111 protein-coding genes, 3 rRNA genes and 1 pseudogene (2 of these 115 cut by a window edge) are annotated in these 112,607 nt (G+C 69.9%); 42 read left to right on the forward strand and 73 right to left on the reverse strand.

What is annotated here, in order from left to right; translation table 11 throughout:
- Positions 1-612 carry the 3' portion of an AraC family transcriptional regulator gene (locus tag GTY58_RS20900; RefSeq protein WP_037650817.1) on the forward strand. 186 nt of this gene lie to the left of the window's left edge, so 612 of the gene's 798 nt are visible here — the last part of the coding sequence; the start codon falls outside the window, past its left edge; the stop codon is at positions 610-612.
- Here GTY58_RS20900 and GTY58_RS20905 read toward each other — a convergent pair.
- The 3 genes from GTY58_RS20905 to mshA all read right to left on the reverse strand — a co-directional run bounded on the left by GTY58_RS20905 (position 591) and on the right by mshA (position 4,329).
- Positions 591-2,339, reverse strand: coding sequence for a glycosyl hydrolase family 28-related protein (locus GTY58_RS20905; RefSeq protein WP_037650814.1), 1,749 nt, complete (start codon positions 2,337-2,339; stop codon positions 591-593). The two genes, GTY58_RS20900 and GTY58_RS20905, sit on opposite strands and share 22 nt — an antisense overlap.
- 168 nt (positions 2,340-2,507) lie before the next feature.
- Positions 2,508-2,999 carry a YbjN domain-containing protein gene (locus tag GTY58_RS20910; protein WP_010985434.1) on the reverse strand — a complete coding sequence of 164 codons (492 nt, stop codon included), beginning with the start codon at positions 2,997-2,999 and terminating at the stop codon, positions 2,508-2,510.
- A complete protein-coding gene (gene mshA / locus GTY58_RS20915) occupies positions 2,992-4,329 on the reverse strand; it encodes a D-inositol-3-phosphate glycosyltransferase (RefSeq protein ID WP_037650813.1) in 1,338 nt (445 codons plus the stop codon). The genes GTY58_RS20910 and mshA overlap by 8 nt, the downstream gene beginning before the upstream one ends.
- A gap of 200 nt (positions 4,330-4,529) precedes the next feature.
- Here mshA and GTY58_RS20920 point away from each other — a divergent pair, with 200 nt between their 5' ends.
- From GTY58_RS20920 to GTY58_RS20930, 3 genes are all read left to right on the forward strand, one after another.
- Entirely contained in the window at positions 4,530-5,348 is an 819-nt protein-coding gene (locus GTY58_RS20920) for a hypothetical protein (protein ID WP_010985436.1), read from the forward strand.
- Positions 5,349-5,590: 242 nt separating this feature from the next.
- Entirely contained in the window at positions 5,591-6,682 is a 1,092-nt protein-coding gene (locus GTY58_RS20925) for a C40 family peptidase (protein WP_010985437.1), read from the forward strand.
- A gap of 425 nt (positions 6,683-7,107) precedes the next feature.
- A complete protein-coding gene (locus GTY58_RS20930) occupies positions 7,108-8,436 on the forward strand; it encodes a response regulator (protein ID WP_037650810.1) in 1,329 nt (442 codons plus the stop codon).
- 58 nt (positions 8,437-8,494) lie between these two features.
- Here GTY58_RS20930 and GTY58_RS20935 read toward each other — a convergent pair whose 3' ends face one another.
- The 3 genes from GTY58_RS20935 to GTY58_RS20945 form a co-directional block, all read right to left on the reverse strand.
- A complete protein-coding gene (locus GTY58_RS20935; RefSeq protein ID WP_010985439.1) occupies positions 8,495-8,836 on the reverse strand; it encodes a DUF2516 family protein in 342 nt (113 codons plus the stop codon).
- Between the two features lie 113 nt (positions 8,837-8,949).
- Positions 8,950-9,552, reverse strand: coding sequence for a hypothetical protein (locus GTY58_RS20940; protein WP_010985440.1), 603 nt, complete (start codon positions 9,550-9,552; stop codon positions 8,950-8,952).
- A 78-nt stretch (positions 9,553-9,630) separates the two neighbouring features.
- Positions 9,631-10,107: a helix-turn-helix transcriptional regulator gene (locus GTY58_RS20945; RefSeq protein WP_010985441.1), complete on the reverse strand. Its 477-nt coding sequence runs from the start codon at positions 10,105-10,107 to the stop codon at positions 9,631-9,633.
- 239 nt (positions 10,108-10,346) lie between these two features.
- Between GTY58_RS20945 and GTY58_RS20950 the strand changes: the two genes are divergently transcribed.
- On the forward strand, positions 10,347-10,694 hold the full coding sequence (locus tag GTY58_RS20950; RefSeq protein WP_037650808.1) for a DoxX family protein: 348 nt from the start codon (positions 10,347-10,349) through the stop codon (positions 10,692-10,694).
- A 31-nt stretch (positions 10,695-10,725) separates the two neighbouring features.
- On the opposite strand, the gene GTY58_RS20955 is transcribed toward GTY58_RS20950, so the two are convergent.
- Complete coding sequence (locus tag GTY58_RS20955) at positions 10,726-11,835, reverse strand: alkene reductase (protein WP_037650805.1); 1,110 nt, start codon at positions 11,833-11,835, stop codon at positions 10,726-10,728.
- Positions 11,836-11,901: 66 nt separating this feature from the next.
- Here GTY58_RS20955 and GTY58_RS20960 point away from each other — a divergent pair, with 66 nt between their 5' ends.
- Positions 11,902-12,279, forward strand: a complete 378-nt coding sequence (locus GTY58_RS20960; RefSeq protein ID WP_010985444.1) for a MerR family transcriptional regulator — start codon at positions 11,902-11,904, stop codon at positions 12,277-12,279.
- 45 nt (positions 12,280-12,324) lie between these two features.
- Here the strand turns inward: GTY58_RS20960 and GTY58_RS20965 are convergent, their stop codons facing one another.
- Together GTY58_RS20965 and GTY58_RS20970 are read right to left on the reverse strand one after the other, a co-directional pair.
- Positions 12,325-14,370, reverse strand: a complete 2,046-nt coding sequence (locus tag GTY58_RS20965; RefSeq protein WP_010985445.1) for an ATPase AAA — start codon at positions 14,368-14,370, stop codon at positions 12,325-12,327.
- 126 nt (positions 14,371-14,496) lie between these two features.
- The gene (locus GTY58_RS20970; RefSeq protein WP_010985446.1) at positions 14,497-15,111 is read right to left on the reverse strand and encodes a TetR family transcriptional regulator; all 615 of its coding nucleotides are present in this window, start codon (positions 15,109-15,111) and stop codon (positions 14,497-14,499) included.
- A 104-nt stretch (positions 15,112-15,215) separates the two neighbouring features.
- Between GTY58_RS20970 and GTY58_RS20975 the strand changes: the two genes are divergently transcribed.
- Positions 15,216-16,184 carry a zinc-binding dehydrogenase gene (locus GTY58_RS20975; RefSeq protein ID WP_010985447.1) on the forward strand — a complete coding sequence of 323 codons (969 nt, stop codon included), beginning with the start codon at positions 15,216-15,218 and terminating at the stop codon, positions 16,182-16,184.
- Between the two features lie 58 nt (positions 16,185-16,242).
- Here GTY58_RS20975 and GTY58_RS20980 read toward each other — a convergent pair whose 3' ends face one another.
- The 3 genes from GTY58_RS20980 to GTY58_RS20990 all read right to left on the reverse strand — a co-directional run bounded on the left by GTY58_RS20980 (position 16,243) and on the right by GTY58_RS20990 (position 20,346).
- Positions 16,243-18,399, reverse strand: coding sequence for an aminoglycoside phosphotransferase family protein (locus GTY58_RS20980; protein ID WP_242432115.1), 2,157 nt, complete (start codon positions 18,397-18,399; stop codon positions 16,243-16,245).
- A 343-nt stretch (positions 18,400-18,742) separates the two neighbouring features.
- Positions 18,743-19,465: an HAD-IA family hydrolase gene (locus GTY58_RS20985; RefSeq protein ID WP_242432113.1), complete on the reverse strand. Its 723-nt coding sequence runs from the start codon at positions 19,463-19,465 to the stop codon at positions 18,743-18,745.
- Positions 19,466-19,494: 29 nt separating this feature from the next.
- Complete coding sequence (locus GTY58_RS20990; protein WP_171033173.1) at positions 19,495-20,346, reverse strand: winged helix-turn-helix domain-containing protein; 852 nt, start codon at positions 20,344-20,346, stop codon at positions 19,495-19,497.
- Positions 20,347-20,526: 180 nt separating this feature from the next.
- Between GTY58_RS20990 and GTY58_RS20995 the strand changes: the two genes are divergently transcribed.
- A complete protein-coding gene (locus GTY58_RS20995; protein ID WP_010985451.1) occupies positions 20,527-20,715 on the forward strand; it encodes a hypothetical protein in 189 nt (62 codons plus the stop codon).
- A 6-nt stretch (positions 20,716-20,721) separates the two neighbouring features.
- Here GTY58_RS20995 and GTY58_RS21000 read toward each other — a convergent pair whose 3' ends face one another.
- The 4 genes from GTY58_RS21000 to GTY58_RS21015 all read right to left on the reverse strand — a co-directional run bounded on the left by GTY58_RS21000 (position 20,722) and on the right by GTY58_RS21015 (position 25,157).
- Entirely contained in the window at positions 20,722-21,624 is a 903-nt protein-coding gene (locus tag GTY58_RS21000; protein ID WP_107082969.1) for a GntR family transcriptional regulator, read from the reverse strand.
- Positions 21,625-22,000: 376 nt separating this feature from the next.
- Positions 22,001-23,257, reverse strand: coding sequence for a GNAT family N-acetyltransferase (locus GTY58_RS21005; protein WP_010985453.1), 1,257 nt, complete (start codon positions 23,255-23,257; stop codon positions 22,001-22,003).
- Between the two features lie 123 nt (positions 23,258-23,380).
- Positions 23,381-24,370 (reverse strand): asparaginase, encoded by a 990-nt coding sequence (locus GTY58_RS21010; RefSeq protein ID WP_010985454.1) that lies wholly within the window; start codon positions 24,368-24,370, stop codon positions 23,381-23,383.
- 190 nt (positions 24,371-24,560) lie between these two features.
- Complete coding sequence (locus tag GTY58_RS21015) at positions 24,561-25,157, reverse strand: hypothetical protein (protein ID WP_010985455.1); 597 nt, start codon at positions 25,155-25,157, stop codon at positions 24,561-24,563.
- Positions 25,158-25,327: 170 nt separating this feature from the next.
- Here GTY58_RS21015 and dtd point away from each other — a divergent pair, with 170 nt between their 5' ends.
- Positions 25,328-25,765, forward strand: a complete 438-nt coding sequence (dtd, locus tag GTY58_RS21020) for a D-aminoacyl-tRNA deacylase (RefSeq protein WP_010985456.1) — start codon at positions 25,328-25,330, stop codon at positions 25,763-25,765.
- Positions 25,766-25,814: 49 nt separating this feature from the next.
- Here dtd and GTY58_RS21025 read toward each other — a convergent pair whose 3' ends face one another.
- The 6 genes from GTY58_RS21025 to GTY58_RS21045 all read right to left on the reverse strand — a co-directional run bounded on the left by GTY58_RS21025 (position 25,815) and on the right by GTY58_RS21045 (position 30,453).
- Positions 25,815-26,780: a folate-binding protein YgfZ gene (locus tag GTY58_RS21025; protein WP_010985457.1), complete on the reverse strand. Its 966-nt coding sequence runs from the start codon at positions 26,778-26,780 to the stop codon at positions 25,815-25,817.
- A 10-nt stretch (positions 26,781-26,790) separates the two neighbouring features.
- Positions 26,791-27,228 carry a transcriptional repressor gene (locus GTY58_RS21030; RefSeq protein ID WP_010985458.1) on the reverse strand — a complete coding sequence of 146 codons (438 nt, stop codon included), beginning with the start codon at positions 27,226-27,228 and terminating at the stop codon, positions 26,791-26,793.
- Between the two features lie 76 nt (positions 27,229-27,304).
- Complete coding sequence (locus GTY58_RS21035) at positions 27,305-27,880, reverse strand: FABP family protein (RefSeq protein ID WP_010985459.1); 576 nt, start codon at positions 27,878-27,880, stop codon at positions 27,305-27,307.
- Positions 27,881-28,169: 289 nt separating this feature from the next.
- A complete protein-coding gene (locus GTY58_RS21040) occupies positions 28,170-29,015 on the reverse strand; it encodes a hypothetical protein (RefSeq protein WP_010985460.1) in 846 nt (281 codons plus the stop codon).
- Positions 29,012-29,881 carry a hypothetical protein gene (locus GTY58_RS39725; RefSeq protein ID WP_242432112.1) on the reverse strand — a complete coding sequence of 290 codons (870 nt, stop codon included), beginning with the start codon at positions 29,879-29,881 and terminating at the stop codon, positions 29,012-29,014. Before GTY58_RS39725 ends, GTY58_RS21040 begins: the two co-directional genes overlap by 4 nt.
- Positions 29,878-30,453: a hypothetical protein gene (locus GTY58_RS21045; protein ID WP_306292867.1), complete on the reverse strand. Its 576-nt coding sequence runs from the start codon at positions 30,451-30,453 to the stop codon at positions 29,878-29,880. The genes GTY58_RS39725 and GTY58_RS21045 overlap by 4 nt, the downstream gene beginning before the upstream one ends.
- A 395-nt stretch (positions 30,454-30,848) precedes the next feature.
- Here GTY58_RS21045 and GTY58_RS21050 point away from each other — a divergent pair, with 395 nt between their 5' ends.
- Positions 30,849-31,211 (forward strand): DsrE family protein, encoded by a 363-nt coding sequence (locus GTY58_RS21050; protein WP_037650797.1) that lies wholly within the window; start codon positions 30,849-30,851, stop codon positions 31,209-31,211.
- A gap of 22 nt (positions 31,212-31,233) precedes the next feature.
- Here the strand turns inward: GTY58_RS21050 and GTY58_RS41680 are convergent.
- From GTY58_RS41680 to GTY58_RS21090, 9 genes and pseudogenes are all read right to left on the reverse strand, one after another.
- Positions 31,234-31,350 (reverse strand): annotated as a pseudogene (locus GTY58_RS41680) (VOC family protein); the annotation flags it as partial.
- Positions 31,351-31,395: 45 nt separating this feature from the next.
- Positions 31,396-31,530: a hypothetical protein gene (locus tag GTY58_RS41685; RefSeq protein ID WP_306292866.1), complete on the reverse strand. Its 135-nt coding sequence runs from the start codon at positions 31,528-31,530 to the stop codon at positions 31,396-31,398.
- Between the two features lie 10 nt (positions 31,531-31,540).
- Positions 31,541-31,801, reverse strand: a complete 261-nt coding sequence (locus GTY58_RS21060; protein WP_037650795.1) for a DUF3099 domain-containing protein — start codon at positions 31,799-31,801, stop codon at positions 31,541-31,543.
- An 88-nt stretch (positions 31,802-31,889) separates the two neighbouring features.
- Positions 31,890-32,177, reverse strand: coding sequence for a DUF1416 domain-containing protein (locus tag GTY58_RS21065; protein WP_010985465.1), 288 nt, complete (start codon positions 32,175-32,177; stop codon positions 31,890-31,892).
- Between the two features lie 30 nt (positions 32,178-32,207).
- Entirely contained in the window at positions 32,208-33,047 is an 840-nt protein-coding gene (locus GTY58_RS21070; RefSeq protein ID WP_010985466.1) for a sulfurtransferase, read from the reverse strand.
- A gap of 446 nt (positions 33,048-33,493) precedes the next feature.
- Positions 33,494-34,237, reverse strand: coding sequence for a DUF2993 domain-containing protein (locus GTY58_RS21075; protein ID WP_010985467.1), 744 nt, complete (start codon positions 34,235-34,237; stop codon positions 33,494-33,496).
- 229 nt (positions 34,238-34,466) lie between these two features.
- On the reverse strand, positions 34,467-35,669 hold the full coding sequence (locus GTY58_RS21080; protein WP_037650793.1) for a hypothetical protein: 1,203 nt from the start codon (positions 35,667-35,669) through the stop codon (positions 34,467-34,469).
- A gap of 8 nt (positions 35,670-35,677) precedes the next feature.
- On the reverse strand, positions 35,678-35,932 hold the full coding sequence (locus tag GTY58_RS21085; RefSeq protein WP_010985469.1) for a MoaD/ThiS family protein: 255 nt from the start codon (positions 35,930-35,932) through the stop codon (positions 35,678-35,680).
- Between the two features lie 92 nt (positions 35,933-36,024).
- The gene (locus GTY58_RS21090) at positions 36,025-36,918 is read right to left on the reverse strand and encodes an alpha/beta fold hydrolase (protein WP_010985470.1); all 894 of its coding nucleotides are present in this window, start codon (positions 36,916-36,918) and stop codon (positions 36,025-36,027) included.
- 292 nt (positions 36,919-37,210) lie between these two features.
- Here GTY58_RS21090 and GTY58_RS21095 point away from each other — a divergent pair, with 292 nt between their 5' ends.
- Together GTY58_RS21095 and GTY58_RS21100 are read left to right on the forward strand one after the other, a co-directional pair.
- Positions 37,211-38,020 (forward strand): response regulator transcription factor, encoded by an 810-nt coding sequence (locus tag GTY58_RS21095; RefSeq protein ID WP_010985471.1) that lies wholly within the window; start codon positions 37,211-37,213, stop codon positions 38,018-38,020.
- 63 nt (positions 38,021-38,083) lie between these two features.
- Positions 38,084-39,127 (forward strand): LacI family DNA-binding transcriptional regulator, encoded by a 1,044-nt coding sequence (locus tag GTY58_RS21100; RefSeq protein WP_010985472.1) that lies wholly within the window; start codon positions 38,084-38,086, stop codon positions 39,125-39,127.
- A 256-nt stretch (positions 39,128-39,383) separates the two neighbouring features.
- Here the strand turns inward: GTY58_RS21100 and GTY58_RS21105 are convergent, their stop codons facing one another.
- Complete coding sequence (locus tag GTY58_RS21105) at positions 39,384-41,147, reverse strand: trypsin-like serine protease (RefSeq protein WP_010985473.1); 1,764 nt, start codon at positions 41,145-41,147, stop codon at positions 39,384-39,386.
- 432 nt (positions 41,148-41,579) lie between these two features.
- Between GTY58_RS21105 and GTY58_RS21110 the strand changes: the two genes are divergently transcribed.
- From GTY58_RS21110 to GTY58_RS21125, 4 genes are all read left to right on the forward strand, one after another.
- The gene (locus GTY58_RS21110) at positions 41,580-42,791 is read left to right on the forward strand and encodes a trypsin-like peptidase domain-containing protein (protein ID WP_037650787.1); all 1,212 of its coding nucleotides are present in this window, start codon (positions 41,580-41,582) and stop codon (positions 42,789-42,791) included.
- A 64-nt stretch (positions 42,792-42,855) separates the two neighbouring features.
- Positions 42,856-43,062 (forward strand): hypothetical protein, encoded by a 207-nt coding sequence (locus GTY58_RS21115; RefSeq protein WP_037650784.1) that lies wholly within the window; start codon positions 42,856-42,858, stop codon positions 43,060-43,062.
- Between the two features lie 386 nt (positions 43,063-43,448).
- Positions 43,449-44,180, forward strand: coding sequence for a response regulator transcription factor (locus GTY58_RS21120; RefSeq protein WP_010985476.1), 732 nt, complete (start codon positions 43,449-43,451; stop codon positions 44,178-44,180).
- The gene (locus tag GTY58_RS21125; RefSeq protein ID WP_010985477.1) at positions 44,177-45,661 is read left to right on the forward strand and encodes a HAMP domain-containing sensor histidine kinase; all 1,485 of its coding nucleotides are present in this window, start codon (positions 44,177-44,179) and stop codon (positions 45,659-45,661) included. Before GTY58_RS21120 ends, GTY58_RS21125 begins: the two co-directional genes overlap by 4 nt.
- Before the next feature lie 4 nt (positions 45,662-45,665).
- Here the strand turns inward: GTY58_RS21125 and GTY58_RS21130 are convergent, their stop codons facing one another.
- Positions 45,666-45,872: a DUF397 domain-containing protein gene (locus tag GTY58_RS21130; RefSeq protein WP_037650781.1), complete on the reverse strand. Its 207-nt coding sequence runs from the start codon at positions 45,870-45,872 to the stop codon at positions 45,666-45,668.
- Complete coding sequence (locus GTY58_RS21135) at positions 45,869-46,702, reverse strand: helix-turn-helix transcriptional regulator (RefSeq protein WP_010985479.1); 834 nt, start codon at positions 46,700-46,702, stop codon at positions 45,869-45,871. The genes GTY58_RS21130 and GTY58_RS21135 overlap by 4 nt, the downstream gene beginning before the upstream one ends.
- Before the next feature lie 125 nt (positions 46,703-46,827).
- Here GTY58_RS21135 and GTY58_RS39730 point away from each other — a divergent pair, with 125 nt between their 5' ends.
- Both GTY58_RS39730 and GTY58_RS21140 read left to right on the forward strand, forming a co-directional pair.
- Complete coding sequence (locus GTY58_RS39730) at positions 46,828-47,166, forward strand: hypothetical protein (protein WP_037650778.1); 339 nt, start codon at positions 46,828-46,830, stop codon at positions 47,164-47,166.
- A gap of 5 nt (positions 47,167-47,171) precedes the next feature.
- On the forward strand, positions 47,172-47,459 hold the full coding sequence (locus tag GTY58_RS21140; RefSeq protein ID WP_037650855.1) for a hypothetical protein: 288 nt from the start codon (positions 47,172-47,174) through the stop codon (positions 47,457-47,459).
- A 58-nt stretch (positions 47,460-47,517) separates the two neighbouring features.
- Here the strand turns inward: GTY58_RS21140 and murJ are convergent, their stop codons facing one another.
- The 6 genes from murJ to GTY58_RS21160 form a co-directional block, all read right to left on the reverse strand.
- Positions 47,518-49,191: a murein biosynthesis integral membrane protein MurJ gene (murJ, locus tag GTY58_RS21145; protein WP_010985481.1), complete on the reverse strand. Its 1,674-nt coding sequence runs from the start codon at positions 49,189-49,191 to the stop codon at positions 47,518-47,520.
- A 76-nt stretch (positions 49,192-49,267) separates the two neighbouring features.
- Positions 49,268-51,073: an ABC transporter ATP-binding protein gene (locus tag GTY58_RS21150; protein WP_010985482.1), complete on the reverse strand. Its 1,806-nt coding sequence runs from the start codon at positions 51,071-51,073 to the stop codon at positions 49,268-49,270.
- A gap of 109 nt (positions 51,074-51,182) precedes the next feature.
- Positions 51,183-51,308, reverse strand: a complete 126-nt coding sequence (locus GTY58_RS41370; protein ID WP_255253748.1) for a hypothetical protein — start codon at positions 51,306-51,308, stop codon at positions 51,183-51,185.
- Between the two features lie 80 nt (positions 51,309-51,388).
- On the reverse strand, positions 51,389-51,523 hold the full coding sequence (locus GTY58_RS41375; RefSeq protein WP_010985484.1) for a hypothetical protein: 135 nt from the start codon (positions 51,521-51,523) through the stop codon (positions 51,389-51,391).
- Positions 51,524-51,765: 242 nt separating this feature from the next.
- Entirely contained in the window at positions 51,766-53,058 is a 1,293-nt protein-coding gene (locus GTY58_RS21155; protein WP_078234394.1) for a DUF2993 domain-containing protein, read from the reverse strand.
- Positions 53,059-53,116: 58 nt separating this feature from the next.
- Positions 53,117-54,928 carry a bifunctional metallophosphatase/5'-nucleotidase gene (locus GTY58_RS21160; RefSeq protein ID WP_010985486.1) on the reverse strand — a complete coding sequence of 604 codons (1,812 nt, stop codon included), beginning with the start codon at positions 54,926-54,928 and terminating at the stop codon, positions 53,117-53,119.
- Between the two features lie 151 nt (positions 54,929-55,079).
- Here GTY58_RS21160 and mshD point away from each other — a divergent pair, with 151 nt between their 5' ends.
- Positions 55,080-56,006 (forward strand): mycothiol synthase, encoded by a 927-nt coding sequence (gene mshD / locus GTY58_RS21165; protein ID WP_010985487.1) that lies wholly within the window; start codon positions 55,080-55,082, stop codon positions 56,004-56,006.
- A gap of 73 nt (positions 56,007-56,079) precedes the next feature.
- Here mshD and GTY58_RS41690 read toward each other — a convergent pair whose 3' ends face one another.
- From GTY58_RS41690 to GTY58_RS21195, 6 genes are all read right to left on the reverse strand, one after another.
- A complete protein-coding gene (locus tag GTY58_RS41690; RefSeq protein WP_338058988.1) occupies positions 56,080-56,400 on the reverse strand; it encodes a hypothetical protein in 321 nt (106 codons plus the stop codon).
- A 353-nt stretch (positions 56,401-56,753) separates the two neighbouring features.
- On the reverse strand, positions 56,754-58,325 hold the full coding sequence (locus tag GTY58_RS21175) for a hypothetical protein (RefSeq protein WP_010985489.1): 1,572 nt from the start codon (positions 58,323-58,325) through the stop codon (positions 56,754-56,756).
- On the reverse strand, positions 58,322-59,188 hold the full coding sequence (locus GTY58_RS21180) for an ABC transporter ATP-binding protein (protein ID WP_010985490.1): 867 nt from the start codon (positions 59,186-59,188) through the stop codon (positions 58,322-58,324). Before GTY58_RS21180 ends, GTY58_RS21175 begins: the two co-directional genes overlap by 4 nt.
- Before the next feature lie 91 nt (positions 59,189-59,279).
- Positions 59,280-59,486, reverse strand: coding sequence for a hypothetical protein (locus GTY58_RS21185; protein WP_010985491.1), 207 nt, complete (start codon positions 59,484-59,486; stop codon positions 59,280-59,282).
- Positions 59,486-60,343 carry a membrane protein gene (locus GTY58_RS21190; RefSeq protein WP_010985492.1) on the reverse strand — a complete coding sequence of 286 codons (858 nt, stop codon included), beginning with the start codon at positions 60,341-60,343 and terminating at the stop codon, positions 59,486-59,488. Before GTY58_RS21190 ends, GTY58_RS21185 begins: the two co-directional genes overlap by 1 nt.
- Entirely contained in the window at positions 60,340-60,879 is a 540-nt protein-coding gene (locus GTY58_RS21195) for an RNA polymerase sigma factor (protein ID WP_010985493.1), read from the reverse strand. Before GTY58_RS21195 ends, GTY58_RS21190 begins: the two co-directional genes overlap by 4 nt.
- Positions 60,880-60,990: 111 nt before the next feature.
- On the opposite strand from GTY58_RS21195, the gene GTY58_RS21200 reads away from it, so the two are divergent.
- From GTY58_RS21200 to pstB, 11 genes are all read left to right on the forward strand, one after another.
- Complete coding sequence (locus GTY58_RS21200; protein WP_037650776.1) at positions 60,991-61,377, forward strand: GntR family transcriptional regulator; 387 nt, start codon at positions 60,991-60,993, stop codon at positions 61,375-61,377.
- Positions 61,374-62,291: an ABC transporter ATP-binding protein gene (locus tag GTY58_RS21205; RefSeq protein ID WP_010985495.1), complete on the forward strand. Its 918-nt coding sequence runs from the start codon at positions 61,374-61,376 to the stop codon at positions 62,289-62,291. The genes GTY58_RS21200 and GTY58_RS21205 overlap by 4 nt, the downstream gene beginning before the upstream one ends.
- Entirely contained in the window at positions 62,288-63,229 is a 942-nt protein-coding gene (locus tag GTY58_RS21210) for a hypothetical protein (RefSeq protein WP_010985496.1), read from the forward strand. Before GTY58_RS21205 ends, GTY58_RS21210 begins: the two co-directional genes overlap by 4 nt.
- Positions 63,226-64,194 carry a hypothetical protein gene (locus GTY58_RS21215; RefSeq protein ID WP_037650773.1) on the forward strand — a complete coding sequence of 323 codons (969 nt, stop codon included), beginning with the start codon at positions 63,226-63,228 and terminating at the stop codon, positions 64,192-64,194. Before GTY58_RS21210 ends, GTY58_RS21215 begins: the two co-directional genes overlap by 4 nt.
- Positions 64,195-64,536: 342 nt before the next feature.
- Entirely contained in the window at positions 64,537-66,768 is a 2,232-nt protein-coding gene (locus GTY58_RS21220) for an RNA degradosome polyphosphate kinase (protein ID WP_037650772.1), read from the forward strand.
- Positions 66,749-67,831: a CHAD domain-containing protein gene (locus GTY58_RS21225; RefSeq protein WP_010985499.1), complete on the forward strand. Its 1,083-nt coding sequence runs from the start codon at positions 66,749-66,751 to the stop codon at positions 67,829-67,831. Before GTY58_RS21220 ends, GTY58_RS21225 begins: the two co-directional genes overlap by 20 nt.
- 66 nt (positions 67,832-67,897) lie before the next feature.
- The gene (locus GTY58_RS21230) at positions 67,898-68,311 is read left to right on the forward strand and encodes an NUDIX hydrolase (RefSeq protein WP_010985500.1); all 414 of its coding nucleotides are present in this window, start codon (positions 67,898-67,900) and stop codon (positions 68,309-68,311) included.
- Between the two features lie 235 nt (positions 68,312-68,546).
- Complete coding sequence (gene pstS / locus GTY58_RS21235) at positions 68,547-69,668, forward strand: phosphate ABC transporter substrate-binding protein PstS (RefSeq protein WP_171033172.1); 1,122 nt, start codon at positions 68,547-68,549, stop codon at positions 69,666-69,668.
- Positions 69,669-69,768: 100 nt separating this feature from the next.
- Positions 69,769-70,776 (forward strand): phosphate ABC transporter permease subunit PstC, encoded by a 1,008-nt coding sequence (gene pstC, locus GTY58_RS21240; RefSeq protein ID WP_010985502.1) that lies wholly within the window; start codon positions 69,769-69,771, stop codon positions 70,774-70,776.
- Complete coding sequence (gene pstA, locus GTY58_RS21245; RefSeq protein WP_010985503.1) at positions 70,773-71,834, forward strand: phosphate ABC transporter permease PstA; 1,062 nt, start codon at positions 70,773-70,775, stop codon at positions 71,832-71,834. Before pstC ends, pstA begins: the two co-directional genes overlap by 4 nt.
- A 74-nt stretch (positions 71,835-71,908) precedes the next feature.
- On the forward strand, positions 71,909-72,685 hold the full coding sequence (gene pstB, locus GTY58_RS21250) for a phosphate ABC transporter ATP-binding protein PstB (protein ID WP_010985504.1): 777 nt from the start codon (positions 71,909-71,911) through the stop codon (positions 72,683-72,685).
- A 403-nt stretch (positions 72,686-73,088) separates the two neighbouring features.
- On the opposite strand, the gene GTY58_RS21255 is transcribed toward pstB, so the two are convergent.
- Both GTY58_RS21255 and GTY58_RS21260 read right to left on the reverse strand, forming a co-directional pair.
- Positions 73,089-74,087, reverse strand: coding sequence for an inorganic phosphate transporter (locus GTY58_RS21255; RefSeq protein WP_010985505.1), 999 nt, complete (start codon positions 74,085-74,087; stop codon positions 73,089-73,091).
- A 7-nt stretch (positions 74,088-74,094) separates the two neighbouring features.
- Complete coding sequence (locus GTY58_RS21260) at positions 74,095-74,715, reverse strand: DUF47 family protein (RefSeq protein WP_010985506.1); 621 nt, start codon at positions 74,713-74,715, stop codon at positions 74,095-74,097.
- Between the two features lie 212 nt (positions 74,716-74,927).
- Between GTY58_RS21260 and GTY58_RS21265 the strand changes: the two genes are divergently transcribed.
- Positions 74,928-75,284: a metal-sensitive transcriptional regulator gene (locus GTY58_RS21265; protein WP_010985507.1), complete on the forward strand. Its 357-nt coding sequence runs from the start codon at positions 74,928-74,930 to the stop codon at positions 75,282-75,284.
- 101 nt (positions 75,285-75,385) lie between these two features.
- On the opposite strand, the gene GTY58_RS21270 is transcribed toward GTY58_RS21265, so the two are convergent.
- Together GTY58_RS21270 and GTY58_RS21275 are read right to left on the reverse strand one after the other, a co-directional pair.
- Positions 75,386-75,571 carry a hypothetical protein gene (locus GTY58_RS21270; protein WP_037650769.1) on the reverse strand — a complete coding sequence of 62 codons (186 nt, stop codon included), beginning with the start codon at positions 75,569-75,571 and terminating at the stop codon, positions 75,386-75,388.
- 154 nt (positions 75,572-75,725) lie between these two features.
- A complete protein-coding gene (locus GTY58_RS21275) occupies positions 75,726-76,559 on the reverse strand; it encodes a hypothetical protein (protein ID WP_010985509.1) in 834 nt (277 codons plus the stop codon).
- Positions 76,560-77,125: 566 nt separating this feature from the next.
- On the opposite strand from GTY58_RS21275, the gene GTY58_RS21280 reads away from it, so the two are divergent.
- Positions 77,126-78,703 carry an FAD-binding oxidoreductase gene (locus tag GTY58_RS21280; protein ID WP_010985510.1) on the forward strand — a complete coding sequence of 526 codons (1,578 nt, stop codon included), beginning with the start codon at positions 77,126-77,128 and terminating at the stop codon, positions 78,701-78,703.
- Positions 78,704-78,790: 87 nt separating this feature from the next.
- On the opposite strand, the gene GTY58_RS21285 is transcribed toward GTY58_RS21280, so the two are convergent.
- The 5 genes from GTY58_RS21285 to GTY58_RS21305 form a co-directional block, all read right to left on the reverse strand.
- Positions 78,791-79,489 (reverse strand): phosphatase PAP2 family protein, encoded by a 699-nt coding sequence (locus GTY58_RS21285; RefSeq protein WP_010985511.1) that lies wholly within the window; start codon positions 79,487-79,489, stop codon positions 78,791-78,793.
- A gap of 193 nt (positions 79,490-79,682) precedes the next feature.
- Complete coding sequence (locus GTY58_RS21290; protein ID WP_010985512.1) at positions 79,683-80,690, reverse strand: bifunctional lytic transglycosylase/C40 family peptidase; 1,008 nt, start codon at positions 80,688-80,690, stop codon at positions 79,683-79,685.
- A gap of 131 nt (positions 80,691-80,821) precedes the next feature.
- Positions 80,822-82,546 (reverse strand): serine/threonine-protein kinase, encoded by a 1,725-nt coding sequence (locus GTY58_RS21295; protein WP_010985513.1) that lies wholly within the window; start codon positions 82,544-82,546, stop codon positions 80,822-80,824.
- Between the two features lie 22 nt (positions 82,547-82,568).
- Positions 82,569-83,324 (reverse strand): serine protease, encoded by a 756-nt coding sequence (locus tag GTY58_RS21300; protein ID WP_037650766.1) that lies wholly within the window; start codon positions 83,322-83,324, stop codon positions 82,569-82,571.
- Positions 83,325-83,405: 81 nt separating this feature from the next.
- On the reverse strand, positions 83,406-83,837 hold the full coding sequence (locus tag GTY58_RS21305) for an ATP-binding protein (protein ID WP_010985515.1): 432 nt from the start codon (positions 83,835-83,837) through the stop codon (positions 83,406-83,408).
- Between the two features lie 212 nt (positions 83,838-84,049).
- Between GTY58_RS21305 and GTY58_RS21310 the strand changes: the two genes are divergently transcribed.
- Genes GTY58_RS21310 through GTY58_RS21320 form a run of 3 tightly spaced genes read left to right on the forward strand, consistent with a single transcriptional unit; the run spans position 84,050 to position 85,345 of the window.
- The gene (locus GTY58_RS21310; protein ID WP_242432110.1) at positions 84,050-84,895 is read left to right on the forward strand and encodes a helix-turn-helix transcriptional regulator; all 846 of its coding nucleotides are present in this window, start codon (positions 84,050-84,052) and stop codon (positions 84,893-84,895) included.
- A gap of 11 nt (positions 84,896-84,906) precedes the next feature.
- On the forward strand, positions 84,907-85,107 hold the full coding sequence (locus GTY58_RS21315) for a DUF397 domain-containing protein (protein ID WP_171033171.1): 201 nt from the start codon (positions 84,907-84,909) through the stop codon (positions 85,105-85,107).
- Positions 85,100-85,345, forward strand: a complete 246-nt coding sequence (locus tag GTY58_RS21320; RefSeq protein WP_010985518.1) for a DUF397 domain-containing protein — start codon at positions 85,100-85,102, stop codon at positions 85,343-85,345. Before GTY58_RS21315 ends, GTY58_RS21320 begins: the two co-directional genes overlap by 8 nt.
- Before the next feature lie 21 nt (positions 85,346-85,366).
- On the opposite strand, the gene GTY58_RS21325 is transcribed toward GTY58_RS21320, so the two are convergent.
- The 10 genes from GTY58_RS21325 to GTY58_RS21375 are packed head-to-tail and all read right to left on the reverse strand — an operon-like array spanning position 85,367 to position 91,780.
- Complete coding sequence (locus tag GTY58_RS21325) at positions 85,367-85,741, reverse strand: hypothetical protein (protein WP_010985519.1); 375 nt, start codon at positions 85,739-85,741, stop codon at positions 85,367-85,369.
- 26 nt (positions 85,742-85,767) lie between these two features.
- Positions 85,768-86,043: a hypothetical protein gene (locus GTY58_RS21330; RefSeq protein ID WP_037650763.1), complete on the reverse strand. Its 276-nt coding sequence runs from the start codon at positions 86,041-86,043 to the stop codon at positions 85,768-85,770.
- 6 nt (positions 86,044-86,049) lie between these two features.
- Positions 86,050-86,559, reverse strand: coding sequence for an SUKH-3 domain-containing protein (locus GTY58_RS21335; protein ID WP_237528850.1), 510 nt, complete (start codon positions 86,557-86,559; stop codon positions 86,050-86,052).
- Positions 86,559-87,176 (reverse strand): pentapeptide repeat-containing protein, encoded by a 618-nt coding sequence (locus GTY58_RS21340; protein ID WP_010985521.1) that lies wholly within the window; start codon positions 87,174-87,176, stop codon positions 86,559-86,561. Before GTY58_RS21340 ends, GTY58_RS21335 begins: the two co-directional genes overlap by 1 nt.
- Entirely contained in the window at positions 87,177-88,088 is a 912-nt protein-coding gene (locus GTY58_RS39735) for a hypothetical protein (RefSeq protein ID WP_010985522.1), read from the reverse strand.
- Positions 88,089-88,091: 3 nt separating this feature from the next.
- Positions 88,092-88,322 (reverse strand): hypothetical protein, encoded by a 231-nt coding sequence (locus GTY58_RS21355; protein WP_037650762.1) that lies wholly within the window; start codon positions 88,320-88,322, stop codon positions 88,092-88,094.
- Positions 88,323-88,325: 3 nt separating this feature from the next.
- The gene (locus GTY58_RS39740; protein WP_010985523.1) at positions 88,326-90,650 is read right to left on the reverse strand and encodes a hypothetical protein; all 2,325 of its coding nucleotides are present in this window, start codon (positions 90,648-90,650) and stop codon (positions 88,326-88,328) included.
- A complete protein-coding gene (locus GTY58_RS21365) occupies positions 90,647-91,036 on the reverse strand; it encodes a DUF6507 family protein (RefSeq protein WP_037650844.1) in 390 nt (129 codons plus the stop codon). Before GTY58_RS21365 ends, GTY58_RS39740 begins: the two co-directional genes overlap by 4 nt.
- Before the next feature lie 43 nt (positions 91,037-91,079).
- Positions 91,080-91,394 (reverse strand): pore-forming ESAT-6 family protein, encoded by a 315-nt coding sequence (locus tag GTY58_RS21370; protein ID WP_010986835.1) that lies wholly within the window; start codon positions 91,392-91,394, stop codon positions 91,080-91,082.
- Between the two features lie 53 nt (positions 91,395-91,447).
- Positions 91,448-91,780: a hypothetical protein gene (locus GTY58_RS21375; protein ID WP_010985526.1), complete on the reverse strand. Its 333-nt coding sequence runs from the start codon at positions 91,778-91,780 to the stop codon at positions 91,448-91,450.
- A 758-nt stretch (positions 91,781-92,538) separates the two neighbouring features.
- Between GTY58_RS21375 and GTY58_RS21380 the strand changes: the two genes are divergently transcribed.
- The 6 genes from GTY58_RS21380 (at position 92,539) to GTY58_RS21405 (ending at position 100,007) form a co-directional block, all read left to right on the forward strand.
- Positions 92,539-92,847, forward strand: coding sequence for a hypothetical protein (locus GTY58_RS21380; RefSeq protein WP_010985527.1), 309 nt, complete (start codon positions 92,539-92,541; stop codon positions 92,845-92,847).
- 210 nt (positions 92,848-93,057) lie between these two features.
- Entirely contained in the window at positions 93,058-93,909 is an 852-nt protein-coding gene (locus tag GTY58_RS21385; RefSeq protein ID WP_010985528.1) for a hypothetical protein, read from the forward strand.
- Positions 93,899-95,233 (forward strand): hypothetical protein, encoded by a 1,335-nt coding sequence (locus GTY58_RS21390; RefSeq protein ID WP_010985529.1) that lies wholly within the window; start codon positions 93,899-93,901, stop codon positions 95,231-95,233. The genes GTY58_RS21385 and GTY58_RS21390 overlap by 11 nt, the downstream gene beginning before the upstream one ends.
- Complete coding sequence (locus GTY58_RS21395) at positions 95,230-96,789, forward strand: SCO6880 family protein (RefSeq protein ID WP_037653099.1); 1,560 nt, start codon at positions 95,230-95,232, stop codon at positions 96,787-96,789. Before GTY58_RS21390 ends, GTY58_RS21395 begins: the two co-directional genes overlap by 4 nt.
- A gap of 45 nt (positions 96,790-96,834) precedes the next feature.
- Positions 96,835-98,259, forward strand: a complete 1,425-nt coding sequence (locus GTY58_RS21400) for an ATP-binding protein (RefSeq protein ID WP_037653102.1) — start codon at positions 96,835-96,837, stop codon at positions 98,257-98,259.
- A 119-nt stretch (positions 98,260-98,378) separates the two neighbouring features.
- Entirely contained in the window at positions 98,379-100,007 is a 1,629-nt protein-coding gene (locus GTY58_RS21405; RefSeq protein WP_010985532.1) for a type IV secretory system conjugative DNA transfer family protein, read from the forward strand.
- A gap of 77 nt (positions 100,008-100,084) precedes the next feature.
- Here the strand turns inward: GTY58_RS21405 and GTY58_RS21410 are convergent, their stop codons facing one another.
- The 5 genes from GTY58_RS21410 to GTY58_RS21430 all read right to left on the reverse strand — a co-directional run bounded on the left by GTY58_RS21410 (position 100,085) and on the right by GTY58_RS21430 (position 107,133).
- Positions 100,085-100,630 carry a GNAT family N-acetyltransferase gene (locus GTY58_RS21410; RefSeq protein WP_010985533.1) on the reverse strand — a complete coding sequence of 182 codons (546 nt, stop codon included), beginning with the start codon at positions 100,628-100,630 and terminating at the stop codon, positions 100,085-100,087.
- A gap of 134 nt (positions 100,631-100,764) precedes the next feature.
- Positions 100,765-100,881, reverse strand: a 5S ribosomal RNA gene (gene rrf, locus GTY58_RS21415).
- Between the two features lie 89 nt (positions 100,882-100,970).
- A 23S ribosomal RNA gene (locus GTY58_RS21420) occupies positions 100,971-104,093 on the reverse strand.
- A gap of 312 nt (positions 104,094-104,405) precedes the next feature.
- A 16S ribosomal RNA gene (locus GTY58_RS21425) occupies positions 104,406-105,931 on the reverse strand.
- The 16S, 23S and 5S rRNA genes sit together here, the layout of an rRNA operon.
- Positions 105,932-106,584: 653 nt before the next feature.
- Entirely contained in the window at positions 106,585-107,133 is a 549-nt protein-coding gene (locus GTY58_RS21430; protein ID WP_010985534.1) for a MarR family transcriptional regulator, read from the reverse strand.
- A gap of 161 nt (positions 107,134-107,294) precedes the next feature.
- Between GTY58_RS21430 and GTY58_RS21435 the strand changes: the two genes are divergently transcribed.
- The gene (locus GTY58_RS21435) at positions 107,295-108,566 is read left to right on the forward strand and encodes an MFS transporter (RefSeq protein ID WP_010985535.1); all 1,272 of its coding nucleotides are present in this window, start codon (positions 107,295-107,297) and stop codon (positions 108,564-108,566) included.
- Positions 108,567-108,647: 81 nt separating this feature from the next.
- Here GTY58_RS21435 and GTY58_RS21440 read toward each other — a convergent pair whose 3' ends face one another.
- The 3 genes from GTY58_RS21440 to GTY58_RS21450 all read right to left on the reverse strand — a co-directional run.
- Positions 108,648-109,463, reverse strand: coding sequence for a class I SAM-dependent methyltransferase (locus GTY58_RS21440; RefSeq protein ID WP_010985536.1), 816 nt, complete (start codon positions 109,461-109,463; stop codon positions 108,648-108,650).
- A 110-nt stretch (positions 109,464-109,573) separates the two neighbouring features.
- The gene (locus tag GTY58_RS21445) at positions 109,574-111,223 is read right to left on the reverse strand and encodes a SpoIIE family protein phosphatase (protein ID WP_010985537.1); all 1,650 of its coding nucleotides are present in this window, start codon (positions 111,221-111,223) and stop codon (positions 109,574-109,576) included.
- A 123-nt stretch (positions 111,224-111,346) separates the two neighbouring features.
- Positions 111,347-112,607, reverse strand: the 3' portion of a protein-coding gene (locus GTY58_RS21450; RefSeq protein ID WP_037647602.1) for an NAD(P)/FAD-dependent oxidoreductase. It continues 104 nt past the right edge of the window; 1,261 of the gene's 1,365 nt are visible here — the last part of the coding sequence; its start codon lies beyond the right edge, outside the window; it ends in the stop codon at positions 111,347-111,349.

A 112,607-nucleotide genomic window follows, 5' to 3' on the forward strand; every position in this document is an offset into this window, starting at 1 on the left:
ACCGTTTCCCTCCTCCCGCCGCACGTTCCCCACAACGGGTCCCCGGTCAGTGAGCACGGCTTTCGCAAACGCGTTCTCTATCTCGACCTCAGCCGGCTCGACGCGAGCTTGATCGGGCCCGCCGTGGACGCGCCCGATGTCGTCGATCCCCTGCTGCGGCTGCGCGTGGGACAGCTGCACACCGCTCTCGCCCACGCCGGGGACGAGCTGGAGGCCGAGAGCCGGCTGGCGTTCATCGGGGAGCGGTTGCGGGGGCATCTGCGGCCCCGGGCCGCACAGCGGCAGCGTCCCCCGGACCGCGGCGTCGCGCCCCGGCTGCGTGAGCTGCTCGACGCGCGGCTCGTCGACGGGGTCTCCCTCGACGAGGCCGCGCGGCTCGTGCACGCGCATCCCGCCCATCTCGTACGGGCGTTCAGCGGGGCCTTCGGGATCGCGCCGCACCAGTACCTGATGTCACGGCGGGTCGAGCGGGCCAGGCGGCTGCTGCTGGAGGGGATGCGACCGGCCGAGGTCGCCTCCGCCACCGGGTTCTACGACCAGGCCCATCTCAACCGCCACTTCAAGCGGTTGGTGGGGGTGGCTCCCGGCCGCTACCGGAACAGCTCGCGCTGAGCCTCGTACAGGTTGCGCGGGCGTACGACGTCCGTCGTGCCGTACAGCTCCACGCGCGCGTGGAGGTCGCCGGTGAAGTCCGGTACGTCGGTCTGGTCGAACTCGGTGACCTCGTTGAGGCCGACGGTGGCGCTGTACGGGGCCAGCCCGTCGATCTTCATCAGGCCCGCCCGGCCGTTGGTGACGCGGATGTTCCAATGGGCGAAGCGGGCGCCGAAGAGCGGGCCGGCCGACGCGTCTCCGCCGTGGCGGCCGTTGTTGTTCACCGTGATGTCCGTGCGGACGTTCGCGAACGGCAGGCCGCGGTGGGAGTCGAACGTGCCCATCCGCATCTCGCCCCGTGACCAGACGTTGTACGAGGACAGGCCCTCGACGTTGATGCCGTGGAGCTGGGTGCCGGCCGGCGCCGGGACCGTGCGCTGTTCGATCGTGAAGTCCTCGACCAGGTTGTCGTGCGAGCCCTCGCGGCAGAAGTACGGGTGGTGCGAGCCCCGGCCGGCCACCGTCGTCCGGCGCAGGGTGCAGGAGGAGGCGGCGACCAGGCCGAAGCCGTTGTCCACATGACGGACGACGACGTCGTCCGCCCAGCAGTCGTACGCGCACTGGAACGCGACCCCGTTGTAGCCCTTGTCGAGGAGATGCGGGGACTGCGGGGTCTCGACGGCTTCGAGCGTGAGACCTTCGACGCCCGCGCCCGTCAGCGCCTCGACGTGGGTGGTGAGGCGCGGGTCCCACTCCGGGCGTACGTCCAGCGGGAGGGGTCGCTCGAACGTGACCTTCCGGCCCCGCACGCGCGCGATGCGTACGGGCCACTCGTAGGGGACGTACGACGTCAGCTTGATCTTGTCGTCCCAGGAGTACGCCTCCGGGCCCGGGCCGCCACCCGACATGTGCTCCAGGAGGGTATGACCGGCGTCGTCCGCGAGGCGCAGGAGCACCAGCTGTCCCGGTCTCAGCAGCCGTGCGTCGGCGACCGTCACCGACCAGGAGCCGCGCCGCGCCGGGGAGACCGTCGTCAGCGTCTCCCACTCGTCCCGCCCGTTGCCCGTCCAGCCCTCGAACGGCCACGCCTTCGCCCTGATCGCTGCGACCAGGGAGTCCCAACGGGCCCTGGGCGCCAGCCAGATCAGCCCGCCCGCCCAGGACCACGAGGACTTGTCGCCGCCGTAGCGGGAGCCGTACACGCCGATCAGCTCGGTGAGGTTCTTCGTCGCGTACAGCTTGGTACGGGAGCTTCCGGCGCCGCGCAGCACCACGTTGTCGTACCCGATGCGGATCAGGTCGTCGATGCGGAAGGTTCCGGGCGGCAGGAGAACCGTGCCACCGCCGGCCCTTCCGGCGGCGGCGATGGCACGGTTGATCGCGGGGGCGGAGTCGGTCGTGCCGTCCGCCACGGCGCCGTGATCGCGGACGTCGGCCACGACGGGGCGGCGGGGGAAGCGCGCCGCCCCACGGCGGTGGCCGGACCTGCCCACGTACGGGATCTGCGGGTGGGTGTAGGGGGCGCGGGTGAATTCGTGCCAGAGGGACGGGACTTCGCCGGACGGCCCGGAGCCGGATCGGGCGGCGGCGGTTCGCGCGGAGCCGGTTCGCGCGGCGGCGGTTCGCGCGGCGGCGGTGGCCGTGGTGCCGGTCGCGGCGACGGCCGCCACGGCTATGGCGCTGCCGAGCAGGCCCCGTCTGCTGACGCCCGCGTGTCCCTGGTTTTCCCGGCTTCCCTGGCTCATACCCGCCCACCCTTCCATCGGCGTCCATGGATGTGAATGACGTTCATATGTGCGTCGGCGGTGAGCATGCCACGACCGCCCCGACCACGGAAGGGGTCACGCAGAGACTGGAAGGGGCCGCGCAGGGCCTAAAGGTGCATACGCAGGTTCAGTTGGCCGTACGCAGGTTCAGTTGGCCGGGCGCTGGGTCAGGTGACTGAACGCGTCCAGATTGCGCGTCGACTCGCCGCGGGCCACCCGCCACGCGTACTCCTTGCGGATCGAGGCGGCGAAACCGAGCTCGAGGAGGGTGTTGAAGGAGCCGTCCGCCGCCTCCAGGACCGAGCCGAGGAGACGGTCGATCTCGTCGGGCGTGACCGCGGCCAGCGGCAGCTTCCCGACCAGATAGATGTCGCCGAGCCGGTCGACCGCGTAACTGACGCCGTACAGCTTGAGGTTGCGCTCCAGGAGCCAGCGGTGGACGCCCGCGTCGTTCTCGTCGGGGTGGCGGATCACGAACGCGTTCAGCGACAGCGAGTGCTTGCCGACGATCAGCGAGACCGTGGTCGACAGCTTGCGGGTGCCGGGGAGCTTCACCACGTACGAGCCCGGCTCGGGGCTCTCCCACTCCAGCTCGGCCTCGCCGAGGACCTGCTCGATGATCGACGCTGCGTCAGCCATGGTGGGAGCGTACGCGACGCCGGTGCGCCTGCATCGCCGCCGTGTACACGTCCGCCGTCGCGGAGGCCGCCGTGTCCCAGCCGAAGCACTCGGCGTGCCGGGCCGCGGCCCGGCCCATCCGGGCCGACAGCGCCGGGTCGTCCGCGAAATCGCGCAGTACGCGCGCGTAGGCGGCGGGATCGTGCCCCTGGACGAGGAATCCGGTCCGCCCGTCGGCGACCGCGACCGGAAGCCCGCCCACGGAGGCCGCCAGCACCGGCGTACCGGCCGCCTGCGCCTCTATGGCGACCAGCCCGAACGACTCGTTGTAGGAGGGCATGACCAGGACGGACGCGGCGCGGAACCAGTCCGCGAGCTGCTCCTGGCCGACCGGCGGCCGGAAGCGCACGACATCGGCGATGCCGAGCCGGGCGGCGAGTTTCTGAAGTCCTTCGGGCTTGGCGAGACCGCTGCCGCTGGGGCCGCCCACCACCGGGACGACGAGGTTCGACCGCAGCTCGGGGCGCTCGTCGAGCAGCACGGCGACCGCGCGCAACAGCACGTCGGGGGCCTTGAGGGGCTGGATGCGGCCCGCGAAGAGCGGGATGAGGGCGTCCTGTGGGAGGCCCAGCCGGGCCCGGGCGGCGGCGCGGCCGTCGGCGGGGCGGAAGCGGTCCAGGTTGACGCCCGGGTGGACGACGGCGACCTTGCCGCGTTCGGCCTCGTAGTGACGTACGAGTTCGTCGGCCTCTTCGGAGGTGTTGGCGATGAGCCGGTCCGCGGCGGCCACGATCTGCATCTCGCCGATGACACGCGCGGCCGGCTCCGGGGTGTCCCCTTCGGCGAGGGCCGCGTTCTTGACCTTGGCCATGGTGTGCATGGCGTGCACCAGGGGGGTGCCCCAGCGCTGGGCGGCGAGCCAGCCGACATGGCCGGAGAGCCAGTAGTGGGAGTGCACGAGGTCGTAGTAGCCGGGGCGGTGACCGGCCCACGCCTGCATGACGCCGTGGGTGAAGGCGCACAGCTGGGCGGGGAGGTCCTCCTTGGCGAGGCCTTCGTAGGGGCCCGCGTCGACGTGCCGCACGAGGACGCCGGGGCTGAGTTCGACCGTGGGCCGGAGGGCGGCGGTCGTCGCGCGCGTGAAGATCTCGACCTCGATGTTGATCGCGGCGAGGCGCTGGGCGAGCTCCACTATGTAGACGTTCATGCCGCCGGCGTCGCCCGTGCCGGGCTGGTGCAACGGCGACGTGTGCACGGAGAGCATGGCGACGCGCCGGGGCTTGCGGAGCATCCTGCGCCGCGTGGGGGCCGCCGGGGAGCGACGCCCGAGCCTGCTGGCGTACTGGCTCACGTGGCGTTCCTCCTCGCTGCGGGCATGCCGGTCGGGACGGCGTGGAGCGCCCTCCAAGACATGCGAACGCCGGAGCGAGCCGCTCCATTTCCCCTTTGCTCATCTTTGCCGAATCATTACCGCGGATCGCTCAACCGTTCGACGAAAGGGTGCGTGAACGCCGGACGTCCCGGAAGCCGGGGCCGCATACCCTCGTACCCATGACAGCCCGCGCAGCCTCCCGCCCCGTGGGAACGGTGACGCGCGGGACCACGAACCCGAACCGCCTGCGCCGCATGGACCGCTGGATCGCGGCGGCACACGGCGCCGAACTGCGCCGCGCCGCCGACCCGGTGGCTGTCGACCTGGGCTACGGGGCCGCCCCCTGGACCGCGGTCGAACTGCTGCTGCGGCTGCGCACCGTCGCGCCCCACGCGCGCGTGGTCGGCGTCGAGATCGAACCGGCCAGGGTCGCGGCCGCCCGGCCCTACGAGCGCGAGGGGCTCGTCTTCCGGCACGGGGGCTTCGAGGTTCCGGTGCCGGGCCGGCCGACGCTGATCCGCGCGGCGAACGTGCTGCGGCAGTACGACGAGGACCAGGTCGCCGCGGTCTGGGAGCGGCTGTGCGCCCGGCTCGCGCCCGCCGACCCGGCGACCGGCTCCCGCGGCGGCCTGCTGGTCGAGGGCACGTGCGACGAGATCGGCCGCCGCCATGTCTGGGTCGCGCTCGGCCCCGAGGGCCCGCGCACGGTCACCTTCGCCACCCGCCTCGGCTCCCTGGACCGCCCGTCCGATCTGGCCGAACGACTGCCGAAGGCACTCATCCACCGCAATGTTCCGGGCGAACCGGTGCACGCGTTCCTGCGTGACTTCGACCGCGCCTGGGCGGCCGCGGCTCCCTACGCCTCGTACGGCGCACGCCAGCGCTGGATCCGTGCGGTCCGCGCGCTGACGGCGGACTGGCCGGTGACGGACGACGCCGGGCGGTGGCGCCAGGGCGAAGTCACGGTGACGTGGGAGTCGTTGGCTCCGCGGGGCTGAGCGAGGGCCCGCGCGACGCCAGTTGGGTGGACCCGAGCCCCACACACCCCGTCTGACCTGCGGGGAACGATCTCCCTGAGTCGTTCGTCACATGGGCGGGGAGATCGACATGCGAAGTGGGGAATGGGGGGAGGGAGTTTCTGCGCCACCAAGTCCGGGCTCTGTCGTTCTGCGCGTCGACATGGCACGATCCCCCAGGCACCCGTAAGTTACTGACGGTAAATCAGCTTTTGGGGAGAGGTATGGGAACCGGCAAGCGGACCCTGACCATGGCAGCCATCGCCCTGGTCTGCGCGGTCACCGTGCTCGGCGCACCCGGCGCGGCCCACGCGAGCCCGTCGAAACCGACCCCGACTCCGGCCCCCACCCCCTCCGGCAGCCCAACCCCGGCTGCCGACAAGGAACTTGAAGAGGTCCGCGGAAAGCTGGAGAAGCTCTACCACGACGCGGCGGTGGCCACGGACGCGTACAACGCGGCCGAGGAGGACACCCAGAAGCAGTCGGGGCAGATCGTCGAGCTGGCCCGGGAGATCGTCAAGGGTCAGGCGAAGCTGGCCGACCTGAAGGACCGCGCGGGCGCCGCGGCCCGGGCCCAGTACCGCGGCGGCGGCCTGCCGCCCGAGGCCCGGCTGTGGCTGAGCGAGAACCCGCAGGCGTACCTGGACGGGGCGGGCCGGGTGCGGCAGGGCGAGCACGCGACCAAGGGCCTGCTCGCCGAGATGACGCGCACGCAGGAGGACTTGCAGCAGTACGCGCGCGACGCCTCCGCCCAGTGGAAGCGGCTGGAGGCCAACCGCAAGGACAAGGCCGCGGCCAAGAAGAAGGTCAAGAAGCAGATCGCCGCCGCCGAGAAGCTGGAGTCCCAGCTCGAGAAGGAAGAGAAGGAGCGGCTGGCGAAGCTGGAGGCGGCGGCCGCGGCCAAGGCGCAGACGGCCTGGCTCGACTCCGGCGTCCTCGACGAGATCAACACCAAGGCGTCCGAGCAGGGCAGGAAGGCCGTGCGGTTCGCGACCGCCCAGATCGGCAAGCCGTACGAATGGGGGGCCGAGGGCCCGAAGACGTACGACTGCTCGGGGCTGACGTCACAGGCCTGGGCGGCCGCGGGCAACGGGATTCCGCGCACCTCGCAGGAGCAGTGGAAGCAGCTCCGGCACATCGACGTGAAGGACATGCGCCCCGGTGACCTGGTCATCTACTTCGACGACGCCAGCCATGTCGGGATGTACGTGGGCGACGGCGCGATCGTGCACGCCCCGCGCCCCGGCCGGACGGTGACGATCACAGGAGCGGGAACGATGCCGATTCTGGGGGTCGTACGCCCGGACGCGGGCTGAGGCCGACGCACCGACCGGAGTCCACCGACGGCACACCAAGCCCGTCGGGCGACGGAGGACAGCCCCGCGGGACGATCGACCCGCACGCCGGCGGACGCCACCCGCGCCACCCGCGCCACCCGCGCCACCCGCGCCACCCGCGCCACCCGCGCCACCCGCGCCACCCGCGGAGCGTGACGCAGCGCACGTGACCCAGCGCACCCCACTCCGCCGCCCAAACCTCCGGTCACGTGACCTTCGTCATCCCCGGCCGAGGCCCATCCTGTCCAAATGCGTTACGGAACGCGGCATATGACGGTGGCCGATTGCCGTACCGCACCCCGCCGAGCATTCCGCTGCGGCGGCTGCTACCGCTATGGTCCCCGTCGGTGGGTCGAGGTCCCTCGCCCCGCCATGCCCTCGGGGGGAGGGAAGGAACCCAGACGATGCCCGTACCCGTACCGCGGCAGAGAGCGATCCCGGCCGCGGAGTGTGGTCAGGCTCAGACCGTGCCGCAGGCCGGCCGCCCGTTCCCGGAAGGACCGGCCGGCCACGCCAAGGCCCCGGTCGACCGCGCCGGCTCCCCCGTCGGCACCACACCCGCCAATCTCACTCTGCTCGTCATCGAGGACGACCCGGGTGGTTCGCCGATCGTGCCCGAGATGCTCGACTCGGCGGGCCAGCCCATCCGTATCCGTACCGCCCGCAACCTCACCGAGGCCGGACGGCTGCTCACCGACGACGTCCACTGCATCCTGCTGGACCTCGCGCTGCCGGCCCCCGGCCGGTCCGCCGACAGTGACGACGAGCTGGCCACGCTCAAGCACGTGCTGAAGATCGCGCCCCGGCACGCCGTACTCGCGCTCACCGCGTCCGGGGACACCGAGCGCGGCACCGAGGCGGTGCGCGTCGGCGCCCAGGACTACCTCTTCCGCGACGAGCTGGACGGGCGGCTGCTGAGCCGCGCGATCCGGTACGCGGTGGAGCGCAAGCGGTCGGACACGGCCGAGCGACGGCTGACCGAGTCCAGGCTGCGGGCGCAGGAGAACCGGCGCCTCGAGCGCGGTCTGCTGCCCACCCCGCTCCTGGACGGCTCCCCGCTGCGGTTCGCCGCGCGCTACCGTCCCGGGCGCTCCCGGGCGCTGCTCGGCGGCGACTTCTACGACACCGTCCGGACGCCGGACGGCACGGTGCACGCCATGATCGGCGACGTCTGCGGGCACGGCCCCGACGAGGCCGCGCTCGGCGTGGAGCTGCGCATAGCCTGGCGGGCGCTGACGCTGGCCGGCCTGTGCGGCGACGAGCTGCTCTCCACGCTCCAGCAGGTGCTGGAGCACGAGCGGTCGGACGACGAGATCTTCGCGACGCTGTGCACGGTGGACATCGCACCGGACGGCCGCCGCGCGGGCCTGTGCCTGGCCGGCCACCCGTCCCCGCTGATCGCCCGCCCGGGCCGGCCCGCCCAGCTGCTGCCGTACGAGAACAACGGCCCGGCGCTGGGGCTGCTCCCGCATGCCCGCTGGCCGCGTATGCAGGTGGAGCTGGGCGCCGCCTGGAGCCTGATGCTCTACACCGACGGCCTGATCGAGGGTCACATCGGCCAGGGCAAGGAGCGGCTGGGCCAGGACGGCATGGTGGAACTGGTCCGCCGCCGGCTGGCCGAGGGCCTGACGGGCGAGGAACTGCTGCGGGCCACGGTGAACGAGGTCCGCGACCTCAACGGCGGAGAGCTGACGGACGACGTCGCGGTCCTGCTGCTGGACCGCGTCGGCTGAGCGGGGCAGGCCCTCGAACCAGAGGGCCGGGCCCCCGCAGAGGGCTCAGGCCCGGACGTCAGCGGCCGCCGTTGTACGGGCCGTACGGGCCGTCGCTGCTGGAGCCGCGGCGACCGCCCCGGCCGCCGCCGGAGACCTGCCGGAGCGCGGGCCGGACGTCCACGATGTAGACGATGCTGGCGATGACGCCGATGATCGGCAGGAACGACAGGATCGAGAACAGCCAGCTCACCACGAGGGCGAGCGCGAGGATCAGCAGCCAGAACCACTTGTTCTGCTTGTCGGCGGCACGGAACGCGTCCTCGCGCCGGAACGCCGCGTCGAACAGCCCGAACGCGGCGAGGGCCATCAGGACGATCTTCAGCACTCCCATGAACCCAGCGAAGCCCAACATCAGCATGCTGCCCACCGCCCGTTCCCACCGACACCTACGCGGTCACCGTACCCGTAGAACGGGCCGGACACCCCAAGGGTGCCCGGCCGTTCCGTGCTGCTCGTGTGCGCCACCGCCGCTTACTTCGCGGGCGGCGTGGTCTTCTTCGCCGTGGGCTTGCGCACCGGGGCCTTCTTCGGCTCGGCCGGGGCCGGGACCGAGGCCTTCTTGGCGGCGGGCTCGGCCGCGGCCGTGGCGGGCTTGTCGTCCTTCACCTCGACCGGCTCCGCCTTCGGCTCGACGGCGATGGCCAGTTCCTCGATCTCCTCGGCGGCCTCGCCGCGCCAGGTCCGCACGGCCTGCTCGCCGTGCTCGGCGACCTTCTCGTACGTCTCACGGGCCTTGACCGCGTACTCGGCGGCGACGCCGACACCGCGCAGGGCGAAGTCCTGGGCCGACTCACCGATCTTCTTCAGATCGGTGTCGAGCGTGCTGATGAACCCCGTGACCTTGCTCTGCAGGGTCTCCTGCGCCTCCTTGGCGCGGGCGGTGGCCTTCTCCTGCACGGCCTTCGGGTCGGTGCTGCGCACGGCCTCGAAGCGGGCCGGCGCCTCGGCGGCGAGCTGCTCGACGATGCCCGGCACCTTCTTGGCCTGCTGGATGGCCAGGTCGGCGGTGCCGGCCGCGAAGTAGAGCGGGGTCGGGTCGCTGAGGGTCTTACGCAGGTCTTCGGTGATGGCCATGGTGATGGTCCTCCCGGATTGGCTTTCGGTTGAGGGTTTTCGATCCGCGGTCGGCCGCCCGATGTGCCGGTCCTCCGCTCAGCCGGCGGCCTGCTGCGGATCGGCATCGCTGCCGCCGGCCGTGCGGGGGCCGCGTACGGGGGTGTCCTGGGCGTCCGCTCTGCCCTGAGCGTTCGTCGGAGCGTCCTCGTCCGCCGTGCCGATCTCGAATCCGTTCTCCTTGCGGAAGGACTCGTAGATCTGGAGCAGCACCTGCTTCTGCCGCTCGTTCAGCGTCGGATCGGCGAGGAGGACGGCGCGTGTCTCCACCTCGTCCCGGTCCCGCTCGGCGTCGAGAATGCCGGCCCGCACGTACAGCGTCTCGGCGGAGATCCGCAGCGCCTTGGCGACCTGCTGCAACACCTCCGCGCTCGGCTTGCGCAGCCCGCGCTCGATCTGGCTCAGATACGGATTGGACACCCCGGCGGCGTCGGCGAGCTGCCGCAGCGACAGTTGCGCGCTGCGCCGCTGCTCGCGCAGATACTCACCGAGATTGCCGACGTTGAGCGATGCCATGTGTCCACCTTGCACACCCCCGCTAACAATTGCAAGCACCCGCTTGCAAAAGTGTGCCACGCCACGCGCGACCGTGAGCCGGGCGGTGACTCGGTGGCGTGAGGGCACGGTGGGCCGTCTGAAGAATCCTCCGTCCGTCCCGTCACACTCGCGCGCCACGCCGGGTCAGAGGAGTGACGAACTCACCGCAGCCGACCGGGGCGAGCCCCGCCGGATGCCGTCCGACGAGGAGCATTCCGATGTCCATCGCACACGTTGTCGTCACTCTTCTTGCCGCTGCCATGGCGGGCTATTCGGCCTACGCCGTCCTTTTCCGCGCCAAGTGGGTCGTGGAAGCGCTGACCGACTACAGCGTTCCCGCGGCGTGGTGGCCCTGGCTCGGCGCGGCCAAGGCGGCGGGGGCCGCGGGCCTGCTGGCCGGCCTCTTCGTGCCGGTCGTCGGCGTCCTGGCCGGGATCGGGCTGGTGCTGTACTTCACCGGTGCCGTCGTCACCGTGGCGCGGGCGCGCTGGTACGCGCACATCCCGTTCCCGCTGGTCTACGCGGCACCGGTGATCGGATCGCTGGCGCTCGGCTTCGCCGCCTGAGCGAAGCGGCCAGGGAGCCGGCGGCGACGGATCACGCGACGGTGAGCGTCGGATAGTCCGTGTAACCCCGCTCCCCGCCCACGTACATCATGAACCGGTCCCGTACGGGATTGACCGGGGCGCCGGTGCGCAGCCGCGTCACCAGGTCGGGGTTGGCCAGGAAGGGGCGCCCGAGCGCGATCAGGTCGGCGCCCGCGGTCAGCAGGCGGCCGGCCGCGTGGGCGCCGCCGTCGGCGGGGAGTTCGGGGCCGAGAACGGGGTTGGCCATCAGCGTCGTCGGCCAGTTCTCCCGGATGTGCCGGAACAGCGGCTGGTCCGGGTCGGCGTGGACGAGGTGCAGGTACGCCGGGCCGAGAGCGGCCAGCGCCTCCACGAAGGCCGGATAGAGGAGCTCGGTGTCGTCCTCCTCGACGCCGTTGACGGTGGTCCCGGGCGAGATGCGTACGCCCACCCGTTCGGCCCCGATCGCGTCGGCGACGGCCTCGGTCACCTCGACCGCGAAGCGGATGCGGGCGGCGACCGAACCGCCGTACGCGTCCGTGCGGCGGTTGGTGTTGGTCGCCAGGAACTGGTGGAGCAGATGGCCGTTGGCGGAGTGCACCTCCACCCCGGCGAAGCCCGCGTCGATCGCGTTGCGGGCGGCGGCTGCGAAGTCGGCGACGGTCGTACGGATGTCGGCCGCCGTCATCTCGCGCGGGACGACGGAGGGGCGGTGCCCGGACGGGGTGAAGATCGTTTCGGGCAGGGGGACGGGCGAGGGGGCCACCGGGGTCAGTCCGCTGGTCGCGGGGTGTCCGACCCGGCCGCCGTGCTGGAGTTGCAGGAACATCCGGCCGCCGGCCGCGTGCACGGCGTCCGTGACACCCCGCCAGCCGGCCACATGCGTCGCGTCGTGGATCGCGGTGATGTTCGGGTACGTCTGCCCGACGGCGTTCGGGGTCGCGGCCTCGGCGATGATCAGACCGGCCGAGGCGCGCTGGGCGTAGTACGTGGCCATGAGGGGCTGCGGTACGCCGTCGGCCGAGGCGCGGTTGCGGGTCATCGGGGCCATCACCAGGCGGTTGGGGAGGTCCAGGGGGCCGAGGCGCGCGGGCTCGAAGAGGGCGGAGGCGGAGGCGGTTCCCGCGGCTGTGTTCGTCATGCGGGTACGGTAGAAGTTGACACCTGTGTCAGCTTCAAGTGCCTTCGGACGCCTGCGAGGTGGGGAATGCGGATCGGGCAACTGGCCGAGCGGACCGGCGTGAGCGAGCGGTCGCTCCGCTACTACGAGAAGCAGGGCCTGCTGGCGGCCGACCGCACCCCCGGCGGCCATCGCGACTTCCCCGACCGGGCGGTCGACCGGGTCATCCTCATCCAGGAACTCTTCGCCGCGGGCCTGCACAGCAAGAAGATCGCCGAGCTGCTGCCCTGCATGCGGGACACGGACGGCGGACCGTCCGAGGTCGCCACACCGCGGCTGGTCGCGGACCTCAGCGGGGAACGCGACCGCATCGACCGCATGATCAACGATCTGATCCGGTCCCGGACCGTCCTGGACGAGGTGATCGAAGCGGCTTCGGCCGGCCTCCGCCGGCCGCACGTCTGAGCCTGACCCTCGGCTCGGCGCGCAGCTGAAGCAGGGCGCCGGTGATCACCACGGCAGCGGGCGCGCGTGCACGACGTCCAGCCGTGAGACCGCCCTGGTCAGCACCACGTACAGCCGGTGCAGCCCGCGCGACTCGGCCTCCGCGATCGCGGCCGGCTCGACGGCGACCACATGGTCGTACTCGAGTCCCTTGGCGACGGTGGCGGGCACCACCGTGACCCGTGCGCCGAGCCGGTCGGGCCCGGCCGGCTCGAGCCCGGCGCAGGACAGCGCCTCCCGTACGGCCGCGACGTCCGCGTCGGCCGCGATGACCCCGACGGAGCCCTCATGGGCGAGGGCCTCGCGCACGGCCTCGGCCACGGCTGCCGCCACCTCCGCCGCCTCCCCGACCCGCCGCATCCTCAACTCGCCGTCCCGGCGCAGTGAACGGGCGGCGGGCACCGCCACATCGAGTCGCTCCAACAGCCGGTTCGCCAGCCCCACGACGGCCTCCGGTACCCGGAAACCGGTGGTCAGCGGGACCACGTGCGCGTCGGGCCTGCCCAGGTGCGGGAGGAGTTCGGACCAGTCGCGGGCCGCCCACGGAGTCGTGCCCTGGGCGAGGTCCCCGAGCACCGTCAGCGATCCGAAGACCGCCCGCCGGGCGATCGCCCGGCACTCCATCGGCGAGAGGTCCTGCGCCTCGTCGACGACCAGGTGCCCGTATCCCTCCGGGTGTTCGATGAGCCCCGCGACCTCGTCGAGGAGCACGAGATCGGCGGCCGACCAGCGCGCCGACCGGTACGAGCGCGGCGGCCCGGTCCACAGCAGCGCCCGCTGCTCGTCCGCGTCGAGGACCCCCTCCGCCGCCGCGGCGAGCGCGTCCGGGTCGGCGAGCAGTCCGGCGACCACCTCCTCGGCCCGCACCCTGGGCCAGACGGCGTCGACGTACGCGCTGACCGGCCGGGCCCGTTCGATCTTCCGCACCCATGCGTGCGTACGCGGCCCGGCGCGCCGTTCGGCCTGCGCCTGGATCCGGCCGACGACCCGCGTACGCACCCGCTCCCGTCCGACGGCGTACGGCGGCTGTTCGGTCCGTACGTCCTCGACGATCCGCGCCAGCGCGTCGGCCGGGACCCGCCAGCGGTACGAACCGTCGGGCACGGTCAGGGAGTCGGCGGCCGTGCCGATCCGGCCGTACAGGGCGCGGCGCAGCACCTCCGCCATCCGCGGGTCGTGCTTGACGACGGCGGTGCGTTCGTCGTCGACGGCGGTGACGCGGTGGCGGGCGCCGATCTCGTCGGCGACGGTGGACTGGCGTACGCCGGTCTCACCGAGGGCGGGGAGCACCTCCGCGATGTAGGAGAGGAAGGTGCGGTTGGGGCCGAGGATCAGCAGTCCGCCACGCCGGATGCGCTGGGGGTGGGTGTAGAGGAGGTACGCGGCCCGGTGCAGTCCGACGGCGGTCTTGCCGGTGCCCGGGGCGCCCTGCACACAGACGGAGGTGGCGAGGTCGGCGCGTACGAGGTCGTCCTGTTCGGGCTGGATGGTGGCGGCGATGTCACGCATGGGGCCGAGCCTGGGGCGTTCGATCTCGTGGGTGAGGATGCGGCTGGGGGCGTGCTGTTCGGCGCCGATGTGCTCGTCCTCCAGGCCGGTGAGATCGGCGGTGTCACCGCGGCTGCCGGGCGCCCAGCCGAAGCGGCGGCGGACGGCGACGCCCTGGGGGGCGCGGGCGCTCGCCTGGTAGAAGGCGCGGGAGACGGGGGCGCGCCAGTCCACGACGAGGGGCGGTGCGGCGGGGTGCTCGGTGATGCGGAGGCGGCCGAGGTGGTAGCTCTGCCCGGCGTGTTCCCGGTCGCCGCTGTCCGGGGCGAAGTCGAGCCGGCCGAAGAACAGGGGGCCTTCGGGGAGTTCACGCATGTGCTTGGCGCGGCTGCGGAGCCGGTGGCCGAGGACTTCGGCGTCGGCACCGGAGGCGGAGACGTCCTCGCCGGTGATCACGTGCTCGTCGGCGCCTTCGACCATGGCGGCGAGGGCGGTGCGGCACGTGTCGTGGTAGGCGCGTTCGCGGGTGAGGGCGTGGTGGAGGGCGGGGTCGGGTGACGTCATTCCAGGGAGGATAGCGGAATAACGTTACCGAGTAACATTTTTAACCAGGTCGCACACGCTGTGGCCACGTCGTCTCAGGCGTTCGCCCCAGGAACGGGTCTCAGGCATTCCTCTCAGGCGTTCGTCTCAGGCGTACGAGGGAAGCCCGTCCGCCAGCCGCCCGAACGCGCGCTCGGCCGCGGCGACGGCGTCGGCGTGGACGTCCGCCGCCCGCTCCCCGCCCGCCACCCGGCGCCAGTTCTCCAGCGCGAGGACGCGCTGCACGGCGACGATCTGGCCGGCGGCGAGCCGGGCGTCGAGGTCGCCGCCGAGGGCCGCGGCGAGCGCGCCCTCCGACCGCTCCAGGTAACCGTGGAGGCGGGCGGCGAGGGCCGGCGTCCCGTAGAGCAGCCGGTGGAAGGCGAGGACGCCCGGACGGTCGTTGAGCCCGGTGACGGGATCCTGCCGGGCGAGTCCGTCCAGGAAGTGCGCCCGTAGCGCGGCGACGGGCGACTGCCCTTCGCCCCGGCTGCCGACCACCCCTGCGGCCTCGGTCTCGTGATCGGCGAACCGGTACAGGACGAGGTCCTCCTTGGCCGGGAAGTACCGGAAGAGAGTGGGCTTGGAGATCTCGGCGGCGGCGGCGACCTCGGCCACGGACACGGCGTCGAACCCCTTCTCGAGGAACAGCCCGATGGCGATGTCCGACACGGCCTGGTACATCCGCTGTTTCTTGCGCTCACGCAGCCCGATCTCACCCATGCCCCGAGCCTACGCACCACCGCGCGGGCCGCCGCTTGACCTCAACCTCGCTTGAGGTCGAAGACTGCACGGCGTAACCGATCGTGAAGCGTGAGGAGACGGCGATGCGTGCGGCACAGGTGAAGGAGTTCGGCGGCCCGGAGGTGCTGGTCCCGGTGGACCTGCCCGACCCGGTACCCGGCCCGGGCGAGGTGGTGATCGAGGTCGCGTACACGGACACGATCTTCGTGGAGACCCAGCTGAGGTCCGGCTGGGGCCGGGAGTTCTTCCCGGCCGAACCGCCGTACGTGCCGGGCGGCGGTGTGTCCGGGGTGGTGGGCGCGCTCGGTCCGGACGTCCCGGCCGAGTGGCTGGGCCGGCGGGTGACGTCGTTCGTGACGGGGAGCTACGCGGAACGGGCGGTGGCGGCGGTCTCGTCCCTGACGCCGGTCCCCGACGCCCTGGACCTGCTGACCGCCGCGGCCCTGGTCCATGACGGCGTGACGGCGACGGGCCTGCTGGAACTGACCACCGTCACCGAGACGGACCGCGTCCTGATCCTGGGCGCGTCGGGCGGCATGGGCACGCTGCTGGTCCAGCTGGCGCACGCGCGGGGCGCCCGGGTGGTGGGAGTGGCCCGGGGCGAGGCGAAGGTGGCGCTGGTGCGGAAGCTGGGGGCGGACGAGGTGGTGGACGCGACGCTCGCGGACTGGCCCTCGCGGGCGCGCCACGCGCTGGGCGGGGACGGGGCGGCGGACGTGGTGCTGGACGGAGTGGGGGGCGAGCTGGGGGCCGCGGCGTTCACGCTGACGGCCGACGGCGGGCGGTTCTCGGCACACGGGGCGCCGTCCGGGGGCTTCGCCGCCCTCGATCCCGACGAGGCGGGGCGGCGCGGCATCACCCTCTTCGGCATCGGGGACGTGCAGTTCGGTCCGGCCGACCTGTCGCGCCTGACGGCCGGCGCGCTGGCCGAAGCCGCGGCGGGGCGGCTGCGGCCGGTGGTCGGGGAGGTGTTCGCGCTGGAGAAGGCCGCCGAGGCGCACGCCGCCATCGAGGGGCGGCAGTCCGCGGGGAAGGTGCTGCTGCGCAGGTAGCGCTCCGCCGCGCGGTCGGTCACGCGGTCAGTCACACAGTCGGCGCTCCGCCGGTACGTCACCCGCCCACGGGCAGCCCGGCCGGTCCGGTGCCGCCCCGGCCGCCGTCCGGCAGGGCGCGGGCGAGGCAGGGTTGCGACAGCCGGCCGAGGGGCAGTCCCAGCGAGGCTGTCGCGGCCCGCAGGGTCATCGCGTACGAGCTGACCGCCCTGCGCACGTTGGGGGCGTCGAGGCCCGCGCCGGTGACGAGCCGGTCGAGGTCCACATAGGCGGAGCGGACGATCTCGATCCACCGGTAGACCCGCCAGTCCCGCTGCCAGTCCTTCGTGTGGGTGGGGGCGAGTCCGCGTTCCCAGCGGCGGAACATGCGGTCGCGGATCTCCGGCCGGGTCGGGGTGAGGTGCAGGTGCCGGACCAGGTCGTACAGCGGGTCGCCGACCATCGCCATCTCCCAGTCGATGATGGTGAGCGCGAACCGGTCGGGCCGGCGTACGAGATTCCAGGGGTTCAGGTCTCCGTGCAGCAAGGACGGTGACCTGGGCGTCACCTCGTGCCGGGCGAGGATCTGCCCCAGCCGAGCCGCGTCCGGAAGGCCCAGCAGACGCGCCAGTTGCTGCGACTCCCTCGGCAGCCCGCGGACCAGCCCGACCAGTTGCCCGCTCAGCCACGTGTAGAAGTCGGGCTCGCCCGCCATCGGGTCCAGGGCGCCGTGGTCGACGTCCGTCAGGGCGCAGAGCTGGTCGACGAGTCCGTCCGCCTCGTGCGGCAGCAGACCGTGCACCGGATGGTTGGGGGGCTGGTCACCGTCGGGCGGACCGACATACGTGTGGATGGCGAAAGGATCCCGCTCAGCGCTCTCGCCCAGCGCCAGGACCCGCGGCGCCGTCACCGCGACCCGGGACGACTCGATGGCCCGCAGCACCGCGTGCTCGCTGAGGAAGCTGGGCTCGCGCCGGCAGACCGACGCGAGCCTGCGCCGTACCACCACGGGAAAGCCGACCCCCGGCACCCGGACCACCGAGTTCAGGTGCGCGGTGCCCTTGAACACACGGGCCGCCGGCGCCGCCCCTTCCGCCATCAGGGCGGAGAGCACCGCGGGGTGGGGGAATTCGGGGTGTTCCGGGACGCGTCTGTCCGGTACCCAGCCGATCGTGGCGCGCCGGGCGCCGGGGCTCCGCTGAGGCGACGACGCCTGCCACCGGTAGAGGGCCCCCCGGATCTCGGCGGTACCCGGGACCTGCGCCAGCCCGAGTGGTTCCGCGGCTGTCCAAAGAGCCCTGTGCACCTCGGCCGTGGCGGCGTCCAGGCTCTTCTCGTCGCGCGAGTCCGTCAGCGACCGCGCCGCCCGGATGACGTCGGGAAACACCGACTGCGCCTGTTCGAAGGCGACGTAGTGGCGCAAGTCGGTCGCGAGTCCGTTCACCGCCGCCGGCCGGGTCGCCCCCATCGCGTCGGCCCAGGCGTGGATCACCTCGTCCCGCTGGAAGGCCGGGTACCGCATCCGTACGAGGTGCGTGGCCAGGTCGTGCAGGGGATCGCCGTACGTCGCCAGTTCCCAGTCGACGCAGACCAGTGGCGGGTCGCCGCTGTAGGGGACGATCACGTTGTCCCGGTGGAGGTCCGTGTGCAGAAGGCTGTACGGGCGACGCGCCATCGCGGGAACCCGCCCGGCCAGCCGGGTGAGGGCGTCTCCGGGGACGCCCAGAGCCGCGAACAGTCCACCGTAGGCGGCCCAGTTGGGCTGACGGATCTGGCGGTCGGCGAGGTGCGCGAGGGTACGCAGGAACGCCTGGCCGTCCTTGTCGTTGCGGGGCCAGTCGGCGGGCAGCGGCGGCAGGGCCTCCCTGCGCACCTGCGCCATCCGGGCCAACAGCCCCGCCAGCGCCTTGAGCATGAGGCCGTCGACCGGTTTGCCGTTGCCGCAGAGGCTCGACAGCGGCACGCCCGGCACATAGCTGTGGATCACGGCGTTCTCGCGCTTGACGAGGCATTCGGGCACATGGGGCAGGACGCCGTGGAGGGCGCCGAGGATCTCCGCCTCGTCCCGCCAGGTCCTGATCACCACGGGCAGCGCCTCGGCGCGGGGAATCCGCACCACCACCGGCGTCCCGGCCGCACGCCCCAGGAGACGCGCGACCGGCTCGGCGAGCGGAGTCACGAAGTTCTGGTGGTGCTGTCCGCTGCTCGGTACCCCCCGCTCGGCCGCCACGCGCACGAACGCGTCGAACGCGCTGTCGGGAAGAACGTCGGCGGCTCGTTCCCGGACCGGAGGACGGGGAACGGGGGGTGCGCCCACTGGCCGCTCCTGGAGGGTCGCGCGGGGTGGTGGAAGGTGAGGTCAAAATAACCGCGAGATGCGCTCCGCACGACCGGAGACCAGGTTCACTGGGCCCATCGAGTGGCTCGCCACTCTTCTCTACGTTCTCGTGCGTCAGGTCGTTCGGCGCTGCGGCGGGTTCACCTTCATGCGCAAGCCCCGGAGCGGTTGCTCCCGCGGTTCGGGCATGCTACAGCACCGTCTGGGCAGCACCCCGGTCACCGACGGCGGCGGCGGGCGCTCACGGCCGGGCGGAAGCGGACTGCTCCCTGAGGACGCGCAGCACCAGCTCCAGCGACCCCACGATCTCCTCGGCGCCGGCCTCCTTCAGGAGCTTCTCCTTGCGGTCGTTGCGCGCGTAGCCCAGGAAGGGAACGCCCGCCCGCTGTGCGGCGAAGTAGTCCGAAGGGGTGTCGCCGATCATCAAGGACGCGGACGGAGCGGCGCCCATCGCGTTCAGCGCGCGGTTGAGGCAGTGCGGATCCGGCTTCAGAAGGTGCAGGTCCTGGGTGCGGCCGTAGATGTGCGGGGCGAAGCACGCGCTGAGGCCACGGCTCGCCACGTACTTGCGGGCCACCCGCGGAGAGTTGTTCGTGGCGATGGCGAGTCGGGCGCCGACCGCCGTCCAGGTGCGGATCAGGGGGTCCGCGTACGCCGTGGGCATGGCCGAGGACGCCGCGCGGAGTTCCTGCTTGGTGAGACGTTCCTCCAGCTCGGCCACCAGGTCGCTGCCGGGGTGTCTGCGGTCCACCGCGCGCAGGACTATGTGCGGGTCCAGAGCCTCGCGTTCCGTCTCCGACAACAGGGCGTGCAGGCCCCGGCCTTCGAGCCACTCCACGAGCTCGACCGCCACCCGCTCCGCCTTGTGCCCCGCGAACAGCCGACAGATCGGCCCATCGAAGTCGAAGAGGACGAAACGGGCCCGCGTGATCAGTTCTCGCAGTTTCTCGGTCTCTGCTGTCACCAGTTCAGTCTGCGTCGCATCAGAAGTCACTAAGAGAGTGTCAGGTCCGTCGTGATGGTTTCCCAGAGGGCGTTGAACCACTTCTGGGATTGGTCCACGAACGCGGCGTCCCGCTGGCCCACCCGGCTCTCGAAGGAGAAGAGCAGGGACTTGGAGCCGAGGGCGTCGTACATCTCCAGGGTCCGGCTCTCCACCTCCTCCTCCCGCTTCGTCAGCATGTAGTAGGCGATCAGCGCCTCTTCCTCGTTGAGCAGGTACAGCTTCACCGGCGGGGTGAACGGCAGGGCGCGGAAGGTCACCCGGACGTCGATGCCGTGCGAGGAGCGCAGGGCCTGGAGGTTGTGGCGCAGGACATGCCCCTGGGCGTTGCGCTGCTCCAGCCAGCGCTTGTGGACGGGGTCGCCCTCGGTGCGGCCGTCGACCTGGATCGGGAACGCGAGGTTGATGTCGCGGGACGGGAGCAGGATGCGGACGTCGATCGACTCCGGGCGGAGCCGGCCCTCATGGATCTGGCGGACCGGTTCGCCGAGCGCCAGCATCAGCGTCTCGGCGGTCAGGCAGGCCGCGTCCACATGGACGTGCGGGACCCCGAACGCCGCCGTGAGCCGGGGGGCCAGGCCCACCATCGTCGGCTGAGGTTCGTCACGGGTGGGCGTGACCTCCGCGATCCGCGGCGGGCTCCCCTTGCTGACGTTGCTCAGCAGGCCGTCCTCCTGGAGTGCGCGCAGGGCCTGGCGGACCGTGCCGCGTTCCACGCCGAACTCCTCCGCCAGTTCGGCCTGGGTCGGCAGGCGGTCGCCCGCCTTCAGGTCGCCGGCGCGGATGCGGTCCCGCAGGGTGTCGGCGATCTCCTGGGGCGAGAGCCTTCTGCTGCCGTTCACTGCAACGTTCTCCTGAGTCACGACCAAACGCTACAACTTCGGTCCATCTATGGGCAGTTGTTTGAAAGTTGTTTATGAGTAGGTACCAACTGGGGATAACTTCACCATAGTTGGTTGCCAACTTAGCAGAGTTGGCGGAGGGTTTGCCTCCACCTCAACCCCGCAGAAGGAGGTACCACCATGCCCGTCATCGCCCTCCTCACCGCCGTCTTCGTCGTCGGATTCGAGCAGATCGTCCAGTGGCGCTACGGTGCGAGCGGTGTCGTCGGCCTGCTGCTGCTCAGCATCGGCGTCAAGGCCAAGAACCCCACGTGCAGCTCCATCGGCGCCGTCGTCCTCGCGCTGACGGTCGCCGGCCCCGCGCTGTGACAGCGCCTAGTTCGTGAACTCCAGTTCCGAACTGATCGTCTCCCACAGCGCGTTGAACCACAGGTGCGACTGCTCCACGAACGTCGTGTCCCGCAGGCTCGCCCCCTGCGCGAAGGCGAACAGCATGGACTGCGTGCCTTCGGCGTCGTACATCTCCAGGTACTCGTGGTCGATCTCCTCGCCGCGCCGCGTCAGCGTGTAGTACGCGAACAGCGCCTCCGACTCGCCCAGCAGGTAGAGCTTCACGGGCGGGGTGAAGGGGAGGGCCCGGAAGGACACGTGGACGTCCACGCCGTGCGTGGCCCGCAGCGCCAGCAGGTTGTGCCGGAGCACCTGCCCCTGGGCGTTGCGCTGGGTCAGCCAGCGGCGCTGGAGCCGGCCGTTGTGCGACGCGTCCACGGGTGCCGGGAACGCCAGGTCGATCTCGCGGCTCGGCAGCAGCACCCGGACATCGACCTTGGCCGGTTTTATACGTCCCGCGTGAATCTCGCGCAACGGCTCGCTCATCGCGAGCGTCAGCGAGACCGAGGTCAGGCACAGGGCGTCTATCTCCACGTGCGGGACCGCGAAGGCCGCCGACACCCGCGGGGCGAGCGCCACCATCGTGGGCTGCGGCGGAGTTTCGGGCCCGGTCGGCACACCGCCTATGTTCTGAGCGACGGTCGCCGGGCTGCCCTTCGAAACATTGGAAAGCAGCCGCTCCGCCTGAAGGATGCGCAGCGCCTCCCGTACAGCCCCACGCTCCACCCCGAACTCGTCCGCCAGCCTGGCCTGCGTGGGCATGCGCTGTCCCGGCCGCAGCACTCCGGACCTGATCCGGCTGCGCAGCTCGTCGGCCACCTCGCGATGTGACGCCTGTGGCTGTCGTGACCTCTTCCGCCCCTTGACGGAGGCATGTTCCGGGTCCACGACAAAACAGTACAACTTCGCGCCATCTTTGGGCAGTTCAGTGAAAGGTGGTTATGAGACGTCCCCAATCGGAGATAAGTCAAATGGAGTTGGTCGCCAACTTGAGCAACATGGTCACACTTCCGAGGGTTGGTTATCGCGGGCGACGCACGTGACAACCGTCCGGCAGCCCCGCTGACCGGGCTCCCTTCCGGAGGGGAGCCGGGAGCTCGGTCGGCCCGCACAGCCACAACTTCATACGGCGTACGCACCACTGGCACAGCCACAACCGCATACGGGAGCACCACCGCACAGCCACAACCGCATAGCTACGGATACGAACGCGATCCCGAACCGGCAGGCACCCGCACGGAAGGAGAGCACCGCCCACCCGGGATCAGAACATGTCCGGGCACCACGGTCGCCCGGACGTTCGCAGCAGGGCGTCGGCAACGGAGGCGGCGCCCTCTTGCTGTTCCCGCACCCGGCCGAGCGCGGCCAGCCGCACCGCCGACGCGTCGCCCAGCCACAGCGCCGCCAACTCGCCCACGTCCAGCGTGAGTCCGGCATCCCGCGTGGTCGGCTCGCAGACCGCCCCGTCCGGCCCCACCGTCAGCCGGTACCGCCCGCCGGCCAGTCCGTGCCGGTCCACGACGTCCAGTACGAGCGTCCCCGACCCGTCGTACGTACGCGCCTCCAGCGCCCGTACGACATCCAGGATCCGCACCCACAGCCAGTCCGCGTGCGTGGTGACGCGGGCGGCGCGGGGATCGGGCAGGAAGTGCGGCAGCAGGTCGTCGGGGGCCCGCCAGCCCGTCCTGACCTTCGTGATCCAGTCGATGGAGCACAGGTAGTGCCACAGGGCGCGCTCCGCGGCCGGGGTCGTCGCGATCAGCCAGTTCACCTTCGCCGTGTTCTGGGGCTGCTTGGCGTCGCCCCAGTGGTCGTCGCACTCGTACGACACCAGGCCCTCGACCTCGCCGGACGCCGAGCGGTACACGGCGTAGAAGGGCTCCGTCCACGGTGAGCGGTCCAGGCGCACGACGCCCGTGTGGACCTGCCACCAGCGCTCGTCGCGGCTGACCGCGCCGGGCTGGGTACGCCTGAGCCGCTCGTGCAGCTCCGGGCCGGCCTTGCGGACGTCCTCGCCGTCGACGAGGTCGATGCGGCCGCCGTCCCCGGGGCCCGACCAGCGGGGGTCGAGACCGGTCCTCGGCACGTCGATCGTCCACTCGGTGGAGTGGGTGGCGGCGCCGAAGCCGTAGCGCCCGTAGATCGGGTACTCGGCGGCGATGAGGGTGGCGACGACGTCCCCGCGCTCCTTCGCGGCCGCGAGGTCCTGGGCCATCATGCGGGTGAGCAGGCCGCGGCGGCGGTGCGTGGCGGTGACGGTGACGTTGGAGATCGCGTCGGCGGGGACGGAGGCGCCGCCCACCGCGGTGAGCTCCTGCGGGAACGATCTGAACGTCGCGACGCAGCGGCCGTTGTCGAAGGCACCCAGGGTGCGGGCCGGGACGAGGTACGAGCTCCGGTCCGCGACCTCGCGTTCCGAGACCTCCGGGGAGCGCAGGAAACCGGTGTTGAGGGCGCGGATCCAGTCGGCTGTCTCGGCCTCGGCGATCGGGCGTACGTCGATGTCGTCGGGGCGGCTCATACGGTCACGCTAGGCGTACGGCGATGGGGTGTCGCGGGAATTTTGCACCCCGCCTCCCCGGCCGCCCTCCCTGTCCCGTCCCCGTCCCGTCCTCTGAGTGCTGCCGCCCATGACGGGCCGGGGTCAGAACGCCGCCCGGATCTCCCCCACCTCGCGCCCGCCGCCGAGCAGCGGCGCCGCCCCGATCCGGGCCACCACCGGCGCGGCCACGCCCATGAGAGCGAGCGCCCGCGCCAGAACCGGCCCCAGCGCGCGCGTCGCCCCGTCGTCCACCTTGAACGCCAGCGCCCGGCCGTCCGGCAGGGCCACCGCCTGGACCGCCTCCGCGCCCATCTTGGACAGGGCGCCCGGCAGCTCACGCATCAGCCAGGTGTCGGGGCGGCGCGTGCCCGCGACGTACTCGGGGTGGGCGCGCATCGCGTCGGCGACGCGGCGTTCGGCGGTGCCGTCGGCCGCCAGCACGAAGGAGCGGAAGGCGCGCGCCAGGCCCGTCAGGGTGATCGCCATGAGGGGGGCGCCGCAGCCGTCGGTGCCCACCGCCGCGACCGGCTCGCCCGCCGCCTCCTCCACCACGGTGTGGATCAGCTGCTGCAAGGGGTGGGCCGGGTCCAGGTACGAGTCCAGCGGCCAGCCCCGCAGCGCGGACACCGCGAGCATCGCCGTGTGCTTGCCGGAGCAGTTCATGGTGACGCGGTCGCGGACGGCGCCCGCGGCCAGGTACGCCTCGGTCTCCACCCCGTCCAGCGGCAGGTCCGGCGGGCACTGGAGCTGCGCCGCGCTCAGCCCGTGCTCGGCCAGCATCTTCTGGACCAGGTCCCGGTGGAAGGTCTCGCCCGAGTGGCTCGCGGCCGCGATCGCGAGGCGCTCCCCGTCCAGTTCCAGGCCGGCCCGCAGGATGCCCGCGGCCTGCATCGGCTTGTTGGACGAGCGGGGGAAGACGGGAGCCGTCACATCGCCGAGCGCCAGCTCCACGGAGCCGTCCGCGGCCAGCAGCACCAGGCTCCCCCGGTGCCGCCCCTCGACGAAGCCGGAACGCACGACCTCCGCGAGGACGGGCGGTACGGCGGACACGGCGGGAGCGGCGGGTATCGCGGGCGTGGCAGGGGCGGACATCGGCGGTGGCCTTCCGGGACGGGACGGGACCTGCCCGGGCGGCGGGCCGACCCGGTCTCCCGGGCGGGCCGGAGGTCTCCCTCCGGCCGCCTGGCGCGAAGGTCTCCCTCCGGGCCCGGCGCCGCGGCCGCCGGAATTCCCGGGGCCGCAGTGGCCACGGGCGGGCCCGGGATCGCCGGGGCCCGCCTTGTCACATGAGCAGGTCGTCTACTTGTGCTTCCCCTTCACGGTACCTGCGGGCGATCTCGGCGCTGCAATCGTCCGCCGTGCGCTGGAGCTGCTGGCGGCTGCGGGAGACCTGCCGCTCGTAGCGCACGAGGCGGCCCATTCCCGCGCCCAGCTCGTCGTCCGTCCGTGCTTCCAGGTCCGACAGCTCGACCTCGGCGAGCATCTCGGACGCCAGTCGCCGGGGCTCCTCGCCGTGCGGCGTGCCCACCGTCACATGGCGGGCCGACGAACGCTGCCGGGCGGGCGCGTCCGTGAGGATCTCCGAAAGCCGCTCCATGACCCCCGCCGGCGTGCCCCCCGCCGGTGCCGCGAGCCCACCGCGGCGCGCCAGCTCGGCCCGCAGGATGTCGATACGCCCCTGGAGCAGCCGCCGCACATAGCTGAGGTCGGCCTCGTCCCGCTGGGCGTCCCGGCGCAGCGTGCGCAGCTCCGGCAGCCGCAGCACGGACAGATCGGGCTCGGGCGGAGCCGCGGGCAGGGGGCTGTCCGTGCGCTGCACGGGCGGCCTGTGTGTGCCGACCCCGGGCAACTGCCCGGTACTCGTAATCGGTGTGCTCATCCGCCTCTACCGTCCCCTCGACCGGATTGTGGGAGCATCGTGCCATTCCAAGTGGCCGCTATGTGACCGAGTGCCCCCGATCGGCCCCAGATGGCGGGTTAAGGCTAATTAAGGAAACCCCCTGACGCCCCCTGACGGGGTCTGCTCACCCGCACGGCATGATGGCCCCCATGCGTGCGGTGGTGCAGAGGGTGGACGGCGCGAGCGTCGTCGTGGAAGGCGAGAACGGGCCGGAGACGGTCGGTGAGATCAACGGCGAGGGGCTCTGTGTCCTGGTCGGGGTCACGCACGACGACACCGAGGAGAAGGCGGCCCAGCTGGCCCGCAAGCTCTGGTCGGTGCGCATGCTGGCCGACGAGAAGTCGTGCAGCGACATCGACGCGCCGCTGCTCGTCATCAGCCAGTTCACTCTCTACGGGGACGCCCGAAAGGGGCGCCGCCCCACCTGGAACGCGGCCGCGCCCGGCGATGTCGCCGAGCCCCTCGTCGACGAGGTGGTCGCCCGGCTCCGCGCGCTGGGCGCGACGGTGGCGACGGGCCGGTTCGGTGCGCAGATGCGCGTATCACTGACGAACGACGGCCCGTTCACCGTACTGATCGAGAACTAGGGCAGAGCTTCAGGGTTCCAAAGCTCTGCGGTTCCGGGGCTCCGGGGCTCTAGGGCTCTACGACGACTTCCTGAGCGGCCGCCGTGTTGTCCGCCACCAGCGGTGCGTCCAGCGGCACGTTCCGCTTCACCAGGGCGAGGGCGATCGGGCCCAGCTCGTGGTGGCGTACGGACGTCGTCACGAAACCGATCTTGCGGCCGTCCGGGCCGTCGTCCGCGAGGCGCAGCTCGGTGCCGTGCGGCGGCAGGTGGACCTCGCTGCCGTCGAGGTGCAGGAAGACGAGCCGGCGGGGCGGCTTGCCCAGGTTCTGGACCCGGGCGACCGTCTCCTGGCCGCGGTAGCAGCCCTTCTCCAGGTGGACCGCGCTGCCGATCCAGCCCAGCTCGTGCGGGATGGTCCGGTGGTCGGTCTCGAAGCCGAGCCGCGGGCGGTGGTGCTCGACGCGCAGCGCCTCGTACGCGAGCAGCCCGGCCGCGGGGCCGCTCCTGTCCGCGTACGACTCCAGCTCGGCGCGGGGCAGGAACAGGTCACGGCCGTAGGCGGTCTCCCGTACGACGACGTCGGCGGGCACGTCGGCGATCGAACCGGCCGGCAGGTGCACGACCGCGAACTCGCCCGTCCGGTCGGCGACTTCGACGCGGTAGAAGAACTTCATCGACTCCAGGTACGCGATCAGCGCCTCCTGGGTGCCGGGCTCCACGTGGGCCCAGGTCGTCGTGCCGTCGTCGACCAGGTACAGGGCGTGCTCGATATGGCCGTGCGCGGAGAGGATCAGCGCCTCGGTGGCGCGGTGGGCCGGGAGCTCGCTGACGTGCTGGGTGAGCAGCAGGTGCAGCCAGCTGAGCCGGTCCTCGCCGGTGACCGTGACGACGCCGCGGTTCGAGAGATCCACGAAACCGGCGCCGCCCGCGAGGGCGCGCTGTTCGCGGAACAGGTCACCGTAGTGGGCTGCGACGCCTTCGTCCGCTCCCTCGGCGGGAACGGCGCCGGGCAGGGACAGCAGGGGGCTCTTCATACGCCTAAGCCTACGACTTGGTAGTTGAACTCTTGAGTGCGCAGTTCTGGCACCGGCCGAAGATCGCGAAGTGCTTCATGTCCGTGTCGAAACCGAAGGTCTCCCGCAGCTTCGCGGTGAACTCGGCGGCCACCCCGATGTCGGCCTCGATGACGTTCGTGCAGTCCCGGCACACGAGGTGGATGTGATGGTGGCGATCGGCGAGGTGGTACGTGGGCGCGCCGTGCCCGAGGTGCGCGTGGCTGACCAGCCCCAGCTCCTCCAGGAGCTCGAGGGTCCGGTAGACGGTGGAAATGTTGACCCCCGACGCGGTCTTCCTCACTTCCACGAGGATGTCGTCGGGGGTCGCGTGCTCCAGCTTGTCCACGGCTTCGAGCACAAGTTGCCGCTGCGGGGTCAGCCGGTAGCCGCGCTGCCGCAGATCGTTCTTCCAGTCGGTGCTCACCACACCACAGAGTCTAGGCCGACTTGAGGAAAGCGACGGCTGCTTGAAGCGATCACTCCTACCTGAAGGGCGATCACTCCTACTTGAAGAAGGCGATGCCGTCGTCCGGCATGTCGTCCGGCAGGGCCTTCGCCCAGCGCTCGACGTCCTCCGGGGTGACGACCTTCTTCAGGTGCGCCGACATGTAGGGGCGCAGCTCGACCTCGGGGGTCTGCTTCTCGCCGACCCACATGAGGTCGCTCTTCACGTAGCCGTACAGGCGCTTGCCGCCGCTGTACGGACCGGCGGCCGCCGTGCGCGCGACCGCGTCCGTGACCAGGTCGATCTGCGGCTTCTTGGCGGCCAGCTCGCCGTACCAGATCTCGACGACGCCGTCGTCGCGGGTCATGACGGCCTCGACCTTGCGGGCGGCATCGACGCGCCAGAACCCGGACTCGGTCTCCAGCGGCCTGACCTTGTTCCCGTCGGCGTCGAGCACCCAGGTGTGCGAGTGGTACTCCAGGAAGTCGCGGCCGTCGTGGGTGAAGCTGACCTCCTGCCCGAAGTTGCACTTCTCGGAGCCGGGGAAGTCGTGAACGCCGGCGCCGGCCCAGTTGCCCAGCAGGAAGGCAAGGGGGACGAGGTCCTTGTGGAGGTCGGACGGGATCTCGATCATGAGCAGCTCAGCAGTCTCGTACGTCTGGAAGGGGGGCGGCCGTGACGGTGACTCGGTCGGTGACGGAGGTCAGCGCTGGCCCTGGTACAGCTTCTTCACGGTCAGCCCGGCGAAGGCGAGAACGCCGACGCAGACCAGGACCAGCAGGGTTTCGAAGAAGATCTCCACGGGGTGCTCCTCGGTGACACGGTGAAGGCGGTGCAGGGCCGGGCCCCACTCTAGTCGGGTGGGGCCCGGCCCTCTCTTTGAGGTACGCCCTGCCGGGCCTTTGAGGTACGCCCTGCCGGGCTCAGCCCAGCATCTGGCTCTGGAGGGTCACCGTCTGCTGGAACGGCACGGCCTTCGCGCCGCCCGCACCGGACTGCACGACGACCGCGAGAGTGTCGGAGGCGCCGAGATACGCCTGGCGGTCCTGTTCGCGCCCGTACGGCCTGGTCTCCGCGAACACGGCGCGGTCGACGCCCTCGACCCAGGTGGACTCGGGGAACTTCTCGTCCCGGCTCAGCTGCGCGGCGCCGCGCAGCGCGTACCGCGGGGCGTCGTAGTCGGTCAGCTCGCTGGAGAGGAGGTCGTCCACGACCGCCGCGGTGTCGAACTGGAGCAGGTAGATCCGGGTGCGGGTGCCGTCCTGGGTGGTCCAGCCGCGGGCGGCGATGTGCCGCAGGCCGTTGTCGGCCAGCAGCTGCCGCACGGTGTCGCGGTCGTCCTTCCCGGCGTACTCCGCGACGAAGGTCTTCGCGGGCAGCCAGCCGTCCTCGCCACGCAGCGTCCTGTCCTCCTTCGCGCCCTCGGGGGCGGGCAGGACGAGGGCACGCAGGTCGGCGTAGTGGGTGCCGGCCTTGTTCGCCTCGGCGAGCGGTCCCGGGCTGCCGGACGGCAGCGGCGGTTTGACGATCTCCGGGTACTCCCACCGCCCGTCCGACGCGGTCGCGAGCCCCGGCACATCGGTCCGCTCCATCGCCGCGATCCCGTACGCGGACGCCGCCCCGACGGCCGCGAAGACCACGACGGCGGCGCTCCACCGGAGCACGGCACGCAGGACGCGGCGGTCTTTTTTGACGGGAGGAGCGGGGGGAACAGGGGGAACTGGGGGTACAGGTGGTGCGAGGGGCTGCGTGTCCGTCTGCTCGGTCATACCGCCTCCCCCGGTTCGGCGATGCGGTCGAGCTGGGTGCGGAGCAGCATCGCCACGCCCTTGGCGTTCAGTGGCTTGGCTCCGTACGCCGTGGCGCTGACCAGCACGTCGCCCTGGTACGCGGAGCAGATCATCGCGTCGAGCTTCTCGTCCGCGTCCTTCGGCGGCAGATAGCACTGCGCGTTCTTGTGTCCCTCGACCTTCGGCCCCTTGCGCAGGACGCCGAGGGCGGTGAGGAACTCGTTCTGGAACGTCGAGATGTCCCGTACGGCCGCCCGGCTCTCCAGCTGGGACAGCACCATGCTCACCGTGAACGCCTTGTCCGCGTAGAGCGTCGAGTTACCGGCCTGGGACGTGCTGAGGTAGCTGCGCATCACCATGCCCTTGATGCGCTGCTTGTCGATCCGCTTCTCCAGCCGGAGTCGCTGCGAGCGGGGCAGATCGCGCAGCGACTCCTTGCGCAGGGCGGTGGCCCGGGCGCCGCTCAGCTCCGCGTCCGCGCCGAACTCGTCGAGGTCCGGCCCCCGGGTGAAGCCGTCGGTCTCGTACGGCACGAGCATGCCGCCGAGCCCCGAAGAGGCGGCCGTCTCCGTCGTGGCCTCCTTCTTCGCCTTGGGCAGGTTCCAGACGGGCGCGCCCGCGTCACGGTCGGCGCCGTTGACGGTCACGACGGTGTAGCCGGTCCCGGCGACGACCGCGGCGGCCAGCAGCACGGATCCCGTGACGGCGGCGACACGGCCACGGCGTACGGGCTTCTTCGGGGCGGTGCCGGCCTCCGGCAGGACCACCGTCTCCGCGGCGGCCGGCTCGACGGGCCCGATCAGCCCGCCGGTGACGGGGCTCTGCCCGACAGGGTTCTCGCTCACAGCCGCCCCATCTGCCGCGCGGCCAGATCCATGATCTTCTCCTTGGGGATCGGCTTGGTGTCGAACACCCAGAGCTGCATGACGATGTCACCGCGCCAGGCGTGCGCCTCGGCCGAGTACACCGGCTGATAGCCCGGCCTGGCGTCCGGTGTCGTGTGGACGTACGCCATGCCGTCCCCCGTACCGGGGACGGTCCAGCTGCGGGTGCCGGCCTCTTTCTCCGCCCAGTACTGGAGGTCGGCGGCGGAGTCGGCCGCGGCGAGGTTCTCCTCCTGGCGGTACTGCACGAGCTGGACCCGGACGTTGTACGTGCTGCCCACGCGCCAGGTGGTGGCGGCGGACCGGCGGAACTCGTCACTGATCGCGCCGCTGAAGGCGCCGGCCGGCTGCTTGAAGCCCTCCGCGTACTCCGCGAGTCCCACCCAGCCGTCGTGGCCCGGCGTGTACGCGGTGTCGCGCGCCCCGGCCGGCCGCTTGAGCAGCAGCTCGCGCAGGTCGCCGTCCGTCCTGACCCGGCGGTCCCGCGCGGCCGACAGCGGCTCGGGGCCCTTCCCCTTGGCCTGCGCGACCACGGGCTGCGAAAGGGACGGCAGCCTGGTTGGCTCGCGGTCGGCCTGGATCAGAAAGCCGGTACAGGTACCGGCGACGACACCGAGGACGGCGGCCGTGGCGATCAGCGAGGTCGTACGCCCGCGCCGCCGCGAAGCCGACGGCGCGGCCTCGGGAGCTTCAGCTAATACAGGCGCATCAGCTGATACAGGCGCTTCAGCCGGTACAGGTACGTCAGCCGATACAGGTACGTCAGCTGCTTCGGGTCTTTCCGGTACTTCCGAGACTTCCAAGACGTCCCCCCACAGAACGCGAAGCGTGGATTCCGTATCCGCGCGCACAGGAGACCCATGGCCCGCTCACGGGGTTGCCCGGGGCTTGATCACGATTCGGACAACGGCCGGACTACCATGCGGACATGGCGAAGAAGCTCGTGATCAAGGTGACGGCCGGTACGGACGCCCCGGAACGCTGCTCGCAGGCGTTCACCGTGGCGGCGGTTGCCGTGGCCAGCGGGGTGGAGGTCTCGCTCTGGCTGACCGGCGAGTCCGCGTGGTTCGCGCTGCCGGGCCGCGCCGCCGAGTTCGAACTGCCGCACGCCGCCCCGCTGCCCGACCTGATCGACTCGGTCCTGGCCGGCGGGCAACTCACCCTGTGCACGCAGTGCGCGGCCCGGCGGGACATCACGGAGAAGGACGTCCTGGACGGCGTACGCATCGCGGGCGCCCAGGTGTTCGTGCAGGAGGCGATGGCGGACGGGACCCAGGCGCTCGTCTACTGAGGCGCCTGAAGCGTCCGGAGCGTCACGGGGCGGTCCGCACCCACAGGCAGAACGGGTGGCCCTGCGGGTCCAGCAGCACCCGTACGTCGTCCTGCGGCTGGTGGTCGGCGAGTGTGGCGCCAAGCCCCAGGGCGCGGGCCGTCTCGGTCTGGAAGGCGAGCGCGGGGCCGCTGCCGTCGGGCGGTCAGGTCAGCACCCGGTCCGGCTCCTCGGAGCGCACCTCGTACTCGAGCAACCGCCCGTAGAACCCGGCCAGTTCCCGCGCGTCGCTCGCGTTGCTCACGTCGAAGACGATGCTGGACAGTCGCGTGCGCCCCATGAGCGCCTTTCTACTGCCGCCGCTTCTTGCCGTCCAGCTCGTCCCACCACTCGTCGGACTTCGGGTCCCCCGACGGGTCGTCCCACCAGCGGTCCTCGGGGCCTCGCCGGTTGGCCACCATGGCGGCGAGCGGGGGGATCACCATGGCCACCACGCACATCCCCACGGCCACGGGAATCGACCAGAGCCGCACGACTGCCCAGGCCAGGACGAAGAGGCCGATGCACGTCCCCATCATGGCGAAGTAGACATGCCGCCGTCGCGCGTACATACGTCCAGCGTAGGCCCGCACATGCCGAAGGGCCGCACCCCGAGCGTCCAACCCGGGGGTGCGGCCCTTCAGCCGTCGGCGGGTGCCGTCAGACGGCGATCGCGACCTCCGCGAGGCCGCCCGTCTGGGCGACGACCGTGCGGTCCGCCGTGGCGCCCGGCACCAGGGCGCGTACGGTCCAGGTGCCCTCCGCGGCGTAGAAGCGGAACTGTCCCGTCGCCGAGGTGGGGACCTCGGCGGTGAACTCGCCCGTGGAGTCCAGGAGACGGACGTAGCCCACCACGGGCTCGCCGTCCTTCGTCACCTGACCCTGGATGGTGGTCTCACCGGGCTTGATCGTCGAGGCGTCGGGGCCGCCGGCCTTCGCTCCACACATATTTCGTTTCCGTCCTTCAGGCCTTGAGGGTTACTTGTTGGCGCCGAGCTCGATCGGGACGCCGACCAGGCTGCCGTACTCGGTCCAGGAGCCGTCGTAGTTCTTGACGTTCTCCACGCCGAGCAGCTCGTGCAGCACGAACCAGGTGAGCGCGGAACGCTCACCGATGCGGCAGTACGCGATCGTGTCCTTGGCGAGGTCGACCTGCTCCTCGACGTAGAGCTCCTTGAGCTCGTCGTCCGACTTGAAGGTGCCGTCGTCGTTGGCGTTCTTCGACCACGGGATGTTGCGGGCGCTCGGGATGTGGCCCGGACGCTGCGACTGCTCCTGCGGCAGGTGGGCCGGGGCGAGCAGCTTGCCGCTGAACTCGTCGGGCGAGCGGACGTCGACCAGGTTCTGCGAACCGATGGCCGCCACGACGTCGTCGCGGAAGGCGCGGATCGCGGTGTTCTGGGCCTTGGCCTTGTAGTCGGTCGTGGCGCGGGTGGGCACCTCGGCGACCAGGTCGCGGGAGTCGAGCTCCCACTTCTTGCGGCCGCCGTCGAGAAGCTTGACGTTCTCGTGGCCGTAGAGCTTGAAGTACCAGTAGGCGTAGGACGCGAACCAGTTGTTGTTGCCGCCGTAGAGGACCACCAGCGTGTCGTTGGCGATGCCCTTCTCCGACAGGAGCTTCTCGAAGCCCTCCTGGTCGATGAAGTCACGGCGGACCGGGTCCTGGAGGTCCTTGGTCCAGTCGATCCGGATCGCGTTCCTGATGTGGTTCTTCTCGTACGCGGACGTGTCCTCGTCGACCTCGACGATGGCCACGCTCGGGTCGTCCAGGTGGTCCTGGACCCAGTCGGCGTCGACCAGGACGTCGCTGCGGCTCATGCTGTTTCTCCTCCGGGGCAGGTGCGGCGGGGTGTGCATCAGAGAGGGGTTGCGCGCGGTCGTCTCGTGCCTGGTGGCGTACGACGCGGCGCACGGGCCCTGGCGATGGGGCCTCGGGAATGCGGAAGTCTGCGCTTCCGCTCAGAAGGAGCGACAGAGCATGGCGGCGACGCGGCACAGGTCTACTGCCCGCCGCTTCGTGAGGTCCGCCTGTCGCTTCATAGAGTCGATCGTAGGGACGGACAGGCGGGCATGTCACCGGCGTGTCGCATGATGAGATGCGATCGTCCGGGATGTGGGACGCCAAGGGGGCCGGGGCGGTGTCCGCCCGGTTCCCGGGCCTCGGTTCGCGTCATCGCATCTGCTGTGCGGACGGGGCCGTCTCGCCTTTCGGACACTTGTCCGTTCGAGGGGGCCCGGCGGATGCCCGAGGGGCCCGGGACGTCCTACCCGACGAGCTTGACGTTCGAACCCTTCACCGAGATCTCCACGCCGTCCTTGGCCGCCTCGACCTTGTCGAGCTTGATGCCGCCGGGAAGTTCGTCGATCTTCTGCTGGAAGTCGGTGATCGAGCGGATCTCGGTCTCGGCCAGCTCGACACCCAGCTTGGGCAGGGAGTCGGCGTGCACCTTGACCGTGTCGCCCTCGACGGTGACCGTGCTCAGCACGGAGACGGGGCGCGGCACCTTGGCGCCGAGGACGGTGGCCTCGACCTCGACCTTGATCTTGCCGTTGCCGCCGTCGGAGAGGCCGACGACCCGGGCGGTGAGCGCGGGGCCGACCCTGGTCGGCTCGGACTTCGCGGCCTTGAGCAGCTCGCTGTACGCGATGGTCGCCGTGCCGGTGGCGCTGTCGGCGGTGGCGGAGCTGTAGTCGCCGGAGAAGACCACACCGTGCATCTCGGCGTTCAGGTCGTCGATGCGGATCTTGCCGGTGCCGCTCGTGGCGGAGCCCGTGTCCGCCTCGTAGTTCTCGATGCCGAGTTCGACGTCGTCGAGCTCTCCGCCGGCGACCTGGGTGAGGAAGGGGAAGCCCTTGATGGACACGTCGGGCGTGCTGGACAGGCCCTCGGTGGTCTTGATCTTCTCGGCCGCCTGATCCTCGGCGAAGCCGACCGCGACCCGGTCCGCGATGACGAACAGACCGCCCAGGATCACGGCGATGATCAAGAGTATTCGCAGTGCTCGCATGCTAGGTGGTCCCCCGCCTCAGCCGTCGTACCAAGTCGTCCTCACACGACCTGAGTGGCCGTCAAACGCGAGCGTAACCCTGTCGGAGGTCTGGCCGGAGCTATACGGAGAGTTGTCGATCACTTGTGACAGGGCGGGCCTGGGGCACGGCCCGCCCCCTCGGCCCAGCACACCGGCCCGGCGCCTCAGCCCGGCGCCTCAGCCCGGCGTCCGGCTGGGGCGCCCGCGCTCAGCCCAGCGCCCGCCCCAGCAGGTAGACCGCCGGAGCCGCGGCCGCCAGCGGAAGGGCCACGCCCGCCGTCATGTGGACGAAGCGGGACGGGTAGTCGTAGGAGGCGACCCGGTGGCCGATCAGCGCGCAGACACCCGCGCCCAGACCGAGGAAGGCCCCCTGGGTGCCCAGGTCGGTGACGCCACCGACCGCGACGCCCGCGCCCGCGGCGGCGAGCAGCGCCACCACCACGGAGGCCGCCGTCGGCAGGGGCAGCGCACGCGCCAGGATCGCCACCGCGACCGCCGCGGCGCCCACGGTGACGGCGTCCGGCGTCGCCGCGAGGTGGCCGGTCGCCACGATCGCCAGCGCCGCCGAGGTGACGGTCGCCATCAGGCCGTACATCCGCTCGTCGGGGTCGGCGTGGCTGCGCAGCTGGAGTACGAGGGTCAGCAGCACCCAGACGCCGAGGGTGCCGAGGATCGCGGCGGGCGCGTTCTCCCGGCCGGCCGCCAGCAGCGCCACGTCGGCGGTGAGCGCGCCGGCGAACGCCAGCGCGATGCCCTGCCGGGCGGGCCACATGCCGTTCAGCCGGAACCAGCCCGCGGCCGTCACCGCCTGGAGGATCACCAGGGGGACGACGAGGGCGTACTCGCCGATCGTGGCCGACACGGACAGCAGGGCCCCGAGCACCGCGGTGAGCGCGGCGGGCTGCATCCCCGGCTCGATGATCGGCGACCGCCCCTCGAGACGGGCCCGCTGGGCGTCGGTGATGCGGGCGTTGCCGGTGGTGGTGGCCGGGCCGTAGCCGGATCCCTCGGCGGGCGCCTGCGGGGTGCTCCGGGCGACGGGGGCGGCGGGTGCGGCATGGGCAGCGTGGGCGGACGGGTCGTACGCCGGGGCCTCATGGGGCAGCGGCTGCCCGGCGATCCCGTACTGCTGCTGCGGCAGATACGTGGTGTCCGCCGCGGAGACCGGCTTCTGCGTCTGCGTCTCCCAGGTCTGCCCCTGCCACTGCTGGGTGTACTGCTGCTGCTGAGCGGCGTCGTCGTACGCCTGCTGCCCGGGCCACGCCTGCGGTTGCTGATGCTGCGGTTGCTGATGCTGCTGCTGTTGTTGTTGCTGCTGCGCGTAGGGCTGCTGGTGCTGATGCGGGTCGTACCCCTCGTACGGCCCGTCGTAAGGCCCGTCGTACGACCCCTCATACGGCTGGTTGCTCATAGGTCCCGTCACCCTCCTGCGAACGGCGGGAGCACCTCGACCGTGCCGCCCTCGGCCAGCCGTACCGTCTCATGTCCGCGGGTGCCCACCGGGTCACCGTCGATGAGGAACGAGCATCGCCGCAGGACGCGGACGAATTCGCCGGGGTGTCGCTCGCGGGCGGCGTCGAGCGCCTCGGCGAGCGTGGCCGCCTCGTACGGCTCCTCGGCGACCCCGGCCGCGGCCTTGGCGGCGGCCCAGTAACGCACCGTGCCCTGTGGCATCTCGTTCCTCAATCAGTGGACTCAGCGGTTGCTGCGAACAGTGGATTCAGCGATTGCTGCGAAAATCAGTGGTTCTTGTGAACACGGTCAGGCTAGCTGGCGTGCGCGGCGGCCCATGCGCCGATGCGGGACAGGAGTGCGTCGTCCGCCGCGTGCTCGGCGTGGCCCATACCGGGCTCCAGCCACAGCTCGGCGTGGTCCTGAGCGGCGGCGGCCAGCATCCGCGGGTGGTCCACGGGGAAGTAGCCGTCCCGGTCGCCGTGCACGATGAGGAGCGGGGTGGGGGCGATCCGCGGGACCGACTCGACCGGGGAGAGCGGCACCGGGTCCCAGTCGCGGTGGTGGATGCGCGTGCGCAGGCCGACGCGGCCCACCGCCCGCCCCACCGGCCGGGTCACCAGCCAGTGCAGCCGCCGCATGGGCGCCGTGCCCCGGTAGTACCAGCGGGCCGGCGCACTCACCGAAACCACCGCGTCCGTACGCGCCTGCGTGCGCCCCTCGTGCTCCGGTCCGTACAGCGCCGCGTGCCGCAGCACCACGGAGCCGCCCATCGAGAAGCCGACGGTGACCACGCGGGTGTGCCCGAGCTCACGTGCCCACGCCACCGCCGCCGCCAGATCGAGGACCTCGCGGTCGCCGACCGTGGAGCGCCCGCCGGAGGCGCCGTGGCCCCGGAAGGAGAAGGTGACCACGGCCCCGTACTGCGCGAAGGCGCTCGCGGCGCGCCGTACGTGGGGCCGTTCCAGGTCCCCGGTGAAGCCGTGCGCGACCACGATCGCCGGACGCCCGGCGGCGGGGGCGGCGTCACGGGAGGCCGTGGAAGGCGGCGTTCCACCGTCGTATACGACGTTCCCCGGTTCGTATACGGCATCGATCGTCACTCCGTCGACCGTGCGCAGAAACCTCCGCAAACGGGTACGACGTGCCGTCTCAGAGTGCGGACGATCGCTGGAACGCGCCGTATGACCTGCCGGACCAGTGCTCATGTGGGCTATTCTGCTGGGAAGAGGACTCGGGCAGCGTAGCCCCCGGGTCCTTTTGTGCTTTCTGAAGCGTTGTATACGAAGCGGGAAACCGCAGGTGTACGGCTCCTAAGAACGCATAGCGGCTCCCAGGGGCGCGGGAGACGCACGTACAGAGCAGTGCCGCAAACGTCCTCGCAGGGACCGAGGAGGAACCAGACGTTATGGGCGAGCGAACCGTGCACGACCGCAAGACGACCCTGGCATGGGGGTCCCCCCTGCTCGAGCGAAACCGAGACCTCGGGGGTGGAGCGCGATGAGTTCTCTGCTGCTCCTGACCAATGCCCTTCAGCCGTCGACGGAGGTGCTTCCCGCTCTCGGCCTGCTCCTGCACAACGTGCGAGTGGCTCCGGCGGAAGGCCCCGCCCTCGTCGACACTCCCGGTGCCGACGTCATCCTGATCGACGGCCGCCGCGATCTCCCCCAGGTGCGCAGCCTGTGTCAGCTGCTCCGCTCCACGGGACCCGGCTGCCCGCTGATCCTCGTCGTGACGGAGGGCGGTCTCGCGGCCGTCACCGCCGACTGGGGCATCGACGACGTACTCCTGGACACCGCCGGTCCGGCGGAGGTCGAGGCGCGACTGCGGCTCGCCATGGGCCGCCAGCAGATCGTCAACGACGACTCCCCCATGGAGATCCGCAACGGCGATCTCTCGGTGGACGAGGCGACGTACAGCGCCAAGCTCAAGGGCCGGGTCCTCGACCTGACCTTCAAGGAGTTCGAGCTCCTGAAGTACCTCGCGCAGCACCCGGGCCGGGTCTTCACCCGCGCCCAGCTGCTCCAGGAAGTCTGGGGCTACGACTACTTCGGCGGCACGCGCACGGTCGACGTCCACGTACGACGGCTGCGCGCGAAGCTCGGTCCGGAGCACGAGTCGCTGATCGGAACCGTGCGGAACGTCGGCTACCGGTTCGTCACGCCGGAAAAGGGCGAGCGTGGCGGCGGCAGCGACGAGGCGAAGGCCAAGGCCGGCGGCACGTCCGGGCCGGCGGCGATCCCGGCAAAGCCGGAGGATGCGGACGAGACGGCACACGTGGTGGCTTCCGAGGTCACAGCCGAGGCATAGCCAGACGGTTACGAAGATGGATACGCCCTGCCCAGGGGCGTTCCATCCGCGTAGACTCCGCGCGTGGCCAAGGTGACTCGGGATGATGTGGCACGACTGGCGGGTACCTCCACCGCCGTCGTCAGCTATGTCATCAACAACGGACCCAGGCCGGTTGCCCCGGCCACGCGCGAGCGCGTTCTCGCAGCGATCAAGGAACTGGGGTACCGGCCCGACCGGGTTGCCCAGGCCATGGCCTCGCGGCGCACGGACCTCATAGGCATGATCGTGCCCGACGCGCGCCAGCCCTTCTTCGGGGAGATGGCGCACGCGGTCGAGCAGGCTGCCGCCGAGCGCGGAAAAATGGTGCTGGTCGGCAACTCCGACTATGTGGCCGAGCGCGAGGTCCACTATCTGCGGGCGTTCCTCGGCATGCGGGTCTCCGGACTGATCCTGGTCAGTCACGCGCTCAACAACCAGGCCGCCGCCGAGATCGAGGCCTGGGACGCCCGGGTCGTCCTGCTGCACGAGCGGCCCGAGCTGATCGACGACGTCGCGGTCGTCACGGACGACATCGGCGGCGCCCAGCTCGCCACCCGCCACCTCCTCGAGCACGGCTACGCGTACGTCGCCTGCCTCGGCGGCACCGCGGAGACCCCGTCCGTCGGCGACCCGGTCTCCGACCACGTCGAGGGCTGGCGGCGCGCGATGCAGGAGGCCGGGATCCCCACCGAGGGCAAGCTCTTCGAGGCGCCCTACAACCGCTACGACGCCTACCAGGTGGGCCTGGAGCTGCTGGCCGGGCCGAACCGGCCGCCCGCGATCTTCTGCTCCACCGACGACCAGGCGATCGGCGTGCTGCGGGCGGCGCGCGAGCTGCGCATCGATGTGCCGGGGGAGCTGGCGGTGGCCGGCTTCGACGACGTCAAGGAAGCGGCACTCACCGATCCGCCGCTGACGACGATCGCCTCCGACCGCTCGGCGATGGCCCGCGCTGCGGTCGACCTCGTCCTCGACGACGGTCTGCGGGTCGCGGGCTCGCGCCGTGAGCGGCTGAAGCTGTTTCCGTCGCGGCTGGTGGTGCGGCGGTCATGCGGGTGTGCTCCGCAGGAGACGCCGGGTTCTTGAGCTCCGGGTTCTTGAGGGGTGCGGGTTTTTGAGCGCCGGGTTCGTGAGCGGTGCGGGGCGGTGGGGGCTGGTCGCGCAGTTCCCCGCGCCCCTGACGGGGCTCGGCCCCGGGTGAATGCTGCGGGGCGGTGGGGGCTGGTCGCGCGGTTCCCCGCGCCCCCGACGGGGCTCGGCCCCAGGTGGACACTGCGGGGCGGTGGGGGCTGGTCGCGCAGTTCCCCGCGCCCCTGACGGGGGCGCGAGGAACCGGCGTTTTCTAGAACAGCAGGTTGTACTGGTTGAAGCCGCTGCCCAGGGCGATCCTTGAGCCGAAGAGGCTGCTGGACGCCTTGTTCGTGCCCGGGTACAGCCACAGCTTGCCGCCCGAGTCGCGGGTGATCACGTCGGCGATGCCGTCGCCGGTCACGTCACCGTTGGCGACGTACGAGGTGAAGTTCCAGCCCGTGCGCGCCTTGATCCGGCTCGACCAGGGCGCCTTCTCCTGCTGGGTGCCCTTGTAGAGCCACAGTGTGCCGTCCGTGGAACGGACCAGCAGGTCGGCGCGGCCGTCGCCGGACAGATCGCCGTGGCCGAAGATCTTCACGTTCTTCCAGGCCTTGTCGACGACCTTGACCCGGCCGTAGAACTGGCCGTTGCCCTTGCCGGGGTACAGGTAGACCGAGCCGTCCGCGTCCACCGCGACCAGGTCGGGGCGGGCGTCACCGGTCAGGTCGCCGGGGACGGCGTACGACTTGTAGCCGCCCCAGACCGAGCTGATCTGCATCCAGGTGAACTCGCCGCTGGTGTGGTCCATGTAGCTGCGGTACAGCTTGCCGTCCGTCTTGTCGCGGACGATCAGGTCCTGGAAGAAGTCCCGGTCCAGGTCGGCCTGGAGGACCCAGCTCGCGCTCTGCCAGCCGTTGCCCTGGTAGGCGCGCTGGGCCAGCGAGGTGCCCTTGCTGTCCTGCTCGAACAGACCGCCGGAGGGCGTACGGGCCAGCAGGTCGGCGCGGCCGTCGTAGGACAGGTCGGTGTCGTCGATGCGCGGCTGGGCCGCCCAGGTGTACGAGGACACCTTGGTGAACACCGGGTAGGCGCCCTTGCCCGTGCAGCCGGCGACGCCCCACGAGACAATGCCGATGATCTTGTTGCCGTAGATCACGGGCCCGCCGGAGTCCCCGTTGCAGGGGCTCTTGGTGGTCGCGTCGGTGCCGCCGGCCGGGGTGCCCGCGCAGAACATCGAGCCCTCGACGAAGTCGTCCTCGCCCAGGACCGACTGCATCGCGGAGTTGCAGGTCGTGTCGTCGACGATCGGCAGGTCGGCCTTGCGCAGCTTCGACGACAGCTCGGTGCCGGCGCCCTCGGTCAGACCCCAGCCGTAGACCGTGGCGGTCTGGCCCGGGGTGTACCAGGGGGTGTCGCCCGCGGCCGCCAGCCGCATCCACTTCTGCTCCAGCGGCCGGTCGAGGGTGAGCACCGCGATGTCGTTCTTGATGGTCACCGGGTTGTAGTTCGGGTGGTTCCACTGGCGCCAGACACCGGCGACGGTGCCGTTGGTGTCGTCGTACAGATCGGTGGTGCCGGCCAGGACGGCGCCGTTCTTGACCCAGTCGAGGCCCGCGACGCAGTGGGCGGCGGTGAGGACCTTGTTCGGGGCGACCAGGGTGCCGCCGCAGAAGTAGCCGTCACCGGTGGCGTCGTCGTAGTAGGCGAGCTGGACCATCCACGGCGCGCCGGCGATGGTCGTCTCGCTGCCGCCGATGATGAACGGCGTGTTCTTCGGCGTCTCGGCCTGGGTCGCCTGGTCCTCGGCCGCCGCGATGACGCGGTCGCGCAGTTCCTTGGTGGAGGCGGTGGGCCGCGGGGTCGCCCGCTGCTGGGCGGCGACACCGGGGTCCGGCAGTCCGCCGGGTCCGTCGGCGGCGGTGGCGGGCTGGGACGCGAGGACGCCGGCGCAGCTCAGCGCCAGCGCGAGAGCGGCCGCGGGAAACGCCGTGACGAGGCGTCTCGGTCTCAGTCGGCCACGCAGGGCAGGTATCACTCAGGGCTCCTGGGGTGGGTGTCGTAGGGGCCCGAGAAGGGCGTACGACGCACCGGTCCGAACCTGCCCACTGAACGCAGATCGGACGAACCCGCGGAGCCCCCCTCCGGCCCGGCGATCGTAGGCCTCACGTGTCACCGCACACACGGGTCGCACAGGAGTCAGACAAGTGTTCGTCCGGCGCGTTCCGTGTCATCACCGTGCGGCAACCCGCTGTTTCCCGGGGCTGAGCGGGCCTGATTCCCGGGCCTGAGCGGGCCCCGTTTCCCGGGCCTGAGCGGGCCTGGTTCCCGGGCCTGAGCGGGCCTGGACCTCCTCCCGGGCGCCTTTGTGCCGTCCCCCCGGGCGCCTTTATATCGGGCATACGAGGTTCTGTCGGGCTTCTCAGCGGGGACTCAGGTGCCTCTCATGATCGCGGGGGAACCTTCTTTCATGACCGAGAGCTTCCGCCGCAGCGGCGAGTACCCCGAGGGCGACCACCAGCAGCCTGCGTACCCCCAGCAGCAGCACTCTTCTTCTCCCGTGAACCCCGAGTGGCCGCCCCCGCCGGCCTACGAGCCGGTCACGCCGGTCGCCGTCGAGCCGGGCACGACGGTCTGGCCGTCCCCGGCACAGGCTCAGGCCCATGGCCACGTCGCGGGCCAGGCCGCGGACCACACCTTCGCGGCGACCGGTGACGGCGGCTACGGCGGCGGCCACGGCGGCGATACGGCTCTCTTCACCACGTCCCCCGAGGGCGCCGGTGCCGCTCCGAAGAAGCGCGCCAGAGGTCCGCTGGCCCTGCTGGCCGCCGTCGCGATAGTCGCGGCCGCCATCGGCGGCGGCACCGCGTACGGCATCCAGGAGCTGACCGGCAACGACACCGCGTCGAGCAGCACCAGCACGAACGTGGTGCCCACCGCCAAGAAGGGCACCGTCGCCGGTGTCGCCCAGGCGGTCAGCCCGAGCATCGTCGAGATCAGCGCCGCCTCGAACGCCGGTTCGTCGACCGGCGCGGGTGTGATCATCACGTCCAGTGGCGAGATCATCACCAACAACCACGTCATCTCGGGTGCCTCCGAGATCAAGGTGCAACTGAACAACGGCAAGTCGTACACCGCGAAGGTCGTCGGCACCGACAGCAAGAAGGACCTCGCGCTCATCAAGCTGGAGAGCGCGCCGTCCGGTCTGAAGGCCGCCACGCTCGGCAACTCCGACGGCGTCCAGGTCGGCGACGACGTCGTCGCGATCGGCTCCCCCGAGGGCCTGACCGGCACCGTCACCAGCGGCATCGTGTCGGCTCTGGACCGTGACGTGACCGTCTCGACGGACGAGAGCCAGGGCCAGCAGCAACAGCAGGGCGGCGGCGGCAACGGCGAGTGGCCGTTCTCCTTCGGCGGCCAGCAGTTCAACGGCGACACCGGCTCGTCGACCACGACGTACAAGGCGCTCCAGACGGACGCCTCCCTCAACCCCGGCAACTCCGGCGGTGCGCTCATCGACATGAACGGCAACATCATCGGCATCAACTCGGCGATGTACTCGGCCGCTTCGGACTCCTCGTCCAGCTCCTCGAGCGCGGGCAGCGTCGGCCTCGGCTTCGCCATCCCGATCAACACCGTCAAGGCCGACCTGGAAACCCTGCGTTCCGGTTCCACCGGCTGAGCACCCGCCGCGATGGGTGTCGACAAGTCGATTCAAACGATTAAAGTCGAGTAAGGAGTACGCCATGATCAAGAACCTTTCGCACACGGTGGCCGACACTGACCCGGCCGAAGTCGCTCGCGCCCTCGCGGTCGCCCTCGAACTGCACGCACCGGCCCCACGGGCGCCCGAGGTGGCGGTCCCGCCGCAGCTGATGGGCCTCCGTATGCCCGCCACGCGCAGGCACCGCCGCAAGGTGGTCCTGAGCCACCTCGGCGGGGTGTGCGTGTGAGCCGGAGCGGACGACGGCCGCTCCCGGCGGGGCCTTCCTCGGCCGTACGCTCGGCCGACCGCACGGCCGGCGCCGGCTGATCCCCCGGCCGACCCCACTGGCCGACTCCCGGCCGGTCCCACTGGCCCACTCCCGACCGGTCCCGGGCTGGCAGCTCGACCGATCCGGGGCCGACCCCCTGGCCGGCCCCGACCGATCCCAGCTGATCCTTCGACCGGCCCCCGACCGATCCCAGCTGATCCTTCGACCGGCCCCCGGCAGACCCCCGACCGACCTCCCGCTGATCCCCGGCCGACCCCCGACCGATGCTTTCCGCCCCGGACCGGAATCGTGCGAGGCTGAATGCGTCCAGAACCGTCCCACCGCACCCATAGGAACCCACGCCCATGAGCCCCGCCGAAGGCGACCGTGAACCCCAGCGCATCCTGATCGTCGACGACGAGCCCGCGGTGCGCGAAGCACTCCAGCGCAGCCTCGCCTTCGAGGGGTACGACACCGAGGTGGCCGTCGACGGCGCGGACGCTCTGGAGAAGGCGACGGCATACCAGCCCGACCTGGTCGTCCTCGACATCCAGATGCCCCGGATGGACGGCCTCACCGCCGCCCGCCGTATCCGCGGCGCGGGCACGACGACCCCGATCCTGATGCTGACGGCCCGCGACACGGTGGGCGACCGCGTCACCGGCCTGGACGCCGGCGCGGACGACTACCTGGTCAAGCCCTTCGAGCTGGACGAGCTCTTCGCCCGTATCCGCGCCCTGCTGCGCCGCAGCTCGTACGCGGCGACGGCGGTGGGCGTGCCGGAGGACGACGCGCTGACGTTCGGCGATCTGCGGATGGACCTGGCGACGCGCGAGGTCACGCGCGGCGGCCGGTCGGTGGAGCTGATCCGTACGGAGTTCACGCTCCTGGAGATGTTCCTGGCGCACCCCCGCCAGGTCCTCACCCGGGAGCAGATCCTGAAGGCGGTCTGGGGCTTCGACTTCGAGCCGTCCTCCAACTCCCTGGACGTGTACGTCATGTACCTGCGCCGCAAGACGGAGGCGGGCGGTGAGCCGCGCCTCGTCCACACGGTACGGGGCGTGGGGTATGTGCTGCGGTCGGGCGGCGCGGAATGAACAGAGCGGTACGCCGTTTCAGAACCCTGCCGATCCGCTCCCGGCTGGCGCTGCTGGTGGCGGCGGCGGTGGCGTTCGGAGTGGCGGCGGTCTCGGTCACCTGCTGGTTCATCGTGCAGGGGAAGCTGTACGACGAGATCGACACCAACCTCAAGGCGCAGAAGGGACCCGTGTCGTACGGATCGGTCAAGCGCGCCGGCTACAACTGCGGCCGGGATCCGAAGAGCAGCGACGAAAGCCTCCACGGACGTTCCGAGTACTACACCCAGGTGGTCAAGGCAGACGGCACCGTCTGCGCCTTCGACGGCTCCGCGGGCACGGTGAAGGTCACCAGCAGCGACATGGCCATGGTCAAGAACCCGAGCTGGGCCGGCGGCGCGCCCCGAACTGGAACCGACAGCGAAGGCAACCCCGTGCGGGTGCTGATCATGCCGCTCATCGTCACCGACGGTCCGGTCCCCGTGCCGACTCCGGTAGACAACACCGCCGTCGTCGTGGCCGCCCCCCTGGAGGGCACCCAGTCCACCCTGAAGGACCTGGCCCTCCTCCTGCTCCTCGTCTCCGGCATCGGAGTCGTCGGCGCCGGAGCCGCCGGCCTGGCGGTGGCCCGCGCCGGCCTCAGCCCCGTCGACAAGCTCACCGACACGGTGGAACATGTCGCCCGCACGGAAGACCTCTCCGTCCGCATCCCGGTCGAGGAGGACAGCGAGGACGAGGTCGCCCGCCTCTCCCGCTCCTTCAACTCGATGACGTCCGCGCTCGCCAGCTCCCGCGAGCTGCAACAGCAGCTCATCGCCGACGCGGGCCACGAACTCCGTACGCCCCTGACGTCGTTGCGCACGAACATCGAACTCCTCACCCGCAGCGAGGAGACGGGACGCCCGCTTCCCCCGGCCGACCGCAAGGCCCTCCTGGCGTCGGTGAAGGCGCAGATGACGGAACTGGCGGCGCTGATCGGCGACTTGCAGACGCTGTCCCGCTCCGACGCGGGTCATCCGGCCGACCGCGTGGAGGTGGTCTCGCTCCAGGACACGGTCGAGGCGGCCCTGCGCCGGGCCCGGCTGCGCGGCCCGGAGCTGACGATCACGGCGGACCTCCAGCCCTGGTACGTACGGGCGGAGCCCAGCGCGCTGGAGCGGGCCATCGTGAACATCCTGGACAACGCGGTGAAGTTCAGCCCGGAGGGCGGCACGATCGAGGTCGCGCTCGACAAGGGCGCCCTGACCGTCCGCGACCACGGCCCCGGCATCGAGACCGACGAACTCCCCCACGTCTTCGACCGCTTCTGGCGCTCCCCGTCGGCCCGCGCGCTCCCGGGCTCGGGCCTGGGCCTGTCGATCGTGGCGCGCACGGTGCAGCAGTCGGGCGGCGAGGTGTCCCTGCGGCGGGCGGAGAACGGCGGGACGGTGGCGACGGTCCGCCTGCCGGGCGCGGCAACGCCGCCGCCGGATCTGGATCCGGACGACGCCGGAAGCCAGTAGTTACTTACCTGCCTTCACCCTTGGCCATCGCAAGGAACGCGGCCCAGGGCTCCGCCCCGAAGACCAACGCGGGGCCCTGCGGGGCCTTGCTGTCGCGGACGGGGACGAGGCCGGGGTAGCCGTCGGCGACCTCGACGCAGTTCGAGTCTCCCCCGTCGCTGTAGGACGACTTACGCCACACAGCGGTGGTGAGGTCGGGGGTTCCGTTCATGATCTGCACTCCTCCAGAAGGCGCTTGATGAACGTCGTCGACTCCGCCGGAGTCAACGCCGCATCCCGGACGAGATCGTAGGACAAACGGTAGGACAGGACCTTGTCCGGATCGTCGACCAGCTCACCAAAGCCATTGCCCTCCACGTAGGCAACGGGCTCGCCGACCCGCTGCCACATCAGCGTGAGGTCGCTGTTCATGAGGTCGTGCACGCCTGCCGTGAAGGGCAACACCTGAAGCGTGACCGACGCCAGTTCGGCTACGTCAACCAGATGTACCAGCTGGTCTGCCCACACCTTCTCCTTGGGAACGCGTCGCCGCAGTGCCCCCTCGTCGAGGATCACGCGGACACTCGGGGCCGGTTGGCGGTGGAGCATCTCCTGCCGTCCCACGCGCGCGGCCACCTGTTCCTCGACCTCCTCGCCGTTGCCAGCCGTTGTCTGTGCTCTGGACAACCCAGACAACACCACACGGGCATAGTCCTCGGTCTGCAACAGGCCCGGCACCCGCAGCTGGAACTTCCACATGACCCGCGCTGTCGCCTCCAGCTCCATGAACGCCTTGTACTTGTCCTTGATGACGTCCTTGCGCGCGTCCCGCCATAAGCGAACCAGCAGGTCACCGGACCCGTGGTACCTGTCCAGGTCCTCCATGACCGCCCGCTTGGAGAGCCGCTCCCCCGTCTCCAAGCGGTACAGATAGCTCTTGTCGTACGACGTCTCCCCGGCCAACTGCCCCAGCGTCTTGCCGGACTTCTCCCGCAGCAACCGCAGCGTCCGCCCGAGCGCGGCACGCCCGGACTCCCGTTCCCCGTCAACAAGTTCGTCCACGTCACCCCTCCCCGTTGCCTGGCGCCCAGACAACACCGACCCTCTTCCGCAGCGTACGGCGAAGCAGTGACGATCGAGACACGAACGGTAATCACCGCTCGTCAGGACGCTGCAAGGGAGCCGACGTGCGCGGACGTAACGCGGGACTCTGGGAATCGCTACTGCTGGCACTGGTGCGGGCGCTGCTGCCCGCCCGGGGCCGGCACCGAGCGGTCCCGCTCCAGGGCCGGGGCCGCGACCGGCTGCTGGCCCCCGCGACCGCGTCGCCGTTACGACCCCGCCGCCCCCTCGACGCACGGCAGCCCATCGAACTCGACACCCCCCTCGTACGCCCGTACCTCCTCACCTCCGAGGAACGCCGCGAACGGAGACTGCGGCGGCAGCGGTGGCACGCCCTCTGGCCGGCCGTACACGGCGTCGATGTCGGTCCTCGCCGGATCCACGGAGTGGAGGTGCCGGCGTGACCAGCGTGGACGGAACGTCCGAACAGCTTCGGCTGCTGCCCTGGACCACCCCCGACGGCAGGCCCTGCTACCTCAGCGCCGCCAGTGACCACAGCCGTCTGTCCCTGCTCGCCGACGACATGGAGGCGGCCCAACTGGACTCCGCCGAGCAGGTGCTGGCCGGAGCGAAGGCCGTGCTCGCCGACCCCAAGGCCGGCGAACGCGCGGTGCGCTTCGCGCTCACCAGGGCGACCGAGTCCCTCGGGGACACCCTCCGCATCGCCGTCAGCCGAGGCGGACGCCTCCCCGGGTAGCAGACCGGCAAGCGCAGGACGGACGGCGACACCGAAGGCACGGTCCCGGCGGAGCCGATTAGCCCCGCCCGGGCAGCCGTAGCTCGCTGACCTTCAACAGCCGGGCGAGGGCGACGTAGACCAGGGCCATCGTCACCGCTCCCGCGGCGAGGGCGAGCGCGGTCGGTGTCGTGGTGGCGGTGGCCCGGGCCGCCGCCCAGCCCGCGCCCGCGGCGACGGCGGACGCGCACAGCAATTTTCCGTACGTGCGCCGCAGCTCCCCGTCGTCGAGGCGGCGGCCGCCGAGCCGCTTCCGCAGCAGCCTGGCGGTGAGAAGGAGTCCGGCCAGGTACGACAGGGTGTACCCGGCCGCCATGCCGGTCACCGCCCAGCGGGCGGGGAGCAGCAGATGGCAGGCGGTGGCCAGCGCGATGTTCACCACGGCGATCCAGACGGCCATGAAGAAGGGCGTCCGGGTGTCCTCGAAGGCGTAGAAGCCGCGCAGCAGGAGGTACTGGGCGGAGAACGGGATCAGGCCGAGGCCGAACGCCTGGAGCATGTGTCCGAGCGGCTGCGCGGAGGCGGCGTCCGCCGCGCCGTGGGCGAAGAGCAGGGTCGCGATCCCCGGGCCCAGCGCGAGGAAGAGGAATCCGGCGGGCACGATGACCACGCCGCTGATCCGCAGCACCCGGGAGAGATCGGCGCGCAGATCCGGCAGGCGGTCCTCCGCGACGGCCCGGCTCATGCGTGGCAGCAGCGCGGTCACCAGGGAGACGGTGACGATGGACTGCGGCAGCATCCAGATCGTCTGCGCGTACGTGTAGGCCGTGTATCCGGCGCCGGCCTTCGGGAGTTCCTGGTCGACGGCGTTGGCGTAGTTGGTGACCACGGTCAGGGCGACCTGGTTGGCCAGCACGAGGAGCAGGGTCCACTTCGCGGCGTGGACGCTCTTGCCGAGACCCGTGCCGCGCCAGTCGAACCGCGGCCGGAACCGGAAGCCGGCCGCCCGCACGAAGGGAATCAGCGCGAGGGCCTGGAGCGCGATCCCGGCGGTGGTGCACACTCCGAGGAAGCGCACCTGCTGTCCGGTGATGTCCTCCACCCGGTCCGGGACCGTCATCAGGCTCAAGTACGCGCCGAACATGCCTATCAGCACGACGTTGTTCAGCACCGGCGTCCACATCATCGCGCCGAACTTCTCGCGGGCGTTGAGGACTTGGCCGAGGATGCTGAACACCCCGTAGAAGAAGATCTGCGGCAGCAGGAACCGGGCGAAGACCACGGTCAGCTCGAACGCCTCATGGCTGTCCGGGGTGTCCCGCATGTACAGGGCCACGATGCCCGGGGCGGCCCACACCGCCAGCGCCGTCCCCACGCCCAGGACGCACAGGACGAGCGTCACCAGGCGCTGCTCGTAGGCCCGTCCGCCGTCCGGCTGGGTCGCGCGGGCCCGCACCAGCTGCGGCACGAGCACGGCGTTGAGCGCGCCGCCGATCAGCAGGGTGTAGAGACTGGTCGGCACCGTGTTCGCCGTGTTGTACGTACTGGCCAGCAGGCCCGTGCCCAGCGCCGCGGCTTGCAGCACCTGCCGGATCAGCCCGGTCGCCCGCGACACCACCGTGCCCAGCGCCATGAGCAACGACGAACGGGCCAGCCCGCCCTTGCCCGCCCTGGCCTTCGGAGCGGCATGCCGCCCCTCCACCAGATCCCCCGCCGACGCGGCCCCCGTCGCGGACTCAGTCCCCTCAACCATCCGGTAAACCTACGTGGTTGACCCGCCGTCTTCGGCGGCGGGAGGCAGGCGGCGGGCGGCGGGCGGCGGGCGGCGCTCAGAGGCGGAGCATCAGGGTGTCCTCGCCGGGCACGGACATGGTCTCCGCCACTGACACGGTCTCCGTCACCGTTTCCGGCAGCGGCGCCGCCAGCCTCGCGTATGCCCCGCCCCGGGCGATGAGTTCCGTGTGCGTGCCCGTCTCGACCAGGCGGCCGCCGTCCACCACGAGGATGCTGTCCGCGTCCGGGGCCAGGCTCAGGTCGTGCGTGATCATGATGGTCGTACGGCCGGACATGAGCCGCCGCAGCGGCAGCACCACGCGGCGCGCGGCGAGCGCGTCGAGGCCTGCCGTCGGCTCGTCGAGGACCAGCACCGGGGCCGGGCGGAGCATCGCGCGGGCGATCGCGATCCGCTGGAGCTGGCCACCGGACAGGGCCGCCGTGCCGGGGGCGATCTCCGTGTCGTATCCGTCGGGCAGGGCGGCGATGAAGTCGTGCGCCGCCGCGTCCCGGGCCGCGCTCTCGATCTCCGTGTCCGTGGCGCCCGGGCGGCCGCACTCGATGTTCTCGCGGATCGTGCCGTGCAGGATCAGGGTCTCCTGGGGCAGCAGGGCCACGTTCTCGCGCAGGAACTCCAGGGGTACGTCCGACAGCGGGACGCCGTCCAGGCAGATCGCGCCCGCCGTCGGATCGTAGAAGCGGGTCAGCAGCTTCGACAGCGTCGACTTTCCGGCGCCGCTCGGGCCCGTGACCAGGACGAGTTCGCCGGGGCCCGCCGTGAACGTCACGTCGTGCAGGGACTCGCGGCCAGAGCCCGGGTAGCGGAAGGACGCGCCGTGGAAGCTGACCCAGCCGCGTACGGGCCACGGGGCGACCGGTGCGGCGGGATCGGTCACCGCCGGCTTCGCATCGAGGATCTCCTGGAGGCGGGCCGCGCCCGCGGTGGCGGCGGTCAGGGTCAGGCCGAGCTGACCGAGGTTGCGGATCGGCGGGTAGAGATAGCCGAGGAAGGCGGCGAAGGCCAGCAACTGGCCCAGCGTCATACGGCCCTGGGAGATCTCCCAGGCGCCCAGGCCGATCACCGCGAGCACGCACAGCGTCTCGACGACCTCGACGACCTGCTCGTACATCTCGCTCGCCCGCGCCCCGCGCACGGACGCCCGCATCCAGGCACGTGCCTCGCGGTCGAGCCGCTTCTCCTCGGCGCCGCGGCGGTTGTACGCCTGGGTGAGGACGATGTTGCCGAGGGACTCCTCGACGACCGAGGTGATCGCGCCGTCGGCGGCCCGCTCGTCCTGCGCGGACTCCTTGATACGGCCGGCGAAGCGGCGTGCGGTGACGAGGAAGAGAGGGGCGAGCAGGAAGGTGACGAGGGCCAGGTCCCAGCGCAGCCAGAGCGCGGCGGCCGCGTAGAAGACGGCGGAGAAGGCGGCGGAGAAGGTGCCGACCACCCCCGATACGACCAGCTGTTCGATGGCCTCCACGTCACCCGTCAGCCGCTCCACCAGGTCGCCCTGGCGGTGCTTCTGGAAGAAGTCCGGCGGCAGGTCCTGGACGTGCCGGAAGACGTTCGCGCGCAGCCGCAGGACGAAGCGCTCGGCGGTCCAGGTGGCGAGCGAGTTGCCGAGGTAGCCGACGAACGCGCCGAGGGCGGCGGCGCCCAGCCAGGCCACGGCGGGACCCCAGAAGGCGGAGAGCGAACCGGCCTTCAGGGCGTGGTCGGTGAGCTCGGCGAAGAGCAGGATCGACGCGGTCTCGGCGAGCGCGGACACGATCACGCACCCGATGATGAGCGCCAGCCACTTGCGGTCGCCGCGCGTCAGCGGCCAGAAGCGCGCGAACGCCTCTTTGACCTCGCGCATGTCACTTCTCCTTCTCGGTAACCCCTGGGACGTGGTCCCGGTACCCCCGGGACATGGCCGAGGCGGGGCCGCCGGAGAGATGTCCGGTGGCCCCGCCTCGTGGCGGACGTCAGCCCTGCTTGCCGACCGGGCGGCGCCTCGGCGCGGCCTTCTTCGGCGCGTGCTTCTTGGGGGCGGCCTTCTTCGGGGCCGGCTTCTCGTTCTTCTTGATGGGGGTGATCTTGTGGAAGCTCATGGGAATGCCTCTTTCCGCGAATTGAATTGCTCAGGTATTTGCTGTGCGTAAGCCCTGAAGGCTGTGAATCAACCCTGGAATCAATCCTGGCTCTTGTTGCCGACCGGGCGGCGGACCTGACGCCTGGCCGGCTTGTGCTGCGCCTTCTTGGGGGCGGGGGCGGCGGGAGCGGCCTTGCGGGGCTTCTTGACCGGGGCGACCTTGTGGAAGCTCATGGGTGTCTCCTTGTTCCGTGCGGGTGACGTGCGGGTGATTTCCCTTTGCCGTTTGCGTTGTTCGCTTTCGACATGGAAAACACTACGGGACCCCGGGGCCGGAAAAGGCTAATTCAGCTGAGACCTCAATGAATTGCGCCTGAGACAAATTTTCAGACGGCCCGCGGAACCGAACCCGTATTCACACAGAATTTAGGACGATGTCCCGTCAGGACCCACGCCCCGTCAGGACTTGCGCCCCGTCAGGACTTGCCGACGCGCAGTCCCGACCCCACGAGCCGCACCCGGATGCCGTCCTTCATCACGCGTACGTCCCGCAGCCACAGGTCCCCGTGCTCCGGCTGCGGGAGACGGAAACCGAAGGAGAGACGGTCGACGAGGACCGGGCGGGTGAGCCGGGACAGGCCGTCGAGGAGCGCGGGGTCAAGACCGAAGCGCTTCAGCAGCTCCGGGTGGGCCGCCGCCACGTCGATCAGGTTCAGGCCCATCGCCTGGCGCGCGAAGCGGTCCGAGCCGGTGAGCTCGGCGAGCTTCGTGTCGTCGCTCAGGGCCGCGCGGACCGCCGCGTCGGGGACCCGCAGGGCACGCACGATCGACGGGACCGACAGCAGCGCCTTCGCCTTCGCCGTCTCGTGGGCGAGCCGGGCCGCCGACCGCCGGCTCAGATGCAGGCCCTCGGAGGGGCGGGTGCCCGGCCGGTAGGTGGCCACGTCCCCGATGTCCAGGCGCATACCGCCGATCCGCGTCGCGATGCCGCGCGCGCCGTCCCGCTCGATCCGGGCCTGCGCCCTCAGCCGCAGGTCGTGGCCCGCCACCGGCAGCGTGCCGCGCGCCAGCACCCGGTCGCGGCCCTCGCCCCTGAACCTCACCTGGGACGCGCCGAGTTCCCGGTCGAGGTCGTCGAAGGCGAGCAGCACCTCGCCGTGCAGCTCGGGTATGCGGGCGCCGCGCGGGGACGTCGGGCCGCCGTTGATGCGTACGCCCGTCGCGGTCGCCGACACCTTCGCCAGCGAGACCCGGTCGGCCGCCACGTCCGGCACGGTCAGCTTCACCGAGTCCAGTCGGCTGTCGCCGAGTTGGGTGAGGAAGGGAAAGCCGTCGATCTCGACCTCGGGCGCCGCGCTCAGACCGAGCCGGTCCTGGAGCGCTCCGGCCGCCCGCTGCTCGGCGTAGAGCAGTGCCCAGCGGTCGGCGAGGGTGAGGAAGGCGGCGAGAACAAGGACTCCGACCACCGCCTTCATCGCGAGCGGCAGCCCGGCGAAGCGACGTCGGCGGCGCCGGGCGCCGCGGCGCCGGTGGTTGGGCGGAGCCCAGTCCTCCACGGGCTCGGGCTCCTCCACCCGGAGGAACTCGTCCAGCGGCAACACTTCCAACGGCCCGTCGTCCAGGGCGCCCAGCTCGTCGTAGGGATTTGTATAGGTGTTCGGGCGGGTATTCGTATGCGGATCCGTATCGGGATCCGCATACGGATCCGTATCGGAATCCGTATCGGAATCCGCATCGGGATGCGTCGCTGTGCGGTGGGGAGTACGCATCGATTCATTCGATCATGCGCACCGGCCCCACACGCAACCGCTACCTCAGGTATGCGACCTACTTCACGACCGTGATCCGGTTCGCCGCCGGCACCGGATAAGGCGTCCCGGCCGAGGAGTTGGCCGTCAGGTACGCCTCGAGCGCGGCCAGGTCGTCACCGCCGACGACGACGTTCGTGCCCTTGCCGAGCTCCGCGAAGCCGTCGCCGCCGCCCGCGAGGAAGGAGTTCATCGCGACGCGGTAGGAGGCGGCCGGGTCGATCGCCGAGCCGTTCAGCTTGACGGAGTCGGTGACCACGCGCGCGGCGCCCGCCTTGGTGAGATCCAGGGTGTACGTCAGCCCGCCGGAGATCTGGAGGATCTTCGGCGCGGCCTCGTTGGACCCGCTCACCTGCTGCTGGAGCGCGGTGACCAGCTGTGCGCCGGTCAGGTTCACCAGGTTCACGGTGTTGGCGAACGGCTGGACCGTGTACGCCTCGCCGTACGTCACCACCCCGTCGCCCTCGCCGCCGCTCGCCGCGTAGGTGAGCGGGGCGCGGATGCCGCCCGGGTTCATCAGGGCCACGTCGGCCTCGGGGTCGACGGACCTGGCGTACGCGAGCTGCGCGTCCGCGATCAGGTCCCCGAGCGGGGACTCGGCACCCGTGTTGCCGATCTCGCCCGCGATGTAGCCGAGGGGCCGGGAGGCGATCGGCGCGGAGAGCGTCTTCCACTTGGTGATGAGGGCCGTCATGTCGGCGGCCTTCGTCACGTCACGGGTGACGACGCGGTTCACCGACTTCGTGGCCTTCACCGCCGTACGCGCGATGTCGCCGGTCCGCCGGTCGTACGTCAGGGTCGTGTCCGTGTAGAGGCGGCCGAAGGAGGACGCCGAGGTGACCATGCGCGGCTTGCCCGCCGGGTCGTTGATCGTGCACGCGTACGCCTGGTGGGTGTGGCCGGTGACCAGCGCGTCCACCGCCGGGGTCACGTTCTTGGCGATGTCGACGATCGGGCCGGAGATGCCGTCGCCGGCGCCCGGGCTGTCGCAGTCGTAGTTGTACGCCGTCGACGCGGGCGCGCCGCCCTCGTGGATCAGTGCGACGATCGACTTCACGCCCTGCTTCTGGAGCACCTTGGCGTACTTGTTGATCGTCTCGACCTCGTCGCCGAACTTGAGGCCCTTGACGCCGTCGGCGGAGACGATGTTCGGGGTGCCTTCGAGGGTCACGCCGATGAAGCCGACCTTGACGCCGTTCTTCTTCCACACCCAGTAGGGCTTGAGGAGCGGCTTGCCGGTCTTCTCGTCGGTGACGTTCGCGGCGAGGTAGGGGAAGTCGGCGCCCCGGAACTTCTCGCTGTCGTCGTCGTAACAGCCGTCCTTCGGGTGACAGCCGCCGTTCTGGAGGCGGGCCAGTTCCTTGGCGCCCTCGTCGAACTCGTGGTTGCCGACGCTCGTCACGTCCAGGTCGAGCTTGTTCAGCGCGGCGATCGTCGGCTCGTCGTGGAAGAGGCCGGAGATCAGCGGGGACGCGCCGACCATGTCGCCCGCGCCTGCCGTGATCGAGTACTTCTTGCCCTTGCGGGCCTCACGCAGATGCGTGGCGAGGTACTCGACACCGCCCGCGTCGACGGTCTTGCTCGTCCCGTCCGCCTGAAGCTCCGTGACCCGCCCCGAAGAACCGGCCGGCGGCTCCAGGTTGCCGTGCAGGTCGTTGAAGGACAGCAGCTGTACGTCCTGGTAGCGGCCGGGAAGGCCGTGCCCGTGGCCGCCGGGCCTGCCGCCGCCGGCGCTCGCGGGCAGCGCGGCGACCAGCGCGCCGACGGTGGCGAGCCCCGCGGCGGTGGAGAGGATGCGGTGGATACGTCTGTGCCGGTACGTCGGCGGCATGGGCCCCCCTGCGTGAGTTGTGTAAAGGCTGTGCCAAGGCGGTGGTTCGCGCAGCCTAGATTCAACGCGCGTAGCGCAACAGGGGGTTCGTGGTTACAAGCAGGTTGCCGTTGCCTCCCCTTTGCCCCCTGCTCCCCGTACCCTCGTACGCATGACCAGCGACGACACCGTATGGCCGGGCGCCGGCCGTTCCATCGAGACCCTTGCCGCGCTCTCCCCCGGGCAGGCCGAAGCCGTGCTCGCGCTCCTCGACGAGGCCGCGCGGGTCGACGGGCAGCCGGCGGTGTCCGAGCAGGGGCGGCTACAGCTGCGCGGCGGCGAGCGGGAGGGCGTACGGCATCTGCTGCTGAGCGCGGGCGACACGCTCGTCGGGTACGCGCAGCTGGAGGACACCGACCCGGTGGAGGCCCCGGCCGCCGAGCTGGTCGTGCACCCCGCGCACCGCGGGCGCGGACACGGGCGGGCGCTGGGTACGGCGCTGCTGGCCGCGACCGGCAAGCGGCTGCGGGCGTGGGCGCACGGCGGACACTCGGCCGCCCGGCACCTGGCGCAGGTGCTCGGGCTGACCCTCTTCCGTGAACTGCGCCAGATGCGGCGGCCGTTGGCCGGGCTCGACCTGGCCGAGCCGAAGCTGCCGGACGGTGTCACCGTGCGCGCCTTCGTGCCGGGCCAGGACGACGCGGCCTGGCTCGCGGTGAACGCGGCGGCCTTCGCGCACCACCCCGAGCAGGGCTCCCTCACCCAGCGCGACCTCGACGACCGCAAGGCGGAGCCGTGGTTCGACCCGGCCGGCTTCTTCCTGGCCGAGCGCGACGGCGAGCTGATCGGCTTCCACTGGACGAAGGTGCACGCGCAGGAGGGCATCGGCGAGGTGTACGTGCTCGGCGTCCGCCCCGGCGCCCAGGGCGGCGGCCTCGGCAAGGCCCTGACGACGATCGGACTACGCCATCTGGAGGCACAGGGACTGCCGACCGCGATGCTGTACGTCGACGCGGACAACAAGGCGGCGGTGAGCGTGTACGAGCGACTGGGCTTCGCCACGCACGAGACGGACCTGATGTACCGAACGGAGTCGTGAGCGGCGGCGGGCACGGAGGCGGGCTCAGCCCCCGTCAGCCCCCGTCAGCCCCGGTTCGTTCCCCTACCGGCGTTCACTTCCCGGAGCGCGGCGGACGGCGGCGCGTACCGGAGGTCAGCCGTCGTGCCCGCAGGGGTTCCGGCCCGGACGCGGCCCAGACCAGCACCCCGACGGCGAGGAGCGCCGCCCACCGCACATGCGCGGCCTGCCACCGCGGGTCGGCCGGGCCGACGTACAGCGACCAGCGCCCGGGAAGCAGCAACAACCCGGCACAGGCGGCGAACAGCAGCCAGGCCGCCGTGGCCGCGCCCGGCTCCGCCGTGTCCGACCAGCGCACGGCGGCGGCCGCGCCGGCCAGGGCGAGCGCCGCCAGCGCGGCCGCCTCCAGGGTCACCGGCCCGGCCGGGGGCCGCCCCGGGGCGAGGAGCAGTACGGCCGTCCACCACAGCGCGGCGACCGGCGCGACGAGCTGCCAGGCGCAGCCCGGTGCGTACCGGCCGCCGGGTCGGCACCGCGGCGGTGGTGTGCCGGGCCGGGTCGTCGAGCAGGAAGGCGAGCCCGAGGGCGAGGCACAGGGCGCCGGCCCGCAGCGGGGGAAGGCTCTCCCAGGGCCACAGCCGCGGCAGCCCGGCGAACACCAGGCCGAGCGCACCGGCCACCGCGAGCGCCCGCCACGGGAGGGTACGCAGCACGGGACCGAGCAGCGCGCGGATCACGGCGTACTCGCCCCCGATCCCCCGCTCCCCGCTACTCGTCCGCACACTCGTCCCCGGTCGCCTTGGGCGCCGCCACCCCCAGCAGCTCGGCCGCCCTCGTGAGCGACGTCTTCGAGGACGTCAGCTCCGTCCAGTGCGTCTTCACCCGGGCCGTGACGCCGTAGCGCGGGCGCTCGAACAACTCCCGTACGACCGTGGTCTGTCCGCGCGTCATGGACAGCCCGTCCGTCGGGGTCAGGGCCAGGGCGGAGCCCTCGACGGAGTCGTCGAGGCGGACGTCGCCCAGCGCGTAGACCGGGTCGGACTCCGTGCCCAAAGCCAGCCACATGATGGTCACCACCCGTGCGTCGCACATCTCGACGGTCGCGTTCTCGTTGCCCGCCACCAGCACCGAGGCGACGGCGACCGCGAACTTCAGACGCTGGTTGCCACCCCACTCGGTGCCGACGGTGACCTGCCGCGGCGTCCGGACGGGGTCGATCGCGGCGTCGCTGGTCAGATCGGAGATGTCCGCGACCCGCTGCCGTACGGTCAGCCGCTCGCCCCCGGCGGCCCCGCCCGCGAGGGACTGGACGCGCTCCACCACCTCGGCCCAGTCGGCACGTTGGCCGCTCCACTCGGGGAAGGCGCAGTACGTCGACCGGCCGAGCGGGGCACACGACTGGACCTTCTCCGGCGTACGGGACGCCGTCGTACGGGCCTTGGCCAGGGCCGCCGAGTCGCCCGGGGACTGCCCGGCGGCACCCGCGACCGTGACGGCGAGCGCGAGGGCGGTCAGCGCCTTCACCCTGCGGGCCCGTCCGCCGCTCAGCAGCACCGCGGCACCCAGCAGCAGACCCGCGAGACCCACCAGATACAGCGCGTGCCAGGCGGCCGGGCGGCCCAGCAGATCGGAGGGCAGCGGAGGGGCGCCGGTCTCGGAGACGGTCGGCCACAGCCACTTCTGCCAGTGCCCGTCGTTCGTGCCCGCGGCCACGAGGACGGCGAAGAAGAAGGCACCGACCACGAGCAGCGGGACGGCCAGGGAGTAGGGGATCAGCCGGGCGAGCAGCACCCCGAGGATCCCGGTCAGCAGCACCATGAGCGGTCCCACGGCCAGTTCGGCCACCGACCCGTGTCCGACCGCGCCCGGCTTCAGTGCCGCCCAGCTGAACTCGAAGGCGACGACCAGCGCGGTGACGACGGCGTACGGGACGACGGACAGGGCGTGCGCGAGGGTGCGCCGCCACGGCTCCATCACCAGCACGTCGAAGTGGCCGTCGGTGCCGTTCCGCCGGGAGCGCAGTACGGTCCGGTTGACGCAGGCGAGCAGGGCGATGGCGAGGAACAGCGGCCCGGACTGGGTACCGCGGTCGACGTCCTGGAGGATCGGGTAGTCGCCCGCCGCGTCGCCGGCGAACAGCTGCCAGCCGGTGAAGCCGAAGTACAGGGGCAGGAACACGAACACCGGTATGTGATGGAGCAGTTCGCGCGCCTCGAAGCGGGCGAGGGCGAGGACGGCGGCCGCGGGGCGCCCGTCGGGCCGTACCGGTTCGTCCATGGCGGGGGCGGCCCCCTCCGTGTCCGCGTCCCTGAGGGCGCTCGGGGTCGTGCTCGTGCTCATGCCGCCACCTCCGCCGGCTCGCCGTCGAGGGCGAGCAGGTAGCCGTCCTCCAGGGTGGGGTCGAGAAGCCGGGCGCCCTCGGGCGGGTCGCCGACGTTGCGGAACGACCCCGTGCCCGTGCGCCAGCCGGCCCGCGCCCCCGGATCGCGCTCCGTGCTGCTCCACACATGGCCCGCCGCCCGTGCGGTCAGCTCGGCCGGGGTGCCCTCGAAGCGGACGCGGCCCCGGGCCATGACGATCACCTGGTGGCAGAGCATCGCGACGTCCTCGGTCTGGTGGGTGGACAGCAGCACGGTCCGGCCCTCGCCCGCCTGGGCGATCAGCTCCCGGAAGCGCATGCGCTGTTCGGGGTCGAGGCCGACGGTCGGTTCGTCGAGGACGAGGAAGCCGGGGTCGCCGACCAGCGCGGCGGCCAGGGCGACGCGCTGCCGCATGCCGCCGGACAGCCGCTTGATGCGCTTGCCGCGTACGTCCGACAGGTCGACGGCGTCGAGCACGCGCCGCACCTCCCGGTGCCGGGTGCCGCGCTCGGTCAGCTCCTTGAGGATCGCCACGTAGTCGACGAACTCGAAGGCGGTGAAGTCCGGGTGGAAGCCGGGGGTCTGCGGCAGATAGCCGAGCTCCCGGCGGACTTCCTGCCGTCCGGCCGCGGTGCCCGGGTCGTGGCCGAGCACGGTGAAGGCACCCCGGTCGGCGGGCACGGCGGTGGCCAGGACCCGCAACAGGGTGGTCTTTCCGGCCCCGTTGGGCCCGAGCAGCCCGGTGACACCCGGGTGGAGGCGGACGGTCACGTCGTCGAGGGCGGCGGTACCGCCGTAGCGGAGGGTCAGGCCGCAGCCCGAAACCGTGGGTGCGCTGGTCACGCGGCACTCCTGAGAAAGAGGTCGAAGGAGGAGGGGCAGGAGGGGCAGGAGGGGCAGGAGGGGCAGGGGAGGGAACTGGGGGACCCGGTGGTCATGAGTCGCCCCCGTCGTCCCCGAAGGTCTGGTGCGAGCGGGTGCCGCCGAGGCCGATCCGGGCGACCGGGCCGAGGACGCGGAGCACCGCGTCCAGGACCAGGAGGGCCGCCGCGGCACCGGTGAGGACCGCCGCGGCGGTCAGCCGGGCCGCCCTGGCCGCCCGTGGTCGCCATCCGCGAAGGAGACCGCGCGGGCCGGGCATCACACCGCACCCCCGCCCGGCAGGTGCGCGAACGGCAGGCGCGCGGCGACGGAGTCGAAACGGTCCCGGGTCCGGTACAGCAGCCCGGCGGCCAGCGCCGCGACCACGGCCGCGGCTCCCTGGCCCGCCATGGTGAACGGCGCGAGCGTCTCGTGGGTCCTCGCCTGCGCGACCAGCAGCAGCCCGATCCACGCCCCGCCGGTCAGGGCGGGCGCGAGAACCGGCCCGAGCCGGGGGGTCAGCGCGAGCCCGGTGCCGGTGAGGGCGAGCGCGGGCAGCAGCCAGGCCAGGGCGCGCAGTCCGTAGCCGGGCAGCGCGAGCGTGGCGAGCCCGTTCAGGAGGAGGCCGGTGGCCAGCACCGCGAGCGTGCGGATCAGCAGCAGCCGGAATCCGTGCAGCGGCGCGACCACGGCCATCTCGTACGTCGGGTCGAGCACGGGGCCGTACGACAGCGCGACCCCGGCGAGCGGGAGCAGCGGCGCGAGTGCGAGGAACAGGGCCGGAGAGTCCACGGTGAGCACGATGCCCACCGTCATGACCAGCAGGAACGCGACCGCGCCCAGCCAGGAGCGGCGCAGCACGGGCGTGGCCGTCAGCAGCCGCGCGGTGTGGTCGGCCACGCCCGCCCGTACCAGCAGCGACTCGAACATTCCGGGCCGGGGCGCGTCCAGCTCGGCGTCGAGCCGCTCCCACGCGGCGTCCAGCGCGACCGGGTCGCCGGCCTCGGCCAGCGCCGCCCGGCACCGCTCGCACGCGGCGAGGTGGGTGTCGGCGGACCAGAGCCGGGGCGGTGCCAACTCGCCCTGTACGTAAGCCCGGAGGTCGTCCTCCGGCACATGCCAGGTCGTATCCCTCATGCCAGCGCCTCCCGCAGCTGCTTCCGGGCCCGCAGGGCCCGTGTCTTGACCGTGCCGGGCGGAATGCCGAGCAGGACGGCCGCTTCCCTGGTGGTGAGACCGTCGATCACCGTGGCCTGGAGCACCGCCCGCAGCTCCGGCGAGAGCCGGACGAGGGCGCCCGCGAGGTCCCCGTGCTCCACCCCCGCGAGCACGCGTTCCTCCGCGGACGCCTCGTCTCGGTGCCGCAGCCGCGCCAGCGCCTGCCGCAGCCGTCCGCGCGCCCCGTCGCCGCGCAGCGCGTCGATGAGCCGCCGCGAGCCGACGCGCCACAGCCAGCCGGCCACGTCCCCGTCCTCGCGGTAGCGGGCCGTGCCGCGCCACACCGCGAGGAACGTCTCCTGAACGACGTCGTCCACGAGGCCCGCGTCGGCGCAGCGTCCGCGCAGCCGGGCGGTCAGCCAGGGCGCGTACCGCCGGTACAGCTCCTCGAAGGCGCGCCGGTCCCCGTCCGCCGCGGCCCGCAGCAGTTCCCCGTCGCTTCTCGTCTCCCTCACGCCCCTTCATCGGACGAGCCCCTGCGATCGGTTCACTCGAACGGACTTGACTTTGCGACGAGTCTTGCACCACCCTTTCACTACTCAATTAGTGAAAGGGTGGTTGAACGGGTGGTCGAGTACCGCATCGACCGGCGCTCCGGCGTCGCCACCTACGTCCAGATCGTCCAGCAGACCAAGCAGGCCCTGCGCCTGGGCCTGCTCGAACCCGGCGACAAGCTGCCCACGGCCCGCGAGGTCGTGGAGGCCACCGCCATCAATCCGAACACCGTCCTCAAGGCCTACCGCGAGCTGGAGCGCGAGGGCCTGGTGGAGGCACGCCGCGGCCTCGGCACCTTCGTCCGCCGGACGCTGGGCGCCGCCCCGGCCGACTCGCCGCTGCGCACCGAACTCGACGCCTGGGCGCAGCGCGCCCGTACGGCGGGCCTCGACCGCGAGGACGTCGCCGCACTCCTCGGCTCCGTACTCGACGAACACTTCCCGAAGGGGGACCAGTGAGTTCCACCCGCACCACCGCGGACGTCGCCCTGGAGGCGTACCGGCTCGGCAAGCGGTACGGCAGGCGCCCGTCCGCGGCCCTGGACGACTGCTCCTTCCGCCTCCCGGCCGGCCGCGTCAGCGCACTGGTGGGCCCCAACGGGGCCGGGAAGTCGACCCTGCTGGCGCTGGCGGCCGGACTGCTGCGGCCCACCTCGGGCACGCTCACCGTCCTCGGCGGGGCTCCCGGCGAAGCCCGCGACCGCGTCGCCTACCTCTCCCAGGACAAGCCGCTGCACCCCCAGCTCACCATCGCCGAGACCCTGCGCCTGGGCGCCGAGCTCAACCCGGGCCGCTGGGACGCCGCCCACGCCGCCTCGCTGGTCGAACAGGGCTCGCTCGACCCCGCGACGAAGATCCGCCGGCTCTCCGGCGGCCAGCGCACCCGCGTCGCCCTCGCCCTCGCGCTCGGCAAGCGGCCCGACCTGATGCTGCTCGACGAGCCGATGGCCGACCTCGACCCGCTCGCCCGGCACGAGATGATGGGCACGCTGATGGCGGACGCCGCCGAGCGCGGCACGACGGTGCTGATGTCCTCGCACATCGTCGCCGAACTCACCGACGCCTGCGACCACCTGCTGCTCCTGGGCGACGGCCGCATCCGGCTCGGCGGCGGCATCGACGACCTGCTCACCGCGCACTCCCTGGTGACCGGCCGCGGAACGCCCGCCGACCTCGCCCCGCACACGGTCGTCGAGTCCCGGGCCAGCGGCCGCGGCCTGACCGCGCTGATCCGCCGCGACGGACCCGTCGACAGCGGCTGGGAGGTCCAGGAACCGTCCCTGGAGGAACTGCTCCTCGCCCACCTGCGCGCCCCGGGCGCCCCGGCCCTGATCACTCCGGGCACGGCCGTCTCCGTGGAGGTGACCGCATGAGCGCCACCACCCTCGCCACGCCCCGGCGCCGCACGCTCCCCGGCCCCCGCGGCCTGGTCTGGACCGTCCTGCGCCTGCACCGCACCGCACTGTGGATCTGGCTCGCCTTCGTGACCGGCACCGCGGGACTGCTGCTCTGGCTGTACGGACCGGGGGCGACGGCGGCCCAGCAGGCGTTCGACACGTACGGGTACTACGTGCCGGGCGGCCTGAACTCGACGAAGGAGGCGTACGACGACCTCTTCTACCGGCCCGCCACCCTGATCAGTGTCGCCACCTTCGTCGTCCCGCTGTTCGCGGGCGGCGCGCTCATCGGCCGCGAGCTGGAGACCGGCACCGCGCAGCTCGCCTGGACGCAGTCGGTGAGCCCGGCGCGCTGGCTGGCCGCGCGGCTCGCCGTGCCCGCGCTCCTCATCGCCACCGGCACCGGCCTGCTCGTGGCCCTCTACCGGCTCCTGTGGTCCGCCCACAACGGCCTGCTGGTGGCCGGCTACGCCCCCCGTGAGCTCTACTTCGCCATCGGCCCGGCGACCGTCGTGCACCCCCTGCTCGGCCTGGCCCTCGGCGCGCTCATCGGCCTGCTGGTGCGCCGCGCGCTGCCGGCGATCGCGGTCGCCGCCGGCACCCAGTACGTGCTCACCGCACTCCACAACCGGCTCTGGCCCTTCCAGCACAACACGCCCTACAGCCCGCCCGCGGAACTCTCCGTGCACAGCGGCGCGTTCACCTCGGGCGGCGCCCTGATCCCCGACCCGGGCTGCTACGACAGCAAGCGGTGCCTCGCCGAACACCATGTCGTGGGCTTCACCCGCGACTACCTCCCGTCCCCCGAGTACTGGCCCCGCCAGCTCCTGGAAACGGGCCTTCTGCTGGCCGCCACGGCGGTCGTCGTCGCGGTGGCGTTCCGCGTCCTGAACAGGAGCGTGACCACCCCATGAGCACCCTTCCCGTGCGGGGCCTGTCATGGACGGTCCTGCGTCTGCACCGCTCGGCGGTGGTCCTGTGGGGCGGCGCGCTGCTCGCCGCCACCGTGGCCCTCATCTGGATGTACGCCATCGGGGACGACGCCCGCGCGGGCATCGGCGCCTGCGCCACGCCCGCCACCGGCCAACTGCCGCCCTGCTCGGCGGTCCACGCGATCACCGCCGACGGCATCTATGCCGACACCCTCGCGTCGGTCGGCACCGCCGTGTCGTACCTGATGTTCCCGGTCGCCGCCTGGGCGGGCGGCGCGCTGACCGGCCGCGAGCTGGAGACCGGCACCGCCCATCTGGACTGGACCCAGTCCGTCACACCGGCGCGCTGGCTCGCCGCCCGGCTCACCGTCCCGGCGGCGCTGCTCGCGAGCGGCACCGCCGCGGCGGTCCTGCTCAACGTCTGGGCCCGCCAGGACGGCAACCCGGACCTCGTCGGCGACTGGTACTACGCGGACGTCTTCGTCTCCACCGGCCCGGCCGCCGTCGCCCACGTCCTCGCGGGCCTCGCCCTGGGCGCGCTCGCCGGGCTGCTCACCAAAAAGACGCTGCCTGCCATCGGCCTGGCCCTCGCGGCGACGCTCGTGCTCCACAACGCGCTGGACTGGTACCGGACGAGCCTGTGGCCGACCGTCACGACCACCGGACGGGCGGCCCTCGACCTCCCGCGCAGCGCGCTGGACCTCGAACACGGGGTCATCACCACCACCGGCGAACGCATCGGCAACAACACGGCCTGCGTCGGCTCCGACAGCCTCGCCGACGTCCAGAGGTGCAAGTCCTCCAGCAATCTGACCGACTTCTGGGCCACGTACCACCCGCGGTCCCACTTCTGGCCCCTCCAGTTCATGGAGACCGGCCTCCTCCTCGCCCTCGCCGCCGCGGCCACCGCCACCGCCTTCTGGCTCCTGCGCCGCCGCACGGCATAGGGCCGGTCCGGGTACGCCCCCGACGGGGGTGGGGGGCGTACCCGGCCACGCCGCTCCCGGCCACGCGGCTCGGCGACCGCACGGCTCGGCCCGGCTCAGCGGCCGCACGGGCTCCCGGTGCCACGGACGCCCGGGAGCCGCCCCCCGCTATCCCGCACGTCATGTCTCCGTAACCAACGATTCAGACGACCTTGCGACCCTCGGCCAATGAACCCCGCCGTGCCCGAGCCCTCGCCGCCTCCGGTGAACGGGGAGAGCAAGCGAACCGGCCGCCAGGTCGTCGCGCTCCCGCCCGCTCGCTCTGACGCGCCCTTCCCCCGCCCGGCGCGGAAGAATGGGGCCATGAGCCAGCCAAATGTCCAGGCACAGGTCCAGCACCCGCAGCCCTCCGTGGGGTCCATCGCCGCGCACCGCCCGCACACCGTGGCCGCCGCGGTCTCCGACCTGGAGCCCGACCTCGATGCCGACCTCGACGCGTACGAGGACACCGACGCCGACGGCGTCCAGCTCCCGCAGGGCCGCTTCCTCGACCGGGAGCGCAGCTGGCTCGCGTTCAACGAGCGCGTCCTCGAGCTCGCCGAGGACCCGAACACGCCCCTCCTCGAGCGGGCGAACTTCCTGGCGATCTTCGCCAGCAACCTCGACGAGTTCTTCATGGTGCGGGTGGCGGGACTGAAGCGCCGCATCGCCACCGGCGTCGCCACCCGCTCCGCCTCCGGTCTCCAGCCCCGCGAGGTCCTGGAGATGATCTGGGCCCGCTCCCGCGAGCTGATGGCCCGGCACGCCGCCTGCTACCAGGAGGACGTCGCCCCCGCGCTGGCGGAGGAGGGCATCCACCTGGTCCGCTGGAACGAGCTGACGGAGAAGGAGCAGGCCCGCCTGTTCACCCTGTTCCGGCACCAGATCTTCCCGGTGCTGACCCCCCTCGCCGTCGACCCCGCGCACCCCTTCCCGTACATCTCGGGCCTGTCCCTGAACCTCGCCGTGGTCGTGCGCAACCCGGTCAGCGGCCACCGCCACTTCGCCCGCGTGAAGGTCCCGCCGCTGCTCTCCCGCTTCCTGGAGGCGTCCCCCGACCGCTACGTCCCCATCGAGGACGTCATCGCGGCGCACCTGGAAGAGCTGTTCCCGGGCATGGAGGTCCTGGAGCACCACACCTTCCGCCTCACCCGCAACGAGGACCTCGAGGTCGAGGAGGACGACACCGAGAACCTGCTCCAGGCCCTGGAGAAGGAGCTCATGCGCCGCCGCTTCGGGCCGCCGGTGCGCCTGGAGGTCGAGGAGTCCATCGACCGGCACGTCCTCGATCTCCTCGTACGGGAGCTGAAGGTCTCCGAGGCGGAGGTCTACCCCCTGCCCGGCCCCCTGGACCTCACCGGCCTCTTCGGCATCGGCGCCCTCGACCGGCCCGAGCTGAAGTACCCCAAGTTCATCGCGGGCACCCACCGCGACCTCGCCGAAGTCGAGTCGGCGTCCGCGCCGGACATCTTCGCCGCCCTGCGCGAGCGCGACGTCCTGCTCCACCACCCGTACGACAGCTTCTCCACCTCCGTCCAGGCCTTCCTGGAGCAGGCGGCGGGCGACCCCGACGTCCTCGCCATCAAGCAGACCCTGTACCGGACCTCGGGCGACTCGCCGATAGTCGACGCGCTGATCGAGGCCGCCGAGGCGGGCAAGCAGGTCCTCGTACTGGTCGAGATCAAGGCCCGCTTCGACGAGCAGGCCAACATCAAGTGGGCGCGGAAGCTGGAGGAGTCCGGCTGCCACGTCGTATACGGCCTCGTCGGCCTGAAGACCCACTGCAAGCTGTCGCTGGTGGTCCGGCAGGAGGGCGAGACCCTGCGGCGCTACTGCCACGTCGGCACGGGCAACTACCACCCCAAGACCGCCCGGCTGTACGAGGACCTGGGCCTGCTCACCGCCGACCCGCAGGTCGGCGCGGACCTCTCCGACCTCTTCAACCGGCTGTCGGGCTACTCACGCCGCGAGACCTACCGCCGTCTCCTCGTCGCCCCCAAGTCCCTGCGCGACGGCCTGGTCTCACGGATCAACAAGGAGATCCAGCACCACCAGGCCGGACGGCCCGCGTTCGTCCGCATCAAGGTCAACTCGATGGTGGACGAGGCCATCATCGACGCCCTCTACCGCGCGTCCCAGGCCGGCGTCCCGGTCGACGTGTGGGTGCGCGGCATCTGCGCGGTGCGCCCCGGCGTCACGGGCATGTCCGAAAACATACGGGTGCGCTCCATCCTCGGCCGCTTCCTCGAACACTCGCGGGTCTTCACGTTCGGCAACGGCGGCGAGCCCGAGGTGTGGATCGGCAGCGCCGACATGATGCACCGCAACCTCGACCGCCGCATCGAGGCCCTCGTCAGGGTCACCGACCCCGCCCACCGGGCCGCCCTCAACCGGCTCCTGGAAACCGGGATGTCCGACACCACCGCCTCCTGGCATCTGGGCCCGGACGGCGAGTGGACACGGCACGCGACCGATGCCGAGGGCCAGCCCCTGCGGAACGTCCAGGAGATGCTCATAGACGCCCGGAGGCGCCGGCGTGGCACAGCGACACCTTGACCCCCCCACCGACCCCACGGCCGGGCCCGCCCCCACCGGAGACGCCCTCGCGGGCTACCTGCGGGCCCAGGCCACGGAGTTCCTCCGCTCACTGCGCCAGCACCGGGAGACCGGCGCGGTGAGCGGCTCGGAGGACTCCGTCGACGCGGCGCGCGCCCTGCGCCGCTCGGCCCGCCGCATCAGCGGCACGCTCCACACGTTCCGCCCGCTGCTGGACACGGACTGGTCGGAGGCCATGCGCCCCGAACTCGCCTGGCTGTCGGGCACCTTGGCCCGGGAGCACGCGTACGCGGCCCGGCTGGAGCGGCTGCTGCTGGCCCTGCACCGCCTGTCGGGCTCGGCGGCGTTCCCCACGCCATCGGCCGGCCCCGCCCCGCGCGCCCAGACCTCCCCGGACCGCGGCAACCTGACGGTGGGCGCGGCCAAGGCGGGCGCCCTGCTGGACCGCCAGCTCACCCTCGCCCGCACCCGGGCCCACTCCGCCGCCCTCCAGGCCCTCGGCTCCTCCCGCTTCCACGCGGTCGCCGACAGCGTCGCCGTACTGGCCAGCGAGGTCCCGCTCACCCCCGCCGCGGCCACCGCCGACCCGCGCCCGTTCGCCGCGGCGGCCGACGAGCGCCTGTGCGACGCCGTGAGCGCCCTGCCCCTGGTCACCGCGGGCCACCCCTACAACGCGGAGGCCCTGATCCACGGCCTCTCCCCCGACACCGCCCCGCATCCCCAGGACGCCCCCTGGCACCAGGTCCGGCTGCTGCTGCGCCTGCACCGCTACGCCCGCGAGGCCCTGTACGGGGAGGAGGACACCGCCCTGCCCGAGCGGGGCCGGGAGCTCGGGGGAGCCCGCGTCGACGTCCGGCTGAGGTCCGCGGGCCAGGCCCTGAACCGGCACCGGGACGCGGCGGAGGCCGCGGCGGCCGCCTCCTCGGCGGCCCGTACCCCGCGCATCGCCCCGGCGACGGCGTACGCCCTCGGCGTCCTGCACGCCGACCAGCGCCACGAGGTGGAGGCCGCCCGCTTCGCCTTCCAGCAGTCCTGGCAGAAGGAGGCGGTGGGCACGCCATGACCGAAAAGGCAGCAACGGCAGTAACGGCAATGGGCACGCCATGAACCGGGAGGCGGTGGGCACCCCGTGACCGACGACATCATCCGCGCGGCCGGCTGCGTTCTGTGGCGCCGCTCGCCCGTCGACGGCAAGCTGGAGATCTGCCTGGTCCACCGGCCGAAGTACGACGACTGGTCCCACCCCAAGGGGAAACTCAAACGCGGCGAGGACCCGCTGTCCGGCGCGGTGCGCGAGGTGGCGGAGGAGACGGGCCGCACCTGCACCCCCGGCGCTCGCCTGCCCACCCTCCGGTATCAGGTGAACGGCCGCCTCAAAGAGGTCGGCTACTGGGCGGCCGAGGCCGGCGCGGGCACCTTCACCTCCAACCGCGAGATCGACCGCATCCTCTGGCTCTCCCCCACCGCGGCCCGCCATCGACTCACCCGGCCGAGGGACCGCGATCTGGTGGACGCCCTGCTCAGCGCGCTGCACCTGGCCTGAGGCCCACACCCCCGCCCCCACCCCGGCGCACCCCATGGGACGCAACCGTTCCGTGACCTAACCACACCGTCCGCAGGGGTTCACCTTCCGTTCACTCTCGGCCATCGGCGGCTTCACCTCTTCTGCCTAATTTCGGCCTTACGCGGTGCGGGACGGCGACCTGAATGTCGCCTCCGCATTACACAGACTTCGCACGCCGCCACCAGTCGGCGGCTCCTGGAAGGAACTCCCGAAAGTGAAGCTTCAGCGCATGAACCGGCGGGCCCTCACCCTCGGTGCTCTCGCCGTCTCCGGCGCCCTGGCCCTCACGGCGTGCGGCTCTGACGACACCGGCAAGAGCAACACCGACGCCACGACGTCGTCCAACAGCGCCATCAAGTGCGACAACGCCAAGGGCCAGCTCCAGGCCTCCGGCTCGTCCGCGCAGAAGAACGCGATCGACGCGTGGGTCAAGGCGTACACCGCGAGCTGCAAGGGCGTGCAGATCAACTACAACCCGACGGGTTCGGGTGCCGGTGTCACCGCGTTCACCCAGGGCCAGACGGCGTTCGCCGGTTCGGACTCGCCGCTGAAGCCCGAAGAGGTCACGGCCTCCAAGAAGGCCTGCGGCGGCAGCCAGGCCATCGACCTGCCGATGGTCGGCGGCCCGATCGCGATCGGCTTCCACCTGTCCGGCGTGGACAGCCTGACCCTGGACGCCGCCACCCTCGCCAAGATCTTCGACGGCAAGATCACGAAGTGGGACGACGAGGCGATCGCGAAGCTGAACCCGAGCGCCAAGCTCCCCAGCACCAAGATCCAGGCGTTCCACCGCTCGGACGAGTCCGGCACCACGGACAACTTCACCAAGTACCTGAAGGCCGTCGCCCCCTCCGACTGGAAGTACTCCGGCGGCAAGGCCTGGCAGGCCAAGGGCGGCCAGTCCGCGCAGGGCTCCTCCGGCCTGGCCCAGCAGGTGAAGCAGACCGAGGGCGCGATCTCGTACTTCGAGCTCTCGTACGCCGCCGACGGCATCAGCACCGTCGACCTGAAGACGGGCGCCGCCACCCCGGTGAAGGCCAGCGTCGAGAACGCCACCAAGGCCATCTCGACCGCCAAGGTCGCCGGCACCGGCAAGGACCTGTCGCTGTCCCTGAACTACAAGCCGACCGAGGAGGGCGCCTACCCGCTCACCCTGGTCACCTACGAGATCGTCTGCGAGAAGGGCAACAAGGCGGACACCCTGCCCGCCACCAAGTCCTTCCTCACCTACATCGCGAGCGAGGACGGTCAGAAGCTGCTGACCGACGCCAAGTACGCGCCGATCCCCGACGAGATCATCTCCAAGGTCCGCACGACCATCTCGAGCCTGAGCTGACCTGAGTGTGCGGCCCGCCTCACCGAGGCGGGCCGCACCGTCCGGTGCACCGCCGCCTGGAGCCGCCACCCCTTACGGCTCCGCAGACCGGAGAATCCTGATGGACATATCGACACAGAACACCGAAGCACCTCCCCCCGCCCCTGGGCCTCCCGTGGCCGCTCCGACGAGCGCGAGCCGCGGCGCCACCCGCCCCGGAGACCGGATCTTCCTCGGTCTCTCGCGCGGCTCCGGCATCTTCCTTCTGGTGATCATGGCCGCCATCGCGGCCTTCCTCACCTATCGCGCCGCCAACGCGATCAGCAAGGACCACACCAACTTCCTCACCACGTTCGAGTGGAACACCAACCTCGAACCGGCGTCCTTCGGCATCGCGGTCCTGGCCTTCGGCACGGTGGTCTCCGCGATCATCGCCATGGCCCTCGCGGTCCCGGTCTCGGTCGGCATCGCCCTGTTCATCACGCACTACGCGCCGCGCCGGCTCGGCGGCCCCATAGCGTTCGTGGTCGACCTGCTCGCCGCCGTCCCGTCCATCGTGTACGGCCTCTGGGGCGCCCTCGTCCTGGTGCCGCACATGGACGGCCTCTTCGGCTGGCTCGACCACTACTTCGGCTGGACCGGCGTCTTCGAGTGGCAGGGCGGCGCGCCCCGCTCGATGCTCACCGTCGGCGTCCTGCTCGCGATCATGATCCTGCCGATCATCACCAACGTGAGCCGTGAGGTCTTCCGCCAGGTCCCGCGGATGCACGAGGAGGCCGCGCTGGCCCTCGGCGCCACGCGCTGGGAGGTCATCCGCATGTCGGTGCTGCCCTTCGGCCGCTCCGGCGTGATCTCCGCCTCGATGCTGGGCCTCGGCCGCGCGCTCGGCGAGACGATGGCCGTCGCCACGGTCCTCTCCCCGACCTTCGAGATCAACGCCAGCCTGCTCGACCCGGGCGGCGGCACGTTCGCCCAGAACATCGCGAGCAAGTTCAGCGAGGCCACCCCGCTCGGCCAGGACGCACTGATCGCCTCCGGTCTCGTCCTGTTCGTCATCACCCTGCTGGTCAACGGCGCGGCGCGCATGATCATCAACCGCCGCAAGGAGTACTCGGGGGCCAACGCATGAGCAACGCAGCCGTCACCGACAAGCGCCCGAGCACCCTGCGCGGTGCCAGCCTGCCGAAGTGGTCGCCGTGGGCGATCGCCGCGGGCTCCGTCGCCCTCGCCGTGGTCATCGGCGTGCTGGGCGGCCTCGGCAGCAAGGTCCAGTGGGGTCTGATCGCCGCACTGCTCTTCGTCCTGGGTACGTACGCCGTCGCCGCCAAGGTCGAGGGCCGCCGCCAGGCCAAGGACCGGGTCGCCACCAGCCTCGTCTGGGTCTGCTTCCTGATCGCCGTCGTCCCGCTGGCCTCCCTGATCTGGGAGACCGTCAAGCGCGGCGTGAAGGTCTTCGACGTCTACTTCCTGACCCACTCCATGGGTGTGGTCGCCGACACCGAGACCGGCGGCGGTATCTACCACGCGATCATCGGCACCCTGGAGCAGGTCGGCATCGCCACCCTGATCGCCGTGCCGATCGGTGTGCTCACCGCGATCTACCTGGTCGAGTACGGGCGGGGCAGGCTCGCCAAGGCCGTCACCTTCTTCGTCGACGTCATGACGGGCATCCCGTCGATCGTCGCCGGCCTGTTCGTTCTCAGCTTCTGGATCCTGATCCTGGACATGGGCTACTCCGGTTTCGCCGGTTCGCTCGCGCTGTCCATCCTGATGATGCCCGTGGTGGTCCGCTCCACCGAGGAGATGCTCAAGCTCGTACCGAACGAGCTGCGCGAGGCCTCCCTCGCGCTGGGCATCCCGAAGTGGCGCACCATCCTCAAGGTGGTTCTGCCGACGTCCATCGGTGGTATCACCACGGGTGTGATGCTCGCGGTCGCGCGCATCACGGGTGAGACCGCCCCGGTGCTGCTCCTGGTCTGGGGCACGAACTTCATCAACACCAACCCGTTCTCGGACCCGCAGGCCTCGCTGCCGCTGTACATCTACCAGCAGTACGCGAACAGTGCCGGTTCGGGCGCGGCCTACGACCGGGCCTGGGCGGCGGCACTCGCCCTCATCGCCTTCGTCATGATCCTCAACCTGGCGGCGCGCGGCATCGCGCGCTGGAAGGCCCCACGGACTCGATGAGCGGCTCTGCCGCGTGGCGGGCCGCTGACGCGGCCAATCAGCGACCCGAATTCTCGAAAGAAGCAGTGATTCACATGGCCAAGCGAATCGACGTGAGCGGTCTCACCGCCTACTACGGCTCCCACAAGGCGATCGAAGACATCTCGATGACGGTCGAGCCCAGGTCGGTGACGGCGTTCATCGGTCCGTCCGGCTGCGGCAAGTCGACGTTCCTGCGCACGCTCAACCGTATGCACGAGGTCACCCCCGGCGGCCGCGTCGAGGGCAAGGTGCTGCTGGACGACGAGGACCTGTACGGGCAGGGCATCGACCCGGTGTCGGTGCGGCGCGAGGTCGGCATGGTCTTCCAGCGCCCGAACCCGTTCCCCACGATGTCGATCTTCGACAACGTGGCGGCGGGCCTGCGCCTGAACGGCTCGTACAAGAAGTCCGAGCTGAGCGAGATCGTCGAGAAGTCCCTCAAGGGCGCGAACCTCTGGAACGAGGTCAAGGACCGCCTGAACAAGCCCGGCTCGGGCCTGTCGGGCGGCCAGCAGCAGCGCCTGTGCATCGCCCGCGCGATCGCGGTGGAGCCCAACGTGCTGCTGATGGACGAGCCCTGCTCGGCGCTCGACCCCATCTCCACCCTCGCGATCGAGGACCTGATCGGCGAGCTGAAGGAGCGCTTCACGATCGTCATCGTGACGCACAACATGCAGCAGGCGGCCCGTGTCTCGGACCGCACCGCCTTCTTCAACCTGGCCGCCGTCGGCCAGCCCGGCAGGCTCATCGAGGTCGACGAGACGGAGCGGATCTTCTCCAACCCGTCGGTCCAGGCCACGGAGGACTACATCTCCGGCCGCTTCGGCTGAGCGACCCGCTCACCAAGACCCCTCGCGGTGCTGCATGGCGGTGCCACCGCGAGGACGAAGAGGGCCCGCCCCTGGCTCCCGGGGGCGGGCCCTTTCGTATGCGTCCGTGTCTGCCGAGCTGGTCCCGGCGGTACGGGGCCGGTCCTGGCGGTACGGGGCTGGCCCTGGCGGTACGGGGCTGGCCCTGGCGGTACCGGGCTGCTTCCCGGCGGTACCGGGCTGGCCCCAGCGGTGCCGAGCTGCTTCCCGGCAGTGCCGGGCTAGTCCCCGGTGGTTCCAGGCTGGCCCCAGCGGTGCCGAGCTGCTTCCCAGCGGTACCGGGCTAGTCCCGGCGGTACCGGGCTGGCCCCGGCGGCACCGGGCTGGTCCCGGCGCTGCCGAGCCGGGTCCCGGCGGTGTCCCGCTACAGGAACGCGAGATTCACGATCCAGAAGCTGCACGCGGCCACCAGTCCGGCGGCCGGCATCGTGATGAACCAGCCGAGGACGATGTTCTTCGCGACCCCCCACCGCACGGCGTTCACGCGCTTCGTCGCGCCTACGCCCATGATCGCGGAGGTGATGACGTGGGTCGTCGAGATCGGCGCCTTGAAGATGAACGCCGTGACGAACATGATCGACGCGCCGGTCGTCTCGGCGGCGAAACCCTGCGGCGGGTCCAGCTCGATGATCTTGCGGCCGAGCGTGCGCATGATGCGCCACCCGCCCGCGTACGTCCCGAGCGACAGCATCAGGGCACAGGCGATCTTCACCCACACCGGGATCGGATCGTCCGCGCCCTGCACGTCGCCGATGACGAGCGCCATGACCACGATGCCCATCGTCTTCTGGGCGTCCTGCAGACCGTGCCCGAGCGCCATACCGGCCGCCGAGACCGTCTGCGCTATGCGGAACCCCCGCTTGGCCTTGTGCGGGTTGGCCCTGCGGAAGATCCACATGATCGCGCACATCACCAGATAACCGGCGACCAGGCCCACGACGGGCGACAGGAACATCGGGATGACGACCTTGTCCAGGACGCCGGACCAGATGACCTCCGTACCGCCCGCGAGCGCCGCGCCCACCATGCCGCCGAACAGCGCGTGCGACGAGGACGACGGCAGACCGAAGTACCAGGTGACGAGGTTCCAGACGATGGCACCGATGAGCGCCGCGAAGAGGATTCCCATCCCCTTGGAACCCTCAGGGGTCTCGATCAGTCCCTTGCTGACGGTGTGGGCGACGCCACTGCCGAGGAAGGCACCCGCGAGGTTCATCACCGCGGCCATGGCCAGCGCGGCCCGCGGCGTCAGCGCGCGCGTGGAGACCGAGGTGGCGATGGCGTTCGCGGAGTCGTGAAAGCCGTTCGTATACGTAAATCCGAGCGCGACACCGATGGTCACGATCAGGGCGAAGGTGTCCATGAAGCTGTCAGGACTCCTTGACGGCGATGGTCTCCACCGTGTTCGCCACGTGCTCGAACGCGTCCGCCGCTTCCTCCAGCACGTCCACGATCTGCTTCAGCTTCAGCACCTCGATGGCTTCGTACGAGCCGTTGAAGAGGTGGGCGAGCAGCTTGCGGTGGACCTGGTCGGCCTGGTTCTCGAGGCGGTTGACCTCGATCCAGTACTCGGTGAGGTTGTCCATGGTCCGCAGGTGCGGCATGGCCTCGGCCGTCAGCTCGGCCGCCCGCGCCAACACCTCGATCTGCTGCTCGACGCCCTTGGGGAGTTCCTCGACGTTGTAGAGGACGACCAGGTCGACGGCCTCCTCCATGAAGTCCATGATGTCGTCGAGGGACGACGCGAGGTTGTAGATGTCCTCACGGTCGAACGGCGTGATGAACGAGGAGTTCAGCTGGTGGAAGATCGCGTGCGTGGCATCGTCACCGGCGTGTTCCGCGGCCCGCATACGCTCTGCGATCTCGGCCCGGGCGGAGGCGTCCGCCCCGAGCAGTTCCATCAGGAGCTTCGAGCCCGTGACGATGTTGTCCGCGGATGCGGCGAACATGTCGTAGAAGCTCGTCTCCCTGGGGGTCAGACGAAAGCGCACGTGGGGTCCTCGGGGTGCTTCGGTTTCGGTCAGGCTGATGCTAGGCGCATCATCCGGCCACGGCTAATGGGCCGTCCCCCAGTGTCGCCCATCGGGCACAGTGCTCAGCACGGGGGCGGCCGAGGCTTTGGCCAAGGGCCCTATACCCAGCAAAGTTGGCTACCATATACCCACCAGGGGTATCTGTCGCCCACGCTCAGCAGGAGGACGCGATGACGACCACCGAGGCCGGCGCGACGGTGCCCTCCGAGGGCACCCCGGCCGTGGTGACCGACCACGACCGCGGCATCCACGGCTACCACCAGCAGAAGGGCGAACACCTCAAGCGCCTGCGCCGCATCGAGGGCCAGATCCGGGGCCTTCAGCGCATGGTCGAGGAGGACACCTACTGCATCGACATACTCACCCAGGTCTCCGCCTCGACGAAGGCCCTCCAGTCCTTCGCGCTCCAGCTCCTGGAGGAGCACCTGCGCCACTGCGTCGCGGACGCCGCGCTCAAGGGGGGCGCCGAGATCGACGCGAAGGTCGACGAGGCGACGAAGGCGATCGGCCGTCTGCTGCGTACCTGAGATCCTCATCGGCTTCCAGGCCGTAACGCCTGACCTGCGCCCCGGCACACCCGACGGCCCTCATTTCGGTGGGGGCCGTGTTCGGTGGGGGCCGTGCGCGTCTATCGGCCGGGCTCGACCTCGTGGGCACGCTCTTCGGCCACTTTCAGCACCTCGTCGATGCTCTCCATGCTGAGCCGGTCCTCGTCGGCGGCCGAGGCCGCGATCATCAGATCGCCGCACAGCTCGATCTCGGCGAGGGCCACGTGGTCCTGAACTGCCGTACCGCCGACCGGAGCCACGCGCATCACCTCTTCCTGCCGTCACCGACTTCCTAGGGTAGGGAGCGGCCTACACAACGCGCATGGCACCAACGGACCATTTCCGGCCCGGCACATTCAGGCCCCGCACCCCCTTCTCCCCGGCCTGCCACGGCTCATTCCCGACCGGTCCCACGCCCTGCTACCCCTCCGCGATCTTCCCCGCGAAGATGTCCCCGGCCTCCGGGAGCCGTACGCGGACGGGCGCCCCGAAGGCGTACAGCAAGGTCGTCGAGGCGACCGCGACCGTGCCCTTGCGCTGCCCGTTGACGAAGCTGAACCGGTGCCGGATCTTGCGGATGCGCCCCTGGTCGTCGAGGTAGGCGTCGAACGGGACCGCGGCGGTGGCGAACCCCCGCGCCGCGGCCCTCAGCTGGGCCCGGTTCACACCCGACGCGCTCTTCGCGGCGAGGCCGAGATCGGCGGTCCCCCGATAGTGCCGCACCGGCTCCCCGGCGACCTCGGTCCTGCCCACGTACGTCGCCGTACGCGCCCCGCGCAGCAACTCGGCGGCGGCATAGGGATCGGTGACACCGCCGGTGACCAGATTGCCGTCGGAGAGCGAGGCCGTGTCCACGCGCACCCATTTGTCGGCGGGCACCCCGGCCCCCCGGTTCTTCATGAACAGGGCGCCGGGCGCGAGCAGCTCGGTGATCGACCGGTGTTCCCGGGCTCCCGCGGGATCCTGCGGCAGCAGCACCTTCAGCTGCCCGACCTGCCTGCGGTAGTCGTAGACGCCCTCGCCGCGAATGGTGACGCGGGTCCCCCCGGTGGCCATCTCCATCGCGGTCCGCGCCTTGGAACTGCCCGCGCTCACCAGGGCACCGGCGGCCTTGTGCAGCACCGCGACGGCGTCGGCACCGGCGTGCGCGTCCTCGGCGTCGGCCGGATCGCCCGCGCAGCCCCCCGTGCAGACGATGAGCCCCGTCGCCACGGCGACCGCCGTGCCCGTCCGCGTGTGCTGCCGCGCCGTCATCGTCCGAGTACCCCCAGCCGGTCCGTCCCGGACCCTCCTGTCGTCCGGTTAACGACGAGTAGGGGGACCCGTCACGCGGACACCGGGCCCATGACCGGGCAGCCGATTCCCGCGTGCTTGCCTTGGGTAACGTTGTTGTCGTGCCCCAGCCGGACCGCTCCGCTCCCGCCCAGGACCACCGAACGACCACGGTGGAACAGGGCCGCTTCTGCGTGGCCCGCTGCATCTGTGGCTGGCGGGGCCCGGCGCGAAGAGCCCGGAGCCTGGCGCGGACGGACGCCGAGGGCCACCCGGGCGCTTAGCGCCCGCCCAGGCCCGTACGCGGCGGCCCGCGGCCCGCTCCTGTACCGGTTCTCGGTCCGGTCGTGGTTCTCGGTCCTGTCGTGGGCTCGGTCCTGTCGTGGGCTCGGTCCTGTCGTGGGCTCGGTCCTGTAGCGGTTCTCACTGCTGGAGCGGTTCTCGCTCCTGTACCGGTTCTCGCTCCTGTAGCGGTTCTGTGGCATGCGCCGGTGGAACCCCCGGCCCCGGTGGCCCGTCTCGTTCCACGGGACCAACTGGAGGCACACATGCAACGGCGGACGTTCATAGGCGGCGGCGCGGCCGCGATAGCGGCGGCGGCCACGGCCGCGTGCAGCGCGGGCAACGGCGGGGGCGGGGACGCGAAGACCTCGGCGGCCGGCGAGGGCGCCGAGACCAGCGGCACAGCCATCCGCTCGGCCACCACCAGCAGCCGCGTCGCCGCGAACTGGACCGCCCTGGCCCGGGACCTGGATGGCGCCCTGGTCCGCCCCGGAGACCGCTCCTGGCCGGCCGCCCACCAGCTCTACAACACCCGCTTCGACTCCCTGAAGCCCGCCGCCGTGGCCTATGTGGCCCACGCCGACGACCTCCGCACCACCATGGCGTACGCCCGCGCGCACGGCGTCAAGGTCGCGATCCGCAACGGCGGCCACTCCTACGCCGGCTGGTCCTCCGGCAACGGCAGGCTGATCCTCGACGTCTCGAAGCTGAACAAGACCCGCGCGAGCGGAGGCACGGCGGTCGTCGGCGCCGGTTCGAAGCTGATCGACGTCTACCGCGCCCTCGCCGCGAAGGGCGTCACGATCCCCGCCGGCTCCTGCCCGACGGTCGGCGTCTCGGGCCTGACCCTCGGCGGCGGCCACGGTGTCGTGTCCCGCGCGTACGGCCTGACCTGCGACAGCCTCACCCAGGCGACGCTGATCACGGCGGACGGCAAGCAGCTCGTCGCGAACGCGACCGAGAACAAGGACCTCTTCTGGGCCCTGCGCGGCGCGGGCAACGGCAACTTCGGCGTCGTCACCGAGCTGCACTTCAAGACCCACCCGGCCCCGCAGGGGGTCTCCGCGTACATGACGTGGCCGTGGTCGAAGGCCGCGGCGGTCGTCAAGGCCTGGCAGGAGTGGGGCCCGGACCAGCCGGACGAGATCTGGTCGTCCTGCCACCTGGCGAACGCGGCCGGCGGCACGCCCACCGTCTCCGTCGCCGCGTTCTCGCTCGGCACCTACGGCGAGCTCCAGAACGCGGTCGACCGCCTCGCCGACAAGATCGGCGCCCCCGCGCGCAGCGTGTCGCTGAAGCGCCGCTCGTACGAGGAGTCGATGGAGGTGTACGCGGGCTGCTCGTCCTTCCCCACCGACGCGCAGTGCCACCTCCCCGGCACGACCCCCGGCCGCTCCCCGCAGGGCGCCCTGGGCCGGGAGACGTACGCGGCCCGCTCGGACTTCTTCGACCGCTCGATCTCGTCGGCGGGCGTCCAGACGCTCCTGAACCAGATGACGGCGGTACGCGGCGGCGCCGGCAGCATCGCCCTCACGGCCCTCGGCGGCGCCGTCAACCGCGTCTCGCCCACGGCGACGGCCTTCGTCCACCGCCGTTCGCGGATGCTGGCCCAGTACATCGCGAGCTGGCGCGCGGGCACGAGCGGCACGACGGCCCAGTCCTGGCTGACGGGGGCCCACGCCGCCATGCAGCGCCACGCCTCGGGCGCGGCCTACCAGAACTACACGGACCCCACCCTCACGAACTGGCGCAAGGCGTACTACGGAGACGCGGCGACCCGCCTGACCCGACTGAAGCACCAGTACGACCCGAACGGCTTCTTCACGTACCCGCAGGGGCTGTAGCGGCTGTAGAGGCTGGAGGCGCTTTTCAGGGGCTGTAGGGACCGCTCGGGCTTCGCCAGGACGGTCCCTACAGCCCCTACCTACGTCCTACGCCGCCAGGTCCCGCTCTTCCGTCGCTGTCCCCGGCCGCGTCCCCGGAATCAGGGTGTCCGCGGGCGCCGTACCGCGTGCCCGGATCAGCCACCCGGCCCGCGACGACCGCTCGACAGCCCTCATCACGGGAGTCAGCAGCGCCATGGCGAGCGGCGACAGCAGCAGCGCCACGGCGGTCCCCAGCGCGAACCCGCCCACCACGTCGGTCGGGTAGTGCACGCCCATGTAGACCCGGCAGAACCCTTCGAGCAGCGCGAGGCCGATGCCCGCGAGCCCGAACTTCCGGCTGGCGACGAAGAGCCCGACCGCCATGGCCATGGTGAGCGTGGCGTGATCGCTCACGAAGGAGAAGTCGGTCTTGCCGGAGACCAGGACCTCGAGCCCCTGATGGTCCACGAAGGGTCTGGGCCGCTCCACGAAGCCCCGTATCGGCACGTTCACCAGGACGGCGATGCCGGCGGCGAGGGGCGCCCACACGAGCGCGGCCACGGACGACGCCGCGTCCTCGCCGCTCCGCCGCCGCACGCCCCACCAGCACCACACCACCAGCAGCACCATGGCGAGAAGCAGCCCGTACTCACCGACGAACTCCATAGCACGGTCGAACCAGTGCGGCGCATCCTTGGCCAGGCCATTGATGTCATAAAGCAGGGTGACGTCGGGGTTCGACCCTGATTCGGCGAGAACAGCCATGGTGCTGCGGCCCCTTCGTCGTCATGTTCCTGCCGGCGCACCCTTTCGTACGCCGTTCGTCCCACCCCCGTGGTAGTCAGAACGCTCCGTGTACAAGGAACGCACAGTCCCCTCCACTACGTTCCACCCTCCACTGAATGATCACGGAGACGTTATCGAAGAGAGACTCATCGCCGCAGCTCAGGGGGTGGGTTCAGACGGTGGTCGGCAATGCTTTCGCGCCATCTTCGGTGACCCGCGTCGCCCCGAAATAGTCGGGAGTGTCGATGGGGTCGAAACGGATGACGGCACCCGTTCGCGGCGCATCGATCATGTATCCGCCACCCACATAAATCCCCACGTGTCGGATGGCCCGCGAATCGGTGAGGTCGTCCGAGAAGAAGACGAGGTCCCCCGGCAGCAGTTCATCCCGCTTGGGGTGCGGCCCGGCGTTGTACTGATCGTTGGCGACCCGCGGCAGCGTCACGCCCACGCTCTCGTACGCGGCCTTGGTGAGCCCCGAACAGTCGAACCGCCCACCCTGGTCAGCGGTCCCGTTCCCACCCCACAGATAGGGCGTGCCGAGCTTCTTCTGCGCGTAGTAGATGGCCGCGGCGGCTTGCTTGGAGGGGTCGACCCGGGTGACGGGAGCGGCGAAGCTCTTCTCGAGACTCGTGATGGTCTTCACATAGTTCTGGGTCTCCTTGTACGGCGGCACACCTCCGTACTTGACGACCGCGTAGGCCCCCGCGTTGTAGGCGGCGAGCATGTTCTCGGTCTGGTTCCCCGGCGCGTCCTTCACGTACGAGGCGAGCTTGCAGTCGTACGACGCGGCCGATGGAATCGCGTCATTCGGATCCCAGACGTCGCGGTCTCCGTCACCGTCCCCGTCGACGCCGTGCGTGGCCCAGGTTCCGGGGATGAACTGAGCTATCCCCTCGGCCTTCGCCGGGCTCTTCGCGTTCGGGTTGAACCCGCTCTCCTGATAAAGCTGAGCGGCGAGCAGCGCAGGATTGATGGCGCTGCACAGATTGCCCCACTTCTGAACGAGCGACTGGTACGCGGCCGGCACGGCACCCTTGGCGAGTCCGACGGACCCTTTGCCCACCCCGTTGGCGAGATTCCCCGCAACCACGTAGACGCCCACGACGAGCAGCATCACAAAGCTGAGCCCGGCCCCGACGGCAGCAAACGCCACGACCCACGCCTTACGCACCGTCAACCGCCCCTCACCGCCCAGGAGTCCGCCCCGTCAGTGTAGGAGCTGTGCCCGCGCGCCACGACGCTCTCGCGCAGGTGACACTTCCCCGCTCGCTCACATCCCAGTCGCCGGTGCCGTACGCTTCACCGCCTTCATCCCTGTCCGCCACGGAATCCCGTGCAACCGAAGCTCTCGTAGTCCGTCGGACTTCCCTTGACGTGATAGAAGACAGCCGTCCAGTCGCCCGGGTCATGGGTGACAGGGATCGCGTCCAAGGTCTCGCCCTTCCAGTGCTGCTGGAAGTCGTCCGGATAGGTGAGCTCGATGGTCCCGCCGGATTTCCAGTGCTTGTAGATGTCCACCGGCTTGCTGCTGTAGCCGATGGTCTTGTTCGCCGCCATCACCTCGTACGGTTTGCCCGTCTCGGAGTCGATGTCATGGGGCGGCTTCACGCCGACGGAGACGTAGTACGGCTCGGGCTTCTTGTTCTTCAGCTCCGCGTACTTGAACCGGAAGGAGATCTTCGCCTTCTCCTTGACATACGCGAGCTGCGGATCGTCCGCGTCCCGCGCGCTGTACTGGAGCTCCTCGGGCGCACTGACCGCACCGATCTGTGCACACTTGCCGATGCCGTTGGCAGCGTCGTCCGGGTTGTCGGAGAGTGTCCAGTTGTCGCGGGAGATCCGGTCGTTCTCGATGTACGCCGGAACCTTCTGCGACGCGGCGCCGGCGCTGCTCGAGGACGACGGCGAGCCGGACGCGCCACCGCCTCCCTTCGCGGACCCGCGGTCGTCGGGCAGCACCTGCCAGGCGACGATCGAGGCTGCGGCCAACACCACCGCGCCCACGATCCCGGCTACCAGCGGCCTACGCCACCCACGCGCCGCCGCCGGAGGCGGGGTGACCGGGGCGAGTGTCGGCACATAACCCGGCCCGACCGTGGGCCGATGGGCGGGGGGTGTCGCCATGCCGTGTCCCACGGGGACCAGACCGGCGGCGACAGCCGCCGGCAGATCGGGCGGCGCGGTGTCGCCCGTACCCGCCAAGGGACGGTAGAAGGGGTCCTCGGTGAGCGCGGAAGTCACCGCACACCGCGCGATGACGGTCTCGAGCCCCGGCCGTTCCACCGGGTCCTTCGCGACGCAAGCCTGGATCAGCGCGGCCAGTTCCGGGTCGACCCCGTCCACGTCGATGTCCTCGTGCACGGCCCGGTAGGAGACAGCATGTGCCGGGCCCGATCCGAAGGGGGGCCGTCCGGTCGCGGCGTTCGCGATCGTCGCGCCGAGCGCGAACACATCGGCTGCCGAGGTCACTTGGTTGTGCGTCAGCACCTCGGGCGCGGTGAAGCCCGGCGTGCCCGGGGCCAGACCGGTCTGGGTGAGCGCCGTGTCCGTCGTGTTCCGGGCGATACCGAAGTCGATCAGCAGGGGTCCCTGCCCCGAAAGGATCACGTTCTGCGGCTTCAGGTCCCGGTGTGTCACGCCGTATCCGTGCACGCTCGCCAGCGCTTCGGCCAGGGCCGCGAACAGTCGCCGCGCGCTGTCCGGCGGAAATGGTCCCCGCTCAGTGACCGCCCCGCCGAGCGTCGGCCCCGACACATACTCCGTAGCCAGCCAGTAAGGAGCCGCGTCCAGCGAAGCGTCGATCAGGTTCGCCGTGTACGCGCTGCGTACCGCCCCCGCCGTCTCCACCTCGCGCCGGAACCGCGCCAGCGCCTCCGGATGGTCGGTGATCTCGTCCCGGATCACCTTGATCGCCACGAGCCGCCCACCGGGCGAACGCCCCAGGTAGACCTGCCCCATTCCCCCCGCCCCGAGCCGGGCGAGCAACGTGTACGCGCCTATCCGCGCGGGATCCCGATCTCTCAGTCCTTCCACCGAACCGACTTTGTCACACTGGTCAGTTAGCCGCCGCCCGGTACAACGCGGCGGCTTCGTCCCCCAGCACAACGCTGTAGGAGACGTCGTCGGTGGACCCACCCTCCTCGTACCCGCCGATGACTCCGACGACCGCACCGTCCCCGTTCACCCAGGGACTGCCACTCGTACCGCCGGGAAAGGCGGGACACTCGATCCGCTGCTGCGTACGGCTGTGAACGGTCGGCTTGTTCGTACAGGTGATCGGCACGTCGAGGGACTTGGGATAGCCGGTGACGGTGACGGCGGTGGCCCCGGTGGCCTGCCCCGTGACGAACGCGTTCCCACCCACCAGATCCTCGACCTCCAGCCCACCGAGGTCCTCCACAACGGCGAAGGCGACATCGCTGTCCTCGTCCTGGCCCCCGCTCCAGGCGTCACCGACGTACGTCTTCGTGACCTGCCAGACCCCGTACGGCGCCTGCCCGTCCCGGTACCCGGGCACGAACCACGTCTTCCCGCCCCCGTCCACACAGTGTGCGGCGGTGACGATCAGGTCATGCGCCGTGCTGCGCACCACGGAGGCCGTACAGAAGTGGTTGCCGAGGAGGTCGCCGTCCCCGCCGAAAAGCGCACCCACACGGACCATCTGCGGACTCGGCTCCGCCTGCACGGTCACCCCGAACGGCCCGGGCCCGCGGTCCGCGGCGGCCACGGAGGAGGTCGTGAGCGCCAACAGCACCACCGCGCCGAACAGCGCGAGCCGGCGGGCGCCAGGGGGGCGTGCGATGCGCTTCATCACGCGCCACTGTGTCCCACCGAGGTGAGAAAGGCGTTGCGAGCGCCCGAAAACATCCCCACGAGCCACCCCTGCCGCGGCTCACCCCACACATTCGGCCCACAACAGCTTTCCGCCCTTCGAGACGCCCAGCTCCCGCAGCACGGACACGCCCCACGAATCCGCGCAGGCCCGCACGAGCTGAAGACCGCGCCCGTTTTCGGCTTCCTGATCGGGTACGACGACGGAGGCGCCCTCCTGCCCGAACCCGGGCGGAACTCTCGGATCGGTGTCCCACACGGCGACACGCAGCCGGTCCGGCTCGGTCGAACGAATCCGCAGGGCGTACGGCCCCTTGGTGTGCAGATGCGCGTTGGTGAGCAGCTCCGAAGCCAACAGCTCGGCGGTGGGCGTGAGTTCGGCGAGACCGTGCGCGGCGAGGACGGTACGGAGGGTGGCGCGGGCGATACCCGGTGCGCGTGGATCGTGCGGGAGTTGAAGGGTGTAGGCCCAGGACGGGGATACGGTTGCCATCGGAAGTCTCCGATCACGGAGGGGAGTTGGACGGTGACGTTGTCGTGACGGTGCCCAGTGACCGCGGCCGCTCCGTCGAGCGGGGTACTTCTGGGCGGCGGCGCCGAGCACTAAGGTAGCGACGTCTGGTAAACACATTCACCAGTTCTCGGGAATCTCATTCACTTCCACCCATGTGGGTGACGATGCACGGCAGGGAGGCGGAAGACGGCGTGAGGAGCAACCCGACAGGACGCCAACTCCGCTTCGGCGCGGAGCTGCGCAAACTCCGCGAGCAGGCGGGCCTGAGCGCCACCGACGCCGGTCAACTCCTGGGCATCAAGCAGACGCAGGTCAGCAACATGGAGGCCGGACGCGTAGGCGTGAGCGCCGATCGGGTACGCACGCTGGCCTGCCACTACGAGTGCTCGGACAAGGCCCTGGTCGAGGCGATCGCGGCGATGACCGGCGACCGCACACGCGGCTGGTGGGAGGAGTACCGCGAAATCCTGCCCGTCGGCCTCCTCGACCTCGCGGAACTCGAACACCACGCCACGCGACTGCGCACCGCGGTGACCGTGCACATCCCGGGTCTGTTCCAGACCACGGAGTACGCCCGCGAGATCTTCCGCCAGGCCGTGCCGGAGCTGCCGCAGCCGGACGTCGAGCACCGGGTCTCGTTCAGGATCAAGCGGCAGGCGATCCTCTTCCGTGATCCCCCGACACCGCACCAGATCATCGTCCACGAGGCCGCCCTGCGCATGAGGTTCGGTGGCTCGGACGTCACTCGCGATCAGCTGAAGTACCTGACAGCCATGAACGAGCGGGAGCACATCTCGGTCCAGGTCATCCCGTTCGACACCGGCGTCCTCCCCGGCTCCGGCCAGTCGATCTACTACGCCGAGGGACCCGTGCCGCAGCTCGACACCGTGAACCTCGACCAGTCGCACGGCCCGGTGTTCCTCGACGCGGGGGCCCAGCTGCGCAAGTACCGAGGGCTGCTCGACCGCATGGAATCCGCGGCCCTCTCCCCCGAGGACTCGCAGAAGTTCATCCACACCATCCTCAAGGCCCTGTGAGGGAACCTACGATGCCCACCACCAAGCTGACCTGGCAGAAGTCGTCGTACTGCCCCGAAGGCAACTCCTGCGTCCACATAGCCGCCGACCCGTCCACCGAAACCCTCCACCTCACGGAAACCGGCGACTCCACCGGAGCGATCCTCACCACCACCCCCACCGCATTCCGCACCCTCCTCCACACCCTCAAGAAGGAAACGCACCGTGGCTGAAGTGCCCTCGAACCTCACCTGGGTCCGCGCCGCCCCGGACGACGCGACGGGCCCGGGCCCCTGGATCGAACTCGCCTTCGGCGACAACGACCTGGTCTACATCCGCGAGACAAGCGACCCGGAAAACGTGGTCACCACGACCCAGCGCAAGTGGGACGCGTTCGTACTGGGCGTACAGGCAGGCGAGTTCGACCACTTCGTGGAGGGCGTGGAGAGCGCGGCGGCGGACGAGAGCTGACGTCCGCCGACGAAAGCACGGTCACCCCCCGTCGGCGTGCCCGTCGGCATGCCACTCTTTCGTCAGCTTTCCGTCCTCGTCCCACTCGCACCGTGCCAGCTGACGCGCCCCGTCGTCACTCATGACCATCCGCACCGCGAGTGTCCCGTTGGCGTGCCACGTCCTCCACACTCCGGCAGGGCTTCCCGTGCGGAGTGTTCCCTCGGACTGCCGCGTGCCGTTCTTGTGCCAGGAGCGGCTGGGCCCGTGCGGAAACCCGTCCGCGTAGGAAGCCAGACTGACGCGAACGCCTCCCAGGTATTCCTCGACCTCGCCGGTGAACAGCTCACCTCGGTACAGCAGCCGCAGGCTCAGATCCATGTCGACCTCAGGGTCGTCGATGTCGATCCGCTTCATCTCGTCAAGCTACCGGCCGCCACCGCTCATTCAAGGGCCAGATACTCGGCTGACGGCTCAACCAGCTCGGGTCGCTCCACCGGGTACCGATACCCGTGAATGGCCAACATCGCCCAGTGCCACGCCTCGTCGTGGAAGACGAGCCCCCGGTACGGCGCATCACCTGGCTCGTACGGGTAGTGCGCCACGGCCGCCTCCCAAGCCTCCGTCACCGTCAGCTGCCCGTACCACCGCATCACCCACGCGTAGCCGCGCCGCTCCCCCTCCAGACACTGGAGGTACTCGGCTTCACTCCACGTCACGAGAATTCACTGGACATAGAAATCCTCCGCGTCGAGATCCGGAAGCCCTTCGACGAACCGAGAAAACGCATCAAATGCGTCGGCTCCCAAGTAGTAGCCCCCCGTGTGGTGCAGATGGAACAAGCGCCCTCTTCCATCCACCAAGAGGATCCCAAACTCCGAAGCTTCGTATCCCACAGGAAACAGCTCCACCCCAAGGCCGGCGCCAAGCTCCTTGATATTCCCTGCGTCTCCGTCATAGCCGATGGTCGGCTTCATGACCCACGCACATCCTGAGGCCTTCGGATGATCCAAACGAAGCATTCCGTAGGTGTGGATGAAACGGACTGCAGCCGAAACCGGCGTGAGAGGCACACCTTGGCGCTCCGAGTCCTGTAGACGCACCCTGACCAGCTCTTCAGCCTGCTCACCGATGTCACGCCCAGGAAACCAACCACGCTCAGTGAGCCAGCCAAGCACTTCCTGTGTCGGCTGCCCCGAAGCCATACCTGTTCCGTTCTCCACTCTTGCCTGCATCAAGAAAGTACGCGAATGTCTCCACCCTTGGCTTTGATCCAGCCTCCAAGTGCGGCACCGGACAGCTCTCGGGAGACGTCCCCCTCAACAATCGCCGCCGGTCCGAAGACCGATCCGGACGCGCCGTCGATCTTGGTGTTCTGATCCAGCGTCACCTGAAACGAATTCTCCTGGAACATGGCATTACTGAGATCCGCGGAACGGAGATTCACGCCCAACAGTGACGCGCCCCTGAATTGTGTTCCGCGGCAGCTTGCGCCCGACGCGTCGACATCGCAGAGGGAAGCCTTCACAAGGTTGGCCAGGTCAAGCGTGGCATCCCGCAAGACCGCGTCGTCGAGGTTCACCCGAACCAACGAGCACCCCGTCAGATCAGCTCCACTGAAGTCGGCGCCCTGCGCATCCGAGCGGTACAACTCCGCCTCCACAAGTCTCGCGTTCACCAACTTCGCGTCGGTGAACCACGATTCGGAGAAGTCACCATAGGAAAGATCCGCGCCGGTGAGGTCGAGACCTACAGCATCGAGACCGCCCGCACCGGCGTCGATCCACTCGCGCAGACGCTGGGACGCGGTCCTGCCCTCCGGGAACTTGCCCGGAGTCCAGTCTTTACACAACTAACGCACACCCGTCAGTTTCTTGGTCACCGCCTCGATGAACGCGGCCGCCTCCCGTTCGGAGATCTGCACGTGATCGACGTCGTTGTGACCCAACTCGTAAAGACGCAGGTACTCCGTCGGCTCCCAGCGAAGATTGCGGGTGAACGCCTCGTCGTGTGTCTCGGCCTCCCTGCCGACCAGGCGCCGGCGCAGAATGCCGCGCGGGCTGCTACGGGGATAGCCCTCACTGATCTTCGCGTAGTACGTGATGCGTCCCTCTGCCCAGGCGTCGAGGGCGTCGAGTGTGCTCGGGGCCAGCGAGAGGAACGGCTCGGCGTTGAGGCTGGAATCGAAATTCCCGTACGGGATCATCACCCCGTACAAGTCGATGAACTCCTCGATCGAGTAACCACCACCTCGCCCGTACATAAGGAGCAAAGGCTCGTACGGATCCGGAAGTGCAGGAAAATCATCCCCTCGCACGGCTCGCAGCGCCGCCCAGCGCACGGCGCCTCGGCACGTCCTTGCCGTCGACGGGGTGCCGACGTTGTGCGCGAGATACTCCTCCAGCTCGGACGCGACTTCCGGGTCCAGCTGGAACGTGGGATCGAGGAACTCCGTGACGTCGAAGAAAGGCCACTCGGCCTCGGCCCCGTACGCCCGTGCCCACAGCGCCGCCCGACGCATGTACTCCCGCATCAGCAGAGCACGAGAACGGGTGTGGCTGTTGGCCACGTCCCAGTCGCCGTGCCAGTCGACCGCGCGCAGGCGCTCCAGGACCGCACGTGACAGCTCGGCACTCACTTCAGTGAGCAGGTCTACAGCATCCAGACCGCCCTCACCGGCGTCGATCCACTCGCGCAGACGCTGGGACGCGGTCCTGCCCTCCGGGAACTTGCCCGGAGTCCAGCCTTCGCACAAGTAACTCACCTGCTACGACTGCACCAGAAGCTTCTCAGGCGCAGCACCATCCCGGGCCCACGCAACGGCAACCTTTCTCGCCACTGCCCGGTAAAGCATGTCTTCCACACCATCTTCGGCAGAGGTCGTCTCGGTCACTTTGCTCAACAGCATGGTTCGCTCATTGCCGCTGATGTCCGTATACCTGTAGCGGACCTGCTCATCGTCTTCCTGAATCTTTTCGATGCGTGCGTAAAGGGCCATCGATCAGTTCTCCCACGTGTAGTTCTCGCGCCGGGGCGGCTCCATGTGACTTGCCCAGTCCGCGATTTTCGTGGCAGCGGCATGCGCTTCGGCGTACGTAGAGCCTGGGTGAGCCTGATAGTACCGATGCTCCGCAAGCTCGTGCTCCAGCAGGAGCAGGTCAGACTCCGTGTGCGTGCCCGACCTCAACCTGATCCAGGCCTCGGCCATATCAGGGTTGGCGTCATACCGAGCGTGAACTATGTCGCCGTCCACCGACTCCAGAGGGTGCTCCTCAGTGAAGACGTGATGCTTGATGGCCTCGATTTCTTCACTGGTGAATCCCGTTCCCCCATCGATTCGTGGGGCGTCCTGCAGATGCGAAGCCATGGCATCGACGTCATCCGCGTCACGAATGGCGTCGTATGCCTCTCCCGCCCATTCCTCGGTCTTCATATAGCTTCGAACGCTGCCGTTGTCCGGCGGACGAACGGCACCGCCCGTTTGACCGGGTACAGCCTCGCCACCATGGGGGTGGCCCGGCGCTGACGAGTCGCTGCTCGGCGTCTCGGCGTGGGTGCCGTCGTGATCGCCCGTGTGGGCGGCGTCGTCGCCGTGACCGGCCATGTCGTCGGTGTGCCCGGCCCCGTCGTGACCTGGCCCGTCGTGACCTGGCCCGTCGTGCCCGGGCCCGTCGTGACCGCCGCCATGGGACGCGTCGTCCGCGTGGCCGGCCGGGGTGTCGTGGCCCGTGCCGTGCGGTGCGTCCGGCGTGTGGCCGCCGCCGGCCGGGAGGTCGTGGCCCGAATGAGGTGTGCCGGACGGGAGGTCGTGCCCGCTGTGCGAGCCCGCGCCGACCAGGGCCGGTTCCTTGACTGGGGACTCCACGTGCGGGACGTCCGACCCGGCGGCCGGGTGGCCGCCGGTGGCCGGCTTGTCGACCACGTCGGTGGGCGCGTTGTCGACGTTGTCGACCACGTTGCCCTGGTGGTCGAGGATGTTGCCGTTCGGGTCCAGGTACTGGGCCGGGGCACCCGGCTCGGTGGGCAGTTTCGTCGTGCCCTCGGGGAACGCCGGTGTGTCGTCGGGGAGTTTGAAGTTGCCGTCGGGCAGCTTGACCGCGCCCTCCGGAATCGCCGCGCCCTCCGGGATATGCACCGACCCGTCGGGGAGTTTGAGTGCGCCCTCCGGGAGAGTGATCGCGTTGTCGGGGAGCTTGGGGATCTCGATGTTGCCGATCCCCTTCAGGCCCTTCGCGATGTCACCGATCTTCGACAGACCCGCGCCCGCGCCCTTGGTGATGTACGTCATCGGGTCGATGAACTTGCCCGCCTTGCCCGCCACGGACAGCACCTTCGCGACCGCGCCCGCCTTCCCGGCACCAGCCGCGGCACCACCCGCACCGCCGGTAAAGACGGTGGTCAGCACATTGAAGGTGACCGCACCGGCAGCACGCCCGGGGTTCTTGCCCCACTCGTCCCACGCCACCAGCGCCTTGCCGGTCTCCTTCATCGCGGTGCGCGAATCCCGCAGCCAGGAGGGCAGCTTGTCGTCCGGCAACGTCCAGAACAACGCGCTCGCACCCGGAATCGAGGAGATCGCCAGACCGGTCGCGAGCTGCGCGAGGCCCTTCCAGGCCTGCCCCATCGCGTCCCAGCCGCCGAACCCGACCAGCGTGCCCAGACCCTTGATCGTGCCCCAGACGCCGTCCACGATCAGGCCGTCCCACACGAACGACTTGACCCAGTGCCCGACCTCCCAGACGTGATGCTTCTCCTCCATCGGGTCACCCCAGGGAAGCTTCGCGTTCTTCAGGTCGTCCGCGTTGAACCCGTACTGGTCCTTACGGTCCGAACCGTCACCGGCCACCATCTGCGTCCCACCGAACAGCTTGGTGATCGCGTTGTGACAGGTGCGCTCCGCAGCCCAGAACGCCGCGACGGTCGCCGTCACGTCATCCCGGATCTTGTTGTGCTTGTCGATCTTGTCCTCGTCGTACTCCCAGTCGTCGTCGTCCTTGACCGAGCTGACGAAATTGGTCGCGTCGATCTTCAGCTGCTTGAGCTTGTCGACGAGGGGGCGGATCTCGGTGCCATACGACGACAGGGCACCGGACACCTTCTCCAGGTCATCCGCGAACCCGTCCGCCCGGTCCGCCACCGGCTTCGTCGACGCGAACAACTGCTCCGCCTCCGGCGCCGTGTAGTACGCCGCAAGCCCCTGGAACTGGGAGTGCACGTCCTTACCGGTGGAACGGATGTGCGACGCGTCCGTCTTCAGATCGCCGTACGCGCTCTCCAGCAGCGCCAGATCCCCCGTGTACTGCGGAATCGCCTCCGGCTTGATCACGACGTCTGCACCCCCGGCTTCATCGGATCAAGATCCGGCGCCGACAACGCCTTGCGCTGCGCCTCCGCGGCCATCTCCTGATCCCCGTTCAGATACGCCGTCGTCGCATCCACCGCACCCTGCAACGACTTGCCCGCCCGCGCGGCAATGAACTTCAGGTCGGTGGCCGCGTGTTCCGCGTACTGGGACAGAGCAAGCGCCACCAGACCCCCGGCCGCCTTCTCCCCGCCCCCGCCGCCCTCGGCGGAAATGGTGCCGGCGTTCGTCGCCGCCGACGTCAGATGCTCCCCGTACGACTTCGCATGCGTCTCGATGTGCGACGCCGTCTCACCCGTCGTCTTCAGCACACCCTGAATACCCTGCGGCTTCAGATCCCAGCCCGACACCACAACCCCCGTGAAACGTAAATCCCCGACAACTACCGCCGGATCAGCCGATGTTGTCGACCGCCGCCTTCGCCTTCGAGATCGTCGACTGCGCCGTCCCGTCGTTCTTCTCCAGCGTCGTCTTCAACAGCTGGATAATGCTCTTCACCTCGGTCGACGCGCGATTCCACCGCAGTTCCTTGCCGTGGTACTCATCCGCCACACCATCAGCCGCGAAATCCGACATCGCCGCCTTCACCTGCCGGTCCCGCGCCGCGATGACCTCCTCCAACCGGCCGATCACCGCCTGGATATTGCCCTGCGCATCCGCCGACGCACCCGTGTCGTACGACCGACGATCCGAACCCGCACCAGCCATCACACACCACTCCCCGTCAAAAGAAGATCAACCACAGCCCGGCCCACCCAAGCTCAACGCCCGGAGAAACGCGCCCCGTCGAAGTTCGCCGCCTTCTCGTTCGTCCGCGCGTTCTCGCCCTGCTCCTGATCACCCGAACCGAACGCCGACTCCATCCCCGACTGACCGCCCAGAATCCCCGAGAGCGCCGAGTTCAAGCTCGCCGTGATCTCGTCCGACCGCCCCTTGAACGAATCGAACGCCACCCGGCCCGCACCGTTGAACTTCCCCTCCAACGGCTGCGCGGCCTGCACCAACTGACGAATCAACGTCCCCAGATCATCACTCGACCCACGCGAGTTACTGATCAACGTCGACAGAACCTGCGACCCCATGTCGAACTTCATCCGGACTCCCCCTGACTGCTCGACTGTCCGTCAAATACCACGGTTCATCGTTCATCACCGTGCACTGCACACGCAACCGTCGGCCGTAACAGGCTTGCCACAGCGAACAGAGGAAACTGTCGCAACGCGTCTGCCAGGACCGCACGCGGACGGAAACCGAACCAGGCGGCCCGCCTGAGACCTGACAGACCGACACGTACGGCGACAGCACCGTCCGGGTGACCTACGACGGCCCGACCGGCTCGGGCACCTGGAGCGAGTCACGACCTCCAAGTGCCGGCTCCGGGCAAACGGGAACCAGCCAAGACGCACGCGGGGACGTCCGGCGGCACACCGACGGGCCGCGGCAACCAGCCGCGGCCCGTTGCGCCATGCCCTGGAGTAAGGGGATAACCTTCCGCACAGACGGGTGACACCCGGACGGAACGGGTCGGATTCTTCTCGGATCGCGTCGGCGGCGGGAACGGCCGGCTCGGCGTAGAAGGGCATAACGACGGAACCACACGACAGGTTCCGCTTCGACCTCATTGCCCGGCGTGACCTGCCGTGATACACAGAGTGACCATACGACCCCGCGCATACCGTCCCGCGCTCCCCGCCAGGGGCCGGCACAGGCCGAAAGCAAGGGATACACAAGAAACCCGCCAATCAATGACGCCAAGTCGACATACGACAGCGTCATTGTCGGCGAGAATGGGCCCGACCTCTGCGCACCGTGGCAGAGGGCGCAGAACTACCCACTAGGGGCGGTGACTTACATGTTCCTTGCAGCCGATAAGGGCGACATCACCACAATCATCGGCGGGATCGCCCCGGACTGGGGTCCCTTCGGCAGCCTGGGCAACGAGGCCAAGGTGATGATCGAGGTCGTGATGGCGGTGGCCATCCTCCTCTGCCTCGGCATCGCGATCTGGGGCGCCGCCAAGCAGCGCATCGGCGCGACGGCCCTGCGCGACACGTTCAGCGCGGAACAGGGCAAGGGCCTGATCATCGCGGGACTCACCGGAGTCTTCATCATCGGTTCCCTGGGCACGCTGTTCACCATCGTGTACGGCATGGCCGTCTAGGCCCGGCCCCGGACCGCCACGCCGCCGCGCGCCCGGTTCCCCTCCGACCCATCCGTCCGTCGCGCCCACCGGCTGAGGTTGCGTTTCCCTGATGTCGAGTCACCACACCGCGCCCGCGCGGCAACCAGCACGGCTACCGTCGTACTTCTACGCATTTCAATGTGAGGTGCTTCGGAGTGAGGTCCGTGAACTCGAGGGGGCGCGCACGGCATGAGTCTCGGTGACGAGCCTGGGTACGGTGACGCTCCGCGGGGCGAGGACGGGGGGTACGGCGGTACGGGGCAGACCCGTACGCGACTGCCCGACCGCGCCGGGGACGTGTACGGGGGCGCCCGCCGCGGCCGCTCCTCCTCGCGGAGCCTGGTCACGGTCGTCGGCGTGGTCGTCCTCTTGATCGCAGCCATCGCCTTCGCGAACCGCGGCGACGACGAGTCCGCCTCGGGCGCCGGGGACAGCGACAAGACGAATACGGCACCTACGGCGGCGACCGGGGAACAGCCGGTGCAGTCGAAGGTGGGCGACATCCCCGCCGGGTTCGCCCACAGCGACCAAGGGGCACAGAGCGCGGCGGCGAACTACGGCGTAGCGCTCGGCTCCACGGGCATGTTCAACGCCAACCAGCGGCACGCGATCGTCAACACCGTGTACGCCCCCGAGGTCGCCGCCGCTCGACAGTCAGATCTCGACAGGGCGTACTCCAGCGAGAAGTTCCTGGCCAACATCGGCCTCGCCAAGGACGGCTCGGCGCCCAGTGGGCAGACCTTCGTCTCACGCATCGTTCCGGTGGGCACCAAGGTCACGAAGTTCAGCACAGACAGCGCAACCGTCGAGCTCTGGTACACGTCGCTCTTCGGCCTGTCCGGCGAAAGATCCACGAACCCCGTGTCGGAGAGCTGGTTCACGACCACGTATGACCTGAAGTGGATCGACGGGGACTGGAAGATCACCGACTTCACGCAGAAGGACGGGCCGGTTCCGGTCGGACGCGACCAGCAGGCCTCCACCGCAGACGACATGACCAAGGCCGTCGAGGAGTACGGAGGGTTCACCTATGCGCGCTAAGCGTCGCGTACTCAGGGTCGCCGCCGCTGTCACGGCCGTACAGACCACAACGGTGCTGTTGGCCACCCGTGCCTTCGCCGAACCCACTCCGAAGCCGTCGAAAAGCGGCGACCCCTGCGACCTCATCCGCGGCCCCGCCAAGGACTACTGCGAACGCGGCAACCCCTCCTCCAAAACCGGCGGAGCCACCGGCGGAGACTCCCTCACCGACTCCACCCTCGACCCCCTCTCCTCCCTGGCCAAGGGCTGCGCGGACGCCGCATCCTGGACCGTCGACAAGCTGTCCGAGGCCGTCAAGAGCACCGCGAACGTCGACTTCACCAACCCCAAATTCCTCCAGCAGTACGCCGTCGTCTTCGCCGCGTCGACCATCCTGACCCTCCTGCTGTGGCTGCTGGCCGTCGCGAAGAGGGCCGTGCGAGGTGTCCCCCTCACCACGGCGATCTCCGAAGCGGTCGGGTTCCTCTGGCTCACCGTGCTCGCCTCCGCCTTCACCCCGCTGATCCTCTACACCGTCGTATCGGCGACCGACGGCGTCACTCAGGTCCTGGCGAAGACGACCGGCAACCAGACGGACACCTTCTTCGGCACGTTCTCCGCCGCCCTCGGCAAGGGCGAGAACATCGGCGGCGGCCCGATCATGCTGATCGTCGTGTCGATGGTGTCGATCCTCGCGGCCGGAGTCCTCTGGCTCGAACTCGTCGTCCGCGCCGCCCTCCTCTACGTCGGCGCCCTCCTCGGCACCGTCGTCTACGCCGGCCTCGTCGACAAGAACCTCTGGGGCCACGTCCGCCGCTGGGCGGGCATCATGATCGCCGTCATCCTCGTCAAGCCGGTCATCGTGATCGTGCTGGGGCTGGCCGGCGCCCTGTCCTCCGACGAGGGCCCCGACGCCTTCTCCGCCGTCGTCTCCGGCCTCGCGATCATCCTGCTCGCCATCTTCGCGAGCGCCATGATCTACCGCTTCGTCCCCGGCTTCGGCGACGAGATCGCGAACTCCCGCAACAACCGCATCATGCAGGGCGCCGAGGGCAAGGCCGCGGCCGTCATCAGCTCCCCGGCGACCCTCGTCGCCCAGGGCATCAAGACCCACAGCACCCGCGCCGACAACAACGGCGGCGGAGGCGGCGGCCAGTCGTCCTCCCCCCGCCCCGCCAACGCGGCGTCCGGCGGTATGGCCGCACACAGCTCGCGCCCGTCGAACGGCGGCGGCGGATCCGGCTCCTCCGCCGCGCCCCCGCCCCGCAGCAGCCCGGCCAACACCCCCCACGCCAGCAACAGCCGCAACAGCAGTAGCAACAGCTCAGGAGGTGACGGGCGTTGACGACCGAGTCCCACGTGTCCCACGTGGTCACGCCCCGCCGTACATATCTGATCGGCCGCGCCCGGCCGAACGCGATCGTCGGCCGCAACCGCGAGTCCGGCGAGATCGCACTGATCATCGCGGGCGCGTTCCTCGGCATGATGTGCGGGCTCCTCGTCCCCGTCCTCGCCCTGCGCATCGTGCTGCTGACCGGCTTCCCGATGCTCGCGCTCGCGGCGGTCTACGTCCCGTACAAGCGCCGTACGTTCTACAAGTGGTTCGAGATCAACCGCAGCTACAAGCGCACCCTGCGCCGGGGAACGACCTACCGCTCGACCGTCATGGAGGCCGGTACGCGCCTCGACGGGCGGGAGATCGAGATCGGCCCGCCCCCCGGTATCGGCCGTATCAGCTGGCTCGCCGCCCCCTTCGGACCCGACGAGATCGCCGTACTCCTGCACGCCGACCGCCGTACGGTCACGGCCGCGATCGAGATCGAGGGGCCCGGCGTGGGCCTGCGCGACAGCGAGGACCAGGAGGCCCTCGTCGACCGCTTCGGCACGCTGCTGAAGCACGTCGCGAACGGCGACGGTTTCGTCACCCGCATCCAGATGCTCGCCCGCACCCTCCCCGCCGACCCCGACGCCCACGCCAAAGACGTCGCCATGCGCGGGGACACGCGCTCGCCCGGCTGGCTCCAGCAGTCGTACGACCAGTTGCAGTCCATGGTGTCCACCAGCAGCGAGCAGCACCGCGCGTACCTCGTCGCCTGCATGCACTACTCCCGCGAACTCGCCGCCGAAGCACAGGCGATGGCCCGCGCCGCCCGGCCCCAGGCGGGTCGGAAGCTCGACCGGGACGCGGGGCTCGCCGTCGTCATGGCGCGCGAGCTGACCGACATCTGCTCGCGGCTCCAGGAAGCCGACATCCGCGTACGACAGCCGCTCGGCCAGGGCCGGCTCGCCTCCCTCGTGCACTCCATGTACGACCCGGACCACCCCATCGACCACATCCAGGCGATGACGAAACGCAATGCCTGGCCCGCCGAGCTGGACGCCATGTCGCCCACCTACCTCCAGGCGAAGACCCGCGAGTCCTCCACCCGCGCCCCCTGGTGCCACGCCACGGCCTGGGTGAAGGAGTGGCCGATGACCCCGGTGGGCGTCAACTTCCTGGCGCCCCTGCTGGTCCACACCCCGGACGTCATCCGGACCGTCGCCGTCACCATGGACCTCGAACCCACCGAGGTCGCCATCGAGCGCATGCTGACCGAGAAGACGAACGACGAGGCGGAGGCCAGCCGCGCCGCCAAGATGAACCGCACCGTGGACCCCCGCGACGTCGCCTCGCACAACCGTCTGGACCAGCGCGGCGAAGACCTCGCGAGCGGCGCCGCCGGCGTCAACCTCGTCGGCTACATCACCGTCTCCTCCCGCTCCCCCGAGGCCCTCGCCCGCGACAAGCGGACGATCCGCGCCTCGGCCGGCAAGTCGTATCTGAAGCTGGAGTGGTGCGACCGCGAGCACCATCGCGCCTTCGTCAACACACTGCCGTTCGCGACCGGAATCCGCAGGTAGGGGCTGACGTGATGATGGAATCCGAAGGTAGGGGCTGATGTGGTGATGCGGGACCCGCTGTCGATCCTCACCGACGCCTTCACGTCCTTCCTGTTCGGCAAGGTCGAGACGACGCGCCTGCCCGTGCGCACCTCCACGGGCCAGGCCCAGGCCGTCTATCTGCCCACCGCCGCCCCCGGCCTCGGCGACTCGGGCGTGATCATCGGCCGGGAGGTGTACTCCGGAAAGGGCTACATCTACGACCCCTTCCAGCTGTACGGGCAGCAGCTGCCGGCCCCGCACTGGCTGGTGCTCGGCGAATCCGGCAACGGCAAGTCAGCGCTCGAAAAGACGTACGTCCTACGCCAGCTGCGCTTCCGGGACCGGCAGGTCGTCGTCCTCGACGCGCAGGGCGAGGACGGAGTCGGCGAGTGGAACCTCATCGCCGAGGAGCTGGGGATAACCCCCATCCGGCTGGACCCGACGGCCGCCCTGGACATGGGCATCCGGCTCAACCCGCTCGACCCGGCGATCACCACCACCGGGCAGCTCGCGCTGCTCCGGACGATCATCGAGGTCGCCATGGGGCACGGCCTCGACGAGCGGTCGGGCTTCGCCCTGAAGGTCGCGCACGCCTATGTGAACGAGACGATCCTCGAGCGGCAGCCGGTGCTGACCGACATCGTGGAGCAACTGCGCCACCCCGAGCCGGAGTCGGCCGAGGCGATGAACGTCGCCCTGGACGACGTACGGGCCTGGGGCCTGGACGTGGCACTGGTCCTGGACCGCCTCGTCGACGGTGACCTGCGGGGCATGTTCGACGGCCCCACGACGGTCGGTATCGACCTGGACGCCCCGCTCATCGTCTTCGACCTGTCCCACATCGACCGCAACTCGATCGCCATGCCGATCCTGATGGCGATCGTCGGCGTATGGCTGGAGCACACCTGGATCCGCCCCGACCGGAAGAAGCGCATCTTCCTGGTCGAGGAGGCCTGGCACATCATCAACAGCCCGTTCGTGGCCCAACTCTTCCAGCGCCTGCTGAAGTTCGGCCGCCGCCTCGGCCTGTCCTTCGTGGCGGTGGTCCACCATCTGTCGGACGTGGTCGACGGGGCGGCCGCGAAGGAGGCCGCGGCGATCCTGAAGATGGCCTCGACCCGGACGATCTACGCCCAGAAGGCCGACGAGGCACGGTCGACGGGACGCGTGCTCGGGCTGCCCAGATGGGCGGTCGAGATCATCCCGACCCTGACCCCGGGCATCGCGGTGTGGGACGTGAACGGCAACGTCCAGGTGGTCAAACACCTGATCACGGAGACCGAACGCCCACTCGTCTTCACCGACCGCGCGATGACCGAGTCGTCCGCGGACCGGCTCGCCGACGACGCGCATCGCGCCGCGGAACTGGAGGCGGAGGAGCGGGCGGCGGCCTTCGTGGAACAGCACCTGAGCGACCTGGACGACTCGTCCGAGTCCACGGTGGCGTGAAGTCGGGCATGAACGCAGGCATGAACACAAACATGAACGCAGGCGTGAACCTAGGCGTGAACACGGGTGTGAGCAGGGCACGTACAGGGGCATGAGCACGGCACGAGCAGGGGCGTGACATGAGCCGGGACAGACAGACGTACCGGGACCGGGGCAGAGAGCACGATCACAGCCAGGGCGGCGTCCCCGACGGCCTGTTGATCGGGGTCCTCGCCTTCCTGCTCGGCATGACCCTGATGGTGTGGTCGGCCACGGGCCTCGCGGGCTGGTTCGCGCGGGGCGCCTGGCCGGACGCCGTGACCTTCACCCGTACGCCGCTGGCGATGCGGCACCTCATCGGCCGACCGCACGACATCCCGGGCGCGTGGCCGGACACCCCGGAAGGCCAGCTGTCGGGGTACGGCCTGTTCTGGGGCCTGTTCATCGGCCAGCTGATGGTTCTGCTCGTACTGACGGTGTTCGTGATGGGCACGGTGGCACGATGGCGAGCGGTACGGGCGGGCCGCAGGGCGTCGAGGAGCACGGCGGCGGTGGCCGCCGCCGATCCCGACCCTACGGGGCATGAGGTCCCGGCGCAGCGGGCCACAACGGAACGGACGGGAACTTCGGATCCGACCGGAACTCCGGATCCGACCGGGGCGGCGGAACCGGCCTGGACGGCGGAGCAGGCCGGGAGCGCGGCGCCGGCCGGGAGCGCGGCGCCGGCCGGGAGCGCGGCGCCGGCCGGCGGGGCGGCCCCCGCCGCTACGGGTGGCGTGGGTGGCATGGCGAAGTCCGCCGAGGAGACCGCCCTCGCCCACCTCATGGCACGTGACCGGGCGGGCGGACGGGAAATCGTCCTCGGCCCCCCGGAAACCCGAACAGCCGCCGCGACCCAGGCCATCCACGACGCGGCCGGCCCCGTCCTCGTCCTCACCTCGAACCCGGCCCTGTGGTCGGAGACGAAGGACGCCCGAGCCAAACTGGGCCCGGTCCTCCTCTACGACCCCACGCACCGTTGCGACACCCCGGCCCGCCTCCACTGGTCCCCCTCCGCCGGCTGTGAGGACAAGCCCACCGCCGTGGCCCGCGCGGCAGCACTCCTCGCCCCGGTCCGCCCCACCGCGAAGATCGACCAGGCGCTCGCCGAGACGGCCGAGACTCTTCTGCGGAGCTATCTGCACGCCGCCGCCATAGAGGGCCGCACCGTCCGCCATGTCCACCGGTGGGCCCAGGGCACCCAGGTCCAGGAGGCCGTACGCGCCCTCCGTGCGAACCCCAAGGCCGCACCCGGCGCGGGCGGCGAACTGGAGTCGGCCCTCACCTCGCACCCCGAACGCCGTGACATGGCGCAGGAGTTGACAGCGCGCGCACTGTCCTCACTCTTCACCGTCAATATCCGCGAGGCATGCACACCCAACCGAAATGACAGCCTCGCCTTGGATTCCTTCGTGGATGAAGGGGGCACGCTTTATGTGGTCGGTGAACCCATCGAGGACCCCAGGCAGCATCCCGGCGCCATGCCGTTCCTGACGGCCCTCGTCTCACACGTGGTCGAGCGCGGCCGTCGCATGGCCGAACGGTCATCCTCCGGTCGCCTCGACCCACCACTTACGCTCGTCCTCGACGACGTCGCGGCGGTGGCTCCGCTTCCCCAGCTCCCGGAGCTGCTGTCGACCGGAGCGGACCGGGGCATGCCGACCCTGGCCCTGCTCCGGTCCCAGGAACAGGCCCGGTCCCGCTGGCCGCAGTACGAACTACCTGTCTGACAAGGCCCTTCGCCCCGGCAGCGGCGCGGAGCAGCCCGCCCGATCAGACCCAGACCCGCCTCATGAGACCTGCTCGATCAGGTGCGCTCGATCACGAATTCCAACTCCTGATCCCCGGAGTCCCCGGGCGCCGGCACGCTCACGCCGCTCGGCATGAACCCTGCCTTGCGGTAGAACGCCTCGGCCCGCCCGTTCTTCTCGTGCACGAAGAGCCGTACGCGTTCGAGCCCAGCGGCCCAGGACCACTCCAGAGCCGCGTCGAAGAGCGCCCGGGTCACCCCGCTCCCCCGATGTTCCGGCCGCACGAAGACGCCGACGACGTGCCCTTGTCGCCGCTCGACCGCGACGTCGAACGGATCCCGTGACCCGGCTTCCTCGACCAGTACGGTCACGCTGCCGGCCCATTCCCCGTCAGGCCCCTCGGCGATGATCTGCTGCCGCTCGGCAACCCCTTCGGCGGCCCCCGCCGTCCGGTCCTGCCAGTAGGAGTCCGGCCTGGCGACGGCGTCGTCGTACGTCTCCAGGAACGCCAGATGCGCAACGGGGTCCTGGAGCGCGACAAGCCGCAGCTTCTTGGCCTCGGCCCACTCGCCGGTGCGTATGGAACGGATCAGGTGGCTCATGCGATCACCGTAATACGCGGTTGCGACACCGCTCAGCCATTTTCTCGACTGGCGTGGACATGACCAAACAGTGAACGCGAAAAAGCCCCAACTCTCGGGCATATAGCCGGAGTTGGGGCTTCTTCTTAAAATTTGTTCGGCGGCGTCCTACTCTCCCACAGGGTCCCCCCTGCAGTACCATCGGCGCTGTAAGGCTTAGCTTCCGGGTTCGGAATGTAACCGGGCGTTTCCCTCACGCTATGACCACCGAAACACTATGAAACTGTCAACCGCACCATCCCGTGACCATGGAATGGGGTTGTTCGTGGTTTCAGAACCAACACAGTGGACGCGAGCAACTGAGGACAAGCCCTCGGCCTATTAGTACCAGTCACCTCCAGCGGTTACCCGCCTTCCAGATCTGGCCTATCAACCCAGTCGTCTACTGGGAGCCTTACCCTCTCAAGGAGGTGGGAATACTCATCTCGAAGCAGGCTTCCCGCTTAGATGCTTTCAGCGGTTATCCCTCCCGAACGTAGCCAACCAGCCATGCCCTTGGCAGGACAACTGGCACACCAGAGGTTCGTCCGTCCCGGTCCTCTCGTACTAGGGACAGCCCTTCTCAATATTCCTGCGCGCGCAGCGGATAGGGACCGAACTGTCTCACGACGTTCTAAACCCAGCTCGCGTACCGCTTTAATGGGCGAACAGCCCAACCCTTGGGACCGACTCCAGCCCCAGGATGCGACGAGCCGACATCGAGGTGCCAAACCATCCCGTCGATATGGACTCTTGGGGAAGATCAGCCTGTTATCCCCGGGGTACCTTTTATCCGTTGAGCGACGGCGCTTCCACAAGCCACCGCCGGATCACTAGTCCCGACTTTCGTCCCTGCTCGACCCGTCGGTCTCACAGTCAAGCTCCCTTGTGCACTTACACTCAACACCTGATTGCCAACCAGGCTGAGGGAACCTTTGGGCGCCTCCGTTACTCTTTAGGAGGCAACCGCCCCAGTTAAACTACCCATCAGACACTGTCCCTGATCCGGATCACGGACCCAGGTTAGACATCCAGCACGACCAGACTGGTATTTCAACGACGACTCCACCCACACTGGCGTGCGGGCTTCAAAGTCTCCCAGCTATCCTACACAAGCCGAACCGAACACCAATATCAAACTGTAGTAAAGGTCCCGGGGTCTTTCCGTCCTGCTGCGCGAAACGAGCATCTTTACTCGTAGTGCAATTTCACCGGGCCTATGGTTGAGACAGTCGAGAAGTCGTTACGCCATTCGTGCAGGTCGGAACTTACCCGACAAGGAATTTCGCTACCTTAGGATGGTTATAGTTACCACCGCCGTTTACTGGCGCTTAAGTTCTCAGCTTCGCCAAACCGAAGTTTGACTAACCGGTCCCCTTAACGTTCCAGCACCGGGCAGGCGTCAGTCCGTATACATCGCCTTACGGCTTCGCACGGACCTGTGTTTTTAGTAAACAGTCGCTTCTCGCTGGTCTCTGCGGCCACCCCCAGCTCACCAAGTAAATTGGATCACCAGTGATGGCCCCCCTTCTCCCGAAGTTACGGGGGCATTTTGCCGAGTTCCTTAACCATAGTTCACCCGAACGCCTCGGTATTCTCTACCTGACCACCTGAGTCGGTTTAGGGTACGGGCCGCCATGAAACTCGCTAGAGGCTTTTCTCGACAGCATAGGATCATCCACTTCACCACAATCGGCTCGGCATCAGGTCTCAGCCTTAATGCGCGACGGATTTACCTATCGCACGGCCTACACCCTTACCCCGGGACAACCACCGCCCGGGATGGACTACCTTCCTGCGTCACCCCATCACTCACCTACTACCACCTTGGGTCAGCGGCTCCACCACTCCCCTTTGCCCGAAGGCTCCAGGGCGGCTTCACGGCCTTAGCATTAATGGGCTCGATGTTTGACGCTTCACAGCGGGTACCGGAATATCAACCGGTTATCCATCGACTACGCCTGTCGGCCTCGCCTTAGGTCCCGACTTACCCTGGGCAGATCAGCTTGACCCAGGAACCCTTAGTCAATCGGCGCACACGTTTCTCACGTGTGTATCGCTACTCATGCCTGCATTCTCACTCGTGAACCGTCCACCACTGCCTTCCGGCGCGGCTTCACCCGGCACACGACGCTCCCCTACCCATCCATACAGGCGTTGGCCCTATTGTATGAATGACACGACTTCGGCGGTACGCTTGAGCCCCGCTACATTGTCGGCGCGGAATCACTAGACCAGTGAGCTATTACGCACTCTTTCAAGGGTGGCTGCTTCTAAGCCAACCTCCTGGTTGTCTGTGCGACTCCACATCCTTTCCCACTTAGCGTACGCTTAGGGGCCTTAGTCGATGCTCTGGGCTGTTTCCCTCTCGACCATGGAGCTTATCCCCCACAGTCTCACTGCCGCGCTCTCACTTACCGGCATTCGGAGTTTGGCTAAGGTCAGTAACCCGGTAGGGCCCATCGCCTATCCAGTGCTCTACCTCCGGCAAGAAACACACGACGCTGCACCTAAATGCATTTCGGGGAGAACCAGCTATCACGGAGTTTGATTGGCCTTTCACCCCTAACCACAGGTCATCCCCCAGGTTTTCAACCCTGGTGGGTTCGGTCCTCCACGAAGTCTTACCTCCGCTTCAACCTGCCCATGGCTAGATCACTCCGCTTCGGGTCTTGAGCGCGCTACTAAATCGCCCTATTCGGACTCGCTTTCGCTACGGCTTCCCCACACGGGTTAACCTCGCAACACACCGCAAACTCGCAGGCTCATTCTTCAAAAGGCACGCAGTCACGACGCACCGAGTAAACTCGATGCGCGACGCTCCCACGGCTTGTAGGCACACGGTTTCAGGTACTATTTCACTCCGCTCCCGCGGTACTTTTCACCATTCCCTCACGGTACTATCCGCTATCGGTCACCAGGGAATATTTAGGCTTAGCGGGTGGTCCCGCCAGATTCACACGGGATTTCTCGGGCCCCGTGCTACTTGGGTGTCTCTCAAACGAGCCGCTGATGTTTCGACTACGGGGGTCTTACCCTCTACGCCGGACCTTTCGCATGTCCTTCGCCTACATCAACGGTTTCTGACTCGTCTCACGGCCGGCAGACCGTAAAAGAGAGATCCCACAACCCCGTATACGCAACCCCTGCCGGGTCTCACACGCATACGGTTTGGCCTCATCCAGTTTCGCTCGCCACTACTCCCGGAATCACGGTTGTTTTCTCTTCCTGCGGGTACTGAGATGTTTCACTTCCCCGCGTTCCCTCCACATACCCTATGTGTTCAGGTATGGGTGACAGCCCATGACGACTGCCGGGTTTCCCCATTCGGAAACCCCCGGATCAAAGCCTGGTTGACGGCTCCCCGGGGACTATCGTGGCCTCCCACGTCCTTCATCGGTTCCTGGTGCCAAGGCATCCACCGTGCGCCCTTAAAAACTTGGCCACAGATGCTCGCGTCCACTGTGCAGTTCTCAAACAACGACCAACCACCCGTCACAACCCGCCGAAGCAGATCTTTACCGGGGCCGGCACTGAAGGCAGCCACAATCGGCCGTACCCTCAGACACCCAACAGCGTGCCCGACACCCTCGCCCTCCCATGTTCGCTTTCCACGCCGAAGCAGTACTTGCCAACCTGAGCAGGTCGAGTGTGCCGAATAATCAACGTTCCACCCTTGAGCAACCAGCATCAGACAGTCGCTGATGTACTGGCCTCTGACCTCACCCCGAAGGGATCGGTAAGAAGTGCTCCTTAGAAAGGAGGTGATCCAGCCGCACCTTCCGGTACGGCTACCTTGTTACGACTTCGTCCCAATCGCCAGTCCCACCTTCGACAGCTCCCTCCCACAAGGGGTTGGGCCACCGGCTTCGGGTGTTACCGACTTTCGTGACGTGACGGGCGGTGTGTACAAGGCCCGGGAACGTATTCACCGCAGCAATGCTGATCTGCGATTACTAGCAACTCCAACTTCATGGGGTCGAGTTGCAGACCCCAATCCGAACTGAGACCGACTTTTTGAGATTCGCTCCACCTTGCGGTATCGCAGCTCATTGTATCGGCCATTGTAGCACGTGTGCAGCCCAAGACATAAGGGGCATGATGACTTGACGTCGTCCCCACCTTCCTCCGAGTTGACCCCGGCGGTCTCCTGTGAGTCCCCATCACCCCGAAGGGCATGCTGGCAACACAGAACAAGGGTTGCGCTCGTTGCGGGACTTAACCCAACATCTCACGACACGAGCTGACGACAGCCATGCACCACCTGTACACCGACCACAAGGGGGGCACTATCTCTAATGCTTTCCGGTGTATGTCAAGCCTTGGTAAGGTTCTTCGCGTTGCGTCGAATTAAGCCACATGCTCCGCTGCTTGTGCGGGCCCCCGTCAATTCCTTTGAGTTTTAGCCTTGCGGCCGTACTCCCCAGGCGGGGAACTTAATGCGTTAGCTGCGGCACCGACGACGTGGAATGTCGCCAACACCTAGTTCCCACCGTTTACGGCGTGGACTACCAGGGTATCTAATCCTGTTCGCTCCCCACGCTTTCGCTCCTCAGCGTCAGTAATGGCCCAGAGATCCGCCTTCGCCACCGGTGTTCCTCCTGATATCTGCGCATTTCACCGCTACACCAGGAATTCCGATCTCCCCTACCACACTCTAGCTAGCCCGTATCGAATGCAGACCCGGGGTTAAGCCCCGGGCTTTCACACCCGACGTGACAAGCCGCCTACGAGCTCTTTACGCCCAATAATTCCGGACAACGCTTGCGCCCTACGTATTACCGCGGCTGCTGGCACGTAGTTAGCCGGCGCTTCTTCTGCAGGTACCGTCACTTTCGCTTCTTCCCTGCTGAAAGAGGTTTACAACCCGAAGGCCGTCATCCCTCACGCGGCGTCGCTGCATCAGGCTTTCGCCCATTGTGCAATATTCCCCACTGCTGCCTCCCGTAGGAGTCTGGGCCGTGTCTCAGTCCCAGTGTGGCCGGTCGCCCTCTCAGGCCGGCTACCCGTCGTCGCCTTGGTGAGCCACTACCTCACCAACAAGCTGATAGGCCGCGGGCTCATCCTGCACCGCCGGAGCTTTTAACCCTCACAGATGCCTGCGAGAGTATTATCCGGTATTAGACCCCGTTTCCAGGGCTTGTCCCAGAGTGCAGGGCAGATTGCCCACGTGTTACTCACCCGTTCGCCACTAATCCACCCCGAAGGGCTTCATCGTTCGACTTGCATGTGTTAAGCACGCCGCCAGCGTTCGTCCTGAGCCAGGATCAAACTCTCCGTGAATGTTTTCCCGTAATCGGGACGACACCACGAGAGCGGAACAGCCGGGCGGAATAAGCCCAGCCGTTCACAGCGTCCTCGCTGTGCGCCTACCGAACAACGTCGGCAGGACTTTTTCAAAGGAACCTCGTCCCAGCCGATCGGCCGGAGACGGGGTATCAACATATCTGGCGTTGATTTTTGGCACGCTGTTGAGTTCTCAAGGAACGGACGCTTCCTTTGTACTCACCCGAGAGACTCTCTCAGGCTTTCCTCCGGGCGCTTCCCTTCGGTCTTGCGTTTCCGACTCTATCAGACCGTTTTCCGATCCGATTTCCTCGGTGCTTTCCAGGTTTCCGCTTTCGCGTTTCCCTTTCCGGCGGTTCCGACTCTATCAGATCCTTTCGGGCCTGATTCCCAGTCAGCGGGTGTTGTCTTCGCGGCTGTTGGGCCGTTCCGACGTCTCAAACCTTAGCGGATTCTCCCGGCGACTCATAATCGAGCCGTGGAATTGAATTCGGGCACGCCGAATTCGACCCCGGTAGGGAGATCGTGCTGGTGGTTTGTTGTGCCGCTTGAGCGGCGGGAGTGCTGTCGCAGAACCGTTACGGCTCCGTGGCAACTCGAAGAATCTTACACATCCAGGGAGTGGCGGTCAACATCCCTGGGCAAGATCTTCAGTCCAGGTCGCTGAGCCGTCCGCCCGCGTCCGGCTGGGCGTGCTCCACGCGCCGCAGGAGACGGGTCAGGACCTCGCCCAGGGCGGCGCGTTCCTCGGCCGACAGGTCCTGGAGGAGGTCCTCCTCGAAGACGCTGGCGAGGCGCATCGCCTCCAGCCACTTCTCGCGGCCCTCCGCGGTCAGCTCGACGATCACGCGGACGCGGTTCGACTCGTCCCGCTCCCTGGTGACCAGCCCCTCCGCCAGCATGCGGTCGATCCGGTGGGTCATCGCGGCCGGCGTGAGCCCCAGTCGCTTCGCCAGGTCACCCGGGCCCAGCCGATAGGGGGCGCCGGAGAGGACGAGGGCCTTGAGGACCTCCCACTCGGCGTTGCTGATCCCGAGAGCCGCGGTCTGACGGCCGTAGGCGACGTTCATGCGGCGGTTGAGCCGGGAGAGCGCCGAGACGATCTTCTCGACCTGGGGATCGAGGTCCTGGAACTCGCGCTGGTAGGCGGCGATCTGTTCGTCGAGTGTCGGCTCGCCGGCGCCGGGGGTGTCGGCCATGGCCGCAGTATGGCACGCGTTCGCTTGGCGTCGAAGTCCTTCTAGGTGTACTGTTTAGGATCTAACTTTAGCTTCGAAGTCTTCAGGGCTAACCACTTCACACCTACATGGGTGCGCGTGGTCGGCCCTCCTCTCTAGGGCAGGTGAACGTGACCAGGGCAATGGGCGCAGCGATGCGCCGGATCCATGTGGGCAACGCACTCAGCGCGTTCGGCCTCGGCTTCACCGTCCCGTATCTGTACGTCTATGTGGCGCAGGTACGGGATCTCGGTGCTGTGACGGCGGGTCTCGTACTCGCGGTCTTTGCCGTGGCCGCACTCGTGGTGCTTCCGTTCGCCGGGCGAGCCATCGTCCGGCGCGGCCCGCTGCCGGTGCTGCTCGCCGCCCTGGTCACCGCCGCGTTCGGCGCACTGAGCCTGGGACTGGCGAGCAGCGCCACGACTGTGTTGCTGTCGGCGGCCGCGCTGGGTGCCGGGCAGGCCGTGATGCAGCCGGCGCTGGCCACGATGATCGTGGACTGCTCGACGGCGGAGACCCGGTCGCGGGCGTTCGCCATGCAGTTCTTCCTGGCGAACCTCGGGCTCGGTATCGGCGGCCTCATCGGCGGCCACCTCGTCGACGCGTCCCGGGCCGGCTCCTTCACACTGCTGTTCGCGATCGAGGCGGTGATGTTCCTGCTGCTCGTCGTGATCATGTCGACGGTACGGATGCCGCACGCCCCGAAGATCGAGGGCTCCGCTCCGCAGGCCGAGGGCAGCTGGAAGCAGCTGCTCGGCAACCGGGCCATGGTGCAGCTGTGCGTCGTGGGCTTCGTGCTGTTCTTCGCCTGCTACGGGCAGTTCGAGTCGGGGCTGAGCGCGTACGGCGTCGAGGCGGCCGGTATCTCCACCTCCGCGCTTGGTACGGCCCTCGCGGCGAACACGGCGATGATCGTGGTCGCGCAGTTCGCCGTGCTGAAGTTCGTCGAGCGGCGCAAGCGGTCCCGGGTGATCGCCGCCGTCGGGCTGATCTGGGCCGTGGCGTGGCTCGCGGCCGGGTACGCGGGGCTCGGGCACGGCAGCCGGACCATGGCGACCGCCGCGTTCATCTCCACGTACGCGCTGTTCGGGCTCGGGGAGGCAATGCTGTCGCCGACCGTGGCCCCGCTGGTCGCCGATCTGGCGCCGACGGGCCTGGCGGGTCAGTACAACTCGGCCTTTGCCCTGGTCAAGCAGCTCGCGCTGGCCATCGGTCCGGCGGTGGGCGGTCCCATGGGGGCGTCCCTGCACGCGCCGTACATCGTGACGTTCCTGCTGTTCTCGCTGGGCATCACGTTCCTCGCGGTGCGGCTCGGGCGACAGCTCACCCCGGTGCAGAACCAGCCGTCCCTCGCGAAGAGCCGGGTGGTCGCCCAGGGCGGGGCGCCCGCGGAGCCGCTCCCCGCGAACGTGTGATCGACGTACGACACCCGTAGGCATCGAGAACCTGTACGACGGCCGCCGCCCACCACGCGTGGGGGCGGCCGTCGCTCGTTCTCAGCGGATGCCTGTGACCAGGGTGGCCGTGAAGGGCAGGGTCGCCGTGCCGTCCGGTGTGGTGCGGTCGGCGAGGCGGGCGCACATCGCGCGGCCCACGCCGGCGAGTGCCTCCGGGCCGCCGGTATCGACGATCTCCTGGCCCCAGGGCAGCGCCGAGAGATGGCCGGGGGCGAAGTCGGCCAGTCGGGGCAGGGCGATACCGAAGGTGACCTCGCGGGCGGTCGTGTGCTGGAAGCCGGCCGAGCGGAACGCGGCCGTGAGCCGTTCGGCCGTACAGGTGAAGGCCTTGGTGTATTCGGCCGCGGTCTCCTCGCCGCCGTACTTCTTGATGGCCTCGTACTGGGCGGCGAAGTACGGGGAGAGGTCCTTGGGTGCCCAGACGGTGGCCGCGAAACGGCCCCCGGGGCGGGTGACACGGGCCGTCTCCGCCGCTGCCGCGTCCAGGTCCGCGAAGAACTGGGCGCCCTGCTGGCAGACGACCGCGTCGAAGGCCGCGTCGGTATGGGGGAGTTTCTCGGCGGAGGCCTCGGTGAACTCGATGTCGGGGTACATGCGCGGACGGTGGGCGGCGGCCACCCTGAGCATGCCTTCATCGGGGTCGATTCCCGACACCCGGCCCGCCGGGCCGACCAGCGGGGCCGCGGCCCGGGCCGCGAAGCCCGTGCCGCAGGCGAGATCGAGCACCGCGGCGCCCGGGAACAGGTCGACGGCGTCCAGGACGGCCGTCACGAAGGGCGCCGCGATCGGCGCGACGTACTGCTCGTAGCGCTCCGGGGCGCTGCCTTTGGACTGAAAGCCCGATTCGTCTGCCATGGGTGAGCTACTAGCACCGCACGCCGGAGATGGCCAGATGACGCGCGGCGGTCTCGCTTGTCCGACGCCGTCCAGCTCTGCCCGTATCCGTCTGTTTCTGCTTCGTGCTCCTATGTGGTGCGCGGGAGTGCGAACTCGCACCACACCGCCTTGCCGCCGCCCGGAGTGCGACGGGAGCCCCAGCTCGAGGCGATCGTCGCCACGATCGCGATGCCCCGGCCCGCCTCGTCCGCCGGTTCGGCGCGGCGGCGGCGCGGGAGGTGGTCGTCGCCGTCGGTCACCTCGACGATCAGGCGGCGGTCGGTGCGGCGCAGCCGCAGACGCATCGGCGGGGTGCCGTGCTGGAGGGAGTTGGCGACCAGCTCGCTCGCGGCCAGCACGCCCAGGTCGTGCAGTTCGGTCGGGAAGCGCCAGCTGGTCAGGACGCCGGAGGCGAAGGCACGCGCGCGTGGCGCCGCTTCCACGCCGCCGAGCAGCTCCAGCGCCGCGTTGCGGAAGAGGTCGCTGTCGGCGCCCGTGCGGGCCGGGTGCTGGAGGACCAGGACCGCCACGTCGTCGTCGTGGTCGGCGGTCACCCCGGCCGAGCGGACCAGCCGGTCGCAGACCACCTGGGGCGTGCCCGTGGCGCCCGCCAGCGCGCGCGACAGGGCGGCGATGCCCTCGTCGAGATCCTGATCGCGGCGCTCGACCAGACCGTCCGTGTAGAGCACGGCCGTGGAGCCGGGGCCGAGCGGGACCGAGCCCGAGGCGTGCATCCAGCCGCCCGTGCCGAGCGGCGGCCCGGTGGGCTCGTCGGCACGCAGGACGATGCCGCTGTCGTCGCGCACCAGGATCGGGAGGTGGCCGGCGGAGGCGTACACCAGGCGGCCCTCGTTGGGGTCGTGGACGGCGTACACACAGGTGGCGATCTGGTTGGCGTCGATCTCCGCGGCGAGGCCGTCCAGGAGCTGGAGGACCTCGTGCGGGGGCAGGTCGAGTCGGGCGTACGCGCGGACGGCCGTACGGAGTTGGCCCATCACCGCTGCCGCGCGTACGCCTCTGCCCATCACGTCGCCGATGACGAGGGCCGTGCGGCCGCCGCCGAGGGTGATGACGTCGTACCAGTCGCCGCCGACCGCGGCCTCGGTGCCGCCGGGCTGGTACGTGGCCGCGATGCGCAGGTCGTCGGGCTCCTCCAGCTCCTGGGGGAGCAGGGAGCGCTGAAGTGTCACCGCCGTTTCGCGCTGCCCGCGCTCACTGGCGCGCAGCCGTTCGGCGGCCTCGGCGTGGTCGGTGACGTCGACGGCGAAGACGAGGACGCCGCCGTCCTTGTCTTCGGACGCGTCCACCGGCGTGCACGTGAACGTGTACGAGCGGCCGCCCGGGGTCTTGCGGGACTTGACCGTGCGCGACTTGGAGCTGCGCAGCACCTGGTCGAGGAGCGGGAGCAGGCCGAGCTCGTCCAGCTCGGGCAGCCCCTTGCGGGCGGGTTCGCCGACGGGACGCTCGCCGAAGGCCGCCGTATAGGCGTCGTTGACGTACGCGATGCGGTGGTCGGGGCCGTGGACGAGGGCGACGAGAGCCGGGACGCGGTCGAGGACGTCCCGTACCGGCAGTTCGTCGACGGCGGGCACGCGCTGCGTGTCGTCGGTGAGCTGCTCGCCCCGGGCTGTGGGCACGGAGCCGTCCCCCCGCCGGTCCGGGGAGACCGTGTGCTCGGCCCGCGCTGCGGCGCGGCGCTGCGTTCCGGGGAGCCGGGCGCTCCAGCGCGTGAAGTTCACTTGGGGGAAGCCTCGTAGGTTCGAAGAGCGAGCGGTCCGCCCGCCCAAGGTCGTGGACCAGTCTGGCCGACCGGGCCGACATCCGTCAGACGTCGGCCCTTCCGGGGGAGTTCCTGGATCCGGTCAGGACGACCCCTTCGGGTCCCGAGAAGGCTTTCCACCGGCCGCGAGTTCGAACTCCGCGCGAGGATGTTCGAGCGAACCGAGGGAGACGATCTCCCTCTTGAAGAGCCCCGCCAGGGTCCATTCGGCGAGCACCCGGGCCTTGCGGTTGAAGGTGGGCACCCTGCTCAGGTGGTACGCGCGGTGCATGAACCAGGCGGGGTAGCCCTTCAGCTTGCGCCCGTAGATGTGCGCGACGCCCTTGTGCAGCCCCAGGGAGGCCACCGAGCCGACGTATTTGTGCGCGTACGTCTCCAGCTCCTCGCCGCGCAGCGCATGGGCGATGTTGTCGCCGAGGAGCTTGGCCTGGCGCACCGCGTGCTGGGCGTTGGGGGCGGTCTCCTTGCCGGGTTCCTTGGCGGTGAGGTCGGGGACGGCGGCGGCGTCTCCCGCGGCCCACGCGTGCGTGGCGCCGTCCACGGTCAGCTGGGGGGTGCACTTCAGGCGCCCGTGCTCGTTCAACGGCAGGTCGGTGGCGGCGAGGATCGGGTGCGGTTTCACGCCGGCCGTCCAGACGACCGTGCGGTTCGGGAAGCGGGACCCGTCACTCAGTACGGCGATCCGGTCGGCGCACGATTCGAGGCGGGTCTCCATGCGTACGTCGATGTTGCGCCGGCGCAGCTCGGTGACCGCGTACTTGCCCATCTCCTCGCCGACCTCGGGGAGGATGCGGTTCGTGGCCTCCACGAGGATCCACTTCATGTCGTCGCGCTTGACGTTGTGGTAGTAGCGCGCGGCGAAGCGGGCCATGTCCTCCAGTTCGCCGAGCGCCTCCACACCGGCGTAACCGCCTCCTACGAAGACGAAGGTCAGGGCGGCGTCGCGGATCGCGGGGTCGCGGGTGGAGGAGGCGATGTCCATCTGTTCGATGACGTGGTTGCGCAGGCCGATGGCCTCCTCGACCGTCTTGAAGCCGATGCCGTGGTCGGCGAGGCCGGGGATCGGGAGGGTGCGCGAGACGGAGCCTGGGGCGAGGACGAGTTCGTCGTACGTGATCTGCTCGGTGCGGCCGGTCTCCTGGGTGGCGAGCGTGGCGACGGTGGCGACGCGCTTGGCGTGGTCGATGGACTGTGCCTCGCCGACGAGGAGGCGGCATTCGGTCAGGACCCGGCGCAGGGGGACGACGACATGGCGCGGCGAGATGTTGCCGGCCGTGGCCTCGGGAAGGAACGGCTGATAGGTCATGTACGGATCAGGGGAGACGACCACGATCTCCACGTCG

This window comes from Streptomyces sp. SID5469, from assembly GCF_009862865.1.
GTDB classification, from domain to species: Bacteria; Actinomycetota; Actinomycetes; order Streptomycetales; family Streptomycetaceae; genus Streptomyces; species Streptomyces avermitilis.

Coding starts and splice junctions, on each gene's coding strand:
- GTY58_RS20905 (WP_037650814.1), bottom strand. CDS start 2,339: ATGAGCCAGGGAAGCCGGGAAAACCAGGGACACGCGGGCGTCAGCAGA.
- GTY58_RS20910 (WP_010985434.1), bottom strand. CDS start 2,999: ATGGCTGACGCAGCGTCGATCATCGAGCAGGTCCTCGGCGAGGCCGAG.
- GTY58_RS20920 (WP_010985436.1), top strand. CDS start 4,530: ATGACAGCCCGCGCAGCCTCCCGCCCCGTGGGAACGGTGACGCGCGGG.
- GTY58_RS20925 (WP_010985437.1), top strand. CDS start 5,591: ATGGGAACCGGCAAGCGGACCCTGACCATGGCAGCCATCGCCCTGGTC.
- GTY58_RS20930 (WP_037650810.1), top strand. CDS start 7,108: ATGCCCGTACCCGTACCGCGGCAGAGAGCGATCCCGGCCGCGGAGTGT.
- GTY58_RS20935 (WP_010985439.1), bottom strand. CDS start 8,836: ATGCTGATGTTGGGCTTCGCTGGGTTCATGGGAGTGCTGAAGATCGTC.
- GTY58_RS20940 (WP_010985440.1), bottom strand. CDS start 9,552: ATGGCCATCACCGAAGACCTGCGTAAGACCCTCAGCGACCCGACCCCG.
- GTY58_RS20945 (WP_010985441.1), bottom strand. CDS start 10,107: ATGGCATCGCTCAACGTCGGCAATCTCGGTGAGTATCTGCGCGAGCAG.
- GTY58_RS20950 (WP_037650808.1), top strand. CDS start 10,347: ATGTCCATCGCACACGTTGTCGTCACTCTTCTTGCCGCTGCCATGGCG.
- GTY58_RS20955 (WP_037650805.1), bottom strand. CDS start 11,835: ATGACGAACACAGCCGCGGGAACCGCCTCCGCCTCCGCCCTCTTCGAG.
- GTY58_RS20960 (WP_010985444.1), top strand. CDS start 11,902: ATGCGGATCGGGCAACTGGCCGAGCGGACCGGCGTGAGCGAGCGGTCG.
- GTY58_RS20965 (WP_010985445.1), bottom strand. CDS start 14,370: ATGACGTCACCCGACCCCGCCCTCCACCACGCCCTCACCCGCGAACGC.
- GTY58_RS20970 (WP_010985446.1), bottom strand. CDS start 15,111: ATGGGTGAGATCGGGCTGCGTGAGCGCAAGAAACAGCGGATGTACCAG.
- GTY58_RS20975 (WP_010985447.1), top strand. CDS start 15,216: ATGCGTGCGGCACAGGTGAAGGAGTTCGGCGGCCCGGAGGTGCTGGTC.
- GTY58_RS20995 (WP_010985451.1), top strand. CDS start 20,527: ATGCCCGTCATCGCCCTCCTCACCGCCGTCTTCGTCGTCGGATTCGAG.
- GTY58_RS21005 (WP_010985453.1), bottom strand. CDS start 23,257: ATGAGCCGCCCCGACGACATCGACGTACGCCCGATCGCCGAGGCCGAG.
- GTY58_RS21010 (WP_010985454.1), bottom strand. CDS start 24,370: ATGTCCGCCCCTGCCACGCCCGCGATACCCGCCGCTCCCGCCGTGTCC.
- GTY58_RS21015 (WP_010985455.1), bottom strand. CDS start 25,157: ATGAGCACACCGATTACGAGTACCGGGCAGTTGCCCGGGGTCGGCACA.
- dtd (WP_010985456.1), top strand. CDS start 25,328: ATGCGTGCGGTGGTGCAGAGGGTGGACGGCGCGAGCGTCGTCGTGGAA.
- GTY58_RS21025 (WP_010985457.1), bottom strand. CDS start 26,780: ATGAAGAGCCCCCTGCTGTCCCTGCCCGGCGCCGTTCCCGCCGAGGGA.
- GTY58_RS21035 (WP_010985459.1), bottom strand. CDS start 27,880: ATGATCGAGATCCCGTCCGACCTCCACAAGGACCTCGTCCCCCTTGCC.
- GTY58_RS21040 (WP_010985460.1), bottom strand. CDS start 29,015: ATGACCGAGCAGACGGACACGCAGCCCCTCGCACCACCTGTACCCCCA.
- GTY58_RS21050 (WP_037650797.1), top strand. CDS start 30,849: ATGGCGAAGAAGCTCGTGATCAAGGTGACGGCCGGTACGGACGCCCCG.
- GTY58_RS41685 (WP_306292866.1), bottom strand. CDS start 31,530: ATGGGGCGCACGCGACTGTCCAGCATCGTCTTCGACGTGAGCAACGCG.
- GTY58_RS21060 (WP_037650795.1), bottom strand. CDS start 31,801: ATGTACGCGCGACGGCGGCATGTCTACTTCGCCATGATGGGGACGTGC.
- GTY58_RS21065 (WP_010985465.1), bottom strand. CDS start 32,177: ATGTGTGGAGCGAAGGCCGGCGGCCCCGACGCCTCGACGATCAAGCCC.
- GTY58_RS21070 (WP_010985466.1), bottom strand. CDS start 33,047: ATGAGCCGCAGCGACGTCCTGGTCGACGCCGACTGGGTCCAGGACCAC.
- GTY58_RS21075 (WP_010985467.1), bottom strand. CDS start 34,237: ATGCGAGCACTGCGAATACTCTTGATCATCGCCGTGATCCTGGGCGGT.
- GTY58_RS21080 (WP_037650793.1), bottom strand. CDS start 35,669: ATGAGCAACCAGCCGTATGAGGGGTCGTACGACGGGCCTTACGACGGG.
- GTY58_RS21085 (WP_010985469.1), bottom strand. CDS start 35,932: ATGCCACAGGGCACGGTGCGTTACTGGGCCGCCGCCAAGGCCGCGGCC.
- GTY58_RS21090 (WP_010985470.1), bottom strand. CDS start 36,918: ATGAGCACTGGTCCGGCAGGTCATACGGCGCGTTCCAGCGATCGTCCG.
- GTY58_RS21095 (WP_010985471.1), top strand. CDS start 37,211: ATGAGTTCTCTGCTGCTCCTGACCAATGCCCTTCAGCCGTCGACGGAG.
- GTY58_RS21110 (WP_037650787.1), top strand. CDS start 41,580: ATGACCGAGAGCTTCCGCCGCAGCGGCGAGTACCCCGAGGGCGACCAC.
- GTY58_RS21115 (WP_037650784.1), top strand. CDS start 42,856: ATGATCAAGAACCTTTCGCACACGGTGGCCGACACTGACCCGGCCGAA.
- GTY58_RS21120 (WP_010985476.1), top strand. CDS start 43,449: ATGAGCCCCGCCGAAGGCGACCGTGAACCCCAGCGCATCCTGATCGTC.
- GTY58_RS21125 (WP_010985477.1), top strand. CDS start 44,177: ATGAACAGAGCGGTACGCCGTTTCAGAACCCTGCCGATCCGCTCCCGG.
- GTY58_RS21130 (WP_037650781.1), bottom strand. CDS start 45,872: ATGAACGGAACCCCCGACCTCACCACCGCTGTGTGGCGTAAGTCGTCC.
- murJ (WP_010985481.1), bottom strand. CDS start 49,191: ATGGTTGAGGGGACTGAGTCCGCGACGGGGGCCGCGTCGGCGGGGGAT.
- GTY58_RS21150 (WP_010985482.1), bottom strand. CDS start 51,073: ATGCGCGAGGTCAAAGAGGCGTTCGCGCGCTTCTGGCCGCTGACGCGC.
- GTY58_RS41370 (WP_255253748.1), bottom strand. CDS start 51,308: ATGAGCTTCCACAAGATCACCCCCATCAAGAAGAACGAGAAGCCGGCC.
- GTY58_RS41375 (WP_010985484.1), bottom strand. CDS start 51,523: ATGAGCTTCCACAAGGTCGCCCCGGTCAAGAAGCCCCGCAAGGCCGCT.
- GTY58_RS21155 (WP_078234394.1), bottom strand. CDS start 53,058: ATGCGTACTCCCCACCGCACAGCGACGCATCCCGATGCGGATTCCGAT.
- GTY58_RS21160 (WP_010985486.1), bottom strand. CDS start 54,928: ATGCCGCCGACGTACCGGCACAGACGTATCCACCGCATCCTCTCCACC.
- mshD (WP_010985487.1), top strand. CDS start 55,080: ATGACCAGCGACGACACCGTATGGCCGGGCGCCGGCCGTTCCATCGAG.
- GTY58_RS21175 (WP_010985489.1), bottom strand. CDS start 58,325: ATGAGCACGAGCACGACCCCGAGCGCCCTCAGGGACGCGGACACGGAG.
- GTY58_RS21185 (WP_010985491.1), bottom strand. CDS start 59,486: ATGCCCGGCCCGCGCGGTCTCCTTCGCGGATGGCGACCACGGGCGGCC.
- GTY58_RS21190 (WP_010985492.1), bottom strand. CDS start 60,343: ATGAGGGATACGACCTGGCATGTGCCGGAGGACGACCTCCGGGCTTAC.
- GTY58_RS21210 (WP_010985496.1), top strand. CDS start 62,288: ATGAGCGCCACCACCCTCGCCACGCCCCGGCGCCGCACGCTCCCCGGC.
- GTY58_RS21215 (WP_037650773.1), top strand. CDS start 63,226: ATGAGCACCCTTCCCGTGCGGGGCCTGTCATGGACGGTCCTGCGTCTG.
- GTY58_RS21220 (WP_037650772.1), top strand. CDS start 64,537: ATGAGCCAGCCAAATGTCCAGGCACAGGTCCAGCACCCGCAGCCCTCC.
- pstC (WP_010985502.1), top strand. CDS start 69,769: ATGGACATATCGACACAGAACACCGAAGCACCTCCCCCCGCCCCTGGG.
- pstA (WP_010985503.1), top strand. CDS start 70,773: ATGAGCAACGCAGCCGTCACCGACAAGCGCCCGAGCACCCTGCGCGGT.
- pstB (WP_010985504.1), top strand. CDS start 71,909: ATGGCCAAGCGAATCGACGTGAGCGGTCTCACCGCCTACTACGGCTCC.
- GTY58_RS21255 (WP_010985505.1), bottom strand. CDS start 74,087: ATGGACACCTTCGCCCTGATCGTGACCATCGGTGTCGCGCTCGGATTT.
- GTY58_RS21265 (WP_010985507.1), top strand. CDS start 74,928: ATGACGACCACCGAGGCCGGCGCGACGGTGCCCTCCGAGGGCACCCCG.
- GTY58_RS21270 (WP_037650769.1), bottom strand. CDS start 75,571: ATGCGCGTGGCTCCGGTCGGCGGTACGGCAGTTCAGGACCACGTGGCC.
- GTY58_RS21275 (WP_010985509.1), bottom strand. CDS start 76,559: ATGACGGCGCGGCAGCACACGCGGACGGGCACGGCGGTCGCCGTGGCG.
- GTY58_RS21280 (WP_010985510.1), top strand. CDS start 77,126: ATGCAACGGCGGACGTTCATAGGCGGCGGCGCGGCCGCGATAGCGGCG.
- GTY58_RS21285 (WP_010985511.1), bottom strand. CDS start 79,489: ATGGCTGTTCTCGCCGAATCAGGGTCGAACCCCGACGTCACCCTGCTT.
- GTY58_RS21300 (WP_037650766.1), bottom strand. CDS start 83,324: ATGAAGCGCATCGCACGCCCCCCTGGCGCCCGCCGGCTCGCGCTGTTC.
- GTY58_RS21305 (WP_010985515.1), bottom strand. CDS start 83,837: ATGGCAACCGTATCCCCGTCCTGGGCCTACACCCTTCAACTCCCGCAC.
- GTY58_RS21315 (WP_171033171.1), top strand. CDS start 84,907: ATGCCCACCACCAAGCTGACCTGGCAGAAGTCGTCGTACTGCCCCGAA.
- GTY58_RS21325 (WP_010985519.1), bottom strand. CDS start 85,741: ATGAAGCGGATCGACATCGACGACCCTGAGGTCGACATGGATCTGAGC.
- GTY58_RS21335 (WP_237528850.1), bottom strand. CDS start 86,559: ATGCAGGCAAGAGTGGAGAACGGAACAGGTATGGCTTCGGGGCAGCCG.
- GTY58_RS21355 (WP_037650762.1), bottom strand. CDS start 88,322: ATGGCCCTTTACGCACGCATCGAAAAGATTCAGGAAGACGATGAGCAG.
- GTY58_RS21370 (WP_010986835.1), bottom strand. CDS start 91,394: ATGGCTGGTGCGGGTTCGGATCGTCGGTCGTACGACACGGGTGCGTCG.
- GTY58_RS21375 (WP_010985526.1), bottom strand. CDS start 91,780: ATGAAGTTCGACATGGGGTCGCAGGTTCTGTCGACGTTGATCAGTAAC.
- GTY58_RS21380 (WP_010985527.1), top strand. CDS start 92,539: ATGTTCCTTGCAGCCGATAAGGGCGACATCACCACAATCATCGGCGGG.
- GTY58_RS21385 (WP_010985528.1), top strand. CDS start 93,058: ATGAGTCTCGGTGACGAGCCTGGGTACGGTGACGCTCCGCGGGGCGAG.
- GTY58_RS21390 (WP_010985529.1), top strand. CDS start 93,899: ATGCGCGCTAAGCGTCGCGTACTCAGGGTCGCCGCCGCTGTCACGGCC.
- GTY58_RS21400 (WP_037653102.1), top strand. CDS start 96,835: ATGCGGGACCCGCTGTCGATCCTCACCGACGCCTTCACGTCCTTCCTG.
- GTY58_RS21405 (WP_010985532.1), top strand. CDS start 98,379: ATGAGCCGGGACAGACAGACGTACCGGGACCGGGGCAGAGAGCACGAT.
- GTY58_RS21410 (WP_010985533.1), bottom strand. CDS start 100,630: ATGAGCCACCTGATCCGTTCCATACGCACCGGCGAGTGGGCCGAGGCC.
- GTY58_RS21430 (WP_010985534.1), bottom strand. CDS start 107,133: ATGGCCGACACCCCCGGCGCCGGCGAGCCGACACTCGACGAACAGATC.
- GTY58_RS21435 (WP_010985535.1), top strand. CDS start 107,295: ATGGGCGCAGCGATGCGCCGGATCCATGTGGGCAACGCACTCAGCGCG.
- GTY58_RS21440 (WP_010985536.1), bottom strand. CDS start 109,463: ATGGCAGACGAATCGGGCTTTCAGTCCAAAGGCAGCGCCCCGGAGCGC.